At 70.9% G+C, this 112909-nt stretch carries 111 protein-coding genes and 1 tRNA gene (1 of these 112 cut by a window edge); 80 read left to right on the top strand and 32 right to left on the bottom strand.

Annotated elements, in window-relative coordinates; all coding sequences use genetic code 11:
• Positions 1 to 504, bottom strand: partial view of a glycoside hydrolase family 6 protein gene (locus ACO0E1_RS02980; RefSeq protein ID WP_422872831.1) — the start only. Its footprint begins 555 nt before the window's first position; only the first 504 of its 1059 coding nucleotides appear in the window; it begins with the start codon at positions 502 to 504; its stop codon lies beyond the left edge, outside the window.
• A gap of 191 nt (positions 505 to 695) precedes the next feature.
• Here ACO0E1_RS02980 and ACO0E1_RS02975 point away from each other — a divergent pair, with 191 nt between their 5' ends.
• From ACO0E1_RS02975 to ACO0E1_RS02965, 3 genes are all read left to right on the top strand, one after another.
• On the top strand, positions 696 to 1142 hold the full coding sequence (locus ACO0E1_RS02975) for a VanZ family protein (protein WP_422872830.1): 447 nt from the start codon (positions 696 to 698) through the stop codon (positions 1140 to 1142).
• A 102-nt stretch (positions 1143 to 1244) separates the two neighbouring features.
• Positions 1245 to 1514, top strand: a complete 270-nt coding sequence (gene rpsO / locus ACO0E1_RS02970; protein WP_070416523.1) for a 30S ribosomal protein S15 — start codon at positions 1245 to 1247, stop codon at positions 1512 to 1514.
• Positions 1515 to 1768: 254 nt separating this feature from the next.
• Entirely contained in the window at positions 1769 to 2452 is a 684-nt protein-coding gene (locus tag ACO0E1_RS02965) for a CE1759 family FMN reductase (RefSeq protein ID WP_422872829.1), read from the top strand.
• Here the strand turns inward: ACO0E1_RS02965 and ACO0E1_RS02960 are convergent.
• Complete coding sequence (locus ACO0E1_RS02960) at positions 2449 to 2958, bottom strand: GNAT family N-acetyltransferase (protein WP_422872828.1); 510 nt, start codon at positions 2956 to 2958, stop codon at positions 2449 to 2451. The two genes, ACO0E1_RS02965 and ACO0E1_RS02960, sit on opposite strands and share 4 nt — an antisense overlap.
• Positions 2959 to 3076: 118 nt before the next feature.
• On the opposite strand from ACO0E1_RS02960, the gene ACO0E1_RS02955 reads away from it, so the two are divergent.
• From ACO0E1_RS02955 to ACO0E1_RS02935, 5 genes are read left to right on the top strand one after another with little or no spacing between them, the layout of a single operon-like run.
• On the top strand, positions 3077 to 3358 hold the full coding sequence (locus tag ACO0E1_RS02955; protein WP_422872827.1) for a hypothetical protein: 282 nt from the start codon (positions 3077 to 3079) through the stop codon (positions 3356 to 3358).
• Entirely contained in the window at positions 3355 to 4281 is a 927-nt protein-coding gene (locus ACO0E1_RS02950) for an FAD:protein FMN transferase (RefSeq protein WP_422872826.1), read from the top strand. The genes ACO0E1_RS02955 and ACO0E1_RS02950 overlap by 4 nt, the downstream gene beginning before the upstream one ends.
• Positions 4281 to 4844 carry a ferric reductase-like transmembrane domain-containing protein gene (locus ACO0E1_RS02945; RefSeq protein ID WP_422872825.1) on the top strand — a complete coding sequence of 188 codons (564 nt, stop codon included), beginning with the start codon at positions 4281 to 4283 and terminating at the stop codon, positions 4842 to 4844. Before ACO0E1_RS02950 ends, ACO0E1_RS02945 begins: the two co-directional genes overlap by 1 nt.
• Positions 4841 to 6094: an NADH-ubiquinone oxidoreductase-F iron-sulfur binding region domain-containing protein gene (locus ACO0E1_RS02940; RefSeq protein ID WP_422872824.1), complete on the top strand. Its 1254-nt coding sequence runs from the start codon at positions 4841 to 4843 to the stop codon at positions 6092 to 6094. The genes ACO0E1_RS02945 and ACO0E1_RS02940 overlap by 4 nt, the downstream gene beginning before the upstream one ends.
• Positions 6091 to 6366, top strand: a complete 276-nt coding sequence (locus tag ACO0E1_RS02935; RefSeq protein WP_422872823.1) for a ferredoxin — start codon at positions 6091 to 6093, stop codon at positions 6364 to 6366. The genes ACO0E1_RS02940 and ACO0E1_RS02935 overlap by 4 nt, the downstream gene beginning before the upstream one ends.
• Here the strand turns inward: ACO0E1_RS02935 and ACO0E1_RS02930 are convergent.
• Positions 6347 to 7510, bottom strand: coding sequence for a coiled-coil domain-containing protein (locus ACO0E1_RS02930; RefSeq protein WP_422872822.1), 1164 nt, complete (start codon positions 7508 to 7510; stop codon positions 6347 to 6349). The genes ACO0E1_RS02935 and ACO0E1_RS02930 overlap by 20 nt on opposite strands.
• Positions 7511 to 7788: 278 nt before the next feature.
• On the opposite strand from ACO0E1_RS02930, the gene ACO0E1_RS02925 reads away from it, so the two are divergent.
• Entirely contained in the window at positions 7789 to 10056 is a 2268-nt protein-coding gene (locus ACO0E1_RS02925) for a polyribonucleotide nucleotidyltransferase (protein WP_422872821.1), read from the top strand.
• Between the two features lie 201 nt (positions 10057 to 10257).
• On the opposite strand, the gene ACO0E1_RS02920 is transcribed toward ACO0E1_RS02925, so the two are convergent.
• From ACO0E1_RS02920 to ACO0E1_RS02910, 3 genes are all read right to left on the bottom strand, one after another.
• Positions 10258 to 10785, bottom strand: coding sequence for a YbhB/YbcL family Raf kinase inhibitor-like protein (locus tag ACO0E1_RS02920; protein ID WP_422872820.1), 528 nt, complete (start codon positions 10783 to 10785; stop codon positions 10258 to 10260).
• Positions 10786 to 10913: 128 nt separating this feature from the next.
• A complete protein-coding gene (locus ACO0E1_RS02915; protein ID WP_422872819.1) occupies positions 10914 to 11879 on the bottom strand; it encodes a ferritin-like domain-containing protein in 966 nt (321 codons plus the stop codon).
• 170 nt (positions 11880 to 12049) lie between these two features.
• Complete coding sequence (locus ACO0E1_RS02910; protein WP_422872818.1) at positions 12050 to 12700, bottom strand: TetR/AcrR family transcriptional regulator; 651 nt, start codon at positions 12698 to 12700, stop codon at positions 12050 to 12052.
• Positions 12701 to 12937: 237 nt separating this feature from the next.
• Here ACO0E1_RS02910 and ACO0E1_RS02905 point away from each other — a divergent pair, with 237 nt between their 5' ends.
• Complete coding sequence (locus ACO0E1_RS02905) at positions 12938 to 14275, top strand: M16 family metallopeptidase (RefSeq protein WP_422872817.1); 1338 nt, start codon at positions 12938 to 12940, stop codon at positions 14273 to 14275.
• A gap of 5 nt (positions 14276 to 14280) precedes the next feature.
• Positions 14281 to 14883 carry a histidine phosphatase family protein gene (locus tag ACO0E1_RS02900; RefSeq protein ID WP_422873116.1) on the top strand — a complete coding sequence of 201 codons (603 nt, stop codon included), beginning with the start codon at positions 14281 to 14283 and terminating at the stop codon, positions 14881 to 14883.
• A gap of 278 nt (positions 14884 to 15161) precedes the next feature.
• Here the strand turns inward: ACO0E1_RS02900 and ACO0E1_RS02895 are convergent, their stop codons facing one another.
• A complete protein-coding gene (locus ACO0E1_RS02895) occupies positions 15162 to 15668 on the bottom strand; it encodes a GNAT family N-acetyltransferase (RefSeq protein ID WP_422872816.1) in 507 nt (168 codons plus the stop codon).
• 23 nt (positions 15669 to 15691) lie between these two features.
• Here ACO0E1_RS02895 and dapB point away from each other — a divergent pair, with 23 nt between their 5' ends.
• Complete coding sequence (gene dapB, locus ACO0E1_RS02890; protein ID WP_422872815.1) at positions 15692 to 16438, top strand: 4-hydroxy-tetrahydrodipicolinate reductase; 747 nt, start codon at positions 15692 to 15694, stop codon at positions 16436 to 16438.
• A gap of 9 nt (positions 16439 to 16447) precedes the next feature.
• A complete protein-coding gene (locus ACO0E1_RS02885) occupies positions 16448 to 16891 on the top strand; it encodes a tetratricopeptide repeat protein (protein WP_422872814.1) in 444 nt (147 codons plus the stop codon).
• An 18-nt stretch (positions 16892 to 16909) separates the two neighbouring features.
• Here ACO0E1_RS02885 and ACO0E1_RS02880 read toward each other — a convergent pair whose 3' ends face one another.
• Complete coding sequence (locus ACO0E1_RS02880) at positions 16910 to 17818, bottom strand: TIGR01777 family oxidoreductase (RefSeq protein ID WP_422872813.1); 909 nt, start codon at positions 17816 to 17818, stop codon at positions 16910 to 16912.
• 91 nt (positions 17819 to 17909) lie between these two features.
• Here ACO0E1_RS02880 and ACO0E1_RS02875 point away from each other — a divergent pair, with 91 nt between their 5' ends.
• From ACO0E1_RS02875 to dapF, 17 genes are all read left to right on the top strand, one after another.
• Entirely contained in the window at positions 17910 to 18740 is an 831-nt protein-coding gene (locus ACO0E1_RS02875) for a thymidylate synthase (protein WP_422872812.1), read from the top strand.
• Positions 18740 to 19267, top strand: a complete 528-nt coding sequence (locus tag ACO0E1_RS02870) for a dihydrofolate reductase (protein ID WP_422872811.1) — start codon at positions 18740 to 18742, stop codon at positions 19265 to 19267. Before ACO0E1_RS02875 ends, ACO0E1_RS02870 begins: the two co-directional genes overlap by 1 nt.
• Before the next feature lie 113 nt (positions 19268 to 19380).
• Complete coding sequence (gene dapA, locus ACO0E1_RS02865; RefSeq protein WP_402729289.1) at positions 19381 to 20358, top strand: 4-hydroxy-tetrahydrodipicolinate synthase; 978 nt, start codon at positions 19381 to 19383, stop codon at positions 20356 to 20358.
• A 47-nt stretch (positions 20359 to 20405) separates the two neighbouring features.
• Positions 20406 to 22082, top strand: coding sequence for a ribonuclease J (locus ACO0E1_RS02860; RefSeq protein ID WP_422872810.1), 1677 nt, complete (start codon positions 20406 to 20408; stop codon positions 22080 to 22082).
• 116 nt (positions 22083 to 22198) lie between these two features.
• Complete coding sequence (locus tag ACO0E1_RS02855; RefSeq protein ID WP_422872809.1) at positions 22199 to 23203, top strand: permuted SH3 domain-containing protein; 1005 nt, start codon at positions 22199 to 22201, stop codon at positions 23201 to 23203.
• Positions 23200 to 23898, top strand: a complete 699-nt coding sequence (locus tag ACO0E1_RS02850) for an ABC transporter ATP-binding protein (protein ID WP_422872808.1) — start codon at positions 23200 to 23202, stop codon at positions 23896 to 23898. Before ACO0E1_RS02855 ends, ACO0E1_RS02850 begins: the two co-directional genes overlap by 4 nt.
• A complete protein-coding gene (locus tag ACO0E1_RS02845; protein WP_422872807.1) occupies positions 23895 to 25124 on the top strand; it encodes an ABC transporter permease in 1230 nt (409 codons plus the stop codon). The genes ACO0E1_RS02850 and ACO0E1_RS02845 overlap by 4 nt, the downstream gene beginning before the upstream one ends.
• Positions 25125 to 25199: 75 nt before the next feature.
• Positions 25200 to 28109 carry an FtsK/SpoIIIE family DNA translocase gene (locus ACO0E1_RS02840; protein WP_422872806.1) on the top strand — a complete coding sequence of 970 codons (2910 nt, stop codon included), beginning with the start codon at positions 25200 to 25202 and terminating at the stop codon, positions 28107 to 28109.
• Between the two features lie 5 nt (positions 28110 to 28114).
• Complete coding sequence (pgsA, locus tag ACO0E1_RS02835) at positions 28115 to 28750, top strand: CDP-diacylglycerol--glycerol-3-phosphate 3-phosphatidyltransferase (protein ID WP_422872805.1); 636 nt, start codon at positions 28115 to 28117, stop codon at positions 28748 to 28750.
• Positions 28747 to 29235 (top strand): CinA family protein, encoded by a 489-nt coding sequence (locus tag ACO0E1_RS02830; protein WP_422872804.1) that lies wholly within the window; start codon positions 28747 to 28749, stop codon positions 29233 to 29235. Before pgsA ends, ACO0E1_RS02830 begins: the two co-directional genes overlap by 4 nt.
• A gap of 154 nt (positions 29236 to 29389) precedes the next feature.
• Positions 29390 to 29698 carry a helix-turn-helix domain-containing protein gene (locus ACO0E1_RS02825; protein ID WP_058725115.1) on the top strand — a complete coding sequence of 103 codons (309 nt, stop codon included), beginning with the start codon at positions 29390 to 29392 and terminating at the stop codon, positions 29696 to 29698.
• Between the two features lie 78 nt (positions 29699 to 29776).
• Positions 29777 to 30001, top strand: a complete 225-nt coding sequence (locus ACO0E1_RS02820) for a DUF3046 domain-containing protein (protein ID WP_422872803.1) — start codon at positions 29777 to 29779, stop codon at positions 29999 to 30001.
• A 257-nt stretch (positions 30002 to 30258) separates the two neighbouring features.
• Positions 30259 to 31329, top strand: a complete 1071-nt coding sequence (gene recA, locus ACO0E1_RS02815; RefSeq protein WP_281267451.1) for a recombinase RecA — start codon at positions 30259 to 30261, stop codon at positions 31327 to 31329.
• Positions 31326 to 32192: a regulatory protein RecX gene (locus ACO0E1_RS02810; RefSeq protein ID WP_422872802.1), complete on the top strand. Its 867-nt coding sequence runs from the start codon at positions 31326 to 31328 to the stop codon at positions 32190 to 32192. The genes recA and ACO0E1_RS02810 overlap by 4 nt, the downstream gene beginning before the upstream one ends.
• Before the next feature lie 39 nt (positions 32193 to 32231).
• Entirely contained in the window at positions 32232 to 33725 is a 1494-nt protein-coding gene (gene miaB, locus ACO0E1_RS02805; RefSeq protein WP_422872801.1) for a tRNA (N6-isopentenyl adenosine(37)-C2)-methylthiotransferase MiaB, read from the top strand.
• A gap of 55 nt (positions 33726 to 33780) precedes the next feature.
• The gene (gene miaA, locus ACO0E1_RS02800) at positions 33781 to 34692 is read left to right on the top strand and encodes a tRNA (adenosine(37)-N6)-dimethylallyltransferase MiaA (protein ID WP_422873115.1); all 912 of its coding nucleotides are present in this window, start codon (positions 33781 to 33783) and stop codon (positions 34690 to 34692) included.
• Positions 34689 to 35579, top strand: a complete 891-nt coding sequence (gene dapF / locus ACO0E1_RS02795) for a diaminopimelate epimerase (protein WP_422872800.1) — start codon at positions 34689 to 34691, stop codon at positions 35577 to 35579. The genes miaA and dapF overlap by 4 nt, the downstream gene beginning before the upstream one ends.
• 148 nt (positions 35580 to 35727) lie before the next feature.
• On the opposite strand, the gene ACO0E1_RS02790 is transcribed toward dapF, so the two are convergent.
• The gene (locus ACO0E1_RS02790; RefSeq protein ID WP_422872799.1) at positions 35728 to 36342 is read right to left on the bottom strand and encodes a class I SAM-dependent methyltransferase; all 615 of its coding nucleotides are present in this window, start codon (positions 36340 to 36342) and stop codon (positions 35728 to 35730) included.
• Between the two features lie 61 nt (positions 36343 to 36403).
• On the opposite strand from ACO0E1_RS02790, the gene hflX reads away from it, so the two are divergent.
• Complete coding sequence (hflX, locus tag ACO0E1_RS02785) at positions 36404 to 37927, top strand: GTPase HflX (RefSeq protein ID WP_281267456.1); 1524 nt, start codon at positions 36404 to 36406, stop codon at positions 37925 to 37927.
• A 161-nt stretch (positions 37928 to 38088) separates the two neighbouring features.
• Here hflX and lexA read toward each other — a convergent pair whose 3' ends face one another.
• Positions 38089 to 38733 (bottom strand): transcriptional repressor LexA, encoded by a 645-nt coding sequence (gene lexA, locus ACO0E1_RS02780; protein ID WP_422872798.1) that lies wholly within the window; start codon positions 38731 to 38733, stop codon positions 38089 to 38091.
• 237 nt (positions 38734 to 38970) lie between these two features.
• Here lexA and ACO0E1_RS02775 point away from each other — a divergent pair, with 237 nt between their 5' ends.
• The 9 genes from ACO0E1_RS02775 (at position 38971) to scpB (ending at position 46010) form a co-directional block, all read left to right on the top strand.
• Positions 38971 to 39330 (top strand): hypothetical protein, encoded by a 360-nt coding sequence (locus tag ACO0E1_RS02775; RefSeq protein WP_422872797.1) that lies wholly within the window; start codon positions 38971 to 38973, stop codon positions 39328 to 39330.
• 155 nt (positions 39331 to 39485) lie between these two features.
• Positions 39486 to 40592, top strand: coding sequence for a histidinol-phosphate transaminase (locus ACO0E1_RS02770; protein ID WP_422872796.1), 1107 nt, complete (start codon positions 39486 to 39488; stop codon positions 40590 to 40592).
• The gene (gene hisB / locus ACO0E1_RS02765) at positions 40589 to 41191 is read left to right on the top strand and encodes an imidazoleglycerol-phosphate dehydratase HisB (RefSeq protein WP_422872795.1); all 603 of its coding nucleotides are present in this window, start codon (positions 40589 to 40591) and stop codon (positions 41189 to 41191) included. Before ACO0E1_RS02770 ends, hisB begins: the two co-directional genes overlap by 4 nt.
• Entirely contained in the window at positions 41188 to 41823 is a 636-nt protein-coding gene (gene hisH, locus ACO0E1_RS02760; protein ID WP_422872794.1) for an imidazole glycerol phosphate synthase subunit HisH, read from the top strand. The genes hisB and hisH overlap by 4 nt, the downstream gene beginning before the upstream one ends.
• Positions 41824 to 41938: 115 nt before the next feature.
• A complete protein-coding gene (gene priA / locus ACO0E1_RS02755) occupies positions 41939 to 42685 on the top strand; it encodes a bifunctional 1-(5-phosphoribosyl)-5-((5-phosphoribosylamino)methylideneamino)imidazole-4-carboxamide isomerase/phosphoribosylanthranilate isomerase PriA (protein WP_422872793.1) in 747 nt (248 codons plus the stop codon).
• A 4-nt stretch (positions 42686 to 42689) separates the two neighbouring features.
• On the top strand, positions 42690 to 43502 hold the full coding sequence (locus tag ACO0E1_RS02750; protein ID WP_422872792.1) for an SseB family protein: 813 nt from the start codon (positions 42690 to 42692) through the stop codon (positions 43500 to 43502).
• A 76-nt stretch (positions 43503 to 43578) separates the two neighbouring features.
• Complete coding sequence (locus ACO0E1_RS02745; protein WP_422872791.1) at positions 43579 to 44478, top strand: ParA family protein; 900 nt, start codon at positions 43579 to 43581, stop codon at positions 44476 to 44478.
• Complete coding sequence (locus ACO0E1_RS02740; protein ID WP_422872790.1) at positions 44462 to 45286, top strand: segregation and condensation protein A; 825 nt, start codon at positions 44462 to 44464, stop codon at positions 45284 to 45286. The genes ACO0E1_RS02745 and ACO0E1_RS02740 overlap by 17 nt, the downstream gene beginning before the upstream one ends.
• Positions 45276 to 46010 carry an SMC-Scp complex subunit ScpB gene (gene scpB / locus ACO0E1_RS02735; protein ID WP_422872789.1) on the top strand — a complete coding sequence of 245 codons (735 nt, stop codon included), beginning with the start codon at positions 45276 to 45278 and terminating at the stop codon, positions 46008 to 46010. Before ACO0E1_RS02740 ends, scpB begins: the two co-directional genes overlap by 11 nt.
• Here scpB and ACO0E1_RS02730 read toward each other — a convergent pair.
• Positions 45937 to 47145, bottom strand: a complete 1209-nt coding sequence (locus ACO0E1_RS02730; RefSeq protein WP_422872788.1) for a hypothetical protein — start codon at positions 47143 to 47145, stop codon at positions 45937 to 45939. The two genes, scpB and ACO0E1_RS02730, sit on opposite strands and share 74 nt — an antisense overlap.
• 165 nt (positions 47146 to 47310) lie before the next feature.
• Here ACO0E1_RS02730 and ACO0E1_RS02725 point away from each other — a divergent pair, with 165 nt between their 5' ends.
• Positions 47311 to 48084 carry a pseudouridine synthase gene (locus tag ACO0E1_RS02725; protein WP_422873114.1) on the top strand — a complete coding sequence of 258 codons (774 nt, stop codon included), beginning with the start codon at positions 47311 to 47313 and terminating at the stop codon, positions 48082 to 48084.
• A 10-nt stretch (positions 48085 to 48094) separates the two neighbouring features.
• Here the strand turns inward: ACO0E1_RS02725 and ACO0E1_RS02720 are convergent, their stop codons facing one another.
• Entirely contained in the window at positions 48095 to 49354 is a 1260-nt protein-coding gene (locus ACO0E1_RS02720; RefSeq protein ID WP_422872787.1) for an FAD-dependent oxidoreductase, read from the bottom strand.
• An 87-nt stretch (positions 49355 to 49441) separates the two neighbouring features.
• Between ACO0E1_RS02720 and ACO0E1_RS02715 the strand changes: the two genes are divergently transcribed.
• The 20 genes from ACO0E1_RS02715 (at position 49442) to ACO0E1_RS02620 (ending at position 69374) form a co-directional block, all read left to right on the top strand.
• Positions 49442 to 50047 carry a TetR/AcrR family transcriptional regulator gene (locus ACO0E1_RS02715; protein ID WP_422872786.1) on the top strand — a complete coding sequence of 202 codons (606 nt, stop codon included), beginning with the start codon at positions 49442 to 49444 and terminating at the stop codon, positions 50045 to 50047.
• On the top strand, positions 50044 to 51165 hold the full coding sequence (locus ACO0E1_RS02710) for a prephenate dehydrogenase (RefSeq protein WP_422872785.1): 1122 nt from the start codon (positions 50044 to 50046) through the stop codon (positions 51163 to 51165). Before ACO0E1_RS02715 ends, ACO0E1_RS02710 begins: the two co-directional genes overlap by 4 nt.
• Positions 51166 to 51317: 152 nt before the next feature.
• Positions 51318 to 52013 carry a (d)CMP kinase gene (gene cmk, locus ACO0E1_RS02705; RefSeq protein WP_422873113.1) on the top strand — a complete coding sequence of 232 codons (696 nt, stop codon included), beginning with the start codon at positions 51318 to 51320 and terminating at the stop codon, positions 52011 to 52013.
• An 81-nt stretch (positions 52014 to 52094) separates the two neighbouring features.
• Positions 52095 to 53621 (top strand): ribosome biogenesis GTPase Der, encoded by a 1527-nt coding sequence (gene der / locus ACO0E1_RS02700; RefSeq protein WP_281267471.1) that lies wholly within the window; start codon positions 52095 to 52097, stop codon positions 53619 to 53621.
• A 40-nt stretch (positions 53622 to 53661) separates the two neighbouring features.
• Positions 53662 to 54207, top strand: a complete 546-nt coding sequence (locus ACO0E1_RS02695; protein WP_422872784.1) for a hypothetical protein — start codon at positions 53662 to 53664, stop codon at positions 54205 to 54207.
• A gap of 120 nt (positions 54208 to 54327) precedes the next feature.
• Positions 54328 to 54852: a hypothetical protein gene (locus ACO0E1_RS02690; protein WP_422872783.1), complete on the top strand. Its 525-nt coding sequence runs from the start codon at positions 54328 to 54330 to the stop codon at positions 54850 to 54852.
• A 9-nt stretch (positions 54853 to 54861) separates the two neighbouring features.
• Entirely contained in the window at positions 54862 to 55188 is a 327-nt protein-coding gene (locus tag ACO0E1_RS02685) for a hypothetical protein (protein WP_422872782.1), read from the top strand.
• 65 nt (positions 55189 to 55253) lie between these two features.
• Positions 55254 to 56129, top strand: a complete 876-nt coding sequence (locus ACO0E1_RS02680) for an oxidoreductase (protein WP_422872781.1) — start codon at positions 55254 to 55256, stop codon at positions 56127 to 56129.
• Positions 56130 to 56213: 84 nt separating this feature from the next.
• The gene (locus tag ACO0E1_RS02675; protein WP_422872780.1) at positions 56214 to 60746 is read left to right on the top strand and encodes an FtsK/SpoIIIE domain-containing protein; all 4533 of its coding nucleotides are present in this window, start codon (positions 56214 to 56216) and stop codon (positions 60744 to 60746) included.
• Between the two features lie 2 nt (positions 60747 to 60748).
• Positions 60749 to 61045, top strand: coding sequence for a WXG100 family type VII secretion target (locus tag ACO0E1_RS02670; RefSeq protein WP_071270879.1), 297 nt, complete (start codon positions 60749 to 60751; stop codon positions 61043 to 61045).
• A gap of 62 nt (positions 61046 to 61107) precedes the next feature.
• Positions 61108 to 61656 carry a hypothetical protein gene (locus ACO0E1_RS02665; RefSeq protein ID WP_422872779.1) on the top strand — a complete coding sequence of 183 codons (549 nt, stop codon included), beginning with the start codon at positions 61108 to 61110 and terminating at the stop codon, positions 61654 to 61656.
• Entirely contained in the window at positions 61653 to 62498 is an 846-nt protein-coding gene (locus ACO0E1_RS02660; protein WP_422872778.1) for a hypothetical protein, read from the top strand. The genes ACO0E1_RS02665 and ACO0E1_RS02660 overlap by 4 nt, the downstream gene beginning before the upstream one ends.
• Positions 62491 to 63987 carry a hypothetical protein gene (locus ACO0E1_RS02655; RefSeq protein WP_422872777.1) on the top strand — a complete coding sequence of 499 codons (1497 nt, stop codon included), beginning with the start codon at positions 62491 to 62493 and terminating at the stop codon, positions 63985 to 63987. The genes ACO0E1_RS02660 and ACO0E1_RS02655 overlap by 8 nt, the downstream gene beginning before the upstream one ends.
• A 4-nt stretch (positions 63988 to 63991) precedes the next feature.
• Positions 63992 to 64486: a hypothetical protein gene (locus ACO0E1_RS02650; RefSeq protein ID WP_422872776.1), complete on the top strand. Its 495-nt coding sequence runs from the start codon at positions 63992 to 63994 to the stop codon at positions 64484 to 64486.
• Positions 64487 to 65712: 1226 nt separating this feature from the next.
• Positions 65713 to 66177, top strand: coding sequence for a hypothetical protein (locus ACO0E1_RS02645; RefSeq protein WP_422872775.1), 465 nt, complete (start codon positions 65713 to 65715; stop codon positions 66175 to 66177).
• A gap of 59 nt (positions 66178 to 66236) precedes the next feature.
• Positions 66237 to 66725: a hypothetical protein gene (locus tag ACO0E1_RS02640; protein ID WP_422872774.1), complete on the top strand. Its 489-nt coding sequence runs from the start codon at positions 66237 to 66239 to the stop codon at positions 66723 to 66725.
• 89 nt (positions 66726 to 66814) lie between these two features.
• Complete coding sequence (locus ACO0E1_RS02635) at positions 66815 to 67300, top strand: hypothetical protein (RefSeq protein ID WP_422872773.1); 486 nt, start codon at positions 66815 to 66817, stop codon at positions 67298 to 67300.
• A gap of 172 nt (positions 67301 to 67472) precedes the next feature.
• Positions 67473 to 67874, top strand: coding sequence for a hypothetical protein (locus tag ACO0E1_RS02630; protein ID WP_422872772.1), 402 nt, complete (start codon positions 67473 to 67475; stop codon positions 67872 to 67874).
• Between the two features lie 107 nt (positions 67875 to 67981).
• Complete coding sequence (locus ACO0E1_RS02625; RefSeq protein WP_422872771.1) at positions 67982 to 68206, top strand: hypothetical protein; 225 nt, start codon at positions 67982 to 67984, stop codon at positions 68204 to 68206.
• Positions 68207 to 68243: 37 nt separating this feature from the next.
• Positions 68244 to 69374 (top strand): 5-methyltetrahydropteroyltriglutamate--homocysteine S-methyltransferase, encoded by a 1131-nt coding sequence (locus tag ACO0E1_RS02620; RefSeq protein WP_422872770.1) that lies wholly within the window; start codon positions 68244 to 68246, stop codon positions 69372 to 69374.
• A 54-nt stretch (positions 69375 to 69428) separates the two neighbouring features.
• Here the strand turns inward: ACO0E1_RS02620 and ACO0E1_RS02615 are convergent, their stop codons facing one another.
• A complete protein-coding gene (locus ACO0E1_RS02615; protein ID WP_422872769.1) occupies positions 69429 to 71576 on the bottom strand; it encodes a RecQ family ATP-dependent DNA helicase in 2148 nt (715 codons plus the stop codon).
• Positions 71577 to 71653: 77 nt separating this feature from the next.
• Positions 71654 to 73126: a hypothetical protein gene (locus ACO0E1_RS02610; RefSeq protein ID WP_422872768.1), complete on the bottom strand. Its 1473-nt coding sequence runs from the start codon at positions 73124 to 73126 to the stop codon at positions 71654 to 71656.
• Between the two features lie 326 nt (positions 73127 to 73452).
• On the opposite strand from ACO0E1_RS02610, the gene ACO0E1_RS02605 reads away from it, so the two are divergent.
• The 3 genes from ACO0E1_RS02605 to ACO0E1_RS02595 all read left to right on the top strand — a co-directional run bounded on the left by ACO0E1_RS02605 (position 73453) and on the right by ACO0E1_RS02595 (position 74922).
• A tRNA-Pro gene (locus ACO0E1_RS02605) sits at positions 73453 to 73529 on the top strand.
• Positions 73530 to 73708: 179 nt separating this feature from the next.
• Entirely contained in the window at positions 73709 to 74353 is a 645-nt protein-coding gene (locus ACO0E1_RS02600; protein ID WP_422872767.1) for an NAD(P)-dependent oxidoreductase, read from the top strand.
• Positions 74354 to 74430: 77 nt separating this feature from the next.
• Positions 74431 to 74922, top strand: a complete 492-nt coding sequence (locus ACO0E1_RS02595; RefSeq protein WP_422872766.1) for a GNAT family N-acetyltransferase — start codon at positions 74431 to 74433, stop codon at positions 74920 to 74922.
• A 25-nt stretch (positions 74923 to 74947) separates the two neighbouring features.
• Here ACO0E1_RS02595 and ACO0E1_RS02590 read toward each other — a convergent pair whose 3' ends face one another.
• Positions 74948 to 75685: an SDR family NAD(P)-dependent oxidoreductase gene (locus ACO0E1_RS02590; protein WP_422873112.1), complete on the bottom strand. Its 738-nt coding sequence runs from the start codon at positions 75683 to 75685 to the stop codon at positions 74948 to 74950.
• 122 nt (positions 75686 to 75807) lie between these two features.
• On the opposite strand from ACO0E1_RS02590, the gene ACO0E1_RS02585 reads away from it, so the two are divergent.
• From ACO0E1_RS02585 to argG, 3 genes are all read left to right on the top strand, one after another.
• A complete protein-coding gene (locus ACO0E1_RS02585; RefSeq protein ID WP_422872765.1) occupies positions 75808 to 76770 on the top strand; it encodes an SDR family NAD(P)-dependent oxidoreductase in 963 nt (320 codons plus the stop codon).
• Entirely contained in the window at positions 76767 to 77351 is a 585-nt protein-coding gene (locus ACO0E1_RS02580; protein ID WP_422872764.1) for a TetR/AcrR family transcriptional regulator, read from the top strand. Before ACO0E1_RS02585 ends, ACO0E1_RS02580 begins: the two co-directional genes overlap by 4 nt.
• An 82-nt stretch (positions 77352 to 77433) precedes the next feature.
• Complete coding sequence (gene argG / locus ACO0E1_RS02575; protein ID WP_402729332.1) at positions 77434 to 78876, top strand: argininosuccinate synthase; 1443 nt, start codon at positions 77434 to 77436, stop codon at positions 78874 to 78876.
• 215 nt (positions 78877 to 79091) lie between these two features.
• Here argG and ACO0E1_RS02570 read toward each other — a convergent pair whose 3' ends face one another.
• Together ACO0E1_RS02570 and ACO0E1_RS02565 are read right to left on the bottom strand one after the other, a co-directional pair.
• On the bottom strand, positions 79092 to 79793 hold the full coding sequence (locus ACO0E1_RS02570; protein ID WP_422872763.1) for an alpha/beta hydrolase: 702 nt from the start codon (positions 79791 to 79793) through the stop codon (positions 79092 to 79094).
• A gap of 18 nt (positions 79794 to 79811) precedes the next feature.
• Positions 79812 to 81029, bottom strand: a complete 1218-nt coding sequence (locus ACO0E1_RS02565; RefSeq protein WP_422872762.1) for an FAD-dependent monooxygenase — start codon at positions 81027 to 81029, stop codon at positions 79812 to 79814.
• Positions 81030 to 81225: 196 nt separating this feature from the next.
• On the opposite strand from ACO0E1_RS02565, the gene ACO0E1_RS02560 reads away from it, so the two are divergent.
• Positions 81226 to 81891 carry an SDR family NAD(P)-dependent oxidoreductase gene (locus tag ACO0E1_RS02560; RefSeq protein WP_422872761.1) on the top strand — a complete coding sequence of 222 codons (666 nt, stop codon included), beginning with the start codon at positions 81226 to 81228 and terminating at the stop codon, positions 81889 to 81891.
• 43 nt (positions 81892 to 81934) lie between these two features.
• Here the strand turns inward: ACO0E1_RS02560 and ACO0E1_RS02555 are convergent, their stop codons facing one another.
• Both ACO0E1_RS02555 and ACO0E1_RS02550 read right to left on the bottom strand, forming a co-directional pair.
• On the bottom strand, positions 81935 to 82609 hold the full coding sequence (locus ACO0E1_RS02555; protein WP_422872760.1) for a class I SAM-dependent methyltransferase: 675 nt from the start codon (positions 82607 to 82609) through the stop codon (positions 81935 to 81937).
• A 66-nt stretch (positions 82610 to 82675) separates the two neighbouring features.
• Entirely contained in the window at positions 82676 to 83422 is a 747-nt protein-coding gene (locus ACO0E1_RS02550) for a FadR/GntR family transcriptional regulator (RefSeq protein WP_422872759.1), read from the bottom strand.
• Positions 83423 to 83583: 161 nt separating this feature from the next.
• On the opposite strand from ACO0E1_RS02550, the gene ACO0E1_RS02545 reads away from it, so the two are divergent.
• From ACO0E1_RS02545 to ACO0E1_RS02520, 6 genes are read left to right on the top strand one after another with little or no spacing between them, the layout of a single operon-like run.
• On the top strand, positions 83584 to 84978 hold the full coding sequence (locus ACO0E1_RS02545; protein ID WP_422872758.1) for an MFS transporter: 1395 nt from the start codon (positions 83584 to 83586) through the stop codon (positions 84976 to 84978).
• The gene (locus ACO0E1_RS02540) at positions 84975 to 86687 is read left to right on the top strand and encodes a dihydroxyacetone kinase family protein (protein ID WP_422872757.1); all 1713 of its coding nucleotides are present in this window, start codon (positions 84975 to 84977) and stop codon (positions 86685 to 86687) included. Before ACO0E1_RS02545 ends, ACO0E1_RS02540 begins: the two co-directional genes overlap by 4 nt.
• 29 nt (positions 86688 to 86716) lie before the next feature.
• A complete protein-coding gene (locus ACO0E1_RS02535; RefSeq protein WP_281267503.1) occupies positions 86717 to 87199 on the top strand; it encodes a ribose-5-phosphate isomerase in 483 nt (160 codons plus the stop codon).
• Positions 87199 to 87987, top strand: coding sequence for a triose-phosphate isomerase family protein (locus tag ACO0E1_RS02530; RefSeq protein ID WP_422872756.1), 789 nt, complete (start codon positions 87199 to 87201; stop codon positions 87985 to 87987). The genes ACO0E1_RS02535 and ACO0E1_RS02530 overlap by 1 nt, the downstream gene beginning before the upstream one ends.
• Positions 87984 to 88814, top strand: coding sequence for a sugar phosphate isomerase/epimerase family protein (locus ACO0E1_RS02525; RefSeq protein ID WP_422872755.1), 831 nt, complete (start codon positions 87984 to 87986; stop codon positions 88812 to 88814). The genes ACO0E1_RS02530 and ACO0E1_RS02525 overlap by 4 nt, the downstream gene beginning before the upstream one ends.
• A complete protein-coding gene (locus tag ACO0E1_RS02520) occupies positions 88811 to 89728 on the top strand; it encodes a phosphogluconate dehydrogenase C-terminal domain-containing protein (RefSeq protein WP_422872754.1) in 918 nt (305 codons plus the stop codon). Before ACO0E1_RS02525 ends, ACO0E1_RS02520 begins: the two co-directional genes overlap by 4 nt.
• Positions 89729 to 89832: 104 nt before the next feature.
• Here ACO0E1_RS02520 and ACO0E1_RS02515 read toward each other — a convergent pair whose 3' ends face one another.
• Positions 89833 to 90825 carry a LacI family DNA-binding transcriptional regulator gene (locus tag ACO0E1_RS02515; RefSeq protein WP_422872753.1) on the bottom strand — a complete coding sequence of 331 codons (993 nt, stop codon included), beginning with the start codon at positions 90823 to 90825 and terminating at the stop codon, positions 89833 to 89835.
• 150 nt (positions 90826 to 90975) lie between these two features.
• On the opposite strand from ACO0E1_RS02515, the gene ACO0E1_RS02510 reads away from it, so the two are divergent.
• Genes ACO0E1_RS02510 through ACO0E1_RS02500 form a run of 3 tightly spaced genes read left to right on the top strand, consistent with a single transcriptional unit; the run spans position 90976 to position 93559 of the window.
• On the top strand, positions 90976 to 91722 hold the full coding sequence (locus ACO0E1_RS02510; RefSeq protein WP_422872752.1) for a glutamine amidotransferase: 747 nt from the start codon (positions 90976 to 90978) through the stop codon (positions 91720 to 91722).
• Positions 91704 to 92390, top strand: coding sequence for a TenA family protein (locus ACO0E1_RS02505; RefSeq protein ID WP_422872751.1), 687 nt, complete (start codon positions 91704 to 91706; stop codon positions 92388 to 92390). Before ACO0E1_RS02510 ends, ACO0E1_RS02505 begins: the two co-directional genes overlap by 19 nt.
• Positions 92387 to 93559 (top strand): M28 family metallopeptidase, encoded by a 1173-nt coding sequence (locus ACO0E1_RS02500; RefSeq protein ID WP_422872750.1) that lies wholly within the window; start codon positions 92387 to 92389, stop codon positions 93557 to 93559. Before ACO0E1_RS02505 ends, ACO0E1_RS02500 begins: the two co-directional genes overlap by 4 nt.
• A gap of 50 nt (positions 93560 to 93609) precedes the next feature.
• On the opposite strand, the gene atzF is transcribed toward ACO0E1_RS02500, so the two are convergent.
• The 12 genes from atzF to pdxR form a co-directional block, all read right to left on the bottom strand.
• Entirely contained in the window at positions 93610 to 95325 is a 1716-nt protein-coding gene (atzF, locus tag ACO0E1_RS02495) for an allophanate hydrolase (RefSeq protein ID WP_422872749.1), read from the bottom strand.
• Positions 95322 to 96374, bottom strand: a complete 1053-nt coding sequence (locus ACO0E1_RS02490; protein WP_422872748.1) for a M20 family metallopeptidase — start codon at positions 96372 to 96374, stop codon at positions 95322 to 95324. Before ACO0E1_RS02490 ends, atzF begins: the two co-directional genes overlap by 4 nt.
• Positions 96364 to 97158, bottom strand: a complete 795-nt coding sequence (locus tag ACO0E1_RS02485; protein WP_422872747.1) for a DeoR/GlpR family DNA-binding transcription regulator — start codon at positions 97156 to 97158, stop codon at positions 96364 to 96366. The genes ACO0E1_RS02490 and ACO0E1_RS02485 overlap by 11 nt, the downstream gene beginning before the upstream one ends.
• A gap of 42 nt (positions 97159 to 97200) precedes the next feature.
• Positions 97201 to 98670: an amidase gene (locus ACO0E1_RS02480; protein WP_422872746.1), complete on the bottom strand. Its 1470-nt coding sequence runs from the start codon at positions 98668 to 98670 to the stop codon at positions 97201 to 97203.
• Entirely contained in the window at positions 98667 to 100721 is a 2055-nt protein-coding gene (locus tag ACO0E1_RS02475; protein ID WP_422872745.1) for an amidase family protein, read from the bottom strand. Before ACO0E1_RS02475 ends, ACO0E1_RS02480 begins: the two co-directional genes overlap by 4 nt.
• Before the next feature lie 126 nt (positions 100722 to 100847).
• Positions 100848 to 101864, bottom strand: a complete 1017-nt coding sequence (locus ACO0E1_RS02470) for a substrate-binding domain-containing protein (protein WP_422872744.1) — start codon at positions 101862 to 101864, stop codon at positions 100848 to 100850.
• Positions 101865 to 101939: 75 nt separating this feature from the next.
• Positions 101940 to 102983 (bottom strand): ABC transporter permease, encoded by a 1044-nt coding sequence (locus tag ACO0E1_RS02465; RefSeq protein WP_422872743.1) that lies wholly within the window; start codon positions 102981 to 102983, stop codon positions 101940 to 101942.
• Complete coding sequence (locus ACO0E1_RS02460) at positions 102980 to 103723, bottom strand: ATP-binding cassette domain-containing protein (protein WP_422872742.1); 744 nt, start codon at positions 103721 to 103723, stop codon at positions 102980 to 102982. The genes ACO0E1_RS02465 and ACO0E1_RS02460 overlap by 4 nt, the downstream gene beginning before the upstream one ends.
• Positions 103720 to 105192, bottom strand: coding sequence for an aspartate aminotransferase family protein (locus ACO0E1_RS02455; protein ID WP_422872741.1), 1473 nt, complete (start codon positions 105190 to 105192; stop codon positions 103720 to 103722). Before ACO0E1_RS02455 ends, ACO0E1_RS02460 begins: the two co-directional genes overlap by 4 nt.
• A 3-nt stretch (positions 105193 to 105195) precedes the next feature.
• Positions 105196 to 106146 (bottom strand): phosphotransferase, encoded by a 951-nt coding sequence (locus ACO0E1_RS02450; protein WP_422872740.1) that lies wholly within the window; start codon positions 106144 to 106146, stop codon positions 105196 to 105198.
• Complete coding sequence (locus ACO0E1_RS02445; protein ID WP_422872739.1) at positions 106139 to 107521, bottom strand: M20/M25/M40 family metallo-hydrolase; 1383 nt, start codon at positions 107519 to 107521, stop codon at positions 106139 to 106141. Before ACO0E1_RS02445 ends, ACO0E1_RS02450 begins: the two co-directional genes overlap by 8 nt.
• Before the next feature lie 121 nt (positions 107522 to 107642).
• Positions 107643 to 109103 (bottom strand): MocR-like pyridoxine biosynthesis transcription factor PdxR, encoded by a 1461-nt coding sequence (gene pdxR / locus ACO0E1_RS02440; RefSeq protein WP_422872738.1) that lies wholly within the window; start codon positions 109101 to 109103, stop codon positions 107643 to 107645.
• Positions 109104 to 109161: 58 nt separating this feature from the next.
• Here pdxR and ACO0E1_RS02435 point away from each other — a divergent pair, with 58 nt between their 5' ends.
• The 3 genes from ACO0E1_RS02435 to rlmN all read left to right on the top strand — a co-directional run bounded on the left by ACO0E1_RS02435 (position 109162) and on the right by rlmN (position 112300).
• Entirely contained in the window at positions 109162 to 109902 is a 741-nt protein-coding gene (locus tag ACO0E1_RS02435) for a pyridoxamine 5'-phosphate oxidase family protein (protein WP_422872737.1), read from the top strand.
• Positions 109903 to 110246: 344 nt separating this feature from the next.
• Positions 110247 to 111026, top strand: a complete 780-nt coding sequence (locus ACO0E1_RS02430; RefSeq protein WP_422872736.1) for a C40 family peptidase — start codon at positions 110247 to 110249, stop codon at positions 111024 to 111026.
• A gap of 41 nt (positions 111027 to 111067) precedes the next feature.
• Positions 111068 to 112300, top strand: a complete 1233-nt coding sequence (gene rlmN / locus ACO0E1_RS02425) for a dual-specificity RNA methyltransferase RlmN (RefSeq protein ID WP_422872735.1) — start codon at positions 111068 to 111070, stop codon at positions 112298 to 112300.
• The last annotated feature ends 609 nt before the right edge of the window (positions 112301 to 112909 follow it).

Here is a 112909-nt window from a genome sequence, read left to right as displayed (position 1 = left end):
CACCGCGGAGCGCACCCACGGGACGTACTCGGCCGCGGTCGTGCCGCCCTTCGAGTAGTGCCCGCAGTCCCGGTCGGGCACGTTGTAGAGGACGAACACCGGCGTCCTGTCCTGCTTCCTGGCGTTCGCGACGACGTCGCGGATGGTCGCACGGGTCCGGGTGACCGAGGGGTTCGTCAACCACGTCGCGATCGGCTGGTCCGCGATGACGGCGATGCGGTCGGCGGTGTCCTGCTCGCCGTCCTGCCGTGCGGCCGACTCCCGCATGCCGGGCTGGTTCTCGTTCGCGGGCTGCCGTGCGAGACCACCGGGGAAGGCCCGGGCGGCGCTCTTCCGTTCGACGATGTGCCGGCCGTCCGGGCCGTTCGGCCGGTTCGGCAGCCAGAGCGCGACGGCCGCGACGACGGCGATCACCACGACCGCGGCACCGCCGATCCAGAGCCACTGCCGGGCAGCGCTCGGCACTCGGGCCCTGTGCGGGCGGTTCGTCTCGTGGTCCGGCATCGGCGGTCCTCCCTGGTCTGACCGTTGTCCGTCGGGCGCTGCTCCCCGGTGGTCCTGATCCGCCGGTGTGCCCATGCTTCCACCCCGAGGGCCCGCCTGACCACCACGGGCAGGCGTTCCCTCAGCATCGGCAGGGGTCTCGCCCAGGAGCGCTCCAGGTCTCGCGCAGCGGGGTGACCCACACTGTCCGGATGCTCCGGAAACTCCTCCTGCTCGCCCTGACGGCGGCCTACGCCTGCGTGATCTGGCGGATGACGTTGACCCCGCACGTGTTCTCGGATGCGCAGCAGTCGTTCGTCTCGCACGCGATCGTCTGGGCGCAGCAGCTCCCGGGTGGCGCGTGGCTCACCTACGACCGGACGGAGTTCCTCGCGAACATCGCCATGTTCGTGCCGGTCGGGATGATCGCCGCGATGTGGTTGCCGCGCCGTTGGTGGTTCGTCGCCGCGGTGCTGGCGGTCGGGCTGTCCGCCGGGATCGAGATCGCGCAGGGCGCACTGCTGCCGTACCGCGTGGCCGACCCGCACGACGTGCTGTCGAACGGCATGGGCGGGCTGCTCGGCGCGACGCTCGTCGGGCTCGCGCGCAGCCTGATGCCGGCCCCGCGTCGTCGTGGACTCCGGGCCAGGACCGCGTAGCCCGTCTGGTAGTCTTGTGCGGTTGCCGTCGAACGGCCGCGGACAAAGAGCGCTCACGCATTCGGTGTGGGCACCGCGCAACGGACAGGAAGGGGATCACCTATGGCACTTGACGCGAAGGTCAAGCAGGAGATCATCGAAGAGTACGCGACCCACCCGGGCGACACCGGATCCCCCGAGGTCCAGGTCGCCGTTCTGACGCGTCGTATCAACGACCTGAACGAGCACCTCAAGGAGCACAAGCACGACCACCACTCGCGTCGTGGTCTGCTGCTCATGGTCGGTCAGCGTCGCCGGCTCCTCGGTTACCTCTCCGACGTCGACATCGCCCGCTACCGTGCGCTCATCGAGCGCCTCGGCCTGCGCCGATAAGGTCAGCGTCGCTAGTCGTCGACCGACATACGCTTGACCGAACGCCCCGGTCCTCCTCGAGAGGCCCGGGGCGTTCTCCGTGCGCCCGAGGCGCCCAGCATCGAGGGAACAGAAATCGTCGGGTGCGCGCCGAGTATCCGACGATTTCTGTTCCCTCGATTCCTCCCGGAAGGGGGCGCGAGGCGGGAATGGGAGCGTGGCGGGTTCGGTTGGGTACGATGTTCATGCAAACGCATTGAAGATCGGGAGTCACCATGACCACCATCGCCGTCGTCTCCGCCGGGCTCTCCGAGCCGTCGTCGACCCGCCTGCTCGCCGACCGCCTGGCCGCGTCCGCCGTCGCCGCCATCGAGCAGGACCGGACGGGCGTGGCCCGCTCGACGACGACGCGAAGCGTCGTGCGGGGCACGCCGACCGAGCTTGCGAGGGAGGAGACCCGCGTCGTGCACGTCGACCTGCGTCCGCTGGCCCACGAGATCACCGACGCGATGCTCACAGGCTTCCAGGCCCCCGCCCTGGCAGCGGCGACCGCCGCGGTCGTCGAGGCCGACGCGCTCGTCTTCGTCTCGCCGATCTTCACCGCGGGCATGAGCGGCCTCGCGAAGTCCTTCCTCGACGTCATGGACAAGGACGCCCTCGCCGACATGCCCGTCCTGCTCGGGGCGACCGGCGGCACGGCACGGCACTCCCTGGCACTGGAGCACGCGATGCGCCCGGTGTTCGCGTACCTCCGCGCGGCCGTCGTGCCGACCGGGGTGTTCGCCGCGACCGACGACTGGGGCACCCAGGGTGACCAGGCAGCCCTGGACGGTCGCATCCGCCGGGCCGGAACCGACCTCGCCTGGGCGATCGGGGCCTCCCGTCGGTCACCGCAGGAGGCGGACGCCCTGCCGGAGGTGCCGGACTTCGCGAGCCTGCTCGGCGGGCTCGGTCACTAGAGCGGGCGGACGAACAGCCGGAACCGGACGGGACGACCCTCCGCGTCGGTGTCGGTCGTGCTCGCGAACTCGCGGACGAAGGTGAAGCCGGCGCGCTCGGCGACCTTCGCGGACGCGGTGTTGCGGACGTCGGCGCGGATCGCGGCACGGGTCCCGACACCTCCGGAACGGATGCGCTCGCAGATCTGCTCGACGGCGATCGCCGTCACGCCACGGCCGCGCATCCACGGGGCGATGCCGTAGGCGATGTTGACGTCGCCCGGGTCGAGGCCGTCGTGCACGTCGGGGTCGTAGTCGATGGTGCCGACGCAGTCACCGTCGACGAGGATCGCGTACGCGCGTTTCCCAGCGCCGGCTGCTGCCTCGCGGGCGAGCCGGTCCACGTACGCCTCGGTGCCGACGACCGTGCTGCGGCCGCCGCTCAGCCAGCGGATCGTCTCGTCGTCCTCTGCCGCGACGATCGCGGCGGCGTGCTCGTGCCGGAGCGGCTCGACGGTGACGTCCACTCGTCCACCGTACCGGGCTCTTAGGTCGACCACAGGGTTCCTCGGGGAGCGGCGCAGCTGATGCCCGGTGTCCTCATCGTCACGGCCGCGAGCCTCGTGGTGACGGCGAGGAGGAACGATGGACACCAGGGACAGTGGGAAGCGGTCCGCACGGATCACGAGCGCGCTGGTCGGTGCCGGCGGGCTCGTGGTGGCGCTGGTCACCGGCGGCGGGCTGTGGCTCGGGCACACCGAGGCCGCGACGACCGGTGACACGGGCACGTCGACGTCGACCTCCACGGACACGGACACCGGGACGTCCACGGACACCGGGGCGTCCGCCGGCACCGGGACGTCGTCCGACACGGGCGTCAGCCAGGGCACCACCGGCGGCACCGACGCGACGACGACGGGGTCGTGACCGTGCGCGCCGCCACCACGTGGGACGTCTGGAGCACGACCGCCCGGGTCGTGCTCGACCACCGCGACCGCCGTCACCTCGCCGCAGCGGAGTCGTGCGTGCGCGAGGTCCTCGCCGCCGTCGACGACGCGTGCAGCCGCTTCCGCCCCGACTCCGAGGTGCGCTCCCGTGCCGCGGAACTCGAACGCGGCGCCGTCGTCTCCCCCCTGCTCGCGAGTCTCGTCCACCAGGCGCTCGACGCCGCCGAGACCACGGACGGCGACGTCGACCCGACGCTCGGGGCGCGCATGATCGCACTCGGGTACGACGCAGCCTTCGCCGAAGCCCCGCCGACCGACACCCCGACGGAGCTCGCCGCGGCGCTCGACGGGCGACCCGCCTGGAAGCGGGTCCTGCTCTCCGGCACCTTCCTCCGGGTCCCGCACGGGGTGGTCCTCGACCTCGGCGCCACCGCGAAGGCCGCGGCCGCCGACATGGCGGCCGCGAGCGTCACCGCCCGGTTCGGCATCGGCGTGCTCGTCTCCCTCGGCGGGGACGTCGCCACCGCTGGCCCGGAGCCGCACGGCGGATGGCAGGTGCTGGTGCAGGACCTCGACGACGACCCGTCCGACCGGGTCACCCTGTCGCCCGGGTGGTCGATCGCCACGTCGAGCACCCAGAAGCGCCGATGGGAGCAGGACGGGAACGCACGGCACCACATCCTGGACCCGCGGTGGGGGCTGCCGGCTGACCCGGTCTGGCGGAGCGTGACGGTCGTCGCGCCGTCGTGCGTCCTCGCGAACACGTTGACCACCGCAGCGGTCGTCCGCGGTCACCGTGCTCCCGCGATGCTCCGCGCGCACGGCATCGCAGCGAGACTGGTGGGGGCGGACGGGGACGTCGTGCGCCTCGGGGGATGGCCGGAAGAACGGCTGGTCGCCTGATGGACACCGCGCTGTGGGTCCTCGGGCGGGGGATGGGTGTGGCGGCCGTCGTGCTGCTCTCCCTGACGGTCGTGCTCGGCATCGTCACGCGTGGCGGCCGTCCGCTCCGGGGCCTCCCGCGCTTCGCCGTCCAGCTCGTGCACCGGGACGTCGCCCTCGCCGCGACGCTCTTCGTCGTCGTGCACGTGGTGACGCTGCTCCTCGACACCGAGGCCGAACTGCGGCTGGTCGACACGGTCGTTCCGTTCGTCGGCACCTACCGCTGGCTCTGGCTCGGGCTCGGGACGCTCGCGGTGGACCTGCTCGTCGTCCTCGTCGTCACCGCGTTGCTCCGGCGGGTGATCGGCCCGCGGGTGTTCCGCGTCGTGCACTGGACGGCGTACGCGATGTGGCCGGTGGCGATGGCACACGCGATCGGCACCGGGACGGACGGGACCTCGGCGTGGTTCCTGGTCGTCGCCGGGGTCTGTGCCGCTGCGGTCGGTGCCGCCGTCGTGTGGCGCTGCTCCGACCGGGTCACCGAACACCGCACGCTCCACCTCGAGAGGACGGCCCGACCATGACGACCACCACCGCGATCGCTCCACCACTCGGCGTCCGGAGGCTCCTCGCAGCGCCGGGCCCCGCACTCGCCGACCACGTACGGACGCACGGCCCGATGCCGTCCGTGCGCACGGGGATCATCGACGAGCTCGGGCTCGCCGGCATCGACGGCCGCGGCGGAGCCGGGTTCCCGCTCGCGCGCAAGCTCGCTGCGAGCGTCGCCGCCGCGCGCACCGAGACGGCGGCCTCGGTCCACTCGCGCAGGCGCACACCCCTCGTGATCGGGAACGCCGCCGAGGGTGAGCCCGCGAGCCGGAAGGACGCCGTCCTGCTCGCGACGAGCCCGCACCTCGTGCTGGACGGACTCGTCGTCGCGGCGCTCGCCGTGGAGGCGACCGACGCGGTCCTGGCGACCGGCGCGGCGAACGCCGACGTCGTGCAGCGAGCACTCGCCGAGCGGCACGACGCAGTCGCGATCACGCTCCGGGTCCTCCCGCACACGTCGTTCGTGTCGGGCGAGGCCGCAGCGCTCGCGTCCGCCGTCGCCGGCGGTCCGGGGAAGCCGACCGACCGGGTCGTCCGGCTCGCCGAACGCGGCCCGAGCGGACGCCCGACGATCGTCTCGAACGTCGAGACCCTCGCGCAGGCCGGGCTCGTCGCACGGTGGGGCGCGGCGTGGAACCGCTCGATCGGGACCGCGTCGGCACCCGGGACCCGTCTCGTGACCGTCAGCGACGTCCGCGACCCGGCCACGGCGGTGGTGCTCGAGGTGGCGGGTGGGACGGTGCTCGGGGAGGTGATCCGGGCCTCCAGGGCGATCCCCGACCCCGCGCGGACGCGAGCCGTGCTGGTCGGCGGATGGGGCGGGACGTGGGTTCCGGCGGCCGCGCTCGACGCGACGCTCGATGCGGACGGACTGGGGCCGTGGGGTGCCGCGCCGGGTGCCGGCGTGGTGGCGGTGCTCGATGACGCGACGTGCCCGGTCTCGGCGGCGGCCAGGATCGCGGCGGCGCTCGCCGGGGCGTCTGCGGGACGGTGCGGGCCGTGCGTGAACGGGCTGCCGCGCCTCGCCGACGTGCTCGGGGCGCTGGCCGTCGGCCGTCGCGGAGCGGACCTGGAGGGGGAGGTGCGTCGCCTGACCGGGCTCGTCGACGGGCGGGGTGCGTGTCACCACCCGGACGGTGTCGCACGGATGGTGCGGAGTGCGCTCAGTGTGTTCCGCGATGACGTGCAGGCACACCTCGGCGGGACCTGCGCGGTGCGACGATGAACGGCCGTGCCGGGGCGAGCCCCCGCGTGGGCACGACCGCGCTGCACGTGGACTGGACCCGATGCCGTGGGCGCGGGCTCTGCACGGAGCTCCTCGCCGAGCGGTTGGACCGCGACGAGTGGGGCTTCCCGCTCGTCCGTGACGGCGGCCAGACCCGCGACGTGCCGCTCGCCCCGTCGGACGTCGCTGCGGCACAGGACGCCGTCGCGATGTGCCCGGTGCAGGCGCTCCGACTCGTCAGTACGAGCGTCGTCAGTACCAGTGCGGGTTGACGCTCATCTCGTGGTTCCACGCACCGCACGGGGTGCCGTAGCTCGACTTGATGTACGCCAGACCCCAGTTGATCTGTGTGTTCTGGTTCGTCCGCCAGTCGGCACCGGCGGCACCGAGCTTCGATGCCGGAAGCGCCTGCGGGATGCCGTACGCGCCGCTCGACGAGTTCAGGGCGTTCGCACGCCAACCGGACTCCTGCGTCCACAGGGAGACGAGGCAGCCGTACTGGTCGTCGCCCCAGCCGTAGTTGCCGAGGACGCTCCTGGCGTAGGCCTTCGCGGCCGCGGGATCGACCGTCACGCCGGCGGTGCTCGGATACGAGGTGCCGGACGACGGGGTGCTGGCCGCGGCCTCGGCGGCGGCCTGCGCTGCGGCCGCCTGCGCCGCTGCCTGGGCGGCGACGGCCTGGCCGACCTCGTACTGCTGCTCGACGGCGGCGGTCGTGTCGTTCAGCGATGCGAGCTGCGCGTAGAGCTCGTTGCTGTGGTGCTTCGTGGAGGCGACGGCGGCGTCCGCCTTCTGCTCGGCGGTCTTCGCCGCTGCGGAACGTTCCTCGGCCGCCTGTGCGAGCGACGCGCGCTCGTCCTCGGCGCGCTTCGCCTGGTCGTGCAGCGACGACGCGGTCTTCGCCGCGACCGATGCCTCGTCCATCACGCCGGCCCACGTGCTCGACAGTTGGTCCATCGCGCCGAGCTGGTAGAGCAGCTGGTCCGGGTTCTTCGCGGTCGCGATGCGCGTCGTCATCTGGTTCGTGGAACCGTCGCGGTACAGGTTCGCGGCGAGCTGGCCCGCCCGCGTCTGCGCGCGCGTCGCGGTCGCCGACGCCTCGTCGGCCTGGGACTGGAGGCTCGTGGCGGTCTGGGTGGCTTCACTCAGGTCCGCCTCGGCCTTCGTCGCCTTCGCGGACGCGTCGAGCGCGGTCTGCGACTTGGCAGCGGCGTCGGCCTGGGCGGACTGCAGCGCCGCCTGGACCTTCTCGACCTCGGCCGCCTTGGCGTCCGCGTTCCCCTTCGCGTTCTGCACGTCCTGCCAGGTCGGGTAGTCCGTCGCGCTCGCAGGGGCAGCGGTCACGACAGGGGCGACGAGCGCACCGACGACCACGGCGGCCGCGACGAGTACGCGTCTGGCAGGGGATCGACGCATGGACGCAGGCTATCGGGGACACGCCCGTTCGCCACGAGCCTCGCCGTCGATTCACCGCCGACTGCTAAAGTCGAGGCGTCCGGGGACCGTTTCCCGTGACGACACACAACATCGCACGCAGACCGGCACGAAGCTGGTCATCGGTGGTGGCATGCGGGCCGACCTCGTCCCGACTGCTTCTACTGCTGGCCAGGCATGCGTTCCGCGTCGTGGAGCGCACGTGCACGCGTGTGCCCGAGGCCGGGTCTGCTGCATCACAGACGCAAGGAGGCATCCTCTTGGAGGGTCCCGAAATCAAGTTCGCTGAAGCGATCATCGACAACGGTCGCTACGGCACCAGGACGGTCCGGTTCGAGACCGGCCGTCTCGCGCAGCAGGCACAGGGCGCCGTCGCCGCGTACCTGGACGAAGAGACCATGCTGCTCTCGGCCACCAGCGCCGGCAAGCACCCGCGTGAGGGCTTCGACTTCTTCCCGCTGACGGTCGACGTCGAAGAGCGTTCGTACGCCGCCGGCAAGATCCCCGGCTCGTTCTTCCGCCGCGAGGGTCGCCCCTCGACCGAGGCGATCCTGGTCTGCCGTCTGATCGACCGGCCGCTGCGCCCGTCGTTCGTCGACGGCCTCCGCAACGAGGTCCAGATCGTCATCACCGTCCTGAGCATCGCTCCGGACGAGTTCTACGACGCGCTCGCGATCAACGCGGCATCGGCGTCGACGCAGATCTCCGGTCTGCCGTTCTCCGGCCCGATCGCGGGTGTGCGCCTGGCGCTCATCGGCGACCAGTGGGTCGCGTTCCCGAAGGCGTCGCAGCTCGCCGAGGCCGTCTTCGACCTCACCGTCGCCGGCCGTGTCGTCACGGACGAGGCGGGCAACGAGGACGTCGCGATCATGATGGTCGAGGCCGAGGCCACCGAGCACAGCTGGGACCTCATCCAGGGCGGCGCCACCAAGCCGGACGAGGCCGTCGTCGCGCAGGGCCTCGAGGCGGCCAAGCCGTTCCTCAAGGTCCTCGTCGAGGCGCAGGCGAAGATGGCCGCACAGTCGGCCAAGGAGATCCAGGACTACCCGGTCTTCCCGCCGTACGCCCCCGAGGTCTACGACGCGGTCGAGGCCATCGCCCTGTCCGAGCTCGGCGACGTCTACAAGATCGCCGGCAAGCTCGAGCGCCAGGACGCGGACGACGCCCTCAAGGCCCGCGTCAAGGAGGCCATCGCAGCCAAGGTGACGGCCGGTGAGCTCCCGGAGTCGGCCAACGGCCAGGTCAGCGGTGCCTACAAGTCGGTCACGAAGAAGGTCGTCCGCGGCCGCATCCTGACCGAGCAGGTCCGCATGGACGGTCGCGGCCTCGCCGACATCCGTCCGCTCGACGCCGAGGTCGCCGTGATCCCACGCGTCCACGGTTCGGCGATCTTCCAGCGCGGCGAGACGCAGATCCTCGGCGTCACCACGCTGAACATGCTCAAGATGGAGCAGCAGATCGACTCGCTGTCGCCCGTCACGAAGAAGCGCTACCTGCACCACTACAACTTCCCGCCCTACTCGACCGGTGAGACCGGCCGCGTGGGGTCGCCGAAGCGTCGCGAGATCGGGCACGGCTTCCTCGCCGAGCGCGCCCTCGTGCCGGTGCTGCCGTCGCGCGAGGAGTTCCCCTACGCGATCCGTCAGGTGTCCGAGGCCCTCGGCTCCAACGGCTCGACGTCGATGGGCTCCGTCTGCGCCTCGACCCTGTCGCTCCTCAACGCCGGTGTGCCGCTCAAGGCCCCGGTCGCGGGCATCGCGATGGGCCTCGTCTCCGACACCGTCGACGGCCAGACCCGCTACGCGGCGCTGACCGACATCCTCGGTGCCGAGGACGCCCTCGGCGACATGGACTTCAAGGTCGCCGGTACCTCGGAGTTCGTCACCGCGATCCAGCTCGACACCAAGCTCGACGGCATCCCGTCGTCGGTGCTCGACGCCGCGCTGAAGCAGGCCAAGGAAGCGCGCTCAGCGATCCTCGGCGTGCTGTCCGAGGCGATCGACGCCCCCGACGAGATGGCGGACACCGCACCGCGTGTCATCTCCGTGCAGATCCCCGTCGACAAGATCGGCGAGCTGATCGGCCCGAAGGGCAAGACGATCAACGGGATCCAGGACGAGACCGGCGCCGACATCTCGATCGAGGACGACGGCACCGTGTACATCGGCGCCGTCGACGGTCCGTCGGCCGAGGCCGCTCGCGCCCAGGTCAACGCGATCGCGAACCCGACCAACCCGGAGATCGGGGACCAGTTCCTCGGCACCGTCGTGAAGATCGCCACGTTCGGCGCATTCGTGTCGCTGCTCCCGGGTCGCGACGGTCTGCTCCACGTCTCCGAGGTGCGCAAGCTCGCCGGTGGCAAGCGTGTCGAGAACGTCGAGGACGTCCTCGGCGTCGGCCAGAAGATCCTGGTCGAGGTCACCAAGGTCGACGACCGCGGCAAGCTCTCGCTCGCGCCGGTCGTGGCCGAGGAGTCGGACACCGACGGCAGTGGTGCACGCGAGGAGTCCTCGGACGCCACCGTCTGATCCACTCCCGCACGCAGAACGGCCGTCGTCCCTCGGGACGGCGGCCGTTCCGCGTGCGCGGGGTGGCCGGGCCGGGTGGGCCTGGGCCGGGTGGGCCGAATCGCGCGTAGGAAGCGGAATCGCGCGTAGGAGGCCGGGAATTCCGACCCCCTACGCGCGATTCGTCTTCCTACTGCAAGCGCGATGGGAAGGAACGACGGGTCAGGCCGCGGGGGTCTCCTGCGTGCCCATCAGCACGGCACGTGCGAGCAGGTGCTCCCGCAACATGAACCCGACGACCGCGGGGGTCGCGTCGACGGGGACCTCGAGCAGCGGGACGTCGAGCGCGCTCAGCGTGAAGAAGTACCGGTGCGACCCGTGCCCGGCGGGAGGCGCGGCCCCGAGGAACGTGTCCGACCCGAACTCGTTGTGCCGACGGAGCGCAGCAGCGGGCAGGAGCGCGTCGTCCGTGCCGGCACCTGCGGCGAGCGACGTGACATCGGCCGGGATGTCCGACACACACCAGTGCCAGAAGCCCGAGCCCGTCGGTGCATCGGGGTCGTACACGGTGAGCACGTAGCTCTGCGTGTCCTCGGGAGCTCCCGACCACTCGAGGGCGGGGGAGCGGTCCTCGCCGCCGGCGTCGCCGCCGCGCGCGGACGTCGGCAACTCGCCACCGTCGGTGAAGTCGGGGCTGGTGAGGGTGAAGGTGGGCACCTCGGGGAGGCGCCAGAGCGGGTCGTTTGCCATGCGCCCAGGCAACCACCCGTGCCATGGAGGCGACCGGAGAAGCGACTTGAGACGGACGGAAGGCACGGTGCGAGCGGGCACCGTGCCTCCCGTCCGGGTCGTGGTCGCGACCACGGCGACCAGACTGATCAGGCGGGCCCGGTCGCGCTCCCCGGGTTGCCGCTGGCGACGATCGGTCCGTTGACGCCCTCGGGGAAGAAGCCGCCCTTGTCGATCTGGTTCGGCGTCAGGAACACCACGTTGAGCACCCGTTCGGCGGTGCGACCGTAGGCGACCGAGTTGGCATCGGTCGGCACGAGGTTCACCGCGCCGCTCGACGTCGTGATGCCCTGGTCGTCGTCCGTGGGGCCGTCGAGCGAGTCCCGGGCGTCCGAGATCTTGTTCGCCGGCACCTGCAGGCCCTTGTCGTAGAGCTTCGACCGGATGATGCCGGCGTGGTATGCCTCGACGGCGAGGATGCCGGCAGCGGCGCTGAGGTACGTCTTGCTGGAGATCAGGGGAGCAGCGCCCTTGTAGGCGGTGACCCCCACGTCCTCGAAGATGTACGCCCCGAGCAGGAAGTTCTCCTCGCTGGCGAACGGGTCGAACGTGCCGGTGGGCCCGACGACCCCGGCGGCTCGGGCGGCCGCCGTGAAGCTGCTCACCAGGTCGATCGTGGGACGGGACACCTTCGCGTCCCCGAGCGCGCTCCGGAGGAACGCGACGTGCGCGCGTTCGTCGTTGGCGATCTCGGTGGCGATCCCGCGGATGGCTGCGGTCTTGAACGGCACCTTCTTGCCACCGATGACCGGCCCCTGGGGGTCGATGCCGGTGATCATGCTGTCGGTCAGGCCCGTGCCGAACACGGCGCGGAGGTAGAACTCGGCCTCGAGGTACTCGAGGTTGAGCGCGAAGTTGAGGATCGCGGCGTCGGAGACGGCGGCGTCCTCCTCTGGGGTTGCGGAGGCGGGGGCGGCGGTGAGCACCGACGAGCCGAGCGCGGCGATGCCGGCTGAGGCGCCGGCGACACCGGCGGCTGCGAAGAAGCGTCGTCGGTCGAGCGCGTTCTCGGCGCTGCGGTCGATGGCGTGACGGATGAAACGGTTGTCGAACATCGTTGTCCTCGAGACGTGCGGGCAGCACGGAGCCCTGGCCGACGCTGCAGGGAAACGGGTCGACCGGGGCACGATCGGCGGGTTGGTCGACCGTGCGGTCAAGCTACCCCCGAACAGGGGCTGTCACCAGGGGTGCGCGGAAAACGGCGGACGCGCGGCGGCGGGCCGGCTCAGCCGGCGAGGACGCGCTCGGCGACACGGCCGAGCGCGGCGGTCGCCGCGATGGCGTCACCGGCGTAGGCACCGGACATGGCGCCGTCCCGCGCGAGCATGAGCTCGTCGGCGCCGTCGCCCGGGAGTGCATGGCCGGCGGCCTGCAGGAGTTCGGCGAGGCGTTCGGTGTACCAGTCGCGGTGACTCGCCACCACCTGGCGGATGGGGTCGCGCGGGTCGTGGTACTCGGCGGCTGCGTTGAGGAACGCACAGCCGCGGAACTCGGCCTCGTTCACCTCGTCGGAGACGGCGTCGACCCAGGCGCGCACGGCCTGTGGCGCGCCGCCGGCGTCGGTGACGAGGCGCTCGAAGCGGTCCTGCACGCGCTCGTGCTGTGTCCGGATGTAGGCCAGGATCAGGTTGTCCTTGGACCCGTAGTGCTTGTAGAACGTCGCCTTCGTGACACTCGCCTCGGAGATGAGGCGGTCGACGCCGACGCTGTGGATCCCCTCTTCGTAGAAGAGTCGCGTCGCGGTCTCGAGGATGCGGACCTTCGCGCCGCCGGAGCGGGGAGCCGGGGGGACGCTCGACCCGTCCGACGACGCGAGGTTCGGATTGCTCGGCCCAAGGAGACGCTGGACGGCCGGTTGGGGGGAATCGACCGTCACAGCGTGGCTCCTTGGGACTCATCGGCTCCGCGGCTGAGTGGGGGGACTCGTGCCGCCGAGGACTGATGTCCCGAGCCACCGGATCGGAATCTAGGGGGGCTACCGATCCGGCATACGCAACTGTAGCACATGGAGGACAGACAGACGTGTCGGTCTGTCCTCACTATGTGTACCCCATTTCGAGGCACACGCTGACTTCGGCCCGGCACCCGGGGAACGTCAGTAGGCTCGACCGCGATGAACCACCCAGTGCCGTTGCCCCTCGAGGCCCCGGACACGTCGTTCCTGACGTCCGGGGGATCCTTCGTCCGCCGCACCGTCCTCCCGTCGGGCGTGCGCGTGCTGACCGAGGCCGTTCCGGCGTCCCACTCGACGAGCATCGGGTACTGGGTCGGAGTCGGGTCCCGAGACGAACGAGCCGGCCAGTACGGCTCCACGCACTTCCTGGAACACCTGCTGTTCAAGGGCACAACGACCCGGAGCGCACTCGACATCGCCGTGGCGTTCGACTCCGTCGGTGGCGAGCACAACGCCGCGACCGCCAAGGAGTACACGTGCTACTACGCCCGCGTCCGTGACGCCGACGTGCCGATGGCCGTCCGGGTGATCGGTGACATGGTGACCAACTCGGTGCTCGAGCCGGAGGCGTTCGACGTCGAGCGCGGCGTCATCCTCGAAGAGCTCGCGATGGCCGCCGACGACCCGGCCGACGTCGCCGGCGAGGCGTTCTTCGCCGCGGCCTTCGAGGGACACGCGCTCGGCCGTCCGATCGGTGGCACGCCGGAGAGCATCCGCGCGGTGCAGCGCGACGAGGTCCTGTCCCACTACGCCGAGCACTACGCGCCGAACGGGCTCGTCATCACCGCGGCCGGGGCCGTCGACCACGACCGCTTCTGCGCGCTCGTCGAAGAGGTCTTCCAGAGCGCCGGTCGCGCCCGTCCGGTCGCCAGGCGGACGGCGCAGCCCGTCGCCGATCCAGCCGTCGAGAAGCTCACGGTGGTGCACCGTCCCACCGAGCAGGTGAGCATGCTCCGCGGTTCGCAGGGCCTGGACCTCCGCGACGACCGCCGCCCTGTGCTGAGCGTGCTGAACGCCGTCCTCGGTGGCGGCATGAGCTCCCGGCTCTTCCAGGAGGTCCGTGAACGTCGAGGTCTCGCGTACGCGGTGTCGTCGTTCGCACCCGCGTACCTCGACAACGGCGCGTTCGGCGTCTACGCGGGCTGCGCTCCCGACAAGGTCGGCGGCGTGATCGAGATCGTCGACGCCGAGTTCGCCCGGATGGCCGACGACGGCATCACCGACGACGAACTCCGCCGCGCCAAGGGACAGATCGAGGGGGCGGTGACGCTCTCCCTGGAGGACTCCGACGCGCGGATGACCCGGCTCGGCCGCGCCGAACTCGGCACCGGCGAGTTCACCGACCTCGACACCGCGCTCGAACGGGTCGACCGGGTCACGACGGACGACGTGCTCGAACTCGCCCGGGACCTGCTGACCCGCCCGAAGATCACGTCGGTGGTCGGTGACGTCGAGCGCTCGGCACTCGAGTCCGCGATCGGCATCGGCGGTCGATGACGGAGATGTCGCACTACCTCTACCTCGTCCGGCACGGCGAGCACCAGGACGCGGAGCACGGACTCCGCGACGGCAAGCTCTCCGAGCGCGGCAAGCGCCAGTCGATGCTCGTCGCCGATCGGCTCGGTGGCGTCCCGTTCGACGGCGTCTGGCACTCGCCGCTCGAAGCGCCGAGCGAGACCGCGTCCTTCCTCGCGCAGCGGTTGCCCGCGATCCAGCCGGAACCGTCCACGCTCCTGTTCGACTGCATCCCGTCGGGGCCGACGCCGGACATGCCCGCCGCGTACAAGAAGTTCTACGGCGGCATCACCGAGGAGGAGATCATCGCCGGGCAGGCCCAGATGGGCGATGCCGTGGCGGAGTGGTTCACGCCGGCGATGCAGGACCGGCACGACCTGGTCATCACGCACAACGCCGTGATCGGCTGGTTCGTGCGCGAGGTCTTCCAGGCCCCCGAGTGGCGCTGGATGGGGACGAACGTCGCTCACACGGCGCTGACGATCATCCGCATCCGGTCGGCGAAGCCCGCCGAGCTCGTGACCCTCAACGACACGGCGCACCTGCCGGTCGAGCTCCGGACCGGCCTGCCGGTCGACCAGCCGCTCTAGTCGCGAGCCGCGCCCGCCCCGTCGAGTGCGCAGAAGCGGCGGTCCGCCGCCGCCGCGGGTCGCCACATCCGCGCACTCGTCGCGCCTCGCCGGTACCGGACTGGAGGCACGTTGCGGGGCCGCCACGAGCCTCCCGTCCGGCGGCTCGCCGGCTGGGCCCCGCCCATCGAGTGCGCAGAATCGGCGGTCCGCCGCCGCCGCGCGTCGCCACATCCGCGCACTCGTCGCGCCCCGCGATCCGGACTGGCGGCCGCCGAGCGGGCCGCGCCCGCCGGCCGTCAGCGCGCGTCCGGGGCCACCGGCTTGCGGTACCAGGCGGTCGCGTTCGGGTTGTCGTTGAACGGCTCGACGCGCTCGTAGCCCCGCGAGCGGTACATCGCGCCGGCCGCGACGAGCGAGTCGTTCGTGTCGAGGACGATCGACGTCGCACCGAGTCCGGCGGCCGCGCGCTCCAGTTCGTCCATGATCGCCGTGCCCACGCCCCGCCCGCGGCCCTCCGGCGTGACGAACACGTGCTTCACCTCGAACCGCACGTCGTCGCCCTCGTCCGCGATGCGTCGGAGCCCACCGCACCCGAGCGACCGGCCAGCGTCATCGGAGGCGACCGCGAACACCCCGTTCGGCGGCGTGAACTCCCGAGCGGGCGTCCGCTTCCGCGAGTAGCTGCCCTGCGCGCTCGGGAAGGTCGCCTCGCGCTCGTCGAGGTACGCGTCGAGCAGTGCGTCGACCTCCGGCAGGTCGGCCGGGACGATGCGGACGGTGACCCGGGTGCGCTCGGTGGTCATGCGTCGATCCTAGGATGGGGCGCATGGTCACTCCCGTCGCCGTCGTCGGCGCCACCGGTCGTCTCGGGGGCCTCGTGGCCGCCGTGGTCGAGGAACTCCCCGGGTTCGAGCTCGTCGCCAGCCTGTCGTCGAAGGACGGCGCGCACGAAGCCGGGCCGTCGGTCTTCAACGGCGCGGGGATCGTCGTCGACGTCACCGTCCCGGCCCTCAGCCCCGCGATCGTGGCGAACGCGCTGGAGAGCGGCGCCAACGTGCTCGTCGGCACGTCCGGCTGGTCCGCCGCTCGCCTGGCGACACTGCGCACCTCGCTCGAGGCGCGTCCGGAGCAGGGCGCGCTCGTGGTGCCGAACTTCTCGATCGGATCGGTCCTCGGCACCCACCTGGCGACGATCGCCGCGCCGTGGTTCCCGGCGATCGAGATCGTCGAGACCCACCACGCGGGCAAGATCGACTCCCCGTCCGGGACCGCCGTGCGCACCGCCGAGCTCATCTCCGACGCCCGGCGAGCGGTCGGCCCGGTCGACGCCCCGCACGTCGACCAGCGCGCCCGCGGGCAGCAGGTCGCGAGCGTCCCGATCCACTCGCTGCGGCTGCCCGGGGCCAAGGCGGTGCAGGACGTGGTGCTGAGCGGCCCGGGGGAGACCCTGACGATCCGGCACGACACGAACGACGACGTCGCCTACGCGCCGGGCATCCGCGCAGCCCTCGACGCGGTCGGCGACCTCCGCGGGCTGTCGGTCGGGCTCGGCACCGTGCTCGGCATCGGCTAGGAGCGTCACGTGAAGCTCCGCTCGCCGTTCTGGGGCGCGGCCCTCATGACCGTGCTCCTCGCGCTCTACATCGTGCTCGTCGGGCAGCGCGCCGTGGCGTTCATCGCGACGGGGCTCGCCGTCGGCATCGCGATCGGCGTCGCGCTCTTCGTCGTGGCGGCCATCGGTGCGCTCCTGCTCGTGCTGGAGTTCCGATTCGGGCTGCGCATCACGCGGCTCGGTGCCCGCCTCGAACGCGAGCACGGCACCCCCGCTGACGTCGTCCCGCTGCGTCCGTCCGGCCGACCCGATCGTGCGGCGGCCGACGAGCTCTTCCCGCGGTACAAGGCCGCGGTCGAGGCCGCTCCTGATGACTGGCGCGCCTGGTTCCGGCTCGGGATCGTCTACGACGCCGCAGGCGACCGGAAGCGGGCCAGGGCAGCCATGCGGACCGCCCTGGCCCACTCCCGCTAGAACGCCGCCACACTCCCGCTAGAACGCCGCGTCGACCGCGGCCTCTGCCCGGGTGTACCGGAACGCGTAGCCGGACTCGAGCAGTTTCGTCGGGACCATCTGCTGGCTCGACAGCAGCATCTCGTCCGCGGCGTCCCGCAGCAGTGCCTTCAGCGCGAACTCCGGGATCCGGAAGAGGTAGGGGCGGTGCAGGTCCTCGGCGACGCGCTTCGTGATCCGGTCGGCGACGGCCGGCTCCGGACCCGCGAGGTTCACCGGGCCGGACACCTCGGCCGCGGAGGACGAGGTCGCGAGGTGCACGATCGCACCGACCTCGTCCTCGAGCGCGATCCACGGCCAGTGCTGGCCGCCGGTGCCGAGTCGTCCGCCCAGCCCGGCCTTCGTCAGCGGGACGAGCGGTGCGAGCGCGCCCCCACCCTTGCCGACGACGATGCCCGTCCGCAGCGTGACCACCCTGACCCCGTCCGGCGCCCGGTTCGCGGCGGCCTCCCACGCGGTGCACACCTCGGCGAGGAAGCCCGTCCCGGCAGCGGCGTCGTCCCCGAGCACGTCCGAGGGGCGGTCGCCGTAGACGCCGGACGCGGACCCGGACAGGAACAGGCGCGGCGGGGTCGTGGCGTGCCGCATCGCCTCGACGAGGGTGTCGGTAGCGTCGACCCGGGAGCGCCGGATCTCCTGCTTGTAGGTGTCCGTCCACGGCAGCTTGCCGATGTTCGCCCCGGCGAGGTTGACGACCACGTCGGCGCCGTCGAGGATCGCGGGGTCGAGCGGTCGGCTGCCGGGGGCCCACCGGAACTCCGTCGGGGTGTGCGGCTCGCGCCGCACCAGGGTCGAGACGTGGTGCCCGGCGTCGCGCAGGGCGCGTACCAGCGGGGTCCCGATGAACCCGGACGCGCCGGCCACCAGGATCGAGAGCGGTTCGGTCATGGAGACCACGCTACGCAGTCGGTCTGGAGGCTCGGGGGACGGCTCGCACGTCGGCTCGCCAGTGTGGGTGGTCGCGTTTAGGCTCTCGGGTGTGACCGACACCGCGACCGTCCAGCCCGACGCCACCGTTGCCACCCCGTACGAAGACCTCCTCCGGCGCGTCCTCGACGACGGCGCTCCCAAGGGCGACCGCACCGGGACCGGCACGCGGAGCATCTTCGGCGCGCAGCTCCGGTACGACCTGTCCGAGGGCTTCCCGCTCGTCACGACCAAGCGCGTGCACTTCAAGTCGATCGCGTACGAACTCCTCTGGTTCCTCCGCGGCGACGGCAACGCGACCTGGCTGCAGGAACACGGCGTCCGGATCTGGAACGAGTGGGCGGACGAGTCCGGCGACCTCGGCCCCGTCTACGGCGTGCAGTGGCGATCGTGGCCGACGCCGTCGGGGGAGCACGTCGACCAGATCGCCCAGGTCATCGAGCAGATCCGGTCGAACCCCGACTCCCGCCGGCTCATCGTGTCGGCGTGGAACGTGTCGGACATCCCGGACATGGCACTCGCACCGTGCCACGCGTTCTTCCAGTTCTACGTCAACGACGGCAAGCTCTCGTGCCAGCTCTACCAGCGGAGCGCGGACATGTTCCTCGGCGTGCCGTTCAACATCGCCTCGTACGCGCTCCTGACGCACATGATCGCGGCGCAGACCGGGCTCGAGGTCGGCGACTTCGTGTGGACCGGCGGCGACTGCCACATCTACGACAACCACGTCGAGCAGGTCCGCGAGCAGCTCTCCCGCACGCCGTACGCGCCGCCGACCCTCGAGATCGCGCGCCGCGACTCGATCGACGACTACCAGTACGAGGACTTCGAGGTCCTCGGCTACCACCACCACCCGGCGATCAAGGGCGCGGTCGCCGTCTGATGCCGGCGGAGCAGCCGACGGAGCAGTGGCTCGAGCCCGTCCGGGGTGTCGGCCTCGTCTGGGCGCGGTCGCTCGACGGGGTCATCGGCGCGGACGGCGGGATGCCGTGGCACGTGCCGGAGGACCTCGCGCACTTCCGGCAGGTGACGGGCAACGCCACCGTCGTGATGGGTCGGCGCACCTGGGACTCGCTGCCGGAGCGTTTCCGGCCGCTGCCGGGTCGCCGCAACGTCGTGCTCACCCGCGACGCCTCGTGGTCGGCCGACGGCGCAACGGTCGTGCACGACCTGGCGACGGCGCTCGACACCGACGAGTCCGTCTGGGTCATCGGCGGAGGACAGGTCTACGAGGCAGCGGTGCCCTTCGCGGACCGGGTCTCCGAGACCGTGATCGACACCGAGGTCGCCGGCGACACCGTCGCGCCGACGCTGGACGACGCGTGGTCGCTCGTCGACGAGGGCCCGTGGCAGACCTCCCGCAACGGCGGCACGCGCTACCGCTTCCTGGAGTGGCGCCGCCGCAGCTGACGGCGGACCGCAGGTGCGCGACGGACGCGCACCGAGCCTCCAGACCGGCCGCTGGCGGGCCACCGTCCGGGCGGACGGCCTCGCCCGTGCCCATCCCCGGTACGCTGGTGGCCGTGTCCCCGCGTGAGAATCCCTTCGGTCAGGTCCTCGTCGCCCTCGTGACCCCCTTCACCGCCGACGGTGAAGTGGACTGGCCGGGCGTCGAGCAGCACATCGACGACTGCATCACCGCCGGTGCCGACGGCATCGTCGTGACCGGCACCACCGGCGAGACGTCCACGCTCACCGACCCGGAGAAGCTCCGGCTGGTCGAGGTCGGCAAGTCCGTCGCGAACGGCCGCGCGAAGATCATCACGGGCGGCGGCTCGAACGAGACCGCGCACGCGATCCACCTCTACAAGCAGAGCGAGCGGGCCGGCGCCGACGGCGTGATGATCGTCACGCCGTACTACAACAAGCCGACGCAGTCCGGCGTGCTCACGCACTTCCGGATGATCGCGGACGCCACCGACCTGCCGGTCATCCTCTACGACATCCCGGGCCGCACGGGCATCCCGATCACGTACGAGACGATCGTGCGGGCCTCGCACCACCCGAACATCATGGCGGTCAAGGACGCCAAGGGCGACTTCGCCGAGGTGTCCCGCGTGCTCAACAACACCGACCTGATGTACTTCTCCGGCGACGACACGAACGTGCTCCCGCACCTGTCGATCGGCGCGACCGGACTCATCGGCGTGACGGCCAACATCACGTCGACGCCGTACCGGACCATCATCGACGCCGTGAACGCCGGGGATCTCGCCACCGCGACGCGCGAGCACCAGCGCATCGAACCGCTGGTCCGCGCCGTGATGACGCACGTGCCCGGCACCGTCGCGGCGAAGTACATCCTGCACGGGCTCGGGCGCATCGGCAGCCCGCGTGTGCGTCTGCCGCTCGTCGGCCCCGAAGACTCCGAGGCCTACGCCATCGAGACCTCCCTCGAGGCCGTGCACGGGATCCCCGGCGCCGACTTCTCCAACTTCCGCCCGGACCGCAACGCGGCCGCCGGCGGTGCGCTTCCGAAGGTGCCAGGCACCACCCGTTGATCGACCGCGGCGCGCAGGACGCGCGCCGCCGAAGCAGTCAGGACCGAATGCCCACACAAGTCTCCGAACCCCAGCCCCTCGAGCCGGGCACCCTCCGGGTCATCCCGGTCGGTGGCCTCGGCGAGATCGGTCGCAACATGACCGTCTACGAGTACGAGGGCAAGCTGCTCATCGTCGACGCCGGCGTGCTGTTCCCCGAGGAGCACCAGCCGGGCGTCGACCTGATCCTGCCCGACTTCGCGCCGATCCGGGACCGCCTCGACGACGTCCTCGGCGTCGTGCTCACGCACGGTCACGAGGACCACATCGGCGCCGTGCCGTACCTGCTGAAGCTCCGTCAGGACATCCCGCTGATCGGCTCCACGCTGACCCTGGCGCTCGTCGAGGCGAAGCTCAAGGAACACCGGATCAAGCCCTACACGCTCGTCGTGCAGGAGGACCAGACCGAGCAGCTCGGCCCGTTCCACCTCGAGTTCGTCGCCGTGAACCACTCCATCCCGGACGCCCTCGCCGTCGCCATCACGACCCCGGCAGGGCGCGTGCTGCACACCGGCGACTTCAAGATGGACCAGCTGCCGCTCGACGACCGCATCACCGACCTCCGTGCATTCGCGCGGCTCGGCGAGGCCGGCGTCGACCTGTTCCTGCCGGACTCCACCAACGCCGACGTCCCAGGGTTCACCGCTCCGGAGCGCGACATCGGTCCGGTGCTCGAGAACATCATCATGCGGGCGCGCAAGAAGGTCGTCGTCGCGAGCTTCTCCTCGCACGTGCACCGCGTGCAGCAGGTGCTCGACGCCGCAGCCGCCGCGAACCGCCGTGTCGCGTTCATGGGCCGCTCGATGATCCGCAACATGACGATCGCCGCCGACCTCGGGTACCTGCGCGTGCCGGAGAACGTGCTCATCGACACGAAGAAGGCCAAGGACGTCCCGGACGACCAGATCGTCTACATGTCGACCGGGTCCCAGGGTGAGCCGATGGCCGTCCTCGCCCGCATGGCGAACCTCGAGCACCAGATCGAGATCGGCGAGGGCGACACCGTCATCCTCGCGTCGTCGCTCATCCCTGGCAACGAGAACGCCGTCTACCGCGTGATCGACGGCCTGACGAAGCTCGGCGCGAAGGTCGTGCACAAGGGCAACGCGAAGGTGCACGTCTCCGGCCACGCGTCCGCCGGCGAGCTGTTGTACTGCTACAACATCCTGCGTCCGCGCAACGTCCTGCCCGTGCACGGCGAGCACCGGCACCTCTACGCGAACGCCGACCTGGCGATCCAGACGGGTGTCCCGCCGCGGAACGTCATCCTCGGTCAGGACGGCATCGTCGTCGACCTGAAGGACGGGGTCGCGAACGTCGTCGGACAGCTCGACATCGGGTACGTCTACGTGGACGGTTCGACCGTCGGCGAGATCACCGACGCCGACCTCAAGGACCGTCGGGTCCTGGCGGAAGAGGGCTTCATCTCCGTCTTCTGTGCCGTCGACTTCACGACCGGACAGTGCGTCATCGGCCCGGAGATCCAGTCGCGCGGCTTCGCCGAGGACGACTCCGTCTTCGACGACGTCCGGCCGCAGATCGCCCGTGCCCTGGCCGACGCAGCCGGCAACGGCACGCGGGACCAGCACGCGTTCAGCCAGGTGGTCCGCCGCACCGTCGGGCGCTGGGTGAACACGAAGCACCGCCGCCGTCCGATGATCGTCCCGGTGATCATCGAGGCATAGCGCTCGCGCGTTCGGCCTGGAGGCCCGCCACACGTCCGTCCCGGACGCTGCGGCGGGCCTGCATCTCATCCCAGAGCATGATCTTTCGTCGGCATGCCGGTCACTAGTATTCCTGTGTGATCGTTCTGCGTCGCTGGGTCTGGCCCGGCCTCAAGTTCCTGGTGTTCGCCGCCATCGCAGTGGCACTCGTCCGGCTCGCGTTCTTCGCCGCCCAGCCGCCGGAGGCCGACAAGGTCCCGACCGGCAAGATCGACGATCCGGTCGTCACGGTGGAGAAGGGCGACATCAGCAACGACGTCGAGGCGAAGGGCACCATCCGCTCTGTCGCGTCCACCCCGGTGCGCGCAACGGCAGCCGGTACCGTGAACCGCCTCTTCGTGGCGAACGGCGACCACGTCGAGCAGGGTGCGGCGATCCTCGACGTCCGCGTCGAGACCCCGGTCGACGGTGTCACGGCCGACGGCAGCCCGCTCCCGCCGAAGGTCACCTTCTCGACCGTCGCCGCTCCGGCCGCCGGCACCGTGTCCGGTCTCGACCTGGTGTCGAAGCAGCCGGTCGACATCGGCACGACCGTTGCCCGTGTCGCGCCGGAGTCGTACCGCGCGAGCGCCACGCTCGAGGCCGCGCAGCTCTACCGCCTGGTCAACCGCCCGTCCGAGGCGACCGTGACGGTCAAGGACGGCCCGGCGCCGTTCACGTGCACCAACCTGTCGTTGACGAGCGCGGCCGCGTCCGACTCCTCGTCGTCGGACACCGACGCCGCGGACGGATCCGGATCGGAGTCCTCGTCCGGCGGGACGCAGCTGGAGTGCGACGTCCCTGGAGACGTGACGGTGTTCCCGGGCCTCGAGGTCACCGTGGCCGTGCCCGCCGGCAAGGCCGAGGGCGTCCTGACCCTCCCGACCACGGCCGTCCAGGGCACCGCGCAGAAGGGCGTCGTCACGGTCGTCACGGACGAGGGGAAGCGCGAGACGCGCGACGTCGAGCTGGGGATCAACGACGGTGAACTGGTCGAGGTGAAGTCCGGGGTGGCCGAGGGTGACCAGGTCCTGCAGTTCGTGCCGGGCAAGGAACAGTCCGAGGACGACTCCGCCGAGGGTGGCGCGGTGATGGTCGGATGAGTCTGGTCTCCGTCCGCGGGCTGCAGAAGTCCGTCACGCTGCCGGACGGCTCCACGCTGGAGATCCTCCGCGGGATCGACCTCGACGTCGAAGCCGGCAGCACCACCGCGATCGTCGGCCGCTCGGGTTCCGGCAAGTCGACGCTGCTCAACGTCCTCGGGCTGCTCGACACCCCGACCGACGGCACGCACGAGTTCGGCGGGGTCGACGTCGGCCGGGCCGGGTCGCTCCGTCGCGACCGGATCCGCGGGGCCGACGTCGGCTTCGTGTTCCAGCAGTTCAACCTGTTGCAGGGCCGCACCGCGGTCGAGAACGTCGAGATCCCGCTCCTCTACGCGACCGGGAAGGACTTCTGGCGCCGTCGTCGTCTCGCCACCGAGATGCTCGACCGCGTGGGACTGGCCGACCGGGCCGACACGCAGCCGCACCGGCTCTCCGGCGGCGAGCAGCAGCGCGTCGCGATCGCCAGGGCACTCGTCCGCTCGCCACGGCTCATCCTGGCCGACGAGCCGACCGGGGCGCTCGACGTCGACACCGGTCGCATCGTCATGGAGCTGCTCGAGACCGTCGCCGCCGAGACCGGTGCCGCGCTCATGACCATCACGCACGACGCCGCCGTCGCTGCCCGCGCGGACACGGTCCACCGGATCGACCACGGCCTCGTGGTCGGCGCGTTCGAGGAGGCCGCCGCGTGAACGGCGTGTTCAGCACCGTCGTCGGGACGTTCGTCGAGTCCTGGCAGGAGCTCCGCGTGCACCGCGGGCGTGTCGTGCTCAGTCTGGTCGGCGTGACCATCGCGGTCGCGTCGCTCGCCGTCGTCGTCGGGTTCGGATCGCTCGCCGAGAAGGCGACGGAGGCGTTCAACGAGCAGTACGGCGGGCGGCCGGCGACGTTCCAGCTCACTGCGTCGACGAAGTCGGGGGACGCCCTGTCCGACGAGGACGCGGTGTTCGACCAGCTCCGTGCCGGGGCCGCCCGCTACGACGTGTCGTACGCGAGCGAGGCGGCGGAGGGGCCGCGGAAGGTCCAGTTCCCGGACGGCGTCGGCGACGTGTGGACGAAGACCGTCGACCCCGGGTACGCCGAGATCCACCGGGTCCGGATGGCCGACGGATCCTGGTTCACCGAGTCCGACCGCGACAGGCTGGCGCCGGCGATCATCGTGAACCGGGCCTTCCTCGACCGCCTGGGCGATCCCGACCTCGTGACGCACCCGACCGTCCGACTGCCCGGGACGCCCGCCGTCACCGCGGTCGTCGTCGGGGAGTACAAGACGTCCGAGTACGACACCGAACCGGGCATGTTCCAGCTCGCGCGCACGACGGCCGCCGCCGGGACCGTCGTCGACCCGGAGATGGGCGGCAGTCGCACGTTCGAGGTCTGGATCCCGGCATCGGGCGGCAAGCAGCTCGCGAAGCGGATCGCGAGCGACACCGAGCGGACCCTCGGCGGCGGCATCGAGGTCACCGCGAGCCGCATGGACGCCGGTGCCACGGTGGACGGCGATCCGCTCGGGCCGCTGCGCTACGTCATCGCCGCGGTGTCGGTGCTCGTCCTGGTGCTCGGTGGCCTCGGACTGCTCAACGTCTCGCTCGTGAGCGTCCGGCAGCGGATCCGCGAGATCGGCATCCGTCGCGGTGTCGGCGCCTCAGCCGGCCGGATCTTCGTGGCCGTGCTGCTCGAGAACGTCCTCGGGACCGCCGTCGCCGGGGGCATCGGCGTGATGCTCGGGGCGGCGGTGCTCAGCAACGAGACCGTGCGGACCGCGATCACGAGCGGGGCTGACATCGGGGGAGCACCGTTCCCGCTCGAGGCCGCGTTCGTCGGGATCGGCGCCGCGGTGTTCGTCGGGGCGCTCGCCGGACTGCTCCCGGCACTCGTCGCGGTGCGCGTGAAGGTCATCGACGCCATCCGCTACTGACCCGTCGGGGAGCCCCGCCGCCTCGTGCGGCGGGGCTCCCTCGGTTTGTCCCCAGGTGGCGTTAGGGTCTACCCCATGGCCGGAGGCACCAAGTCGACCACGCGCTCACGCGCGTCATCGTCGTCCCGTGGAAGCGGGTCGCGCGGGACGTCGCGCACGCAGGCCACCACGAAGAAGCTGGCGCAGGCGAAGCCCCCGGTCGAGTTCACCGGGCAGAACCCGCTCGTGACCGCCTGGATGGGCATGGCCCACGGCGTCGGCGCGATGTTCCGGCTGCTCGGGTCCGAGACCCTCGAGAAGGACCAGCGTCGCGACGGCTTCCCGTTCTTCCTGTTCGTGCTGGCGATCGCCGGCGCGGTCGTAGAGTGGCTCAACCCGTCGAACGGCGTCTCGGTGGCGCTCGACGCGTACACGTTCGGCGGGCTGTTCGGCCGGCTGGCCTTCGCGCTCCCCGTCATCATGGTCGTGTTCGCCGGCTGGCTGTTCCGGCACCCGGCGTCCGTCCACGACAACACCCGCATCGGGATCGGCCTCGGGCTGCTGCTCGTGTCGATCTCCTCGCTGTGCCACGTCTTCGGCGGGCAGCCGAGCGCGTCCGACGGCATGCCGGCGCTCGCCACGGCTGGTGGCGTGATCGGCTGGGTCGTGATCGGCTGGCTCGTCGCGGTCGCCACCGTCTGGATCGCCGTCCCGGTGGCGATCGTCCTGCTGGTGCTCTCACTCTTCATCATCACCAAGACGCCGCCGAACAAGGTCGGGCGGCGACTCCACGAGCTGTACGCGTACCTCTTCGGCGCGGCGGCCCCCGCTGCCGAGGAAGACGTGCCCGCCGAACCGGCGAAGGCGCCGCGCAAGGGCATCGCGGGCAAGACGGACTCGCAGGGGCTGCAGCTCTTCGACGACCTCGGGTTCGGCGACGGCGAGCAGCCGGACGACGCCGAGGCGCACATCCCCTGGTGGCGTCGCAACAAGTCCGGCCGTGAAGAAGACCCGGCGTACGACAGCCCGGTCATCCCGGCGTCGACCGCAGCGGTCGCCCCGGCACCGAGCCCGAACGCTGGCGCCGCTGCCGGCCTGGTCGACCACACGCCGGCCGAGCCCGCATCGGTGAACCTCAACGACTCCCTCGAGCACGACGTCGCCGCCGACCTCGACCGCGCCGAGCAGGCGCTCCGCGACTTCGGCGCACCCGTCCCGGACGACCGGACCGAGGTGATCCGTCCGGCACGCGACGTGCCCGCGGCGGCCGCACCGAGCCTCCCGTCCGCCCCGGCGGACCCCGTCGACGACGTGACCGGCCAGGCGGAGGACGCCATGTCGGCGGCTTCGGCGGACGACCCGTCGAAGCCGTACCGCCTCCCAGCGGCCACGACGCTGAGCGCCGGCACGCCGTCGGTCGCGCGCAGCCAGGCGAACGACGACATCGTCGCGGCCATCACGGGTGTGCTCACCGAGTTCAAGGTCGACGCGAAGGTGACCGGGTTCTCCCGCGGCCCGACGGTGACCCGGTACGAGATCGAGCTCGGCCCGGGTGTCAAGGTCGAACGGGTCACGGCGCTGTCGAAGAACCTGTCGTACGCGGTCGCCTCGAACGAGGTCCGCATCCTGTCCCCGATCCCGGGCAAGAGCGCGATCGGTGTCGAGATCCCCAACTCGGACCGCGAGATCGTGTCCCTCGGTGACGTCCTGCGCTCGAGTGCGGCGACCAAGTCGAAGCACCCGATGACGATCGGTGTCGGCAAGGACGTCGAGGGCGGCTTCGTCGTCGCGAACCTCGCGAAGATGCCGCACCTGCTCGTCGCCGGCTCGACGGGGTCCGGCAAGTCGGTGTTCATCAACTCGATGATCACCTCGCTGCTGATGCGCGCGAAGCCGTCCGAGGTCCGCATGGTCCTCGTCGATCCGAAGCGCGTCGAGCTCTCGATCTACGCCGGGGTCCCGCACCTCATCACGCCCATCATCACGAACCCGAAGAAGGCAGCGGAGGCGCTGCAGTGGGTCGTGAAGGAGATGGACATGCGGTACGACGACCTCGCGTCGTTCGGGTTCCGGCACGTCGACGACTTCAACAAGGCGATCGAGAACGACGAGATCGTCCTGCCCGCCGGCAGCGAGCGGAAGCTCAAGCCGTACCCGTACCTGCTCGTCGTCGTCGACGAGCTCGCGGACCTCATGCTCGTCGCCCCGCGGGACGTCGAGGAGTCGATCGTCCGAATCACCCAGCTCGCCCGTGCCGCCGGCATCCACCTGGTGCTCGCGACGCAGCGGCCGTCGGTGGACGTCATCACCGGCCTCATCAAGGCGAACGTCCCGTCGCGGATCGCGTTCGCCGTGACGAGCGTCACCGACTCGCGTGTCATCCTCGACCAGCCCGGCGCGGACAAGCTCATCGGGCAGGGCGACGCGCTCTTCCTGCCGATGGGGTCGTCGAAGGCCGTCCGCGTGCAGGGTGCGTGGGTGCAGGAGAGCGAGGTCGCGGAGGTCGTCCAGCACGTCACCCGGCAGGCCCAGCCCGAGTACCGCCAGGACGTCCAGGCCGTGGTCGAGCGCAAGGAGATCGACGCCGACATCGGCGACGACCTCGAGCTGCTCCTGGCCGCGGTCGAACAAGTCGTCTCCACGCAGTTCGGTTCGACCTCGATGCTCCAGCGGAAGCTCCGCGTCGGGTTCGCGAAGGCCGGGCGGTTGATGGACCTCATGGAGTCGCGCGACATCGTCGGCCCGTCCGAGGGGTCGAAGGCGCGAGACGTCCTCGTCACCGGCGACCAGCTGCCGGCGGTGCTCGCGAAGCTCCGCGGTGAGGAACCGCCGCCCGAGCCCGCTGCGGCAGCGCCGTCGTCGGCACCGGTGTCGCCGCCGGTCTCGTCTCCGTCCGACGACGAGGACCGGTACAGCGCTGACCCAGTCGGTGACATGACGCGCGGGTACGATCGAGTCGAGGAAGAACCGGACGAGGACGCCTGGGGCCTCACGGGCAGGGAGTGAAGACGATGACCGCCTCGGAAGGCACCAACACGAAGCGGTTCCCATGGCGGGGACGTCTCATCCGCAAGGGACCGGGCCCCGCGTCGACGGCGAACGTCGCGAACATCATCACCGTCATCCGGATCCTGATGGCGCCGCTGTTCTTCGTCCTGCTCCTGGCCGATGCCGGGCAGGACGGGCCGACACGCATCTGGGCCGCCGTGCTCTTCGTCGTGGCGATCGTCACGGACAGCGCCGACGGCATCATCGCCCGCCGGCAGAACCTGGTGACGGACTTCGGCAAGCTGGTCGACCCGATCGCCGACAAGGTGCTCATCGGAGGAGCACTCGTGGCCCTCTCGATCCTCGGTGAACTGCCCTGGTACGTGACGGTCCTGATCATGGTGCGCGAGATCGGCATCACGGTGTTCCGCTTCGCCGTGCTGTCCGACCGGGTCATCCCGGCGAGCCGCGGCGGGAAGATCAAGACCGTCCTGCAGGCGGTCGCGATCACGCTCGCGCTCTTCCCCTGGTGGAACTTCGCCGGCGACTTCGCCCACTGGACGAACGGCATCCTGATGACCGCCGCGTTCATCGCCACCGTGTGGAGCGGACTGGACTACCTGTGGCAGGCGTGGAAGCACAACCGGACCGCAGCGTGAGCCTGGCTTCCTCGGTCGTCGCGGCGCTGATCGCGCGGGGCGAGACCGTCGCCGTGGCGGAGTCGCTCACCGGCGGTCTCGTCGTGGCGGAGCTCGTGGGAGTCCCCGGGGCGAGCGCCGTCGTCCGTGGGGGAGTCGTGGCGTACGCGACACCCGTCAAGGCGTCCGTGCTCGGCGTCTCAGTCGCACTGCTCGCCAGCAACGGCGCGGTCGACCCGACCGTGGCCGAGCAGATGGCGACCGGGGTACGGACCGCACTCGCGGTCGACGGTGCGCCCGCGACGTGGGGAATCTCGACGACGGGTGTCGCCGGACCGGACCCGCAGGACGGGCAGCCCGTCGGCACCGTGTTCGTCGGCATCGCATCGGCGGCGGGCGCTCGGGCGTTCGAACTGCACCTGGACGGGGACCGGCAGGCAATCCGACAGGCCGCTGTCTCCGAACTCCTGACAAGGCTGCACGCCACGCTCGAGACCGGGGAATAGCCCGCGTTACCGCTGGGTTACATCTCACGCAATCTCCAGCAGGACGGCAGCCCAGGTGGCTAGCATGCTGCAACCGGCAACGCTACTGTTGCTGAACCCGAACCCGGTCACCCTGGCCGGTCGGGCGCGGAGACGACAGAGAGGAGGAGTTCTCATGGTTCTCGTTCGTCAGGAAATCGGCGACGTTCTGCGGGACTTCCGCTTGCAGAAGGGCCGGACCCTCCGTCAGGTCGCGTCCAAGGCCAGCGTTGCTCTCGGGTACCTCAGTGAGGTGGAGCGTGGTCAGAAAGAGGCCAGCTCGGAGATCCTCGCCTCCGTTGCGGATGCGTTGGACACCCCGATCTCCACGATCATGCGCGAGGTGGGAGACCGCCTCGCCGTGGTGGAAGGTCTCACCCCGGTCCCGGACACGCTCCCGGACGAACTCGTCGCCGAGTTCGACAACGACCTCGCGGTGCGCTGAGACGCACTGCACACGAACGCCCCCGTCGGTCCGCCGGCGGGGGCGTTCGCCGTTCGTGCTGACGCTTAGGGTGGTCTGATGCGTGTGAGTGAGTTCTGGCGAGCCGTCGACCAGGTCTTCGGCGAGGCGTACGGGGCGGTCGTCGCCCGTGACGTGGTCCTCGAGGGGCTCGGCGGGCGCTCCGCTGCCGATGCGATCGCCGCTGGGATCGACACCCGGAAGGTGTGGGACGCGCTGTGTGACTCGCAGGACGTCCCGCAGGACCGGCGACACGGGAAGGGGTTGTTGGAGCCGCGCGACTAGCGTTCCGCGACCGAACATGTGTTCGGCGTGTCGCTCGAACGCGTGTTCGATGGGTGGTAGCTTCCTGCACAGCGGCGTGATCGACGGATTCATCCACAGTCAGCGCGGTGATCGGCATCGATGTCGGTGGCCCGCCCTAGGTTCGAAGCCATCGGGAACGTCCGAAGCCTTGTCGAAGAACCAGGGGCCTTGCACCACCGGCCCCGGGGGACGGGACAGCCTACAGGCGGCCGACATCGAGCACGAAGGAGCACACCATGCCATCACCCGCAGACCGCGAGAAGTCCCTCGAGACCGCACTCGCCCAGATCGACCGGCAGTTCGGCAAGGGCGCGGTGATGCGCCTCGGCTCCGACGAGCGTGCACCGGTCGCGACCATCCCGACCGGTTCCGTCGCCCTCGATGTCGCGCTCGGGATCGGTGGGCTGCCGCGTGGCCGCATCATCGAGATCTACGGCCCGGAGTCCTCGGGTAAGACCACCCTGACGATCCACGCCATCGCGAACGCGCAGCGCAACGGTGGCATCGCCGCGTTCATCGACGCCGAGCACGCGCTCGACCCCGAGTACGCCAAGAAGCTCGGCGTGGACATCGACGCGCTGCTCGTGTCGCAGCCCGACACCGCCGAGCAGGCGCTCGAGATCGCCGACATGCTCGTCCGCTCCGGGTCGATCGACCTGATCGTCATCGACTCCGTCGCGGCCCTCGTGCCCCGCGCCGAGATCGAAGGCGAGATGGGCGACTCCCACGTCGGCCTCCAGGCACGACTCATGTCGCAGGCGCTCCGCAAGCTCGCCGGTGGGCTGAACCAGACGCAGACCACGATGATCTTCATCAACCAGCTGCGCGAGAAGATCGGTGTGTTCTTCGGCTCCCCGGAGACCACGTCCGGCGGTAAGGCGCTGAAGTTCTACGCGTCGGTCCGCCTCGACATCCGTCGCATCGAGACGCTGAAGAGCGGCACCGACGCCGTCGGCAACCGCACCCGCGTGAAGGTCGTCAAGAACAAGATGGCGCCGCCCTTCAAGCAGGCGGAGTTCGACATCCTCTACGGCACGGGCATCTCGCGTGAAGGCTCGCTGCTCGACTTCGGCGTGGACCACGGCATCGTCAAGAAGTCCGGCGCCTGGTACACCTACGACGGCGACCAGCTCGGGCAGGGCAAGGAGAACTCGCGTTCCTTCCTGATCCAGAACCCGGAGATCGCCGCGGAGATCGAGGGCAAGATCCTCGCCAAGCTCGGCATCGGTGGGGCCAAGGCCACCGAAGAAGCAACGGCACCGGTCGAGTCGCTCGAAGCCAAGCTCACCGCACGCAAGGGCGCGTGACCGGGCACGACGACGGCAGCGACGACCTCGCACCGGTCACCGACCTGTTCGGTGCGAGGTCCCGCCGCCGTCGGACACCGCCGCTCCCGGAGCCGGAGACCGAAGCGGAGGCCCCCGGCGTGGCGACAACGCCGGACGCCGGCGCCGCCGATGCGAGCGCGCCGGTTCCGCTCCGCGGGCACCGTGCGCAGTCCGAGTGGGTCTCACCGGTCGTCGGGGACGGCTCCGGTCGCAGTGCCCGTGCCGAGCAGGACGGCTACGACATCGACGAGGCCGATGCCACGACGGCGTCGGTGTTCTCGATCGCCGGCGGTGACGAGATCGACCCCGCTGACGCACCACGGCCGCTGGACGAACAACGTGCGGACGCCGAGCGGCTCAGCATGCGCGCCCTCGGCCGCAAGGGTGTGAGCGAGTCCGAGCTCCGGACGATGCTCCGGGGCAACGACCTCGACCCGGACGTGGTCGAGCACGAGGTCGAACGCCTCACCCGGGTGGGACTGCTCGACGACGTCGCCCTCGCGACCGACCTCGTGGACCGACTCCACGACCGCAAGGGGCTCGGTCGGCAGGGGGTCGTCGCCGAGCTCCGTCGTCGTGGCATCGACCAGGCGGCGATCGACGCCGCCCTCGACGCCGCGGCGGACGACGATGACGACGAGTTCATCCGTGCGATCGAGCTCGCCGAGAAGCGTGCCGGTCAGCTCCGGGGCCTCGACCGTGCGACCGCAGAGCGCCGGCTCTCCGGCTTCCTCATGCGCAAGGGCTACAACGGCGGCGTCGTGCGGATCGCGGTGGAGCGCGCGCTCGACGGCGGTGGACCGCGGAAGGGCGGGCCGCGCGGCACGGTCCGGTTCGAGTAGGCACCGATTCACCGCGCGCCGATTTACACTGGGACGACCATGGCCACCGTCGCAGCGCAGCCCCGCACCTACGAGGTCCGCACCTACGGGTGCCAGATGAACGTGCATGACTCCGAGCGTCTCAGCGGGTCGCTGCAGGCCGCCGGGTACGTCGCGGCGGACGGCGCCCAGGCGGACGTCGTCGTGATCAACACGTGCGCAGTGCGCGAGAACGCCGACAACCGCCTCTACGGCAACCTCGGGCAGCTCGCGGGCATCAAGCGGGAGCACCCCGGCATGCAGATCGCGGTCGGCGGCTGCCTGGCGCAGAAGGACAAGAACGTCATCCTCGAGAAGGCGCCGTGGGTCGACGTCGTCTTCGGTACGCACAACATGGGGTCGCTGCCGACGCTGCTCGAGCGCGCTCGGCACAACGGCGAGGCGCAGCTCGAGATCCTCGAGTCCCTGGACGTCTTCCCGTCGACACTGCCGACCAAGCGCGACTCGACGCACAGTGGGTGGGTGTCGATCTCCGTCGGCTGCAACAACACCTGCACGTTCTGCATCGTCCCGTCGCTCCGTGGCAAGGAGAAGGACCGTCGTCCCGGTGACGTCCTCGCGGAGATCCAGGCACTCGTCGACGACGGCGCGATCGAGGTCACCCTGCTCGGCCAGAACGTGAACTCGTACGGCGTCGAGTTCGGGGACCGGCAGGCGTTCGGGAAGCTGCTGCGCGCGGCCGGGCAGATCGAGGGCCTCGAGCGCGTGCGGTTCACGAGTCCGCACCCGGCGGCGTTCACCGACGACGTCATCGACGCGATGGCAGAGACCCCGAACGTGATGCCGCAGCTGCACATGCCGCTGCAGTCCGGGTCGGATCGCGTCCTCAAAGCGATGCGCCGCAGCTACCGGAGCGAGCGGTTCCTCGGGATCCTGGACCGCGTGCGCGCCAAGATCCCGAACGCGGCGATCTCCACGGACATCATCGTGGGGTTCCCCGGCGAGACGGAGGCCGACTTCGAGGGCACGATGCGGGTCGTCGAACAGGCCCGGTTCGCGTCGGCCTTCACCTTCCAGTACTCCATCCGCCTCGGGACGCCGGCGGCCACGATGGACGACCAGCTCCCGAAAGAGGTCGTCCAGGCGCGCTACGAGCGGCTCACCGCCCTGCAGGACCGCATCACCGCGGAGGAGAACCAGCGGCAGGTCGGTCGCACGATCGACGTCCTGGTGGCCACCGGCGAGGGCAAGAAGGACGACACCACGCACCGGCTGTCCGGCCGAGCGGAGGACTCCCGTCTCGTGCACTTCTCGGTGCCGGCGGGTTCCGACGTCCCGCGCCCCGGCGATGTCGTCACGGTCGAGGTGACCCGCGCTGCGCCGCACTTCCTCATCGCCGACTCCGACCAGCCGCTCCGCATCCGGCGCACCCGCGCCGGCGAGGCGTGGGACCGTGCGCAGGCGGAGTCCTGCGCCGTCCCCACGCCGACGGCCCCCGGTGACGGGCCGAAGCCGGTGTCGCTCGGTCTGCCGACCCTCCGTGTCGGCCGCTGACCCCCTCCCGGGGCCGTACGACGAGTCAGGCGGGCCCGCGGCTGACAGCGTCTCGCTGATCGCCGTCGTCGGCGCGACCGGCACCGGCAAGTCCGACCTGGCGATCGCGATCGCTGATCGACACCGTGCGAGCGGCCGGAACGCCGAGATCGTCAACGCCGACGCGATGCAGTTCTACCGCGGCATGGACATCGGCACCGCGAAGGTCCCGCTCGGTGAGCGGCACGGCATCCCGCACCACCAGTTGGACGTGCTCGACGTCACCGACGAGGCGAGCGTCGCGGCCTACCAGCACGACGCACGAGCAACCATCGGCCGCATCGTCGACGACGGTGGGGTCGCGGTCCTCGTCGGGGGCAGCGGCCTGTACGTCTCGTCCGTCCTGCACGACCTCGCGTTCCCCGGCACCGACCCGGAACTCCGCGCGGCGCTGGAACGCGAGCACGCGGAGGCCGGACCGAACGTCCTGCTCGCGCGGCTGCGCGAACTCGACCCGGCGGCTGCCGAGACGATCGACGTCCGCAACCCACGGCGGCTGATCCGCGCCGTGGAGATCGCGAGCCGGTCCGACCGGGTCACCCCGAGCCTCCCGTCTGCGCCGCGCGCGTGGCGACCCGCCCGTGTCCTGCACCTGCGTCGCGATCGTGCGCAGCTCGTCGCGGCGCTCCACGACCGCGCAGCGGGCATGTTCCGCGACGGACTCGTCGACGAGGTCGCCGCGCTGCGGACGCGCGGGCTCGAGCAGGGACGCACGGCGCGTGCCGCGATCGGGTACTCCCAGGCGCTCGACGTCCTGCGCGGCGACGCGACGGTCGCCGATGCCGTCGAAGCGACCGCGGTGGCGACGCGGAAGTACGCCAGGCGACAGGTCTCGTGGTTCAAGCGGTACGCAGAGGCCGAGGACCTCGACGTGACGGGCGCCGACCGGCAGGAGCTCTCGGACGTGGCCCGTAGGATCGTCCCGTGACCGAGCTGCACTTCACCAAGGGCCAGGGGACCGGCAACGACTTCGTCCTGTTCGCCGACCCGGACGCCACGGTCGACCTGACCCCGGAGCGGATCCGCGCGATCGCCGACCGACGGTTCGGCGTGGGGGCCGACGGCGTGATCCGGGCGGTGCGCGCTGACGCCCTCCCCGAGGGCCGCGCCATCGCGGCGTCCGCTCCCGAGGTCACGTGGTTCATGGACTACCACAACGCCGACGGCACGGTCGCGGAGATGTGCGGGAACGGCATCCGTGTCTTCGCGCGCTACCTGACCGAGTCGGGGCTCGTGGACCTCGAACCGGGCGAGACGCTGTCCGTCGGCAGCCGCAAGGGCATCGTCGACATCCAGCGGCAGGCGAACGGGTTCGCCGCGGATCTCGGGCGATGGGACCTCGGCATCGAGGGCGGCGGGTCCTCCGACGTGCTCGTCCGCGCGAAGAACCTCGATCGCGCCCGCCCGGGCCTCGGCATCGACGTCGGCAACCCGCACGTGGTGGTCGCCGTCGCGACGGAGGACGAGCTCGCCGACCTCGACCTGACGTACGTCCCCGTGCTCGACCCGGCGCCGGCAGCCGGTGCGAACGTCGAGTTCGTGCTGCCTGGTGAGCCCCTGGTGCAGGACGGCGTCGGGCAGATCACGATGCGGGTGCACGAGCGGGGGAGCGGCGAGACGCTGTCCTGCGGCACCGGGGCGGTCGCTGCGGCACTCGCGACGCGGTACTGGGCGGGGGCCAGCGCGCCGGACACCTGGCGGGTGCGGGTCCCTGGGGGCGTCGTGACGGTGCGGATGTTCGCGGCCGAGGACGGCGAGCACGTGTCGCTCGCCGGGCCGGCCGAGCTGGTGTTCTCCGGCGACTTGACGGTCTGACGCCTGCGCGGGCGGGCCGCGGCGCGCTGCAGGGGCTGTCGGGGCTCGGAACCGCGGTCCGGACACGGAACCGCGCATCCTCGAGGTTCGGTATCCGGATCGCGGTTCTGAGCGGAGCCGGCACGGGAGCGGGGCGCGCAGCCGCGCGCTACTCCGCCGTCCGGTGCACGCGCAGGACGCGGAACCCCTTGTCGGTCGACGCCCTCGTGACGTGGAACGACGCCCCGAGCGTGTCGTGGAGCCACCGCTGCAACGAGTCGCCACCGAGGTCCTTCGACACGACGAGCCAGGCGTCGCCGGACACCTCGAGCCGGGGCAGCCAGGTCATCAGGATGTCGTGGAGCTCGTCCTTGCCGACGCGGATCGGCGGGTTCGACCAGATCGTCCGGAAGCGCAGGTCCGCCGGGACGTCGGCGGGCACCCCGATCGACACGTTCGTGACCCCGGCGGCTTCGGCGTTGGCGCGCGCCAGGTCGAGCACGCGCTCGTTGACGTCGACGCCCCAGACCTGCGCGTCCGGGGAGTGGAGCGCCATGGTGATCGCGATCGGACCCCACCCGCAACCGACGTCGAGGAGTGCGCCGTCGTGCGCGGGCGGCGGCACGGAGCCCAGCAGCACGCGGGTCCCGCGGTCGATGCCGTCCGGGCTGAAGACCCCGGACGCAGTGGTCAGTGACAGGGAACGACCCGCCAGCGTCACGTGGATCTGGCGCGGTCGCGCCTGGCTCTCCGGGGTGGCCGAGAAGTAGTGGTCGTTCGCCATGGATGAACCGTACCGGCAACCCCGTGTGTCCTGGAGCCCGCAGAGGTACCCTGTGGACAGCATGACGGATACCCACAACCAAGCTGAAGGCGACGGCGTCGTCGAGCGCGTGCTGCGCAACGCCGACTCGCGAGCCAGCTCGTCCATCTTCGCGCCCGCACAGGCGATCCAGACCCGCTCGGTCGACGAGCACGGCTGGGCCGGTGACGGCGACCAGTACGACCGCGACGACCGCGCAGCGCTGCGCCGCGTGGCCGGTCTCTCCACCGAGCTCGAGGACGTCACCGAGGTCGAGTACCGGCAGCTCCGGCTCGAGCAGGTCGTCCTCATCGGCGTGTACGCCCAGGGCGACGCGGCCGACGCCGAGAACTCGCTCCGTGAGCTGTCGGCACTCGCCGAGACCGCTGGCGCCGTGGTCCTCGACGGGCTGCTGCAGCGGCGGCCCCACCCCGACCCCTCGACGTACCTCGGCAAGGGCAAGGCGGAAGAGCTCGCCATGGTCGTCAAGGCCACCGGGGCCGACACCGTGATCGCCGACACCGAGCTCGCACCGTCCCAGCGGCGTGCGCTCGAGGACGTCGTCAAGGTGAAGGTCATCGACCGGACCGCCGTGATCCTCGACATCTTCAGCCAGCACGCGAAGAGCCGCGAGGGCAAGGCGCAGGTCGAGCTCGCCCAGCTCGAGTACCTCCTGCCGCGACTGCGCGGTTGGGGTGAGTCGATGTCCCGTCAGGCCGGTGGGCAGGTCTCCGGCGGCGCCGGCATGGGTTCGCGTGGTCCGGGTGAGACGAAGATCGAGCTCGACCGTCGCCGCATCCACACGCGGATGTCGAAGCTGCGTCGACAGATCGCGTCGTTCCGTCCCGCGCGAGAGGCAAAGCGCGCCGACCGTCACCGCAACGAGGTGCCGAGCGTCGCGATCGCCGGGTACACGAACGCGGGCAAGTCGTCGCTCCTCAACCGGCTGACGAGCGCCGGCGTGCTCGTGCAGAACCAGCTCTTCGCGACGCTGGACTCCACGATCCGCCGCACGAACACCGGCAAGGGCCGCGAGTACACCTTCGCGGACACGGTCGGCTTCGTGCGGAACCTGCCGCACCAGCTCGTCGAGGCGTTCCGCTCCACGCTCGAAGAGGTCGGCGAGGCCGACGTCATCGTGCACGTGGTCGACGGGTCGCACCCGGACCCCGCAGCCCAGCTCGCGACCGTCCGGGACGTGATCGGCGACGTCGGCGCCCGGGACATCCCCGAGATCGTCGCGTTCAACAAGTCGGACCTCATCGACGACGCGCAGCGGCTCGTGCTCGTGGGCCTCGCCCCGGACGCCGTGTTCGTCTCTGCGCGCACCGGCGAGGGCATCCCGGAGCTCCTCCGGGCGATCGAGGCGCGGCTCCCCGAGCCCGACGTCGAGCTCACCGTGGTGATCCCGTACGAGCGTGGTGACCTGGTGTCGTCCCTGCACGACGCGGGTGCGGTCGAGTCCGTGGACTACGTCGAGGCGGGGACGCGACTGCGCGTTCGGGTCTTCCAGCGCCAGGTCGCCGAGCTCGACCCGTTCGTGGTCGCGCCCGTCACGACGGCCTAGTCCCCGCAGGGTCGCCTCGTCGGCCTGGAGGCCCGGCTCGCCTCCGCCGGTCGCGTCCCGCCCGCGCGCGGTGCCGCCACCACATCGAGGGAACAGAAAACGTCGGGTCACGCTGGGTGACCCGACGTTTTCTGTTCCCTCGACGCCTAGCGGGACGCGCGTCAGATGCTGCGGAGGACGGCGACCACCTTGCCGAGCACAGTCGCGGCGTCGCCGAGGATCGGCTCGAACGCGGAGTTGCGGGGGAGCAGCCACGTGTGACCGTCCCGCTGCCGGAAGACCTTGACCGTGGCTTCCTCGTCGAGCATCGCGGCGACGACGTCGCCGTTCTCGGCGGTCTGCTGCGACCGGACGACGACCCAGTCGCCGTCGCAGATCGCCGCGTCGATCATCGACTCGCCGACGACCTTGAGCATGAAGAGGTCTCCGGTGCCGACGAGCTGACGGGGGAGCGGGATGATCTCGTCGACGTGCTGCTCTGCGGTGATGGGGACACCCGCGGCGATGCGACCGACGAGCGGGACGAGGGTCGTGGCGTCCACATCGGGGCCGTCCGCGTCGGGCGTCTGCTCGTCGACCAGGACCTCGAGCGCCCGAGGACGGTTGGGATCACGGCGGATCCAGCCGCCGAGCTCCAGCTGACCGAGCTGGTGCGACACGCTCGACAGTGACGAGAGGCCGGCAGCGTCGCCGATCTCACGCATGCTCGGCGGGTACCCCCGGCTGGCGATCGACGCACGGATCGCGTCGAGGATCGCCTGCTGCTTCGCCGTCAGCGGTTTCTGTCCCCGCAGTTCGTCCGCCACGTCGTCTCGCCTTCTGGTCGGACCGAGGACGGCCTCTGCGGGAATGTCGGTGGTCCCCGTCAGGCTTGTCCCAGTCAGTCGAAACAGTATCCGACCGCATGCTGCCGGACAAACACCTGTTCGAGCGTGTCGCACAAAAACTCCCCGGAAATGTCTCCAGGGGACTTGTGCGTCCGTCCGTTCGAACGTATGTTCGGTACATCGCTTCGGTTCACCAGAGCAGGAAGGCACCACGACATGAGCACCATCGCACTCGCAGACATGCAGGGCACGGCCGTCCGTACCCGGCTCCGCCTCACGCGCCGCGGCCGCGTGGTCTTCACGACGCTCGCCGCCCTGCCGGTCCTGATCGTCGTCGGCCTGTTCGCGCTGAACGGTGGCCAGGCCGCTGCCGGCAACACCGCAGCGGACGTGCACTTCCAGACGGTGACCATCGAACCCGGGGAGACGCTCTGGCAGCTCGCCGAGCAGACCGCACCGAACGCGGACCCGCGTGACTTCATCGCGGACGTCGTGAGCCTCAACGCGCTCGACGGCTCCGGCGTCCAGGCCGGCGAGCAGATCGCGATCCCGGTCAAGTACGCCCCGGCCAAGTAGGTCCCGGCCAAGTAGGCGCCGGCCAAGTAGGCCCCGCGGAGTAAGCAGAGCGCGAAGAGTCGACGGCCCGGCCCCTTGACCGCGTCGGCAGGGTCCAGCGCATGACCGTCCGGACGGCCGGTCACCGTGGAGCCGCGCCGCTCTACGATGGATCGGTGGCATTCACGCTCGAAGACCTCCCGATCCGAGACGACCTCCGCGGTCAGAGCCCCTACGGGGCACCGCAGAAGCACGTCCGCGTGCAGCTCAACGTCAACGAGAACACGCATCCGGTGCCGCAGGACGTCGCGGACGACATCGTCGAGTCGGTCCGTCGGGCGCTCGGGACGGTGAACCGGTACCCGGACCGTGAGTTCACCGAGCTGCGCGAATCGCTCGCGGGGTACCTCGGGCACGACCTCACGGCCGAACAGATCTGGGCGGCCAACGGCTCGAACGAGGTCATCCAACAGCTCCTCCAGGCATTCGGCGGCCCGGGGCGCAGCGTGCTCGGCTTCCCGCCCACCTACTCGATGCACTCGATCATCGCGTCAGGGACCGGCACACGGTGGATCACTGCCGAGCGCGATGCCGAGTTCCGCATCTCGCCCGAGACCGCCGTCACAGCCGTGCGTGCGCACCGCCCGGACGTCGTGTTCCTCTGCGGGCCGAACAACCCGACGGGCACCCCGCTGGACCTCGCGACGATCGAAGCCGTCTACGACGCCACCGACGGCATCGTCATGGTGGACGAGGCGTACGCCGAGTTCATGCCGGTGGGGCAGCCGACCGCGCTGACGCTGCTGCCCGGTCGCGAACGCCTCGTCGTGTCCCGCACGATGAGCAAGGCGTTCGCGTTCGCGGGCGCCCGCGTCGGGTACCTCGCGGCACACCCCGCCGTGATCGACGCCCTCCGCCTCGTCCGCTTGCCGTACCACCTGTCCGCGCTCACCCAGGCGGCGGCGGTCGCGGCGCTCCGGCACGCACCGGAGATGCTCGCGATGGTCGACGACATCCGGAACCAGCGCGACCGCATGGTCGTGGAGCTCCGCGCGATGGGGTATTCGCCGTACGAGACGTGGTCGAACTTCGTGCTCTTCGGCGGCGTGGCCGACCCGCGTGCGGCCTTCGAGTCGCTGCTCGAACACGACGTGATCGTCCGAGACCTCGGCATCCCGAACCACCTCCGGGTGAGCGCCGGTACCGAGGAAGAGACCACCGCGTTCCTCGACGCCATGCGCCAGGTGGCCGCCGAACAGCCGCCGGTTAGGGTTGCAGCATGACCGCGCGTACCGCCGAGATCACCCGCTCGACGAGTGAATCGACCGTTTCCCTGTCGCTCGACCTCGACGGCACCGGCAAGTCCGAGATCGCGACGAGCGTTCCGTTCTTCGACCACATGCTGACCGCGTTCAGCAAGCACTCCCTGATCGACCTCCGGGTGCAGTCCTCCGGGGACACCGACATCGACGTGCACCACACGGTGGAGGACACCGGGATCGTGCTCGGTCAGGCGCTCAAGCAGGCGCTCGGCAACCGGTCCGGCATCGGTCGGTACGGCGACGCGCTCGTCCCGCTCGACGAAGCACTGGCGCAGGCGGTCGTCGACGTCTCCGGCCGCCCGTTCCTCGTGCACTCCGGCGAACCGGCCGGCTTCGAGTTCCACCGCATCGGCGGCCACTTCACCGGCTCGATGGTCCGCCACGTGTTCGAGGCCATCACGTTCAACGCGGGCATCACCGTGCACGTCCGCGTGCTCGAAGGCCGCGATCCGCACCACATCGCGGAAGCGGAGTTCAAGGCGTTCGCGCGGGCGATGCGCCGTGCGGTCGAGCTCGACCCGCGCGTCGACGGCATCCCCTCGACCAAGGGCGCACTGTGACCGCGAAGCCGAACGTCGTCGTCCTCGACTACGGGTCGGGGAACGTGCACTCCGCTGCGAAGGCGCTCGAGCGTGCCGGCGCAGCGGTCACGCTGACGGCCGACAAGCGCACGGCGCTCGACGCCGACGGGCTGGTGGTCCCCGGCGTCGGTGCGTTCGCGGCCGTCATCGACCAGCTCGAGGGCGTCCAGGGCGGGGAGATCGTCGACCACCGGCTCGCGGGCGGACGCCCGGTCCTCGGGATCTGCGTCGGCATGCAGGTGCTCTTCTCCCGCGGAGTGGAGCGCGGCGCGGACGTCGAGGGCCTCGCGCAGTGGCCCGGAATCGTCGAGCAGCTCGACGCCGAGGTCCTGCCGCACATGGGCTGGAACACGATCGACGCCCCGGAGGACTCCGTGTTGTTCGACGGTCTCCGTGACGAGCGCTTCTACTTCGTCCACTCGTACGGCGTCACCGAGTTCCCGCTCGAGGCGTACGGGCCGTTCCGCGCGCCGAAGCTCACGTGGGCCGAGCACGGTCAGCGGTTCATCGCCGCCGTCGAGAACGGGCCCCTCACCGCGACCCAGTTCCACCCCGAGAAGTCCGGCGAGCCGGGCATCCAGATGCTCCGCAACTGGGTGAATTCGCTCTGACCCGCGCCGCGCCGTGGGCTCGGCCACGGTCCAGGTGACGAGCGTGCCGGACCCGCACCGAGCCTCCCGTCCGGCCACGAGCCGGCACCGCACCCGCAACGAAACCGACAGGACCATGACCGACCTGACCTCGACCCCGCCCCTCGTCCTGCTGCCCGCCGTCGACGTCGTCGACGGCCAGGCGGTCCGCCTGACCCAGGGCGAAGTCGGCAGTGAGACTGCGTACGGCGACCCGGTGACCGCTGCCCGGACCTGGCGCGACCAGGGTGCCGAGTGGATCCACCTCGTCGACCTGGACGCGGCGTTCGGTCGCGGCGACAACCGCAAGGTGATCGCGCACGCGATCAAGGAGGTCCACGGCGTCTCGGTCGAGCTCTCCGGTGGCATCCGCGACGACGCGTCGCTCGAAGCCGCGCTCGCGACCGGCGCCGCACGCGTCAACCTCGGGACCGCTGCGCTCGAGAACCCCGCGTGGGCCGCGCGGGTGATCGGGGAGTACGGCGAGCAGATCGCGGTCGGGCTCGACGTCCGCGGCACCACCCTGGCCAGCCGCGGCTGGACCGAGGACGCCGGGGACCTGTGGGAGGTCCTCGACCGGCTCGAGGACGCCGGGTGCGCCCGCTACGTCGTGACGGACGTCACGAAGGACGGCACGCTGCAGGGGCCGAACGTCGAGCTGCTGCGCCAGGTCTGCGACCGCACCGACCAGCCCGTCGTGGCGTCCGGCGGCATCTCGACGCTCGACGACCTCGTCGCGCTGCGGGAGCTCGTGCCACACGGGCTCGAGGGCGCGATCATCGGCAAGGCCCTGTACTCCGGCGCGTTCACGCTGCCGGCCGCGCTCGACATCGCGTCGGAGTAGTCGGATGGCGGGCATCTCGAACGGGCGCGGCGGCGGACCGGAGGACGGAGCGACGCCCCACGACCACGCGGCGGACTCCGCCGGGTTCCCGTGGGCCGGACGGACGTTCGACAGCCACGACGACGCGTTCGCCGACGACGACGGGCTCGCCGACCCGGCCGTGCTCGCCGCGATCGCCGCGCTGCCCGCTGGTGCATCACAGGCCGACGTCGTCTCGGCGCTGCGGGCGGCTCGCCTGCTGATCCCGCTCGTCGCCGAGGCCGGCGAGGTCGGGGAGACCCCGGACGGCCGGCTCGTCGACAAGACGCAGGAGCTCTCGATCGTCACCGTCGCCGGCCCGGACGGCCGGACCGTCATGCCCGCGTTCACCTCGGTGGCGGCGATGCAGGCCTGGGATGCCACGGCACGGCCGATCCCGGTCGAGTCCCGCCGGGTCGCGATGGCCGCCGCGAGCGAGGACACCCAGCTCGTGGTGCTCGATCCGACGTCAGCGAGCGAGTTCGTCCTCCGTCGGCCTGCGGTCTGGGCGATCGGGCAGGACCTGCCGTGGACGCCGTGCTTCGAGGACCCGGGCGTCGCGGCCGCCTTCGCCGCCTCGGTGGACGGCGAGCGCAGCGTCGCCCGCATCGAGCTCGAGCCGGGCGACCCGCTCGGCCGCTTCGCCGGCCCGGAGCTGACCGTGGGGCTGGCGCTGCACCCTGGGCTCGACCGCACGCAGGTCGGCGAGCTCGTCGGGCGCCTGCAGCAGCGGTGGGCGGGCGATCCCGTCATCGCGGAGCGGGTCGACAGCATGCGGGTCGCGTTGCGGGTGGCCTGAGCGGTCCGGCTCGGAGGCTCGACCCGCCCTGGATGCGCACGTCGCGTCGACGGCGGTGCGGCCCGGCTCCGACCGGATGCGCTTGTACGATGGCCCGGTGAGCACCAACCCGACGACACAGCCCGGCACCGGCGAGACCACGTACGGTCCGACCGGCCGGCCCGTTCGGGAGTTCCCCGTCCCGGAGGAACTCGACGGTCACGGGCCCGCACGCATCATCGCCCTCTGCAACCAGAAGGGCGGCGTCGGCAAGACCACGACGTCGATCAACCTCGGTGCCGCGCTGGCGGAATACGGCCGCAAGGTCCTCGCCGTCGACTTCGACCCGCAGGGCGCCCTGTCCGCCGGGCTCGGTGTCCGCACGCACGACATCCCCACCGTGTACGACCTGCTGATGGGCTCCATCAAGGACCCGAACCAGGTCATCCAGCCGACGAACACGCCGTACCTCGACGTCATCCCCGCGAACATCGACCTGTCCGCGGCCGAGGTCCACCTCGTCAACGAGGTCGCCCGGGAGCAGATCCTGGCGAGCGTCCTGCGCAAGGTCGCGGGGGACTACGACGTCATCCTCGTCGACTGCCAGCCCTCGCTCGGCCTGCTCACGGTCAACGCCCTCACCGCCGCGCACGGCGTGCTGATCCCGCTGGAGTGCGAGTTCTTCGCCCTCCGTGGTGTCGCGCTGCTCATCGAGACGATCGACAAGGTGCGCGACCGGTTGAACCCGGCCCTGAAGCTCGACGGCATCCTCGCCACCATGTACGACTCGCGCACCCTGCACTCGCGCGAGGTCATGGAACGCGTCGTCGACACCTTCGACGAGAGCGTGCTCGACACCGTGATCGGCCGTACCGTGAAGTTCCCGGACGCCACGGTGTCGGCCCGCCCGATCACCCAGACCGCTCCGGACCACGCTGCGGCGCACGCCTACCGGCAGCTCGCACGAGAGCTCGTCCAGCGTGGCGCCGTCGCCTGACGCCACCGACGGGTCGGGCTTCCGCGTCCGACTGCGGAACTTCGACGGTCCGTTCGACCTGCTGCTGTCGCTCATCACGAAGCACGAGATGGACATCACCGAGGTGTCCCTCGGCGCGGTCACGGGGGAGTTCATCACCTACGTCCGACTGGCGGAGTCGGCGGACGAGCTCGACGAGGCGAGCGAGTTCCTCGTCGTCGCCGCGACCCTGCTCGACCTGAAGATCGCCGGGCTCCTGCCCCAGGGTGAACTCGTCGACGCCGAGGACGTCGCACTCCTCGAAGCGCGTGACCTCCTCTTCGCTCGACTGCTGCAGTACCGGGCGTTCAAACAGGCCGCCGACTGGTTCGGTGCGCGCTGGAACACCGAGTCACGCCGGCACGTCCGGAGCGTCCGGCTCGAGGAACGGTTCCGCGCCCGCACGCCGGAGCTCGTGTGGACGCTGTCGGTGCAGGACTTCGCCGCACTCGCAGCGCTCGCCTTCGCGCCACGGGAGATCCCGACCGTCGGCCTCGACCACCTGCACGCCCCGCTGGTCAGCATCCGGGAGCAGGCAGCCGTCGTCGTCTCGATCCTCCGCACGCGCGCCGAGTCGGGCGATCCGGACGTCTCGTTCCGGGAACTGGTCGCCGGCGTCGACATGACGGGTATCGTGGTGGCTCGTTTCCTCGCGATCCTCGAGCTCTACCGGAACGCGTCGATCACCTTCGAACAGGACGAACCGCTCGGGGAGCTCACCCTGCGGTGGACCGCGGAGCACTGGACCGACGAGAGCCTCGCCAATCTTGGAGCCGACTATGACGGATGACGTCCACGACGTCTCGAGTGCCGAACCCGGCGGTGCGGACGAGATCGCCGACGCCCGGGCGATCGAGCAGTCGATCCGTTCCGGTGCCGCCGGTGCGCCCGAGGCTGCCGCTGCTTCCCCTGCTTCCCCTGCTTCCCTTGCTCCGCGGAGCGACGCCCCGGTCGACCGGCAGCTCGAGGCGATCCTGATGATCGCGGACGAACCACAGTCTCTCGTCTCCCTCGGTGCGGCCGTCGGTGCGCCCGTCCCCGTCGTCCGCCAGGCCATCGAACGCCTCGTCGCGGACTTCGACGGCGTCGACGGCACCGTCCGCCGTGGGTTCGAACTGCGCGAGGTCGGTGGAGGATGGCGCTTCTACGTCCGATCCGACCTCGACGCCGTCGTCGAGCAGTTCGTCGAGGCCGAGCGCCCCTCGCGGTTGTCGCAGGCCGCGCTCGAGACCCTGGCCGTCGTCGCCTACAAGCAACCGATCACCCGCTCCCAGATCGCGTCGATCCGGGCCGTCAACGTCGACGGGGTCGTCAGAACGCTGGTGGCGCGCGGGCTCATCGAGGAGTCGTTCACCGACTCCGAGACCGGTGCCATCAACTACGTCACGTCCGGGTTGCTCCTGCAGCAGCTCGGCATCAACTCGCTCGATGAACTCCCGCTCATCTCGCCCCTCCTGGAGGACGGCGCCGACGGCTTCGAGCAGAACGAAGGGATCCCCGATGGCCGCGTATGAGGACGGACGACACGGCGGCGCCGGTCGCGGGGGTGCGGGTCGCGGAGACGCCGGCCGCTCCGGCGGCGGCCGCACTGGAGGCTCGGGTCGCCCGGGCGGGTCGGGTCGCGACGGGGACCGGTACTCCGGTCGTCCTGGTGGTGCGGACCGCGGGTACGGCGACCGTTCCGGTGGTCGCGCGGGTGCGCCGGGCCAGCGGGACGACCGTGGGTACGGCCGCCGGGACGACGACCGCGGAGCGCCCCGCCGCGATGACCGTGGCGCTGGGAGTGGTGGGTACGGCCGTCGTGACGACGACCGTGGCTACCGTCCGCGTCAGGATGACCGTGGTGCGCCCCGTCGGGACGACCGCGGGGCGCCGCGTCGCGATGACCGTGGTGCCGGGAGCGGTGGGTACGGCCGCCGTGACGACGACCGTGGGTACCGTCCGCGTCAGGACGACCGCGGTGGTCCCCGTCGGGACGATCGTGGCGCTGCGAGCGGTGGGTACGGCCGTCGTGACGACGACCGTGGGTACCGTCCGCGTCAGGATGACCGTGGGGCGCCCCGTCGGGACGACCGGGGTGGTCCGCGCCGGGGTGACAGTGCTGGTCCGCGCCGCGATGACCGTGGCGCTGGGAGCGGTGGCTACGGCCGTCGTGACGATGACCGTGGGTACCGTCCGCGTCAGGACGACCGCGGTGGTCCCCGTCGGGACGACCGTGGTGGGCCGCGCCGCGATGACCGTGGCGCCGGTGACCGTGCGTACGCTCGCCGTGACGACGACCGTGGGTACCGTCCGCGTCAGGACGACCGTGGCGGACCCGGTCGTGACGACCGCGGCGCCGCCCGCCGTGACGACCGCGGGTACGGCCGTCGAGACGACCGACCCCAGGGCGCTCGTGACGACCGACCCCAGGGCGCTCGTGACGACCGACCCCAGGGCGCTCGTGACGATCGACCCCAGGGCGGTCGTGACGATCGTGGGTACGGCCGCCGCGACGACGACCGCCGCGGCGCGCCGACCGGGGACCGTCGGACGGATCGCCCCCGGTGGAGCAACGCCGACCGCGATCAGCGCGATCAGCGCAACCGCCGGGACGACCGCGGCCGCGACCGCCGCGAGGACGACGGGCAGGCCAGCCGTGTCTGGCACAACGGTCGGCGTTACGTCGGCGGGACCGCGACCGTCCGGAACCGTGCGACGACTCCGCGACCGGAGGGGGAGCGCGACGCCGCAGGGACCCCGGTGGAGGGCACCCCGGAACGCCCGATCATCCCCGAGTGGGACGCAGCGGACGGTGCGGCGACGCCGGCCGACCTGCAGCCGGACGGTGAGCGCCTCCAGAAGGTCATCGCTGCCGCCGGTGTCGCGTCGCGACGCGTCGCCGAGAACCTGATCGCCGAGGGCCGTGTCACCGTGAACGGTGCGGTCGTCGAGGCCCTCGGGCGTCGGGTCGACCCGGAGACCGACGCGATCGCGGTCGACGGCGTGCCCGTGCAGGTCGACACCTCGCGCCGCTACGTCCTGCTGAACAAGCCGACGGGCGTCATGTCGAGCATGCTCGACGAACGCGGCCGTGCCGACCTGTCGCAGTTCGTGGACAAGTTCGAGGAGCGCCTCTTCAACGTCGGGCGGCTCGATGCCGAGACGTCGGGCCTGCTGCTGCTCACGAACGACGGTGCACTCGCCCACGTGCTCGCGCACCCGTCGTTCGGCGTCACCAAGACCTACATCGCGAAGGTCGCCGGCAACGTCAACCCCGCCACGGTCCAGCTGCTGCTCGACGGCATCGACCTGGAGGACGGCCCGATCGCGGCCGACAAGGTCCGCCTGCTCGAATCGTCGCGCGGCGAGTCCCTGGTCGAGGTGACACTGCACTCGGGCCGAAACCGCATCGTCCGCCGCATGTTCGATGCCGTCGGTCACCCGGTCAACGAGCTCGTCCGTCGGTCGTTCGGGCCGCTGCACCTCGGGAGCCTGCCGAGTGGCCGGACCCGTGAGCTGAGCAACGTCGAGCTCGGCAAGTTGCTCGGCATCGCACGCGGTGCGAGTGCGCCGACGGGGCCGGACTCCGCGGAGACCAGCGACTGATCGCCGAGGCTCAGGAACGCTGCGCCGCACGGTATGCCTCGGCTCCCGTGCGCCAGCGTTCCGCCTCGACGTCGAAGTCCGGCACGTCGTCGAGATCAGGGCCGCCGGCGGCGAAGTGCTCGACGATCGCCTCGTTCGCACTCCGACCGATCGATGCGCCACGGTCGATCACGACGCGCTCGGCGGAACGGATCGCCCGGTCCACGTCAGTGCCGTCCCGGAGCGCACCGACGATCGCCCGAGCCAGTTCGGCGCCGTCGAGCAGTGCGAGGTTGACCCCGTTGCCCCCGAACGGCGACATGACGTGGGCGGCGTCCCCGAGCAGGGTCAGTCCAGCCACGTGGTCCCACTCCGTCGGCGTCGGGAGCGCCATGATCGGGCGGTTCGCGAGCGTGCCCTCGCTGTCGGCGACCACGCGGAGCAGCTCGGGGGCGAAGTCCCGGAACCGCACCAGCAGCTCGTCCCGCACCCGCTCGGTGTCGGTCGACTGCGTGGCGTTCGCGTCGAGCGCCGGGCTCTCGGCCAGCACCCCGCCGCGCCCGTCGGCCGTGCCGAGGCCGGCAGCGGCGAGCCAGTCGAGGTCCACGCGCATCCCCAGGTAGCCCCGGACGACGTCGTCGCTGTTGCGCTGCAGGACCATCGTCCGACCGTCGCCGTTCGCCCACAGGTGGCCGTCACCGACGAGTCGGGCGATCTCCGGGTGTGCCGCGGAGACCGCCGTGAAGAGCACCTCGACGAAGCTGACGCCGGTGTAGTGGGGGAGCGTGTCCGTCAGTGCTGCACGGACCCGTGACCACGCGCCGTCGGCACCGATGACGATGTCCGCGCGTTCGACGGCATCGTCGGCGAAGACGAGCTCGTGCTGGGCGCCCGGCACGACCTCGGTCAGCTTCCGCCCCCACCGGATGGTCCCCGGCACGAGCGACCCGGCGAGCATCGAACGGAGCTGGGCACGGTCGATCTCCGGCGCAGCGAACTCGTCCGGCGACGCGACGTGCTCCATCAGCACCGTGCCGTCCGGGGCGACCATGCGCTTCGACTGTCCCTCCGGCCGGGCGAGGGCGGCGAACTCGTCGACGAGCCCGGCGTCCTCGATCGCGATCTGACCGCTGTCGGCGTGCAGGTCGAGCGTGCCGCCCTGGTTCCTGGACGCGAGCGAGGCGTCGGCGTCGTACACGGTGACCCCCAGCCCTGCGAGCTGCAGCACCCGGGCGCAGAGCAGTCCACCCGGCCCGGCTCCGATGATCGCGATGCTCGGTTGGTCGTGCATGGTCCGTCCTTCCATCATTGCCGAACGATCGTTCGGTCAGCACGACGATAGCCACCGAACGATCGTTCGGCAAGTAGGATGGCGACCATGAGCAACGCGCCCTCGACCCGCCGCCCCGGCAGCGAGACCCGCGCGGAGATCCTCCGCGTCGCGCTGGAGCTCTTCACCAGCCGCGGGTACGAGGGCACCTCCATCCGGGACATCGCCGAGGCGCTCGGCGTCACGAAGTCGTCGCTCTACTACCACTTCGCCAGCAAGGAAGCGATCATCCGTGCGCTGCTGGACGATCGCCGCGGTGAGCTCGACGCCCTGCTCGCCTGGATCGACGAGCAGCCGCCGGGCCCGGACCTGCTGCGCCGGACCGCCCTGCGCTGGGTGGACTCGACCTCGCCCGGCCGGATCCGCGGGATGCGGTTCGCGCACGCCAACCGTCCGATGATGCAGAAGTTCGCGGACGAGGGCGGCGACATACGTTCGTGGTTCGACGAGGTCGTCGATCGGCTCGTCCCGGCGGACGCACCCTGGACCGAGCGGCTCCGCGCGCGCATGGCCTTCGACACCGTGAGTGCGGCCCTGTTCGCCGCACTGGGCACCCGCGCGTCGGAGGAAGAGGTCCTCGCGACCGCCCGTGCCGCGACCATCGCACTCACCGATCCGGAACGACCGGGACCGGTCGGTAGGCTTGCCCGGTGACCCAGACGCCCCCCGGCACGACTCCGGAGCCCGACCGCCGGCTCCGCGGACCCGTGCGCGTGGTCGGCGCCGGCCTGCTCGGCGCGTCGATCGGCCTCGGCCTCCGGCAGAAGGGCGTCGAGGTGATCCTCGACGACGTCTCGCCCGCAGCGCTCGCGCTCGCCGTGGACTACGGCGCAGGCCGTCGTCCGGCCGACGGCGACGCTCCCGAGCTCGTCGTCGTCGCGGTCCCGCCGGACGTCACCGCGCAGGTCGTCGAGCGGGAGCTCACCGCCTACCCCGACGCGGTCGTCACCGACGTGGCGAGCGTGAAGTCGGTGCCGCTCGAGCGTCTCCGTGCCGCCGGCGCCGACGTCACGCGGTACGTCGGGTCGCACCCGATGGCCGGACGCGAGCGCAGCGGCCCGACCGCGGCGCGCGCGGACCTGTTCATCGGTCGCCCGTGGGTGATCGCCGGCCACGACGACATCACGCACCGCCGGGCGGCCGTGGTCGAAGCCCTCGCCCTCGACCTCGAGGCGACGGTCGTCCCGATGGAGCCCGAACCGCACGACCAGGCCGTGGCGATCATGTCGCACGTCCCGCAACTCGTCTCGACACTGATGGCCTCCCGGCTCCGCAGCGCTCCCGAGTCGGCGCTCGGACTGGCCGGCGGCGGTGTCCGCGACGTCACGCGGGTCGCCGCGAGCGATCCAGGGCTCTGGGTCCAGATCATCGGGGCGAACGCCGCGCACATCCGGCCGGTCCTGAGCGACCTCCGCGACGAGCTGTCGAAGGTCATCGACGCCCTCGCCGACCCGGAGGCACCCGGGGCGCCGCGGACGATCGCCGAGACCATGGCGTCCGGGAACCGCGGCGTCGAGCGACTCCCGGGCAAGCACGGCACCACGAAGCGCTTCGCCCAGGTCGTCGTCCTGGTGGACGACCGACCCGGGCAGATCGCCGAGCTCCTCACGACCATCGGCGAGATCGGCATCAACCTCGAGGACATGCGCCTCGAGCACTCACCCGGAGCGCAGATCGGCATCGTCGAGGTGTCGGTCGTGCCCGAGCAGGAACAGCGACTCGTCGACGAACTCGAGAGCCGCGGATGGAGGATCGCAGCAGCATGGGCCTGAACGACCAGAACGACTCCGGCGTGACCGGTGGGCCGGACGGCCCCGACACCGGGCTCCCCACGCCCGTCGACCAGCCCGGCCCGGTGACCGGTGGCGCCATCGGCGGCGCCGACGGCCAGGGCAGCGGCGAACCGGGCCTGACCCGCGACCCGATGCCGGCCGGCCTCGCGGACGGCGCGTACGTCGCGAAGTTCGTGATCGCGGTGGACGGTCCGGCTGGCAGCGGCAAGTCCAGCGTCTCCCGGGCAGCCGCTCGGGCCCTCGGGTTCGGCTACCAGGACACCGGCGCCGCCTACCGCGCGCTGGCGTGGCACGCACTCCAGCAGCAGGTCGACCTCGACGACGCCGCGGCGATCCTGGCGAGCTGGGACACGTTCGACTACGAGATCGGCACCGACCCGGACGCGTACTTCGTCCGCGTGGCCGGAACCGACGTGACCGATGCGATCCGGAGCCCGGAGGTGACGGCGGCGGTGGCGCACATCGCGAAGCTCCCCGACGTCCGGAAGCGCCTCGTGCAGCTGTTCCGGAACGTGATGCGCAAGACCGATGCGAAGGGGATCATCACCGAGGGCCGGGACATCACGACGGTCGTCGCGCCCGACGCCGACGTGCGGATCCTCCTGACCGCCGACGAGCAGGTTAGAATGGCCCGACGCTCGGCGGAGGTCACGACCCAGTCGGCCGCCGAGACCTCGGCTGCACTCGCCCGACGTGACGCAGCCGATGCGAAGGTCGTCGACTTCATGAACGCCGCGGACGGCGTGACGACGCTCGACTCCACCGATCTCGACTTCGACCAGACCGTGCAGGCGGTCGTCGACCTGGCCCGCGCGGCCGGACACTGACACCGGCCCGACGGGCCCGGAGACACCGGCCCGACGGGCCCGAACACACGCGGCCGACCGGCCGCCGGCAAGGAACCCACCATGGCGCAGCTGGACAACGGACCAGAGCACGACGACTTCCCGGAGTACGACGACGCCCTCGGCGAGCGTCTCGCGGGCCTCGACGAGTCGGAAGCGGAGCAGCGGGCGACCGCACTCCGCGCCGGCCTCGAGGACTACGACCTCGACGAGGAAGACGTCGCGCTCCTCGACTCCGCGCAGTTCGGTGAGGACGGCGTCGCGTACCTGCCGGCACTCCCGGTCCTCGCGATCGTCGGTCGTCCGAACGTCGGCAAGTCCGCGCTCGTGAACCGCATCATCGGTCGCCGCGAAGCCGTCGTGCAGGACGTCCCCGGCGTCACGCGCGACCGGGTGAGCTACAAGGCCGAGTGGAACGACAAGCGCTTCACCCTGGTGGACACCGGCGGGTGGGAGCCCGACGCGAAGGGCATCAACGCCTCGGTCGCGCTCCAGGCAGAGGTCGCGATCGACCTCGCCGACGCCGTGCTGTTCGTCGTCGACGTCACGGTCGGCATCACCGCGACCGACGAGCACGTCGTGAAGATGCTGCGCGGTACCGACAAGCCGGTGATCGTCGTGGCGAACAAGTCCGACGACGACCGCCGCGACCTCGACGCCTACGAGCTCTGGAACCTCGGGCTCGGCGAGCCGCACCCGGTCTCCGCGCTCCACGGCCGTGGTGTCGCCGACCTCCTCGACCTCATCATCACGACCCTCCCGGACGTCTCCGCGGTCGCGAAGCAGGAGATCGGCGGCCCGCGTCGCGTGGCGATCCTCGGACGCCCGAACGTCGGCAAGAGCTCGCTGCTCAACAAGGCGGCCGGTGAAGAGCGCGTCGTCGTGAACGAGCTCGCCGGCACCACCCGCGACCCCGTGGACGAGCAGGTCGAGCTCGGCGGCCGTGTCTGGCGCTTCGTCGACACCGCCGGCATCCGCAAGCGCGTGCACCTCCAGCAGGGCGCCGACTTCTACGCCTCGCTCCGCACGACGGCCGCGCTCGAGAAGGCCGAGGTCGCCGTGGTCGTCCTCGACGTCACCGAGCCGGTGTCCGTGCAGGACCTCCGCATCATCGACCTCGTGCTCGAGTCCGGTCGCGCACTGGTCCTCGCGTACAACAAGTGGGACCTGCTCGACGACGAGCGCCGTCGCTACCTCGAGCGTGAGATCGAACAGGACCTCGCGCACGTGGCGTGGGCGCCGCGCGTGAACATCTCGGCCCGGACCGGCCGACACCTCGAGAAGCTCGTCCCGGCCCTCGAGACCGCGCTCGAATCGTGGGACACCCGTATCCCGACGGGCAAGGTCAACGCCTTCATCGCCGAGCTCGTGCAGGAGCACCCGCACCCGGTCCGTGGCGGGCGCCAGCCGCGCATCCTCTTCGGCACTCAGGCCGCGAGCCAGCCGCCGACGTTCGTGCTCTTCACGACCCAGTTCCTCGACCCGCAGTACCGCCGGTTCATCACCAGGCGTCTGCGCGAGGTCTGGGGCTTCGCTGGCACGCCGATCACCGTGAACATGCGCGTCCGCGAGCGCCGGAAGCGCACCTGACCCCTCCCCGGAACGACGTGCACGGGCGTACGCTCCGTGCATGTCACCCGGGCACGGGCCCACACCGAACGGCTGGGCAGCGATCGGAGCGGCGGGCGTCGTCGTCGCCGCAGCCGTGTACTTCTGGCTGCTCGCTCCTGCCCCGACGGCGCACACGGCCGTCGAGCGTGCACCGACGAACGCCGTCGCGACCATGCCGCCACAGCCGGAGCCCTGGTACCGCACCGGGTTGCCGGTGGACGGTGACATCATCCCGATCGGCGTCAACACCACGGGCCACGTCACGGTGACGAGGTCGGGCGATCGTGCGCTGCGGGTCACGATCACGGACTTCCGGACCGACCTCGCGACGGCGGACGTCCGGGTGCAGCTGACGGGCGGCGACGTGGTGGGCACCGGGCAGGAGGCTCGGTGGGTCCCGGACGGCGACCCCGTCGAGGTCGGCACGATCGCGCACGGCGCGACGTCCACGGTCATCGACGTGCGCGTCCCGCAGATCCTGCCGCCCCAGGTGCACTCGCTCGTGATCCTCGACTGGAACACGACCACCATCCTGGGTGGTGCCGAATTGCTGCCGGCCGGCTGACGCCGTGGACCCGGCCACCGGGTCGCGCGGGGTGCGCGCCGGTCGCGATCCGAGCCTCCCGGCTGACCGGACGGGAGGCTCGTGGCACGTGATCCGCGCCGGATACGGCACCATGGACGGGTGACGCAGCAATCCATCGCGGACCGGGCCGACCGGCTGTGGTGCCGACTCCGGCTCGACCGCCTGGCCGGCGGCCGACAGGCCGACTACGTGATCCGTGAGGACATGCTGGCGCACCCCGCGACCGTGCGGTCGTTCCGGCGGATCCGCTGGTTGCTCGTCGCCGAGACCGTGGTGGGTCTCGCCGCGATCGTCGTGGCGATCCTGCTGACGCGAGCGGGCGAGACGATCCCGTGGGCCGTGTGGTTCCGGGCGACGGTCGTGCTCCTCATCACGCTGACGCTGTACGTGTTCGCCTGGCGTGCGCAGCTCGGCTACTACTGGGCGTACCAGCGGCTGCGGTTGTTCAGCAGGATCTTCCCGATCGTGACGCTCATCATCGCGGCGATCCCCGGGCTCTACCCGTTCTGGATGGTGATCGAGCAGATCGTCTTCTCGGTGCTCATGATCGGCATCGGCGACGTGCTCACGTCCGACCACATGCGTTCCGCCTTCCCGAAGCCCGCGAAGCGCGAGGCTCCGTAGGATCGCGTCATGACGATGTTCGGCGGCGTGCGGTTCGACCCGGAGGACCTGCCCCGGTTCGCCGGTGACCTGTTCGACCACGTGGCTGCGGGCGGAACGGCCCCTGACGTGGACGGTGTCCCGTTCGCCGAGGCGGTCGGGGTCCTCGCCGGGTCCGGTGGCGGTGCGGTCGACACCGACGTGTTCGACGCGGCGGAGCTGCTCGGGTACGTGCTCGCCGTGGTCCACGCGGAGACGTCGTTGCCCGACGCCGTGCTCGTGGAGCCGGTGGACGCCCGCGAGCGACGGTCCCGTGTGGAGGAAGCGGTCCGCCGGATCGTCGGGTACCGCTCCTAGGACTGCCGGTCCCAGGGACCGACGGGGCCTGTCACCGATCCCGGTCCGGGAGGATCGTGGACGACATGACGAACACGACGCTCCCCGGTGGTACCTACCGTCTCGCCGACGACCTCGAACTCACCCGTGTCGGGTACGGCGCGATGCAGCTGGCCGGACCGGGGGCGTTCGGCCCGCCCGCCGACCACGACGAGGCGATCCGCGTGCTCCGCGAGGTCGTCGACCTCGGCATCACGCACATCGACACCTCGGACTACTACGGCCCGTTCGTGACGAACGGCCTCATCCGCGAGGCGCTCGCGCCCTACCCGGACGACCTGCGCATCGTGACGAAGGTCGGCGCTCGACGCGACGAGCAGGGCGGCTGGCCCGAGGCGCGGGAGCCGCACGAGCTCGTCGAGCAGGTGCACGACAACCTCCGGAACCTCGGCGTCGAGCGACTCGACGTGGTGAACCTGCGCATGGGCGGCATGGAAGGAGCGGTCCCCGGTTCGATCGCTCGCCAGTTCGAGGCGCTCGCGGGCCTCCAGCAGCAGGGGCTCATCAACCACCTGGGGCTCTCGACGGTGAACGCCGACCAGCTCGCGGAGGCGCAGGCCATCGCACCGGTCGTGTGCGTGCAGAACCTGTACAACGTCGCGCACCGCGAGGACGACCCCCTCGTCGACCTCACCGCTGCGCAGGGGATCGCCTTCGTGCCCTACTTCCCGCTCGGCGGCTTCTCGCCGATCCAGTCCGAGGCGCTCGATGCGGTCGCTGCCCGGCTCGAGGTGTCGCGCCTGACCGTCGCGCTGTCGTGGCTGCTGCAGCGGTCGCCGAACATGCTCCTGATCCCGGGGACGTCGTCGGTCGCGCACCTGCGCGACAACGTCGCGTCGGCGGGCTTCGCGCTGCCGGCCGACGCGGTGGCGGAGCTCGATGCGATCGGCACCGCCGTTTAGACGCGGCGCTCGTCGCGCGCGGCACCGCCGCGGAGACGCGGCGCTCGTCGCGCTCGCTCCCTAAGATGGTCGCGGGGGTGACGTGTGAAACTCAAGATGACCATCGGCGGCACGGCAGAGGGCGATCGCGACGTCGTCGTGACGGCGGACGTGACCGCGACGATCGGGAGCCTCGCGAACCGGTTGGCGACCGGTAGCCCGGCCGGGGTGCACCCGCTCACGCTGCGGGTGCAGTTCCCGGACCGGCCGCAGGCGCGGCTGCTCAACCCGTCGGCGACGGTGCACGAGTCCTCGCTGCGGTCCGGCTGCCGGGTGGAGGTCGTGCCGGTCACCGAGCGGCGGCGTGGGGACGACGTGGAGGACGCGCCTGCCGCCGTCGTGCAGGTGCTCGCCGGTCCGGAGGCCGGGCACGAGTACACGCTCTCGCGCGGCGTGAACCTCATCGGACGCGACGCGATGGCGCAGGTGTACCTCGCCGGGGACGACGAGGTCTCCCGCCGACACGCCTCGGTCACGGTCGGCGAGACGATCGAGGTCGTCGACCTCAACTCCGCGAACGGCGTCTCCGTCGACGGACGGCTCGTCGCACGGGCCTTCGTCGAGCCGTCGTCCGAGGTGCAGGTGGGGGAGTCCCGGCTCCGCATCGTGCCGCTCGCGTCCAGCGGTCTCCCGACGCTCCCGGGTGCCGCCGAGACGCCGTCGGAGTTCTCGCGGTCTCCGCGGGTGGACCCCGCGTACCGGGGTCGGTCGTTCACGCTGCCGGAGATCCCCGTCCCCGGCGAGAAGCCACGGCTCCCGATCATCGCGATCATCGCCCCGATCGTGCTCGGTGCCGTGCTGTTCCTCGTCACGAAGCAGCCGTACACGCTCATCTTCATCGCGCTGTCCCCGGTGATCATGATCGGGACGTGGATCGACCAGCGTGTGCAGGTCAAGCGGCGGAAGCGCGACGAACGGCAACGTTTCGAGGAATCGCTCGCGGACGTCCGCACGCGCCTGGCGGCGGAGCGGGTGCGCGAGATCGACGCCCGGGTCGCCGAGTCGCCGGCACCCGCCGTGGTGACGGCGGCGATGCGGACGCGGTCCGAACTGCTCTGGACGCGCAAGCCCGAGCACACCACCTTCCTCGAGGTCCGGTTCGGCGCAGGGACGCAGCCGTCGCGCGCGTCGATCACGCTGCCGTCGAAGAACACCGGCAGCGTCGACGACTGGAACCGCGCAGAAGCACTCGCCGACGAGTACGCCACCGTCGGCCCCGTCCCGGTGATCGAGACGTTCGAACGTGCCGGTGCGATCGGCGTCGCCGGGACCGGGCTCGCCGCCGACGACGTCGCCCGTTCGCTCGTCGTGCAGCTCGTCGGCCTGCACAGCCCGGCCGACCTCGTCGTCACGGCCTTCGCCGGCGGCACCACGACGGAGCAGTGGGGGTGGTTGAAGTGGCTGCCGCACGTGGACTCCGCGTACAGCCCGCTCCGGTCCGGCGGGCTGGTCAGCGACTTCGCGGGCGCGTCGACGCTGCTCGCGGAACTCGAGGGGCTCGTCGCCACCCGCCGTGACGCCGGCGCGGGCCGCGGCGAGCAGGTGCGGTCCCGTCTGGACGAGGGACATGCGCTCGACGAGGAGCACGGCGAGTCCGTCGACCGGCTGCCGGCGACCCCCGCGGTGCTCATCATCGTCACCGCGGAGGCCCCAGCGGACCGCGCTCGACTGGTGGCGCTCGCCGAGGAGGGCGCGGACTTCGGCGTCTTCGTGCTGTGGCTCGCCTCGACGCAGCAGGCGCTGCCGGTGGTGTGCCGGACGTACATCTCCCTCGACCGCTCCACCGGCACGGCGACCGTCGGGTTCGTGCGGTCCGGCCAGGCGGTCGTGCTCGAGGAACTCGACCGTGTCGACGTGATCGAGGCCGCGACCGTCGCCCGGGCCATCGCACCCGTCCAGGACACCGGCGCCCGCGTGCTCGACGAGACCGACCTGCCGCACAGCGTCGCGTTCGTCGACCTGTACGAGGGCGACCTCGCCGGGGAACCGCTGGCCGTCGTCAGCCGCTGGGCGAAGAACGACAGCATCACCGCGGACTGGGTGCCTGGCGCCGGTCGCGAAGCCGGCGGGATCCGGGCGGTCATCGGGCAGGGGCCGAGCGAGCCGCTCGCGCTCGACCTCAGGACCCAGGGTCCGCACGCCCTCGTCGGCGGGACCACGGGTTCCGGCAAGAGCGAGTTCCTGCAGACGTGGATCATGGGGATCGCGGCCGAGTACGCCCCGGACCGCGTGACGTTCCTGCTCGTCGACTACAAGGGCGGTGCGGCGTTCGCCGAGTGCGTCGGGCTGCCGCACACCGTCGGACTCGTCACCGACCTCAACCCGCACCTGGTCCGCCGCGCGCTGACGTCGTTGCGTGCGGAGCTGCGGTACCGCGAGCACCTCCTCAACGAGCGGGGCGCGAAGGACCTCGTCACGCTCGAGCAGCGCGGCGATCCGGCAGCGCCGCCGTCGCTCGTGATCGTCATCGACGAGTTCGCCGCCCTCGCCTCCGAGATCCCCGAGTTCATCGACGGGGTCATCGACGTCGCACAGCGTGGTCGTTCGCTGGGGCTCCACCTCGTGATGGCGACGCAGCGGCCGAGCGGGGTCATCAAGGACTCCCTGCGCGCGAACACGAACCTCCGCATCGCCCTGCGCGTCGCCGACGAGGTGGACAGCGCCGACGTCCTCGGCGTACCCGACGCCGCATGGTTCGATCCGGGCACCCCCGGGCGCGCTGCGGCGAAGACCGGACCCGGGCGCGTCCTGGACTTCCAGACGGCGTACCTCGGCGGACGGTCGGACGACGTCGTGCACGAGCCCGACATCGACGTGCAGGACTTCCCGTTCGGGCCGGGCACGATGTGGCCGAGTGCCGCACGGGCGCCGCGGGACACCGCTCGCGCGAAGGACATCGAACGGCTCGCGGGCACCATCGCGGCCGCGGCGGACCGACGCTCGCTCGCGATCCCGCGGAAGCCGTGGCTCGACCAGCTCGGCGAGACCGTCGACCTCGGCACGGTCGGGCGATCCGACGGAGCGTCCCTCGTCATCGGCACGCTCGACGTCCCGGAACACCAGCAGCAGACCGCCTACGCCGTCGACCTCGACGTCGTCGGCAACGTCGCCGTCCTCGGGACCGGTGGCTCCGGCAAGTCCACGGTGCTCCGCGCGGTCGCCATCGCCGCGTCCTCCGTGGCCGGCGAGCACCCCGTGCAGGTCTACGGACTCGACTTCGGCGGCGGCGGGCTCTCGATGCTCGACGCGCTGCCCACCGTCGGGTCCGTGATCAGCGGGCCGGACGACGAACGCATCACGCGCCTCCTGGCCGATCTGGAGGCGACCATCTCGGACCGTTCGCAGCGGTTCGCGGCGGCCCGAGCCTCCTCCCTGACCGAGTACCGGGCCGTCACCGGCGAGGCGGAGCCGCGCATCCTGGTGCTCGTCGACGGGATGGGCGCGTTCCGGAACGAGTACGAGTTCCGACCGGGCACGCTGCAGCTGTTCGACCAGGTGCTCGCGATCGCCTCCACCGGGCGGGCGCTCGGCGTGCACCTCGTGATGTCGGCCGACCGTGTCGGGGCCTTGCCGACGAACCTGCAGGCGAACATCGGCGAACGGATCGTGCTGCGGCTCGCGAGCGACATCGAGTACAACGCGGCCGACGTCGCCGCGGACGTGCTCGAGGACGCCGTCCCCGGGCGTGGACTCGTGGGATCGCACGAGGTGCAGATCGCCGTCCCGGCGGGGAGTGCCGACCTCGTCGTGCAGGCCGGCGCGGTGGAGGCGCTCGCCGTCTCGCTCGTCGGGCAGGGTGTGGCCGCGACGCCGTCCATCCGTCGTCTGCCGGCGACCGTCGACGTCTCGGCGCTGCCGGCTTCCGTCGGCGGGCGGCCGACGATCGGGCTGGCCGACGACACGTTGGCCGCCGTCGGCATCCCGATCGATGGTCTCTTCGTCGTCACCGGGCCGTTCGGGTCCGGTCGGAGCACGACGATGCGGACGCTCATCGGGTCCGTCACGGCGACGTACCCGGACCGTCCGGCGTACCTGGTCGTCGGCCGACGGAGCGCGCTCCGGGACGCCGCGGACTGGGCTGCGGTCGCGAGCGACTCCGACTCGGCCGACGCTCTCGCCGGCCAGCTGGCGTCGTCGCTGGAAGCCGGGGGGACGATCGACCCGTCGCCGTTCATCGTGATCGAGAACGTCGGTGACTTCGAGGGGCTGCCAGCCGAGTCGCAGGTTGCGCGGTTGATCAAGGCCGCTCGGCGCGCAGGGGTGTTCGTCCTCGCCGAGGCCGACACCGTCACCGCGCCGAGCGCCTGGCAGCTGTTCGGGGAGCTCAAGACGGCCCGCGCGGGAATCGCCCTGCAGCCGGAGGAGACCGATGGGCTGACGCTGTTCCGGACCGCGTTCCCACGCTGTACGCGGTCGGACTTCCCGCTCGGACGGGGGTTCATGGTCGACTCCGGGCGGGTCACCCGCGTGCAGGTCGCGCTCCCTCTTTCCCATCGCATGGGTGAGGAATTCTTCTCCTCTGGTAGCGTGCCAGATGTCGTCGGAGGGGCTGGCGACGAGAACCGAACAAGGGGATGACCATGCCGAACATCAACGTGTCCTACCAGGAGCTCAACGGCAACGCGGACCGGCTGCTTGCCGGTCGTGACGAGATCAACGCGACGCTGTCGAAGCTGCAGGCGCAGATCGCATCGCTGACGCAGGCGGGGTTCCAGACGGACCGGTCGTCGGGGGCGTACAACGACGCGTACCAGCGCTTCACCTCCGGTGCGCAGAACACCATCGGTGGGCTGAACGACCTGGCGCAGTTCCTGCGCACCACGGCGACCACGCTGGGTGACGTGGACCAGCAGCTGGCGTCGAAGCTGGGTCGCTGAGCCGGTCCGTCGTGTGCGGCACCCGCGTGGTGCCGCTACGGGGGTGAACTGTGTACGGGGAAATGGCGAACCTGCGGGCCAAAGCCCGCACGCTCCGCAACGACGCCGCCGGTCTGCGCTCACGAGCTTCCGGGCTCGTGGCGCAGGCCGACGCGCTCTCGTCGTCCAAGGCGGCTGATGCAGTGCGTCGGCGCGTCCACGAATCCGGTGCTGAGCTCGGCAAGAAGGCCCAGCTGCTCGACGATGCAGCGGAGGCGCTCGAAGCACATGCGAAGGCGGTCGATGCCGTCAAGGCGAAGATCGCCGAGGCGGAGCGGATTGCGCGTGATCTCTGGAACCAGGCGTCCAGCCTGGTCGCCAACGTCGTCGACAGGGTGAAGGACGTCGCCAGCGGTGCCGTGAACGGACTGATGAACGTCGTCGGGGCAGCGCTGTCCGGCAACCCGGACGAGATCCGCGTGTCCGTGCACGAGGTCAACGGACGAGAGGTCTCGAGTTCCCAGGTGTCGAGCGCCCGGGCGTTCATCGGGCAAGTCCCCGCACCGCCCGAGGCGGGCTCGAAGGACTGGCTCGACGTGCGTGGGGCAGCGATGCGGAACGGCGTCGGATGAGCGCGGCGCCGAGCACCGACGTCATCGAGTGGGAGCTGTCCGTGGACGAGCTCCAGACGCTGCGCTCCCACCTGCCCGGCCTCGTGCTGCCGTCGTTCGTGCCCGAAGGGGATGGTCGGGACGACCTCGTGGCGGGGCTTGCTTCGCGAGGTGTGCTGGAGCGTTCTCCCGCTCTCGACGCCGATTCGTGGGCCGAGGACGTCGACGCGCCGTTCCTGCTGGCGCTCGCGCTGCAGAACACGGGGTCGATCGTCATCCAGGTCACCGCGTGGACACCGGACGCGACGACCGCGCACTCCACCGTGATCCAGGCGTCGGCCGCGTCGCACCTGACGGTGCACGGGGATGGTTCTGCCCGTCTGCGCGGGACCACGCTCGACCAGGCGTGGTCGACACTGGCGGACCTCGTGCCCTCCGTCGTCGTCGGCGACCCGGCCCGCGGGGCGGTCACCGTCAGCACGGTCGCGTCGCAGGCGCTCGTCGACGCGATCGGCCAGCGTGATCCGCGCCTGCTCGACGCCGTCGTGCGCGAGCTCCACGTGCCGGCCGAGGCAGTCGACCTCTTCCGCGGGCTCGCTGATCCGGTGCACTCGGGGTTTCGCGTGAAGGCGTTCACGCTGGACCACGGGCCGGTGTTCGCCGGCAACTGGTTCGGGACCACCCGAGGCTGGCTGCGGATGGGCGTCGGACTCGAGTCCGAGGCGCGCGGCACCGAGGTCACGCCAGAACTCATCACCGACGCCGGGACCGTCACGGTGACGGCACAGACCGACGAGGACATCCGTACGGAGCTGCTGAGCCTCGTCGCAGGACTGATCAGGGACAGGGACAGGGATGTCTGAAGGGCTGAAGGTCGACTTCGCCGAACTCGACCGGATGACGAACGGGCTGACGGACCTCAATGCGTACGCGCTGCCGTTGGTGCCGAAGGTCGGGGCGATCTCGGCAGATGGTGATCTGTTGGCGTCGGCGATCCTGTCGCCGGGAACGGCCGTCGCGGCTGAGTCGGCAGTGCTGACCGCATCGGTGCAGCTCGGGGTGACGGTCGCTTCGACCGAGGCGCTCGTGGTGATCACGGCGTCGATCGTGAAGGTGTACCAGACGGCTGAGGCTGCGCTGGTCGTTGCGATTCCCGTCGTAGAGGCCGCCTTCGATCGCACGCTCTTCTTGACTCTGGCTCCTCTGACCACCGGCGTTGTTGTCAGTATGGTGACGAATGCCCTCGCGCTCGGCGTCGGTGCTGAGGGTGTCCGAGCCTTGGCGGTTTCGTTGTGGGAAGCGGTCGGAGAAGCCTCGAGCTGGACGGAATCTGGGGGTTTCGCGACCAACCTCGCGGCGGCCTTCGCGTCGAACTTCTCGGTCAGCAACGCGAGCGCTTTCTCCCTCGCAGCGTTCCAGTCGATTCTCGGTTCCCGCGGTGACCTCGGGTACAACACCCTGCTGTCGCTCCTGGTGCATGAAGGTCATGGGGTCGGGCTGTTCGACGATGGTCGAGCGTCGTGGGCAGAATCGTCAGCCGACAACTCCGCGAAGAAGAAGGGCGATCTTGACGACATCGCGCAGGCGACTTTCGGTAGGCCCCAGTACAGTGACGCCGAAGACTACCGAGCTCCGCTCGACGTGGATGCGAACGGCAACGTTCGTCCTAGGACTCTCGGACAGCTCTGGGCGGGCGCAGCGCAGATCGATGGGATCGGGGCGAAGGAGAGTGGCGACGTTCGTGTCATCCGTATCGACACCCCGGACGGTCCGCGGTTCGTTGTACAGATTCCGAGCACGCAGGTCTGGGACCCTCGAGCAGGGGCGGTGCCGAACGACCTCACCTCAGACGTCATGGCCATGCGGTACGGCGACAGTTCAGCCTTGGCCTCCTCGGTTCGAGAGATCCTACGAAGCATCCCCGAGGTTCGGGACGGAAATGCGCCGGTCATGCTGACTGGATTCAGTCTGGGCGGGATCACCGCAGGAGCGATCGCCGCGGACCCGCAGGGGCTCAACGTTCAACAGGTGGTGACCGCGGGGTCCCCGATCGGACGGATGGACATCCCTACTTCTACCTCGGTCACATCGTTCGAGTCCAGAGAAGACCCGATCGCGCGGCTGGACGGTTCTGAGAACCCTCATCGACCGGGCTGGAACACAATCGGGGGCGCGGCTCCATCGATCCACGGCGAGCCTCCACAAGCAGAACACAGTTTTGTTGATGCACATTCTGCGACTCGATATTCAGTCATGGCCCAAGAGCATCCTGATGTGGATCGGAAATCGACGGCTTCGCAATTCCTCGATGGCGACCAGACGGTCACTGATTACCGGGTAGAGCGGCAATAGAGACATGAAGCGTGCTGTGATATTTGTTGGGCTGATGGCGACGGCGCTGGTGCTCGCATCCTGTGCAAACAGCTCTCCTGCGGGACAGACGCCGGCGGAGGCGGAGAGTGCTCTAAAGACGCTGCCCGGGGTTAAGGACGCTTCGGTCTCAATAGAGAAGGACACGAGTGGCCTCTCGGCGGCGAACACGAGCCGTGCGGTGGTGATTCTCAAGATGGATTCTGGGACCACGAATGATCAGGTGAGTGACGCTGAGGTCGATTTCATCTTGCAGACAGGGTGGTCGACGGGCGCAGGTAGGCCTCTGGCTCGAGGTGTCACCGTCGGCGTCGACGGTGCTGAGGCGCTCAGCGTCGGGAAGCTATTGGATCGAGCAGGCTGGGTCGAGAACGGCTCCCCGATTCCGGGTGCACAGTCGGGCAATGTGCCTGCCCGACTGCTCGAGGACCGTTTCGGCAAGTGGCCAGGTAAGCCGCCGGGGACCTATGGAAAGGACTGACGCAGGTCCGGAGCCGCGTCCGGATAGCGAGACTCGATGAAAACTGATCGACGCGTCCTCTCTAGCCTCCGGTCATCGGGGCACCGCCCTCATTGCGGCCAAAGCTCTCGAGCGGAAATGGGGAAAATGGCCGGGGGAGGTTCCGGATTATTGAGTGACCCGGTCAGCTTCAGCCTCGGATACGACGAACTCGGACGCACTTAGGCGGGCGCCGGGTGAGGACGAAACCGTGAACAAAGGCTGAATCCGGCTCGGAGCAAGGGCGAGTGGGACCTGATGACGACTGGTCGGCGTCGCACTCGCAATGAGGACCGAGTCCGACGACAAGGTGCGTTCAGGAGGGTTAGGCCTATCTTCTCGTGGAGGCGCAGCTGACCGAAAAGGGGTGGGGCGGTCGCATACCGCTCCTCGACGGATCCTTCGAGATTCATGTGCTTGAGGGTCCGAAACCTGTTGTAGATACCCGTTCGGTGTTCGGCGTTGCAGAGGAGACTTTTGTACCAACAAGCATTGCAATCTTGCACCCGAAGCATTGAAGAACGGCCGTGAAGTAATGAAGAGGATCGATCAAACCATTTACGTTGATCGTTGAGCCTCGTGAAAATATTCGCGCTTGTTTTCGCAACCGGTCTTCTGCTGACTGGTTGTGCCCGAATGAACCCAGAAGAAAGTTCGGCGCCCGTGGAATCGTCCAACGCGGCGAGCCCGACTACTGAGCGGACGATTGAGGACCGGAAGGCTCTAACCCAGGCGACCGAACGCCAGATCGCCGAGAGCATTCCGGGTCACGGGGATATTCGCCAGTCCTCGAATGGCGCCCTCTTCACTTGCGCTGGGGGAGATCGCCAGTGGGTCGGAGGGGCCGATGTTGTCGTCCGCGGAAAGGTCGACATGGAATCGGTAGTCGATGTTCTCCTGGAACAATGGGGCAATCACGATGGTTACGCAGCGAACCGCGGGTCCGACTCAGCGGGAGCTCCGACTGTTGAGATCGTTGGCGATGAGGGCGAGGGATACCTCGTCGCCCAGGGCGCAAAGGGGTACGAAGTCGCGCTCACTTCCTCGTCGCGGTGCTTCGCAGTGCCGAACGGGTTCAGCGGCGCTGGCTCCTGGTAGAACGCCGCTGGAAGGTTTGAGGGGTCGGAGCTCGTGCACGACGTGCGTGAAAGCCTATACATGGCTAGTGGGAACAGATGAAAGCGCTAGGTCTTTTACTCGGGATTGGGATGATGGTCATGGTTGGTGGTTGCTCACAAGATTCGGAACCTCGCTCGGTTCAGAGCCCCGAGCAGAGAATCGCGGCGGTCAAAGAAGCAACGCAGCGGGTTGAACTTGAGCTGGTTGGTCTCATCCCGGCCGAGAAGGTGGTGTCCGTGAAGCAAGAGGAACTCGGCTCGCTCCTGTCGTGCTCCGATGATGCCGATCAATGGGCGGGGCACAGCCGACTTCGGCTGACACCCGGTGTGGATTCGACCGCGTTGACCGATTCGCTCGAGACCGCTGCGAAGCAAAAAGGATTCGAGGTCGACCGTGATGCTGCTGTCGATGGTTTTCCTCGCCTGAAAGTGCACACGAAGTCCGGAATCTCCCTGCTCATAGGTGCGGACGGAGACGGTACCGAGATGCGTGTCAGTTCGTTTTCCGCGTGCTTCTCGGTGCCGACTGACTTCGTACCTGATCCTTCCTATTGATGGCGCTGCCGAGGGATGGTGCGACACGACCGGAAAGACTTCGTCGACGGACCGATAAAGTGAGGTACACCGCCGCCCTCGTGGTCGGGCCGCTCTCATTGTTGCTCGCGGGCTGCGCAATGTCTGATGAGGGTCAGGCGTCTCCGGAGGCCCGTATAGCCGCAGCGAAAGAGTCCGCCCAAGGCGCAGAGAAGGTGGTCGTGGAGCTGATCCCGACCAGTAGTCGGATCGCGGTCTCACAGCGCCCGAATGGCGTGCTCGTCTCGTGCGGTGATGGCAAGCAATGGTCGGGGAGCACCCGAGTGAGCTTGGCGAGTGGTGTAGCTGTCCAGTCGGTGTTCGACGCCGTGACCTCTGATGCTCTCGAGTCGAAGTTCACCGTAGACGAGCAGACTTCTTCCGGAGGGAACCCTCGTCTGCAGCTTGGCGATGATGCGGGCAACACGGTCTACCTGTCGCCTCGGGCTGGCGGAACCGGGATCGACATCGATTCATTCTCGAAGTGCTTCTCGGTCCCTGCGGACTTTCAAGACGAGGGGACGTACTGAAGGAAATTGGCGAGGCATTGGGGGTTGCGGATGAAATGCGTGAGAACCGGTACTGCGTGCCACGCCCTGCCCGAAACGAGGAGCTGATCATGAGGATCACACGAATCCTCGCGATCACGATGGGGGTCGCGTTCCTGGGCGGGTGCGCCGCCAACACGTCGACTGTGGTGCAGAGTCCGGGCCAGCGAGTGGCTGACGCGAAAGCGCGAACACAACGGCTCGAGCAGCGAGTCGCGGATCTCGTGCCGAATACGGCCGTCGATGAGATCAGGCAGCTTCCGAATGGCTCGTTGCAGTCATGCGAGCAAGGCGACATGTGGGCGGGCGGCATCACGATCAATCTGCGCACGGGTGCACAGCCAGAGATCGTCCTCGGTGAGCTCGGGCAGCGTGCGGACGACGCAGGCTTGGAGGTGGAGCAAAGCAAGTCGTTCAACGGGACGGAGCGCATCACGGTGTCCAATCACGAGGGGGTCTCTGTGTTGCTCGACAGTGCACCGCACAGCATCGACGGAGGATCGTTCTCGGACTGCTTCTCGCTTCCGAAGGAGTTCTACCGAGGCGGTGAATTCTGAACCGTCGGTCCAGGACGTTTGCGCAACGAGTGAACCGACCGGTGGTCCGAAGGGACTTCGGGTGTGAGCGCGGGGAGAGCGATTGATGCGAATCGTCAAGGCAGTCGGCGTCGCATTCGTTGTGGGCGCCCTCGCCGGATGCGCTCCGAACGCTGCGGATCAAGGAGACCCCATGGAACGCCTCGCTGCTGCGAAGCAGTTGACGCAGCGTTCCGAGCGTGCGGCCATAGAACTCCTCCCGAAAGAGGACGTGATCGACATCGATCAACTGTCCGAAGGCACGTTCCTGCCGTGCTCGGATGGATACGTGTGGAGCGGGAACATCAGGGCGTCTTTGCGGGAGGGCATGGATGGTGAGGGTGCGCAGGAGAAGCTGGCCGTCCGAGCCGAGGAACGTGGTGATGACGTGCGAGAGGACAAATTGCTCTCGGGGCGCCGTCGATACACGATCGCGACGGATGACGGCGTTCAGATGCTGCTCACCGTGTGGGACCACGGCACGGTGCTGGACATCGACTCGGCCTCACCCTGCATCCGTCTCCCCGACGACTTCAAGCGACCTCGCATCTACTGATGTACGGGACGACGACCGCTACGCTGCCGACGGTGGGGACGGAAAAGATCGCTAGCGCTGATCGCAAGAGATGGCGCCAGCTCTGGTGGACATTGCCGCTCGCGACCGTGGTCGCCTTCCCTCCGTGGGTGCTCGCGGCCTTCGCGTGGGGAGGATTTGGCAGCCGTGAAGTGCTCCCCGCCGTCGCTGGGATCGTCGTCGTCGGGCTCGTGTTCTTCGGCGCCGTCACCATCCCGACGAAGCTGACGGCCCGGTCCGGCACCGTCGGCGCACTCGTCGGGATCGTTGCAGCCGCGATCGGCGCGCTCGTCATCGTGTTGATCACCCCCTGAGCGCAGCGCCGCAAGGGTCCGTCGATACCATCGACTGATGACCTCGCAGCGACCGCCGTACCGCGCCGACATCGTCGGCAGCTTCCTCCGCCCCACCAGCGTGAAGGGCGCCCGTCAGCGCGCTGCCGCGGCCACGATCGACCCGACGGAGCTGCAGTCGGTGGAGGACGAGGCGATCCGCGGCCTGATCGACTCCGAGGTCGAGGCCGGGCTGCAGCTCGCGACCGACGGTGAGTTCCGCCGCGCCTGGTGGCACCTCGACTTCTGGGGTGGCCTGAACGGCGTGGAGGTCGTCGAGCTCGACCACGGCATCGCCTTCCAGGGGGTCGAGACCACCCCGAAGGGCATGCGCGTCACCGGGCCGGTGTCCTTCCCGGCAGACCACCCGTTCCTCGCCCACGCCGCGTTCGTGCTCGCCGAAGCGGAGCAGCGCGGTGTGACGGCGAAGATGACGATCCCGTCGCCGACGGTGTTCGACTTCCGGCTCGACGCGGACCAGATCCGCACAGACCACTACGCCGACCGCGATGCGATCACCGATGACCTCGTGCGGGCCTACCGTGATGCGATCGCCGCGTTCTACGACGCCGGCGTGCGCTACCTGCAGCTCGACGACACGGCGTGGGCGTACGCCTGCTCTGATGTGGAGATGGAGAAGGCTCGGGTTCGGGGGATCGAGACCGATGGCATCGCGGAGCGGTTCGCCACGATCATCCGCCGGGTCCTCGATGGTCGGCCCGACGACCTGGTCGTGACGACGCACGTGTGTCGCGGGAACTTCCGGTCGACGTGGATCGCGTCGGGCGGGTACGAGCCGGTGGCGGAGCAGATGCTCGGTCACACCGGCTACGACGGCTTCTTCCTGGAGTACGACAGCGACCGCGCGGGTGGGTTCGAGCCGCTGAGGTTCCTGCCGAAGGGCGACCAGGTCGTCGTCCTCGGACTGATCACGTCGAAGTCGGGGGAGCTCGAGGACCCGGCCGTCATCGAGCGTCGGATCGCCGAGGCCGCCGAGTTCGCCCCGCTCGAGCAGCTGGCGCTGAGCCCGCAGTGCGGCTTCGCGTCGACCGAGGAGGGCAACGTCCTGACCGAGGACGAGCAGTGGGCCAAGGTCCGCTCGGTGGTCGCGATAGCCGAGCGGGTGTGGCCGACCGCAGCGCGACCCTAGCCAGCGCGCAGGGCAGCAAGACACCAGCCGGCCCGCACGGCAGCGGGACGCCCGCTATGCGACGGTAGCCAGCGCGAACGGCAGCACGGCGGACGCCCCCGCACGCCGGAGCTCCCGACCGGCGACGGTCATCGTCCACCGGCTGTCCACGAGGTCGTCCACGAGCAACACCGGACCTTGGTGTGATTGCAGCGCCGAAGACAGAGCGGGCCCGACCGTGAAGCTGTCCCACACCCCGGCGAGCCGGTAGGCGCTGTTCGTCGCGCCGTCCCCTCGCGGAGTCCCTCCGGTGCGGTCGAGCGTCCCGAGGAACTCGAGCTTCCCGATCGACGACAGCGCCTGCGCGAGCGACGAGACGAGCTGCGGCCGGGACTGCGACGACATCGCCACGACACCGGTCGGCCGGGTCTGCCACGGCCAGTCCTTGAGCGCTCGGATGCACCCGTCGAGGAGTTCGCGCGAGACCGGTGCGTCGGCGACCCCGGACGCGAAGAGCGCACGCAGTGGACCACCCCACCCGAGGTCGGTCAGGCGGGCGACCGCGCGACCGGGCGCGACGACCTCGTCCGCGGCGAGCTTTCCGCGGACGGGCACGTTCAGCGCGGACATGCCGGAGGGCCACTGCGCGCGGGACGCGATCTCGACGCCGACCTGGTCGAGCGCCGAGGCGGCACCCGCTGACGCGTCCGAAGGGACGTCGGCCGGGTACCAGGCACCCGCACAGTTGTCACAGCGGCCACAGGGTTCTGCCGAGGGGTCGTCGAGGTCCTGCTGCAGGAGCTGCATCCGGCAAGCCGAGGTCGACTCGTAGTCGAGCATCGATGCGGCCTCGGCAGCGCGGGCGGCAGCGACACGTTCGTAGCGCGCGGCGTCGTACTCCCACGGCTGCCCGGTCGAGACCCACCCACCGGTGACCCGACGGACGGCGCCGTCGACGTCGAGGACCTTGAGCAGGAGCTCGAGGGTGGATCGCTTGATGTCGACGAGCCCTTCGAGCGCGACCGTCGACATCGCCGAGTCGGTCGACAGTGCGCCGAGGACCGCAGAGGCGCGGGCTTCCGTCGGCATCGACGCGCTGGCGAAGTACTTCCAGATCTCCTGGTCCTCGTACCCGGGGAGCAGGAGCACGTCGGCGTTGTCCGTCGCTCGGCCGGCACGACCGATCTGCTGGTAGTAGGCGACGGGGGAGGACGGCGCCCCGACGTGCACGACGAACCCGAGGTCGGGCTTGTCGAACCCCATGCCGAGGGCGCTGGTGGCGACGAGGGCCTTCAGCTCGTTGCCCTTCAGCTGCTGCTCGAGCTGCTCGCGTTCGTCGGTGTCGGTGCGCCCGGTGTACGCACGGACGGCGTACCCGCTCTCACGCAGCAGGCGCGCAATGTCCTCTGCCGCGGAGACGGTCAGCGTGTAGATGATGCCGCTGCCCGGGAGGTCACCGAGGTGCGCCAGGAGCCACCCGAGCCGGGCCCGGGCGTCGGGCAGGGTCAGGACCCCGAGACGCAGGGAAGCGCGAGCGAGCGATCCGCGGATCGTGAACACCGGATCGGCGGGACCGGCGGTGAGCTGCTCGGCGACGTCCTCGACCACGCGCTCGTTCGCGGTGGCGGTGGTCGCCAGCACGGGCACGCCGTGCGGCAGGGACCGGATGAGTTCGGCGAGGCGCCGGTAGTCGGGCCGGAAGTCGTGGCCCCAGTCGGAGATGCAGTGCGCTTCGTCGACGACGAGCATGCCCATCCGGGCGATCAGCGTCGGCAGCTGCTCGTCGCGGAACTTCGGGTTGTTCAGCCGCTCGGGGGAGACGAGCAGGACGTCGACCTCGTCGCGGGCGAGCGCGGCCTGCGTGTCGGACCACTCGTGGGCGTTCGCGGAGTTGATCGACACGGCATGGACACCCGCGCGGGCAGCGGCTGCGACCTGGTCGCGCATCAGGGCCAGCAGTGGCGACACGAGCACCGTCGGGCCCCCGCCGCGCCGCCGCAGGAGCAGGGTCGCGAGGAAGTACACCGCGGACTTGCCCCATCCGGTGCGCTGGACGACGAGCGCGCGCTGCCGGTGTTCGACCAGGGCCGAGATCGCCTCGAGCTGGCCGGGGTGGAAGACGGCGTCGGGACGCCCGGTGAGCGCAGCGAGCGCAGCCTGCGCTTCGGCAGCGATGTCTGCAGAAGGCGAGGCGTTCGGCGGGGCTGCAACGGGGGTGTCCATGGCCCCATGCTGTCAGGACCGACCGACGAAACGCGGGTCGAGCCTCCAGTCTGTGGACAACCGGCGACCGGAACCCGCTACTGGTACGTGACCAGCGACGGCGTCGGCGCCACGTCCTGCATGGTCTGCGCAGGCGTCAGCATCGGCTGGTCCTCGTCGTAGAAGTTCTTCCAGCCCCAGTGCGTGCCTGCTGGCGCATCGGCGTGCAGCGCCTTCCACGTCGCCTGCTTGTCCGGTTGCGATCCCTGCCCGTCGGCGTGGATGAGCAGGTCGAGCTCGGGGTGCGACTCCAGCGACGAGCGGTCCTGGATCATCGACAGCCGGAACTGGTGCAGGACGAGTGCCTTCGGGGGCAGCCCCTCCGAGCGGACGAGCCGCGAGAGCCAGTCCGAGACCTGGTTCACCTCCGAGGCATTCACACTCCCGATCTGCTGCAGGGGCACCTGGTCGGCCGTCAGCCGCCACTCCGGGTCGAGCGCCAGCCACACACCGGGCTTCTTCAGAAGCGACTCGTACCGCTTCGCCTGCGACAGGAAGTCCGAGCGGCCGGGCTGCAGGTCGATGATCACCGGCATGCCGGCGTCGTGGGCGGCGTCGACGTAGGGCTCCAGCGTCGAGACGGGAAGCTCGGTCGAGTAGTCCCCGTCGGCGCCGGCGTCACCGGCCGCGACGGTGGCGATGACCTCGAACGCGGGGGTCACGGGCTCGTCGGACACGTCGTCGTACGACGCCGCGAGCTGTTTCGCCCGCGCGACCGACGCCGCAGGGTCCTGCTCGCCGAGCACGCCGAGGGACGGTGCCCCTGGTGCGCCGTACATCGCGACGTACCGGTGCCCGTCGAACGGTCGCTGCCCGCCGTGCGGCAGCTGGAAGCCGCTCTCCGCAGCGCGGACGGTCCACATCGGGTCGTCGAGCCCGCCGAACGCGGACCCGACGAACAGCGTCGGCGCGTCGCGGTGGTCGTGGAGCGCGGTCACGACGTCGGGCGCCGCAGCCGGGTCCGTCACGCCGTCCGGCATGGTCACCACACGCGCACCAGCCGCCTTCGCGGTCGCCACCGGGGCAGCATCGGCCGTCCCGTCCGCTACCACCACGGTCGCCGGCCTGGAGGACCGGGTCGACTCCGGCGCGTCGCCGTCCTCCGGCGCGGATCGCCGCTGGGCGTCGGTGTCGATCCGGACGTCGCCCTCGGCCTGGTACCAGGTGGCTCCGAGGCGGTCGAGCTCGCGGGTGACGCTGTGTTCCTGCTTCGTGCTCGTCAGGAGCAGGGGGACATGCGCGTTCGTCGCAGCATCGGCTGCGGTGTCGATGGCGCTGTCGTTCCCGGCTGGCGCGACGACGGCACCGGGTGCGGTGGCGAAGAGTGCGCGACTCGCCCGGATCGACCGTTCGACGGGATCCTGTTCGGCTGCGACGGCCACGGTGTCGGGGGAAGCTTTCGTCAGCGTCGGCCGGTCGTTGTGCGATTTGGCGTTCGTGCATCCGGCGGCGCCGAGCACGAGGCCGGCTGCCGCGAGTGCGACGAGGGCACGGGCGGTACGGGAACGCATCGGGCCACCCTACGAGGGCCGTACTGGGCGCCGCATGTCCGGGGTGGGGGCGCTCGGTGTCGCTCTGGGTGGTGGTTCAGTGTCGCTCTGGGTGCGCGCGGCGTCGCGCGAGATCGAGTGCGCAGACGTGGCGAGTACGAGCACCGGGAGGTCGCCGTTTCTGCGCACTCGATGGTTGGAGACGGGACCGACACGGGGCCGTCACGAGACCGGGACAGGACGTGGCGCGGCAGGGGTCCGGCGTCCGCTATGCTGGTCGGGCTGCTCCGCGCTCGGTCGGGTGCGGGTGGCGGAGTCCTCCGGGACTCCGAGTCCGCAAGGGCTCGCGGGCTGTGGCGCAGCTTGGTAGCGCACTTGACTGGGGGTCAAGGGGTCGCAGGTTCAAATCCTGTCAGCCCGACCATTCGATGAAGCCCCGACGGGATCACGGTCCTGTCGGGGCTTCTCTCGTTCGGTGTCGAATTCACGCCCGCCCGGTCACTCCACGGTGCCGAACGCACCGCGAAGTGCCTTCTTCCGCTCGGCGGGCCGCTCTCCTACGGTGAGTGCTGACCCAGCATCCGCACGATCAGGAAGGCACACATGACCAGCATCACCGTCATCGGAGGTACCGGCTACGCCGGAGCCGCCATCGTCGCGGAGGCTGCCCGACGCGGCCACCAGGTCACTTCCCTGAGCCGCTCGCTCCCCGAGTCGCAGGTCGACGGCGTCACCTACGTCCAGGGCGACGCCTCGGACAAGGGTGCGCTGTCGTCCGCGATCCAGGGCGCCGAGGTCGTCGTGTCGGCGCTCGCCCCGCGCGGCCCGCTCACCGACACATTCCGCGACGTCACGCGCACGATCGCGCGCCTGGCCGACGCTGCCGGTGCCCGCCTCTTCGTGGTCGGCGGCTTCTCGTCGCTCCGCCCCGCCACGGGGGCCCCGCGGTACGTCGAAGACCTCAGCCAGGTCCCGGAGGAGCTGCACCACGAGATCCAGTCCGGCGCGGCCCTCGTGATCGAGGACCTCCCCGCCACGGCTGAGTCGCTCGACTGGGTGTTCGTCAGCCCGCCGCTCGGCTTCGGCGCGTACGCGCCTGGCGAGACGACCGGTGCGTACCGCGCTGGCGACGACGTCGCCGTCGTCACCGAAGGCGGCGAGATCTCCGCTCCCGACTACGCCCTCGGTTTCGTCGACCAGATCGAGCGCGCGGATCTGCACCGCGCGCACGTCAACGTCGCGCACTGATAACTTCACGGTCTGGAGGCTCGTGGCGGGCCTGCCACGAGCCTCCAGGCCGTCGTATGGTGAGTCCCGGTGACACCGTGCAGATCCGATCAGTGACTCCCGGCGACTGGCAGCAGATCCGCGACATCCGCATCCGGATGACCGAAGACACGCCGATCGCCTACCTCGAGACCGCTGATGCAGCTCGCGCGCAGACCGAGGACGAGTGGCGGGCGCGGGGTACTTGGGGGACGGCTCCGCACGGCCTCTCCGTCGTCGCGATCGACGACGCCGGCACGTGGGTCGGCGCGATGGGCGGCTTCGTGCACGACGAGCACGGTCCGCTCCTGGTCCGCGTGTTCGTCGCGCCCGAGGTACGTGGTCGTCAGCACGGCGTCGCGGACGCGCTGCTCACCCGCGTCGAGGAGTGGGCACGCGGCGAGGGCGAGACGCTCACACTCGCGGTGCACGAGGACAACCCCCGCGCCATCGCGTTCTACGAGCGTCGCGGATTCGCCTTGACAGGGGAGACCGAGGAGTACCCGCTTCCGCCGCACGGGGCGGAGCGCGTCGTACGCAAGGCCGTGTGACGCGTCCGCCCGGCCGCCTCATGCGTCAGAGTGCAGTTCCTCCCGTGGCGTTGACGACGCTGCCGGTGACCCATCGCGCTTCCGGTGATGCGAGGAAGGCGATCAAGTCTGCGATGTCGGCCGGCTCGCCGATGCGGCCGAGTGCCGCGCGCGCGGCGACGGATGCCTCGGCGTCGTCGCTGCCCCCGCTGAGTGCGTTCCACGCATCCGTGCGGACCGTGCCGGGACGGACGGCGTTGACGGTGATCCCGCGCGGGCCGAGCTCCTTTGCCAGCGTGACGGTGAGGTTCTCCAAGGCGGCCTTGCTCGCCCCGTAGGCGATCATCGGAGGCGTGGCTGACGACGCGGCGAGGCTGGAGACGTTGATGATTCGACCATGGTCATGCATGCGGGACAATCCCTCGCGGACCAGGAACAATGGAGCTCGCACGTTCGCCGCGAAGGTCCGGTCGAACTCCTCCTCGCGCAGCGTCTGCAGCGGGCTGACCCCGCCGACTGCGGCGTTGTTCACGAGGACGTCCACGCCGTCGACGGCTCCGTGTGCCCGCGCGGTCTCTTCGAAAGCCGCCCAAGTGCGCACGGCATCCCCTGGGGTGCCGAGTTCTGCTGCGAACGCGAACGCTCGCCCACCGGCCCTCGTGACCAGATCGACCGTCTCCTCCGCAGCGCGTCGATCGCTCGCGTAGCTGAACCCGACCTGGAACCCGTCGGCGGCCAGTCGGCGCACCGTGGCCCGTCCGATGCCTCGACTCCCACCAGTCACCAGCGCTGTCCGGTCTGCTGCGTTCCCTGCCACAATTCGTTCCTTCGTTCCTGGGGTGGGTTGACACTGTCAACTTAGGCGCTACGGTTGACAACGTCAACCACGGTCTAGGAGGAGAAACCATGACGACAGTCGTGATCACCGGCGGCCACTCCGGCATCGGTCTGGCGGCCGCGCGAGTGCTCGCGGCGTCCGGGGTGGACCTGGTCCTCGCCGGACGCAGCAGCGAGCGGATGCAGCCGGTCGTCTCGGAGCTGACGGCCGAGCACGGCACCGAGGTGCGGATGCTCCACCTCGACACGTCGTCGTTGGCGTCGGTGCAGGAGGCCGCGGCGCAGGTCGCCGGGTGGCGGAGAGCCGGCGTGCTTCCGGCGTTGGACGCGGTGCTCTGCAACGCCGGTGGCCGGTTCGACGGCCCGGTGACCTCGAGCACGGACGGGTACGAGACGACGTTCGCGACCAACCACCTCGGCAACTTCCTGCTGGTCGACCTGCTGCTGCCGTCCATGTCCGCGGACGCTCGTGTGGTCGTCACCGTCAGCGGGACACACGATCCCGACTCCGTCGACGGCCGCCTGGTCGGACGTGCGGTCGAGCCGGACGCCATGCTGCTCGCCGGGGTCGGGAAGGACGGCGCTCCGGCGTTGAGCGCCGGGAAACGCTACGCGACATCGAAGATGTGTGCCGTGATGTTTTGTTACGAGCTGGATCGGCGCCTGCGCGCGAGCGGGAGCTCGGTGGCGTCGACCGCGTTCGACCCCGGACAGGTGCCCGAGACGGGGTTCCTCCGGGACATGCCGCGCGTGGTGCAGTGGATCGCGACGACACGCTTCTTCGGGTGGATGTCGAAGCGGATCGGGGGAGTCGTCTCGGACGTCGCCTTCTCCGGCGCGTCGCTCGCACGCCTCGCCACGGATCCCGAGTTCGCCGGTCGGTCGGGGGAGTACTTCCAGGCGAACGACGGCACGCTGTCCCCGGTCCGATCGGCGACCCTGACGTACGACCGTCGGCGTGCTGCGCAGCTCTGGAGCGATTCGACCACGCTCGTCGAGCGGGCGGGCTTCGAGATGGCCGGTACGCCGTGAGCGCCACGGGAGACCGTCTCGTGGACGCGGCATCGCGGTTGCTCGACGAGGGCGGCCAGGGCGCGGTCACGATGCGCGCGGTCGCGGCGGCGGTCGACGTCTCGCACAACGCCCCGTACAAGCACTTCGACGGGCGCGATGATCTGCTCGCGGCCGTGGCCGTCCGGGACTACGCCGCGATCACCGAGCGCTGGCGAGCGATCCGCACCGCACGGACGGACGTCCGGGATTGTCTCCTCGACGCGCTCGAGGTCGTCGTCGTCTTCAACCGTGAGCATCCAGCTCGGTACCGGCTCCTCTTCGGCACTCCGGAGGTCGCCGTCCGCAGCGAGGTCCTCGGCGTCGCGGCGGAAACCGCGCTGCAGGTCTTCACCGACATCGTCATCGACTGCCAGCGCGCTGGCGCGCTTCCGTCGTCGAGGAGCCACAACCTCGGCATCATGCTGTTCGCGACCGTCCACGGCCTGATCGACGCCGATGCCTCAGGACTACTCCGTGCTCGGACCGGATGGGCCGACATCCGCGCCGGCATGGGGTTCGTGCTGGACCTCATGTCCCCGTCGAGAGCCGCGGGGGAGTGAGGAGGCACATCGCTCCTCGGGTTCTCCGCAACCGTCCACCCGGACGGCCGGGCACCGTGCCCCGTCCCCTACGATTGTCAGCGTGTCCAAGGTCCTGAGCAGTCTCCCCGTCGGCGAACGAGTCGGCATCGCGTTCTCCGGAGGTCTCGACACCTCCTGTGCCGTTGCCTGGATGCGTGAGAAGGGCGCGGTGCCCTGCACGTACACGGCCGACATCGGCCAGTACGACGAACCGGACATCGACGCCGTCCCCGGTCGCGCCCACGAGTACGGCGCGGAGATCGCCCGGCTCGTCGACGCGAAGAGCGCCCTGGTCGAAGAGGGCCTCGTCGCCCTGCAGACCGGCGCGTTCCACATCCGCTCCGGCGGCAAGACGTACTTCAACACGACGCCCCTCGGTCGTGCCGTGACGGGCACGATGCTCGTCCGCGCGATGAAGGAAGACGGCGTCGACATCTGGGGCGACGGCTCCACCTACAAGGGCAACGACATCGAGCGGTTCTACCGCTACGGCCTGATGGCGAACCCGCGTCTGCGCGTCTACAAGCCATGGCTCGACTCCGAGTTCGTCGAGGAGCTCGGCGGCCGCAAGGAGATGAGCGAGTGGCTCGTCGCGCGGGGCTTCCCGTACCGCGACTCCACCGAGAAGGCGTACTCCACGGACGCCAACATCTGGGGCGCCACGCACGAGGCCAAGAGCCTCGAAGAGCTCTCCAGCGGCCTGGACATCGTCGAGCCGATCATGGGCGTCGCCGCCTGGCGTGACGACGTCGAGGTCGCGACCGAGGTCGTCTCCGTCCGCTTCGAGGCCGGTCGCCCCGTCGCGATCAACGGCGTCGAGTACGCGGACGCCGTCGCGCTGGTCTACGAGGCGAACGCCATCGGTGGCCGCCACGGCCTCGGCGCGTCCGACCAGATCGAGAACCGCATCATCGAGGCGAAGAGCCGCGGCATCTACGAGGCTCCCGGCATGGCGCTGCTCCACATCGCCTACGAGCGCCTGCTCAACGCGATCCACAACGAGGACACCGTCGCGTCGTACCACAACGAGGGCCGCCGCCTCGGTCGCCTGATGTACGAGGGCCGCTGGCTCGACCCGCAGTCGCTCATGCTCCGCGAGTCGCTGCAGCGCTGGGTCGCCTCCGCCGTCACCGGTGAGGTCACCCTGCGTCTCCGTCGCGGCGACGACTACACGATCCTCGACACCACCGGCCCGGCGCTGTCGTACCACCCCGACAAGCTCTCGATGGAGCGTGTCGGCGACGCCGCGTTCGGTCCGGACGACCGCATCGGCCAGCTCACGATGCGGAACCTCGACATCGCGGACTCGCGTGCTCGCCTCGAGCAGTACGCGGCCGCCGGGCTCATCGGCGGGGCGACGGGTGAGCTCGTCGGCGAGCTCGAAGCCGGCGAGTCCGAGGAGATCCTCGGTGGCGCCGTCGTCACCTCCGACGCGGACGACGCGCTCGGCCGTGCGACGGACGCCGCGTCCGAAGGCGCGGCCTTCGACGCCGGCACCGACTGATCGGTCCGGGCCACAGACGGACTGGCGCGCCCCGCTCAGCAGTGACGCGCCAGCGTCACGCGGGGCGCGCCGACCGAGCCTGCGAGGGAGGGGTGCCAGCTGGCACCGAGCCTCCAGCCCGTCGTAGCGGCGACCAGAGCCGCACCGCACCCCGCCACGCACGTCGCGCCCCGTCGTGAGCGGGCGCGATGTCCACACGGGGGTGCGACCTGGCGTCAGGACAGCACCGACTCCACCACGTCGGCGACGATGTCGGGGCGGGTGATGAAGGGGTGGTGGCCGGTCGGGACGTCGACGGCGCGTGTCGCACGTGCCGCGTGCGAGCGCTGGAGCGCGACGGTGGTGCTGCGGTCGTCGGTGCAGACCAGGTAGGTGGAGTCGACGCCCTGCCAGCCCGCAGCGCTCGTCGGGGTGACGAACGCGGCCGCGGTCTGTGTGGTCACGCGCTCCCAGGCGGCGCGTTGCAGGGACTCGTCGGCGTCCTGCAGGAACCGGGCGCCGAACGAGGCGGCGTCGTAGCCCGCGACGCCGAGGGTGCCGTCCCCGGCATCGGCGATCGACACGGGGTCCGGTTCGTCGGCCATGATCGCGCCCTGCGCCCGCCCGACGTCGGGGAGGTACGACGACACGTACAGCAGGTGGCGGACAGCCGGGTGCGAGCCGGCCTCCGCGATGACGGTGCCGCCGTAGGAGTGTCCGACGACGATCGCCTCGTCCACCTCGTCGAGCGCTGCGCGGAGTGCGGCGGCATCAGCGACGAGGCCACCAGCCGGACGGCCGGACGTGGTCTCACCGCAGGACGGGAGTTCGACGGCCCGACTGCGGATCCCGGTCCGTTCGGACAGCAGGTCGGCGGTCGGCTGCCACCACCAGGCACCGTCGCGGACCAGGGCGCCGTGCACGAAGAGGAGTTCCATGGTGCCGACGCTACGACCTCACCGCTCCAGGTGGGCGTAGTCGGGCAGGTCGATGCGATCGGCAGGCGGGGTGAAGAGTCGCCCGGCGACCTTGCCGACGAGTGGGGTCGACCCCGCGCGGACGGCGAGGCCGAACAACGCGACGCCGGCCCGCGACTTCGGATTGGCGACTCGTGGCGTGCCCGGCGGGAGCTGCTGCGCCTGGTCGACGTACGGTCGCATGATCCGCTCGTACCCGCGGAACGCGTCCCGGTGGTCGACGTGGGCGGCGAGCTCCCCGGCGAGGACGTACGCCCCGGTGATCGCGAGACTCGTGCCCATCCCGCTGATCGGCGACGCGCAGTACGCGGCATCGCCCACGAGTGCGACGCGGCCGGAGGTCCACCGGGGTGCCCGGACCTGACCGATCGACTCGGAGTAGAGGTCGTCCGCGACGTCGAACCCGTCGAGGACGCGCTGCGCCTCCCACCCGGCGTCGGCGAAGCGCTCACGGAGGCGCGCCCGCTGGGCGTCGACGTCCCGGAGCTCGGCACCGGCCTGCTCGCGCGTGCGGTCGGTGAGGAACGACATCGCCGCCCGGATCGTGCCGTGCGCGTCGGGGCGCAGGGTGACGGATCGTCCGCCCGGAGCGCTGTACCACCGCCACCAGTCGTCGTCGGCGGCGGTCCGGGGGATCGTCGCGTACGTGGTCTCGAGGCCGAGGGACCGGATCGTCGGCTCCGCGCCGAAGACGAGTCGCCGCGTGGACGACCCGATCCCGTCCGCGGCGACCACCAGGTCGAAGTGCTCGGACGGGGCGTGCTCGAACTCCACGCGGACGGCATCGACGCCCTCGCCGTCGTGGATCGCGGTGATGCGGTCGCCGTAGCGGTACTCGGTGTCCGCGGTGGTCTGCGCGACGAGGAGTGCAGCGAGGTCGCCGCGCAGGACCTCGAGTTCGGCGGTCGCGCCGCCGGAGTCCGTCGTGCCTGCGGGGAACTCGGCGATGACACGGCCGCTCGATCCGATGAAGCGGGTGCCGACCTCGCCGGTCGTGGCCGCGCGGATGTCGTCTTCGATGCCCATCCGACGCGTGACCTCGCGGCCGGCACCCCGCACGTCGACGTTCTGCCCGCCGGTCCGGAGCGCGGGTGCGCGCTCGACGACGGTCGTGTCGTACCCGTACCGGTGCAGCCAGTAGGCGAGGGCGGGACCGGCGATGCTCGCGCCGGAGATGAGGACACGTCCGCGGGTCATGGTGCTCCTTCTCGCAGGGTGGGGTGGGTCGGTCGGGCTGGTGGGCCGGTTGGGGTCTCCGAGTCAACCGCAGCGAGCCTGCACGCCGCCGGGACTGGGGAGTACCACCAGGGCGTCCCACGTGCACGCTGCGGCTCGTAGCGTTGCTCACGACGACCTGGCTCGAGCACATCACCGAAGAGGAGCACCAACGCCCATGAGCACCATCGCCATCATCGGAGCAGGCAAGGGCCTCGGCATGGCCGTCGCCCGGCGGTTCGGACGCGAGGGCTTCTCCGTCGCGCTGATCGCCCGCAACCAGCAGCGCGTCGACGCACTCGTCGAGACCCTCGGCAGCGAGGGGATCACCGCCGCCGGCTACACGGCTGACGTCCGCGACCAGGACGCCCTCCGCGCCGCGCTCGTCCGTGCGAGCGAGGACCTCGGCCTGATCGAGGTCCTGCAGTACAGCCCGCTGCCGGCGAAGGAGTTCATGCGCCCGGTCCTCGAGACCGTCGCCGACGACCTCGTCGGCCCGGTGGAGTTCTCGATCTACGGCTCCGTCACCGCGGCCCACCAGGTCATCCCCGGGATGCGGGCGCTCGGCCGCGGCACGCTGCTGTTCGTCAACGGCGGCAGCGCGGTCCGCCCCGGTGCCCGCGTCACCGGGACGTCCGTGGCCTTCGCGGGGGAGAGCGCCTACGCACAGCTCCTGCACGACGCCCTCGCCGACGAGGGCATCCACGTCGGCCAGGTGATCATCCCGTTCGGGATCGACGACGGGGACCCGTCGCACTCGGGGGAGTCCGTCGCCGAGCGCCTCTGGTCGATGCACGTCGAACGCGGCGACTTCCGTGTCTACGCGGAGGCCATGCCCGACTGAGTCGAGGGTGACGACGACGACGGCTGTGCCGCCGCTGTCGTCGTCACCGCCGCCGGACGAGCACCACGCTGTCGAGGAGCTCGTGCACCGTTCCGTCGTCGCGCGCGACCGACCGCGGTCGTGTCTCCGCGGCGACGACCTCCCACTCCCCGGGCGCGAGCGCGAGGGCATCGAGGTCGTCCGAGGGTGTCGGGAAGCGGTGTCCTTGGAATTCCTCGGGGACGCCGCCAGGGGGCGCGGCGTGCGCGGTCACGAGGAGGTGCCCACCGGGTGCGACGAACCGGGTGGCCCGGTGCAGGATCGCCTCGCGGGGGATCTCGACCGGCCAGGACTGCAGGAAGGACGCGGTGACGAGGTCGAAGCGCTCGTCGGAGTCCCACACGGCCAGGTCTGCGGCGACGAAGGTCACACGATCACCGAGCCCGGCAGCCTCCGCCGCAGCGCGCCCGCGATCGGTGGCGGTGCCGGACAGGTCGACGCCGGTCACCGTCCACCCCCGCGCCGCGAGCCAGAGGATGTCGCCGCCTTCGCCGCACCCGAGATCGAGCGCCCGGAGATCACGCGGTGCGCCCGTGTCGGGCCCGAATCGGTCCACCGTGTCGGCGAGCACAGCGTTCACCCGGCCGGACCACATGCGGTCCTGGTCGGCGTAGCGGGCTTCCCAGTACGTCGCCGGGTCGGGATGTGCGTCTGCGGGGACGTCGTGATGCTCGTGCATTGTGCGATCCAGCCACACGCCGCGCTCGGCAGGCAAGCCCCGTTGCCGGATCGGCAAGGACCGGTGCTACTCCGTGGGCACCGGGTCGGCGTGCTCGATGCGGGCGCTCGCCGTGGCCATGTGCTCGTCCATCGCACGCTGGGTCGCCGCGACGTCCCGCGAGCGCATCGCGTCGAAGACCGCACGGTGCTCGCGGTACGCGGCCTCGGTCGCCTCACGCGTGGTCACCCGCCGTCCTACCCACACGCTGAGCATCGAACGAAGGCTCTGCAACAAGTCGGCGAGCACATCGTTGCCGCCGGCCCGGGCGAGCAGGATGTGGAAGCGGACGTCGGCTTCGATGAAGGCGGTCGGATCGTCGAGCGCCGCGTCCTGCTGGTCGAGGGTCGTGCCGAGTGCGTCGAGTTCCTCGTCCGTCGCGCGCTGCACGGCCAGGATCGCCGCCGTCCGTTCGAGCGACGAGCGGATCTCGAGGAGTTCCCGCGTCCGGTTGGACGCGAGCATCAGGCCCCAGGACAGCGTCGTGGGGAGGAGATCCGAGGTGCCACCGCGCAGGTAGGTGCCCGATCCCGGCCGGATCTGCACGATGCCGAGGATCTCGAGTGCCGCGAGGGCCTCACGGACGGCCGAACGACCGACCCCGAGCTGCTCGGCGAGGATGCGCTCGGACGGCAGGCGTGACCCGGGGGCGAGGTCTCCGGCGGTGAGCAACGAGACGAGCTGACGGGCGACCTCTGAGGCGGGTGAACCCGTCGGTACGGACTCGAGCTCGAGTCGCATGTTGAGCGGGTCGTTCTCGCTGAACGCGGGCATGGGGAGATCGTACCGTTCGGTCAACTGGTCAACCGGTTGACAAATACGAGGGCTGTAATGCACACTGTCCTGGGCGCGCCGAAGCGCCCCGAACTCGTTCCGGAACCCGCACGCGCAGCAGCGCCGGACGAGGTCGACCACCCCATCGAGCAGGAGTCATCGTGGACATCCCCGCCACGCGAGGTATCCCCACCTCAGTCGTCGAGAAGACGACCATCCGCAAGATCGCCATCCGCATCGTGCCGTTCGTGGCGCTGATGTTCTTCATCAACTTCCTCGACCGCACCGCGATCTCCTTCGCGGCGCCGAACGGCATGGAGGCGGACCTCGGTCTGACCGCCGCGCAGTTCGGTTTCGCCTCCGGTGTCTTTTTCATCGGCTACCTCGTCCTCGAGGTGCCGTCCAACCTGGCCCTGCACAAGTTCGGCGCCCGCGTCTGGCTCGCCCGCATCATGATCACGTGGGGCATCGTCTCGCTGCTGTTCACGTGGGTGCAGAACTACCCGCAGCTCGTCGGGCTGCGCTTCTTGCTCGGCATCGCGGAGGCCGGGTTCTTCCCCGGCGCGATCCTGTTCCTGTCGACCTGGGTGCCCGCACGCCACCGCGGCAAGATGCTCGCGCTGTTCTACCTCGCGCAGCCGCTGACGAGCGTCATCGGCTCCCCGCTTGCCGGCTGGCTGATGACCCACGAGGGACTGCTCGGCGGATTGGCCGGCTGGCGCTTCATGTTCCTCTGCGTCTCGATCCCCGCGATCATCGTCGGCATCCTGTGCCTCTTCGTCCTCAAGGACAAGCCGTCCCAGGCCAAGTGGCTGGACGAGGACGAGAAGGTCTGGCTGGAGAACGCACTCGCCAAGGACGCCCAGGGCAAGAACGACGGCCACGGCAAGGGTGGTCTGCGTGCCGCGTTCGGCAACGGGCGTGTCTGGATGCTGGCGTTCGTCTACTTCGGCTTCATCTACGGGCTCTACGCGCTGAGCTTCTTCCTGCCGACGATCATCGACGGCTTCCAGGAGCAGTTCGGCACGTCGTTCGACCTGTTCCAGAAGGGCCTCATCACGGCCATCCCGTACGTGCCCGCCGCGGTCGTCCTGTACTTCTGGTCCCGTGACGCCTTCCGCCGCGGCGTGAAGGTCTGGCACATCGCGCTGCCCGCGCTCGTCGGCGGCGTCAGCATCCCCGTGGCGCTCTACATGAACTCCCCGGCGGCCACCGTCGCGGTCATCGCGATCACCGCGTGCTCGATCTTCGCGGCGCTGCCGAACTTCTGGACGGTGCCGACGCAGTTCCTGTCGGGTGCCGCAGCCGCTGCCGGCGTCGCACTCATCAACACCGTCGGCAACCTCGGTGGGTTCGCGGCGCCGTACATCACGGGCGCGGTCAGCGAGTGGACCGGCGGGTACCAGATCCCGATGTTCATCGTCGGCTTCTTCATGGTCCTGTCGAGCGTGCTCATGGTGATCGTGTCCCGACAGCACCGCGGCACCGGCGGCGCCGGCTCCGCACCGACGACGACCGACGCCGAGCGCGCGGTCACCACGGAGGCAGGCGCATGACCCGGTTGTTCAACGATCCGGCGGACTTCGCGGACGAGATGGTGGACGGGTTCGTCGCGGCGAACCAGCGGTGGGTGCGGAAGGTGCACGGGGGTGTGGCCCGCGCCACGGCGAGCCCGGACGGTACGGTCGCGCTGGTCGTGGGTGGTGGCAGTGGTCACTACCCGGCGTTCGGTGGGCTCGTGGGGCATGGGGTGGCGGCGGGTGCGGCGATGGGGAACCTGTTCGCCAGTCCGAGTGCGCAGCAGGTCACCGCGGTCGCGACGGCGTCCGAGCACGGTGGTGGGGTGCTGCTGTCCTACGGCAACTACGCCGGTGACGTCCTGAACTTCGACGCCGCCGCCCGGGCGCTCACCGACGCGGGGATCCCGGTCCGGACGGTCCGGGTCACGGACGACGTCGCGTCGGCTCCGGCGGGTGAGACGCACAAGCGGCGGGGGATCGCGGGGGACCTGTGCGTGTTCAAGGTCGCCGGTGCCGCCGCCGAACAGGGCAAGTCCCTGGACGAGGTCGCGGAGCTCGCCGCACACGCCAACGCGAGGACGCGCAGTTTCGGTGTCGCCTTCTCGGGTTGCTCCCTGCCGGGTGCTGAGGAGCCGTTGTTCACGGTCCCGGAGGGGCGGATGGCGATCGGGATGGGGATCCATGGGGAGCGGGGCATCGACGAAGCGGACGTCCCGACCGCGGACGGTCTCGCCGAGCTGCTGGTCGGCAAGCTCCTCATGGAGCGTCCGGAGGGTGCCGGTGACCGGGTGGTCCCGATCCTGAACGGGCTCGGCAGCGTGAAGTACGAAGAACTCTTCGTCGTCTACGCCGCCGTCCAACGGCACCTGACCGATGCCGGCTTGACGGTCGTGGAGCCCGAGGTCGGGGAACTCGTCACGTCGTTCGACATGGCCGGGGTGTCGCTGACGCTGTTCTGGCTGGACGCGGAACTCGAAGCGCTCTGGGCGGCACCGGCGGACACGCCGGCGTACCGGAAGGGTGGTGCGGTGCCGCAGGAACGCCTCCCCGACGCCGGCCTCACCGCCGACGCGTCCGCGCCCATCCCCGAAGCGACCGCCGAGTCGCGGGAGTCCGCGGCGATCGTCGCCGAGGCGATCACCGCCATCCGCTCGACCATCGACCGTCACGCCGACGAGTTGGGTCGGATCGACGCGGTCGCCGGTGACGGCGACCACGGCATCGGCATGCAGCGCGGCTCCACCGCCGCCGACACGGCAGCACGCGACGCCGCCGAACGCGGCGCGGGTGCCGGCACGGTCCTCATGATCGCGGGGGATGCGTGGTCGGACAAGGCCGGTGGCACGTCCGGTGCGATCTGGGGTGCCGCACTGGAGGCTCTGGGTCGCGTCATCGGGGACCGTGAACGTCCCACAGCGGCGACCGTCCACCGCGCGGTGCACGCCGCCACCGACGCGGTCCTCGCCTTCGGCGCGGTCGTCGGCGACAAGACCATGGTCGACGCCCTCGTCCCCTTCGACGACGTCCTCACCACCCGCATCACCGCCGGCGACGACCTGACCACCGCCTGGTCCGAGGCATCAGCGGCTGCCACCAGCGCTGCCGACGCGACCGCGTCCCTCCTGCCCCGCATGGGCCGCGCACGCACCCACGGCGAGGACGCCGTCGGCACGCCCGACGCCGGCGCGATCTCGTTCGCCCTCATCACCACAGCGGTCCTGTCGACGATCTCCGTCCCGGCTTGACCCGCACGCACCCCCTGGAAGGCATCACCATGAGCACGCAGTTCCGTCTGGTCGTCGGTTCCGACGACGCCGGGTTCGACTACAAGGAGATCATCAAGGCCGACCTCGCGAAGGACCCGCGCGTCGCGTCGGTCGTCGACGTGGGCGTCGACGCGGACGGGCACACCGCGTACCCGCACGTCGCCGTCGACGCGGCCCGGATGGTCGCGAACGGCGACGCCGACCGGGCGATCCTGATCTGCGGCACCGGGCTCGGTGTGGCGATCGCGGCGAACAAGGTCCCCGGGATCCGTGCCGTGACCGCGCACGACTCGTTCTCGGTCGAGCGGTCGATCCTGTCCAACGACGCGCAGGTGCTCTGCATGGGGCAGCGCGTCGTCGGGGTCGAGGTCGCCCGCCGGATGGCGAAGGAGTGGCTCGGCTACGAGTTCGACCAGACCTCCGCCAGCGCCGAGAAGGTCGCTGCCATCTGTTCGTACGACGGTTCGGCTCCGGTCGGAACGGACGCCTGATGACGGCCACGGCAGCGCCCCGACTCACGATCGGGGTGTCGCTGAAGATGTACTTCGGGCACGCCCGGACGCTCGAGTGGGCGTCCGCCGTGGCCGACATCGCCCGCGAGCACCCCGCGGTCACGAGCGGCGCAGTCGACCTGTTCGTGATCCCCACATTCCCGTCGCTCGTCCCGGTGCGGACCGTCCTCGAGGGCACGCCGGTGCTCCTCGGTGCCCAGGACCTCGCATGGGCGGACGAGGGTGCGTTCACCGGCGAGGTCTCCGGGCGCGAGCTCGCGGAGATCGGCGTCGACCTCGTCGAGATCGCGCACGCGGAGCGTCGCAGCCTGTTCCACGAGACGGACGACGACGTCGCCGGGAAGGTCCACGCTGCCTTCCGCAACCACCTGCGTCCCCTGATCTGCGTCGGGGAGGTGAGCCGTGGGCCCAGTCCCGAGGCGATCGCGGACGTGACGGCGCAGCTCGACCGGTTCGTCTCGACGGCCGTCGCCGACGGCATCGCCGGTCCGCTGATCGTGGCGTACGAGCCGGTCTGGGCCATCGGCGCGCCGCAACCGGCGCCGGACGACCACATCGTCGCGGTGCTCGCGGGCATCGAGGCGCACCTCGCGACCCGGCCGGAGCTCGCCGGGAGCGTCGCAATCTACGGCGGGAGTGCCGGACCCGGCCTCCTCACCCGCGGACGGGGCGGCATCGGCGGACTGTTCCTCGGCCGCTTCGCGCACGACCCCGAGGCGATCCGCACGATCCTGGACGAAGCGCAGGCGCTGGCGGTGACCGCATGACGTCGCTCCTCGGGCTCTCCACGTACGCCTACTTCTGGCGGATGTCCGACCGTGTGCCGTCGCCGATGTCGCTCGACGACGCGATGCGCGATGCGGCAGCGCACGGGGTCGACCTCTTCCAGATCTGCGACCACCTGCCGCTCGACACCGCGTCGGACGAGCGGCTGGCCGCCATCCGCTCGCTCGCAGACGAACTCGGGCTCGTGCTGGAGGTGGGGACCAGGGGGACCGCGCCGGCGCACCTCGCGCGGTACCTGCACATCGCGGGGGCGCTCGGCGCGACGCTCGTCCGCTCGATGTGGAGTTCCGGCGACGACCTGCCGTCCTGTGACGAGACCGAACGTCGCCTTCGTGAGGCGCTGCCCGCGTACGAGGCCGCCGGCGTGACGCTCGCCCTCGAGACGTACGAGGTCGTACCGACCGCGGACCTCGTCGCCCTCGTCGCAGCGGTCGCATCCCCGGCCCTCGGGATCTGCCTGGACCCGGCGAACACCGTCGCGAACCTGGAACACCCGTCCGACGTCGTCGCCGCGTGCGCCCCACACACCCGGAACTGGCACGTCAAGGACGCCGACTTCACCCGCTCGCCGGGATGGGTCGGGTTCCAGTACACCGGCGTCCCGATCGGCACCGGACGTGTCGACCACGTGGCCATCAGGGACGCGATCGACCCGCACGGCCGAGACATCAACCGGGTCATCGAGTTCTGGCTCCCGTGGCAGGACGCCACCGTGGGCGCAGACGGCGACCCGGCACAGACCACCACGCGCGTCGAGGCGGCGTGGACCGAACACACCATCGAGTACACCAGGAGCAAGGAATCATGACCGACACCGCCATCACCACCCACACCGTCGCTGCCGGGTCCGGTACGGCCGACGTCACCGTCGCCGTGATCGGCGCCGGCGGCAAGATGGGCACGCGCGTCTCGAACAACTTCGCGAAGAGCGAGTACACGACGCTCTACAGCGAGGCCTCGCCCGCCGGGCAGGAGCGCATCGAGGCCCTCGGCCGGTCGCTCACCGACAGCGTCGAGGCGGCCAAGGTCGCCGACGTCGTGATCCTCGCCGTGCCGGACGTCCTGCTCGGCAGCATCTCCGAGCAGCTTGTCCCCGTCATGAAGTCGGGTGCCAGCATCCTGACCCTCGACCCGGCCGCCGCCTACGCCGGGCTGCTCGCGAAGCGCGACGACATCCACTACGCCGTCGCGCACCCGTGCCACCCGTCGGTGTTCCTCGAGCGCACCACCAAGGAGGAGTGGGACGACACCTTCGGTGGCATCGCCGCCCCGCAGGAGGTCATCGCCGCCTTCGACGCCTCGGAGTCCCTCGGTGACGAGGGCGGCACCGCCAAGGCGATCGCCGAGGCCGTCATCACGACCATGTACGCGCCCGTCATCCAGGTGCACTGGGTCACGGTGAAGCAGCTCGCCGTCCTCGAGCCGACGCTCGTCGAGACCATCGCGTGCATGATCGGCGACTTCCTCAACGACGCGCTCGAGGAGACCGTCACCGGTGTCGGCGTGCCCCGCGAGGCCGCCCGCGCCATGCTCTACGGCCACACCTGGATCGCCCTGACGAACGGCCTGCGCGGCTCGAACCCGTTCTCGGACGCCTGCCACATCGCGATGGGCTACGGCCGCGACAAGCTCATCAAGGAGGACTGGAAGCAGGTCTTCGACGACAGCGAGCTCGACAGCGTCATCGCCAAGATGCTGAAGATCGACGCCGTCAAGCGCTGAGTTCCGCGTCTGGCGACAGTTCTCGCGCCGTCGAGCGCGAGAACTGTCGCGCAGCCCGGAACTCGGGGCCGCCCGCGCGACCGCGCGCCCGCACCCCGCCCAGCTCAGGCCGACGCGCGGACGACCAGTTCGGGCGGCAACGTCACCCGCTCGCCCGCGGCACGGGCGGCCCCAGACCGGTCGAGCAGCCGGAGCACCTCGTCCGCCATCCGGGCGATCGGCTGCCGCACGGTGGTGAGCGGCGGGTCGACGTACGGCGCGAACTCCACGTCGTCGAGCCCGGTGACGGCCACGTCGTCCGGCACGCGCACCCCGGCGGCGCCGAGCGCGTGCACGACGCCGATCGCGATGAGGTCGTCCGCGCACACCACCCCCTCCGGCCGGGACGGCAGCGCGAGCAGCGCGGTCCCCGCCGCGATCCCGTCCTCGATCGAGAACCCGCACGGCACCACCCACGACGGGTCGGTCCGGATGCCGTGCCGCCCGCACGCGGCGTCGAAGCCGGCCTGACGCTCCCGGACGGACGAGTTCGACCGGGCAGCGGTGACGAACGCCGCCGACGTGACGCCCCGGTCCGCGAGCCGCCCGACCACCAGGTCCATCGCCGCCCGGTCGTCGATCCCCACCCAGTCGGCGACGGGCTCCGGGACGTGCCGGTCGAGCTGCACGAGGGGTACCCGTGCCGCGGCGGCGACCACGGCCGGGGTGCTCCGGTCGTCGGCGCACGGGCTCACGACGATGCCGTCCACGCCGCGGGCGACCAGTGAGCGGAGGTGCGCAGCCTCGACCGCGGGATCGTCGCGGGCGTCGCAGAGGTAGAGCACGCGGCCGCTTCGCTGCAGCGATCGTTCGACCGCGTCCACGAGGGCGGTGAAGAACGGGTTCCGGATGCTCGGCACGACCATCCCGACGGCGTCGGTGCGCTGCCGGCGGAGTGCCCGGGCGACCCCGTTGCCGGCGTACCCGAGTTCGGCGGCGGCGCGGGTGACGGCCTCGGCGATGCCGGGGGAGACCGTGCGCGAGCGCGACAGGACCCGTGACGCCGTCGTGATCGAGACGCCCGCGCGCGTGGCGACGTCGGCGAGGGTGACGGCCATGCGACCTCCGGGAGACGAACTGGGCAACGATTGCCGAGCCTCCCGGCCCGGTGTAACGCAACCGTAACCCATGGTGAGCCGATCCTGGATAGCGTCGACGGGCAATCGATTGCCAACGCAGTCGCACCGCCCGTACCCCGAAGGACGACCATGGCCCGCATCCTCATCGCCGGCGAGAGCTGGATCACCACCACGACGCACGCCAAGGGTGTCGACGAGTTCACCGTGCACTCCTACGCCGAGGGCGTCACTCAGCTCCGGGCCGCTCTGACGGCGACCGGCCACGAGGTCGTGCACCTGCCCGGACACCTCGTCCCGACCGACTTCCCGGAGACACCGGAAGCGCTCGACGCGTACGACGTCGTCGTGCTGTCCGACATCGGTGCGAACTCCCTGCAGCTGGCACCAGGCGTCTTCGAGCGATCCGTTCCCGGGTTCGACCGGATCGCGACGCTCGCGGACTGGGTCACGGCGGGCGGCGCCCTCATGATGATCGGCGGCTACCTGTCCTTCTCCGGATGGCAGGCGCGCGGGGCCTACGCGGGCACCCGGATCGCCGACGTCCTGCCCGTGGACATCGCGCCGTACGACGACCGGGTCGAGCGACCGGCGGGCTCGGTCGCGACGGTGGCGGCGGCGCACGACGTCCTGACGGGTGTCGAGGGGACCTGGCCGGCGCTCCTCGGGTACAACCGCACCGTGGCGAAGGCCGACGCCGTCGTCCCGGTGACCATCGACGGCGACCCGCTGGTCGCCCTCCGCACCGAGGGAGCCGGTCGCACCGCCGTCTTCACGAGCGACTGCTCGCCGCACTGGGCGCCCCCGGCGTTCTGCGAGGACTGGTCCGGTTACCCGGCGCTGTTCGACGGGCTGGTGCGGTGGCTGACCGCGCGGTGACGTCCGCGCGCCGGAGCGACCGTGTGCTCGCGGCGTCGGCCGGTGCGCTCCGTGCGTCGGCCGACGTCCGGTTCGTCCGCGAGGCGACCGACGGCACGATCGACGACGACGCCTTCGCCGCCTACCTGGCGATCGAGGAGCGCTTCGTCCGCACCGCCACGCGGGTCACCGGGTACCTCGCGTGGACCGCCGAGGACTGGCCGACGGTCGCCGGGCACGCCCGCGCCGTCGCCGGCCTGGTCGGTCCGCAGCTCGGCTGGTTCCGCACGGTCCGGTCGCGATGGCCTGGAGGCCCGGATCGCCTCGCCGACGCCGTGGCGCGGTCCGAGGTGCTCGCCGCACACGTCCTCCGGCTCACCACCGAGCACGGTGCGCCCGGCGCCGTGACCGCGATGTTCGCGGCCGAGACGCTGTACTCCGGGTGGTGCCGGCGAGCGGCGTCGCTCCCGGTCGAGCGGTTCACCGACCTGCGGGTCTGGATCGCGATGCACGCCGCCCCGCCGTTCGTCGCCGGGGTCGAGGAACTCGCCCACGCGGTCGATGCGATCCCCGACTCGGTCGACGACACGACCGTCGTCGGGTGGTTCCTGGACACGCTCGCCGCCGAGGACGCCTTCCACGACGCCGTCTACCCCGCTCTCATCCCTGTTCTGGAGGTCTCCCGATGACCACACCCGACCGTGCCCTCGCCCTGCTCGAGGAGCTCGTGTCCCACGGCCCGCGGTTCCACGGCACGTCCGGGATGGCCGCCGCCGCGTCCTGGATCGAGTCGTCGGTCCAGGCAGTCGGGCTCGACGTCCGCCGCGAGACCGTGTCGCTGCCCGGCTGGCACCCGGGGTCCGTCCGGAGCGTCCGCGTCACGGCCCCCGTCACGCGAGAGCTCCCGGCCTGGCCGATGCTCTGGAGCGCCGGGACCGACGGAGTCGTCTCCGGACGGCTCGAGGTGCTGGGACCAGAGGGCATCTGGGGCGACTCCATCGTCTGGCAGCGCTTCGGGGTGCGGGACGCCTCGGGTCGGATCGCCGCCGTGGTCCACGCCCGCGACGGTGGTCCGGCCGCGCCGCAACCGCTGCCGAGCGGATCCGCCGAGGACGTCGCACACCTGGCGATCGGGCACCTGGACGGGCTGCAGCTCGCGGAGTGGATCGCCGACCACGACGCCGTCGAGGTGTCGGTGACGCTCGACTCCGGACCGCGGGACCGTTCCGAGTCCGACAACCTCGTCGTCGACATCGCGGGCACGGACCCGTCCGCCGGCACGGTCGTCGTCTGCGGGCACCTCGACAGCTTCTACAACACGGTCGGCGCGTACGACAACGGCAGCGGGTCGATCGCGCTCCTCATGCTCGCCGAGCTCTGGGCGACGGAACCGCCGGCGCGGTCGATCCGCATCGTGTGGTTCACCGCCGAGGAGTGGCACCTGCTCGGCTCCCGACACCACGTCGGCCTGCTCTCGGAGCCGGACCGCGATCAGATCGACTTCGTGCTGAACCTCGACGGGCTCGGCCGGGGCGACCACCTCGAGACGTTCGTGGGGCCGGAGGCGTTCGGCTTCGACGTCCGCGACGCGATCGCCGCGCACGCCGATGCAACCGGTCGGACGCTCCGCACGGTGGACCGCTTCCCACCGACCCGCGGCACCGACGACGCGTCCTTCCACGCGGTGGGGATCCCGTCGGTGTTCCTGACGTTCAACGACCTGCACCGGCTGCACCAGCCGTCGGACACCCCGAACCCGGGGATCGCCCGCAACGTCGCGTGGACGGTGCCCCTCGCCAGGTCCCTCGCCGAGACGCTCCCGCGGCCGCGGCGTGCCGCCCCGCCCGCGCTGCTCTGACCCGGTCAGCGCTGCTGGCCCGGCCCGCGCTGCTCTGGCCCGGTCCGCGCTCAGCGCACGGCGAGCCAATCGCGTGCGGCCGTGACGTCCTCGGCGCCGTCGAGCGCGCGCGGTTCGCAGAGGAAGCCGAGCACGTCCGAGCCGTCAGCGAGCTCCACACGACCGATCGTCATGGGCGCGGCGAGCCCGAGTGCGAAGGTCGCGAAGCCGGCAGGAGGGAGTGCCCAGCGTTCGCCGACGATCGACTCGCCACCGGATGCCGTCCGCCACACCCCGGGCTTCGGCGGTGTCGTCGCGAGTCGCGCCATCCGGTAGGCCGGCGCCGTCGAGACCGTGCCGAGCAGTCGTCCGCCGGCGCGCACGAGCTCGTGGTGCAGGGGTTGTCCCGTGCGGTGCGCCCCGAACACGACGAGGTCCACGCTCGGCGCTCCCCACAGCGCGTCGGGCTCCCCGGCCGAGGCGGCGAGCCCGAGCCCGACGGCGAGGTCCGCCAGCGCCAGGTCTGCGAACGCCGGTCCGATCAGGCTCACGCCGACCGGCTCGGACCGCGTGGATCCGACCGCCGGGACCGCGAGGGCGCTGAGGTCGAGCAGGTTCACGAAGTTCGTGTAGGTCCCGACCCACGCGTTCACCCCGACGGGGTCCTCGGCGAGGGCCGCGAGCGTGGGGTGTCCCGGTGCGGTCGGCAGGAGCAGCGCGTCGATCGTCTCCCACAGCGCATCGGTGGTCCGCCGCGCCGCGACGAGTGCCTGCTGATCGCGCACCAGGTCGACGGCGCTGACGTCCATCGCGGGCAGCACGATCCGCGCCACGGTCGGGTCGGCCGCGTCCCCGAGCTCGACGAGCGACGCGCCGAACGCCTGCGCCCGCTCGGCCAGCAGCGCGCCGCCGTAGAGCAGCGCGGCGACGTCGACGAGTGGCGACACGTCGAGCTCGACGAGGTCGGCACCCGCCGCGGACACCGCGGCGACGGTGGCGTCGTACGCCGCGCGCCAGGACGGCGACATCGTCGCGAGGTCCGCAGCGCGGGCGACGCCGATGCGACGACCCCGCGCGGCGAAGGGTGCGTCGCCGGGCCATGCGCGCGGCGTGCCGGACGCGGTCATCACCTCGGTCGCGGTGACGGCGGTCGCCAGGTCCCTGGCGAACACCGACACCGTGTCGTACGACGGTGACGCGGGGACGACTCCGTCGGCGGAGAGCAGCCCGAGCGTCGGCTTGATCCCCACGACGTCGTTGAACGCCGCCGGGACCCGGCCGGAACCGGCGGTGTCGGTACCGAGCGCGACGTCGACGATCCCGTGCGCGACCGCGAGCCCGGACCCGGCGCTCGACCCGCCGGAGACCCGGGTCGCGTCGCCGGCCGCGTGCGGGGTGCCGTACGGGGACCTGGCCCCCACGAGCCCCGTCGCGAACTGATCGAGGTTCGTCTTGCCGACGACGATCGCCCCGGCTGCCTCGAGCCGTGCGACGGTCGGCGCGCTGGTGTCCGGGGTGTGCAGCACGGACGGCGACGCAGCGGTCGTCGGGAGTCCCGCGACGTCGATGTTGTCCTTCACCGCGACGGTCCACCCGGCGAGCGGCAGGACGGCACCGGCGGCGACCCTGGTGTCGACCGCTGCGGCGAGCTCGCGGAGCACGGAGGCCGGGCGGAGCGTGATCCAGATCTCGGGCTGTCCGAGTCCGTCGATGCGGGCGAGTGCCTCCTCGACGGCATCGCGTGCGGTGCGGCGGAGCGTGGTGGTGGTCGGCATGGTGTTCCTCATCGCGAGTTCCATCGGGTGATCAGGTCGGTGTACCGGGTGACGGCGTCGTGCAGGGCGTCCACCGCGACGGACTCGTCACGACGGTGGGCGAGGTCGGTCGCTCCCGGGCCGAGCAGCACGACCCGGTCGCAGCCGAGCGCACCGACCAGGACCGCGGCGTCGGTGAAGTACCCGACGATCCGGTCGTCCGGTTCGATGCCGAGCGCGTGCACGACCGGGTCGTCCGGGTCGAGCAGCACCGCGGGCAGGTCCAGCAGCGGCTCGACGTCGGCCAGGTCGGGCTGGGCACGCCACCAGGCAGCCGGGTCGGCACTGGGCGAGGTCGTGCGGAGGTCGATCTCGGCGACGGCGTGGTCCGGCACGACGTTCACCGCGGTGCCGCCGGAGATCGTCCCGACGTTCAGGGTGTCCCACCCGGTCCCGGACCGCGCGGCGCGGTCCAGCACGTCGGCCAGCCCGGTGATCGCGTCGCGACCGAGGTGCGGCAGGCTGCCGTGCGCGGCGACGCCCTCGGTGACGACGCGGAGCCAGGTGACCCCGCGGTGTCCACGCACCACGCGCCCGTCGGTGGGTTCCGCGACGACCAGGAGGCTCGCCTCCAGTCCGTCGAGCAGGGTCGCCGCCTCTGCGGCGCCGAGACTCCCGGTCTCCTCCTCGACCGTGAAGAGCGCGGCGACCGCCGCGCCGTCCGGAGCGGCATCGAGTGCCGCCACGATCGCGGCGACGCCGCCCTTCATGTCGGTGGTGCCGCGGCCCCAGATCCGGCCGTCGACGAGGTCGGCGCCGAACGGCGGGTGCGTCCACGCGTCGGGGTCGCCGGTCGGGACGACGTCGACGTGTCCGGTGAAGACGGCAAGCGGTCCGGTCGGCGAGCGGGGGACGGCGGCGACGGCGCGGAGGGAGCCGTCGTCGTCGGAGCTCGTGCGCACCTCGTACCGGTCGCCGAGGAGTGCGGCGAGGTGCGCGAGCACCTCGGACTCCCCGGGGGAACCGGAGACGGAGGGGATGCGGACGAGCTGGCGGGTGAGGTCGACGACGTCAGTCGCCACGGTGCGTCTCCAGCGCACGGATCACCTGGATGCCGCGGGACTCGAGCGCGTCCGCGGTGTCGTTCCGGCCGACGGCGTCGGTGACGACCGTCGTGACGCCGTCGAGCGTCGCGACCGGGGCGAACGACACCTGGCCGAGGTGCCGTGCCTCGCAGAGCACGACGACCTGGTCGGCGCTGCCGATCATCGCCGCCTTGAGCCGGGCGTCGGTCTCGTCGAAGTCGCTGACGACGTCGTTCTCGGCGCTGATGCCGGCGACGCTCACCACGGCGACGTCCCAGCGGTGTGCGCGGAAGAACTGCTCGGTGGCGGAGCCGTGCAGGCTCAGCTCCCCGGCCTTGAGCTCGCCACCGGGGACGAGGAGGTGGATGTCCTCCTCCTGTCCGAGGACCTCCATCACCTGCACGCTCGTCGGGGCGACGAGCGCCTGCAGGTGCCGACCGCGCATCTCCATCGCCACGTGGTACGCCTTCGTGCCGAAGTCCATCGCCACGTTCGCCTTGCGGGGGATGAGGTCGACGACGGCTCGTGCCATCGCCTGCTTCTCGGCGACGTTCGTCCGCACCCGGAGGCTGAACGGCGGCTCGAAGCTGCGCCCGGCGGCGAGGACCGCTCCGCCGTAGACCCGGCGTGCGATGCCCTGGGTGTCGAGGTGGTCGATGTCGCGGCGGATCGTGAGCTCGGTCACGCCGAGCTCGTTGCTCAGCGTCGCGGTCTCGACCTTGCCGCCCTGCTCCAGCAGTTCGACGATGCGCAGCAGTCGCTGATCGCGCTTGTCACCCACGTCGTCCCACCCCTCCGTCGGTGATCACTGTAGTGGTCGGCATCAGCCGAGCTCGGGGTGCACGCCGGAGACGCCGAGGATCGCTTCGAGCCGGTCGCCGAGCGCCAGCAGCTCGTCGTCGGCGCCGTACCGGCCGACCACCTGGATCCCGACCGGCAGGTGCCCGGAGAACCCGGCGGCCATCGCGAGCACGGGGTGCGCGGACGGGACGAGCCGGCACGCCAGGCGCTGCCACAGGAAGTACCGGTCGAACGCGACGCCGTCCACCTCGGCGACCCACGGGACCTCGGCCGGGGGTGCGACGACCGGGGCACCGGGGACGACGAACGCGTCGAAGTCCTCGAGGAGCGCCGCCATCTCGGTGTACGCGCGGTACCGGCGGTCGAGGGCGGCGATGATCTGCCCGCTCGGGTAGCCGGACGCCTCGGTGACGTTCCGGACGAAGTCGTCGCGGTACGCGTCCGGGTGCTCGATCGGATCGGTGCCGAGGAGCGCGAACCAGCCGAAGAGCTCGATCGTCTGCCAGGTCTCGTCGAGTCCCTCGGTGTCGAGTTCGACGTCGACGACCTCGACCCCGGCGGCCTCGAGCGTCGCACGGGTCCTGGCGTGCGACTCGCGCACCTCGGCGGAGATCGGCAGCCCGCCGAGGTCGGTGCTCCACGCGACACGGATCGGCCGGTCGGCGTCGTGCGGCGCACCGAGCTCGGTCGCTGCGGCACGGCCGGCGGAGAGCGGGGCGAGCTGATCGGTGCCGGACATCCCGGTGAGGAGCAGTGCGACGTCGCGGCAGTTCCGCGCGACCGGACCGTTCACCGAGTGCGGCTCCCACGACGTGGCGCCCTGCGCGGCGGGCACGAGCCCCGGTGTGGTGCGGAGCCCGACGGCGTTGCAGAACGACGCCGGGTAGCGGAGGCTGCCGCCGGAGTCCGAACCGTCGGCGAACGGCAGCATCCCGGCGGCCACCGCGGCGACCCCGCCCGTCGAGCCGCCGGCGTGCCTGGTCAGGTCGAACGGGTTCCTGGTGATGCCGAAGACGTCGTTCCAGGTGACGGTCCCGACGCCGAACTCCGGCGAGTTCGTCTTGCCGATGACCAGCGCGCCCGCTGCCCGGAGCTTCGCCACGTGCGGCGCGTCGGTCGGCATCGGGCCGCGGTCCGCGAAGGCACGGGAACCGCGGGACGTCGGCATCCCGGCGACGTCGACGAGGTCCTTGATCGCGATGGGCAGGCCGTGCAGCGGACCCGTCGGACCGCCTGCCGCACGGACCGCATCGGCCTCGGCGGCGAGGGCGATCGCCTCGTCGCGCGGCAGCCGGTACACGATGACGTTGACGGCGTCGTTCGTCGCCTCGATGCGGTCGTAGAACGCGCTCATCACCTCGACCGCCGTGAGCGAGCCGTCGGCGATCGCGTCACGGAGGTCCGTGGCGGTGCGCCAGATGAGCGGGGTCGTCGCGGTGGCCGAGGCGGTGTCGGCGGTGTCGGCGGTGTCGGTGGGGCGCAGGGTCGTCACGGGGTGCTCCTGATCGGTTCAGAGACGGTGGGTGCCGCCGAGGTGGCGGCGGGACGGTGGAACGGCAGGTCGAGGACGGCGGCGGCGGCGACGAGCCCGTCCGTGCCGACGGCGGTGAGCAGGACGAGGACACGGGTGGTGCGGTGCAGCCGACGGACCTCGGGGCCCAGGTGGAACCGCGCGGCGGTCGTGCCGGTCGGGGCGACGACGACGGACTGCGTCCCGACCTCGATCCACGTGGCGGCGACGGCTCCACCGGATCCGGTCACGGACGCGGTGACCTCGACGAGGACGCCGCCGTCGGGCTGGACCGTCGCCGTCCCGGTGAGCGACGCCACGACCCCGGGCCGAGCGCCGACCCCGTGGACGGAGCCGGCGGAGCGCACCGCGCCCAGGCCGACCACCTCGGGGAGCCGGGGGCGGGCACGCGGGGCGAGTCGGGCCTCCAGGGCGGCGGCCACGTCGACCAGGTGCGCGTCGGTCCAGGCCGGCCCGATGACGGTCGCGCCGACCGGCATGCCGGTGTCGGCCATGGTGCCCATCGGGATCGTGACGCTCGGGATCCCGACCCGGCGCATGACGTGGTTCATCGTGGAGAACACCGCACCATCGGCCCACGCGGCGCGAGCGGATTCCGGGTCGACGTCGGCGTCGTGCGGGCCGATGTCGGAGTTGGCGGGGAAGGCGACGACGTCGATGCCGGTCGCGGTGAGCCAGTCCTCGAAGAGCTCACGGCGTGCACGGTCGAGCCCGGCGATCGCGGGCGCGGCGGCCTGCGCGACCTCGTCCTCGGACAGCGGCGCGTCACGCGTGATCGCGGTGTAGTCGAACACGTCGCGTCCGGGGTGGACCCGGCCGTTCTCCACGGCGTCGACGGCGTCCGGCGGGTCGGGACGGATCGAACCGGGGGCCAGGTCGGCGAGCCGGACGGGGTCGGCGGCGTGCTCGTCGAGGAAGCGCTGCCACGACGCGGTCACGAGCTCGCGGAGTTCGAACGCGGTCCAGTCCGCCGGGAGGTACCCGGACGCCTCGAGCGATGCCGGCGGTGCGTCGCCGCGCTGCTCGTACGCCTCGACGAGCGGGAACGGGACGGGGACGATGCGGGCGCCGGCGGCGACGAGCTCTGCCTCGAGGTCGTCCCAGAGTGTGCGGATGCTCGGACGGAGCGGGACGCCGCCAGCGTCGCCGCCGTCGCGCGGGACGTACAGCGTGGGGACGCCGATGCGGAGCCCGGCGAGCGGGGCGCTGGCTGCCGCGGGCGGGTGGGACCGGAACGTGGCCGCGACCTCGGCGGCGGGGAGCACGTCGACCGCGTCCTGGCGCCACCAGACGTCGCGCTCGTCGGGGCCGGCGACGACGGCGAGGACCTCGCGGAGATCGGCGACCGATCGGGTGTGCGGCACGACGGTGTCGCGGTACGGGTGCAGTGGCCAGTTGCCGACGCTCGGGACGACACCCCACGACGGCGTGTACGCGACGAGGGCGTTGTTCGACGCGGGCGACCTGCCGGAGGACACGGTCTCCTCGCCGATGCCGAACGCGCAGAGGCCCGCAGCGACGGCGACCCCGCTGCCGATCGACGACCCGGAGTGCCAGGCGGCGGCGAGCCACTCCGGCGAGTACGGGCTGCCGGTGCGGCCGTACAGACCGGCCTGACCGCCGCCGATCGCCATCGGCGGCATGTTCGTCTTGCCGACCAGGACCGCACCGGCGCCCAGCAGCCGTTCGACGACGACCGCGTCGCGACGGGCGACGGTGTGCGCGAACGCCGGCGACCCGGCCGCCATCGTGAGACCGCGGACGGCGAAGCTGTCCTTGACGGTGAAGGGGATCCCCTCGAGCGCTCCCGGCTCGGACCCCGCGGCGCGTGCGGCGTCGGATGCCGCGGCGCGTTCGAGCAGTGCCGGGTCGATCACGGGGACGGCGTTCAGCCGCGGCCCGTCCCGGTCGAGGCGGGCGATGCGGCGGAGGGCGTCGTGCGCGAGCGTGAGCGCGGTGGTGGTCCCGCGGTCGAGCTGGTCGCGCAGGGTGGCGATGGTGGTGTCACGCATCGATGCCTCCTGGGTTCGTGTCACGGGGCCGCGGCGGCGCCGTCCTTGCGGTGGAACCGGGCGCGGGGCGGATCAGAGACCCCGCGCCCGGCTGGGTGCGGGGCAGAGCGCCCCGCACCCGATCGGTCAACCGAGTGCGGAGCAGTCGGTCGAGTAGAGGTACTTCTTGACGTCGGCGTCGTCGACGTTGTCCTTCGTGACGAGCTTCCACGGCGAGTACACCGTCTGCTTCGTCACGTCGGCGGCCTTCGTCTCGCCCTTGACGAGCTTCGCCATCAGCTCGGTCGCGTCGTAGCCCTCGGTGTACGGGTCCTGCGCGACGAGCGCGTCGTACTCGCCCTTCTTCAGCGAGGCGACCTGGTTCGACGCGGTGTCGTAGCCGACGTGCACGATGCCGTCGTCGCCCGACGCCGAGATCGCGTTCGCCGCACCGGTGCCGGCGCCGATGTTCGTCGAGAAGACGAGCTTGACGTCCGGGTTCGCCGACAGCTGCGACGAGACCGTCTGCGAGGCCTTCGCCGAGTCGCCGCCGACGTACTGGATGTCGAGCGCGGTGAGCTTGCTCTCCTTCTCGATGGCGTCCTTGAAGCCCTTCGCGCGGTCGGACTGCACCTGGTTGCCGGGGGAGTCCGTCACGATGACGACCTTGCCCGAGGTCAGCTTGAAGTCCTTGATCGCCTGCACCGCCGCGTCGTAGGACGACTGGTAGTTGTCGGTCCGGATCGACTGGACGTAGTCCTTGTTCGACAGGAACGAGTCGGGCATCACGAGGGGCTTGCCGCTGTCGGTGTACGACTTCAGGGTCGAGTTGAACGCGGTGTTGTCCCACACGGTCAGCAGCAGACCGTCGGGGTTCGTCGCGAGCACCGACTGCAGCACCTGCATCTCGGCGTCGGTGGTGGTCTCCGGGGTGCCCTGGATCTTGAGGGTCACGCCCTCCTTCTTCGCGGCCGCCTGGGCGCCGCAGTACATGGTGCCGTAGAACTCGCCGGTGGACTCGGGGGTGACCATCGCGATGGTCTTCTTCCCGGACGACGAGTCGCCGGTCGCTGCGGTCGAGCCGGTGGAGCAGCCGGCGAGGACCACGGCGATGCCGATGGCCGACGCGGCGGCGAGGACGGAGGTGGTCTTGGAACGGAACACGGGGGTCTCCTAGCAGGGAGGGGGTGGACAGGAGGTGGTGCCGTGGTGCGGGGTGGTTCTCGGACTGCGCTGCCGCTAGGTCGTTCGTCTGTTGCGGCTGCTGCGGTCCAAGCTGACGGCGACGAGGAGCATGGCTCCGATCGCGATGGTCTGGTAGAAGGGCGACAGGTTGATGATCACGAGCCCGGACTGCAGGATGATCGCCAGGAACGCGCCGACGATCACGCCGAGGAAGTTGATCCGGCCACCCGTCAGGGCGGTCCCGCCGATCAACGCCGCGGCGATCGCGGCCATCGAGTCGTTCGTGTGCCCGGAGATGTTCGTCGTCGAGTAGCGCGCCAGGTCGATGAACCCGGCGAGTCCGGCGAGCCCGGCGGACAGGACGAAGATGCCGATGGTGTTCGTGAGGGTCTTGATGCCGACCCGGCGTGACGCCAGGAAGTTCGATCCCATCGCGAGCGTGTGGGTGCCCCAGGCGGTGTACCGGTAGAGCGCCCAGATCGCGGCGAGGATCACGAGGGCCAGGAGCGTCGGCACCGGCAGGGCGCCGATCGTCGCGGACCCGAACGAACCGGCGAGCTCCGCCGGGATCCCGACCAGGTTGACGCCCTTCGTGGCGACCTGGGCGATGCCGGTGGCCAGGGACAGCATGCCGAGCGTGGTGACGAGCGAGTTGATGCCGACCACCCCGACGAACAGGGCGTTCACCGTCCCGAGCACGGCGCCCGTCAGCAGGGCGACCACCAGGCCGACCAGGATGACGACCCCGACCGGGGACGAGGTCCCCATCGCGATCATCACCTGCCCGGAGACGACCGACGACAGGATCAGCACGGCGCCCTGCGAGATGTCGATCTGCCCGGCGGACATGAGCACCGCCTGGCCGGCCGCCAGCAGGAGCACCTGCGACGCGGTGAGCATGATGCCGCGGATGTTCGCCTCGCTGAGGAACGCGCCGCTCGGGGACAGGACCTGGAAGACCGCGATGAGCACGATCTCGACGGCGATGATCTGCACCGCACGGTTCCCGAAGACCCGGGCGACGCCGTGCTTCAGCGCGGGCGCGGACCGCATCGACGTGTCGGATGCCGCTCCGGCACCGGGGGCTGCTGCGGTCATGCTGCTACCTCGTCTCCGACCATGACGGTCATGACGTCGGACACGGAGAGTCCTGCCGGCTCCAGGTCGGCGATGATCGTCCCGTGCCGCAGGATGACGATCCGGTCGGCGAGCTTCAGGACGTTGGGGATGTCGTGCGACACGAGGATCACGCCGAGGCCGTGACCCGCTGCGGACCGGATCGAGTCGAGGACGATGCCGACCTGCTTCGGCCCGAGCGCCGCGGTGGGCTCGTCGAGCAGGATCAGGTCGGTGGCCCAGTTCATCGCCCGCGCGACGGCGAGCACCTGGCGCTGCCCACCGGACAGCGACCCGACGGGGAGTCGCACGTCGCGGAGCGTCGAGATGCCGAGCTTCTCGATCGCGGCGCGGGCCTCGGCGTGCATCCGCTTCCGGTCGAGGAAGATCCCACGACGGAGCTCGTTGCCGAGGAACAGGTTCTCGGTCAGGGACAGGTGCGGAGCGAGGGCGAGGTCCTGGTAGACCACGCCGACACCGAGGCGCTTGGCGTCGGCGAGGCCGGACATCGGCTGTCCGCTGACCAGGATCTGGCCGTGGTCGGCGGTGTTCGAGCCGCAGATGATGTTCATCAGGGTCGACTTGCCGGCGCCGTTGTCGCCGAGGAGCGCGACGATCTCGCCCGCGTGGACGGTCAGGTCGATGTCGCGGAGGGCTCGGACGGCGCCGAAGTCCTTGCCGACGCCGGAGATGCTGAGCACCTCGCGGGGTTCGTCACTCATGCGGTGGGTCCTTCCTGGGGGACGGAGGTGATCACGCGGTCGTAGATGTCGAGGAACGCATCGGCGTCCTCGCGGGTGAAGACGAGCGGCGGGCGGACCTTGAGCACGCGTCCGTCGGAGCCGACCGCCGAGATGAGCACGTTGTGGTCGCGGAGGGCGTTGACGACGTGGCGCGCCCGCGCGGCCGCGCTGCCGGGCGTCCCGGTCGACGCCATCTCGACGCCGATGAAGAGCCCGGCGCCGCGGACGTCCGCGACGAGCCCGGTCGGTGCGGACAGCCGCTCGATGCCGGCCTGCAGGTACGCGCCGACCTCCCGCGCATGGGCGACGAGGTCGCGGTCCTGCACCTCGTCGAGCACGGCCGTCGCCGCGGCGATCGACGCCGGATTGCCGCCGAAGGTGTTGAAGTACCGGTGCCCGGCCGCGTACCCGTCGCTCAGCTCGGCGCCGAGCACGAGCGTCCCGATGGGGAGCCCGCCGGCGAGCGGCTTGCCGCAGGTCACCATGTCGACGAGCGTCGCGTCGTCTTCCTCGCCGGTCCCGGCCTGGAGGCTCGGTGCGGCCCCGTCCCGCCGGCTCGGCCCCGCCTCGGTGTGCCGCTGGAACCCCCACATCGCGTCCCCGGTGCGGCCGACGCCCGGCTGCACCTCGTCGGCGATGACGAGCCCGCCTGCGGCGTGCGCGGCCCGGTACGCGGGGACGAGGAGTCCCGGCTCGCCGGGGAAGATGCCGTCGGTCGACATGATCGAGTCGAGCAGGAGCGCCGCGAGCCCGTACCCGTGGCGGTCGAGGTCCGCAGCGGCCTCGGTGATCGCCTGCGCGAACAGTTCGCCCGCGCGGTCGCCGTCGCGGAACGTGTCGGGAGCAGGGACCGTCCGGACCCACGGGTGCAGCGGCATCGTCGGACCGTTCTCCGGCGACAGTCCCGCGAGCAGCTGGGTGGTGCCGTGGTACGCGTTCTCCGTGACGATCACACCGGAGTTGCCGGTGCGCCACTGCGCGATCGTGACGGCCAGGTCGTTCGCCTCGGACCCGGAGTTCGAGAAGATCACGCGGTCGAGGTGGTCGGGGTGGGTGGCGAGGAACCGCTCCGCGAACGTCACGATCCCGTCCTGCAGGTACCGGGTGTGGGTGTTCATCTCCGACAGCTGCTGGAACACGGCGCGCGCGATGCGGGGGTTGGCATGCCCGACCGCCGGGACGTTGTTGTACGCGTCGAGGTACTCGGTGCCGTCGGCGTCCCAGAGTCGTGCGCCCTCGCCGCGGACGACGTGGACCGGGCGCTCGTAGAACAGCGGGTAGATGTCGCCGAGCACGTCGCGGCGCCGGGCGAGCAGCTGCTGGTCGTCCTCGGGGAGGAGCGCGGCGTCGGCGGGGTCGAACCGGTTGACCATGGCGCTCGCCGCGTCGACCGCGTCGGGCGTCCCGGTCGGCGCCGGCACCGGTGGGGTGTCGAGTTGCTGGTGCACGGGTCAGGCGCCTTTCGTGAGGGTGGAGGTGGTCGGCCGCGGCAGCGTGGCCGTGGCGTCGAGGAGCGCGACGGCGGCGCGGTCGTAGCGGAGCACGTACTCGTCTCGTTCCGGGTGCAGCCGGGCCGTCTCGCGGGCCAGCACGACGGCGGACACGAGTCGGCAGGCGGCGAGCGGCAGGACGACGCCGGTCTCGGTCTCGTCGAGGCCGAGGGCGGTGCCGATGCGGTCGAGGTAGCGCTCGAGCAGCGGGTGGTCGAAGGAGCCGAGCGCGATGGCCAGGTAGCAGGCGGTCACGGCCACGTCGAGCACGCGGGGTGCCTCGATCGCGTCGCCGAAGTCGATGACCCCGCTGACGCGGCCGTCGGCGACGAGCACGTTCGACAGGTTCGCGTCGGCGTGCAGCACCTGACGGGGCATCGCGGCGAGCACCGGCGCGAGCTCGGAGCGGTACACGTCGACCGCCGCGTGCATCGCGGCGCGGTGCCGGACGTCGGCGACCCGGTCGATCAGGTCCTCGTGCGCGGTGACGGCCTCGATGGACCAGTCGTTGGACGCCGGGACGGCCGCGGCGCGGGCGTCGGTCCAGCGCAGCGCGTCCACCAGTGCGGCCTGGACGTCGGCGAGCTCCTCGACGAGCGCCGGCCAGAGGTCGACGTCCTCGAGCGGGATGCCGTCGAGTGCGGTCATGACGAACACGTCACCGTCGTCGGTCGGGGTCACCGCGTCACCGGAGCCGACGCGCAGGACCCGGGGGAGCGGGAGTGCCGGCGCGGTGGTGGCGACGACCTCGAGCAGCGCCGCCTGCATCCGCGCGGTGCCGGACACCTTGAGGACGACCGGGCCCGTCGCGGCGTCGACGAGCACCGTCCGATCGGTCTCCGACCCGGTGTCACGCATCGCCCGGACGTCGGTGACGCCGCGTGCGGTCAGGTGCTGGACGAGGTCAGACACTGGTGTCCACCGTCTCGGCGGCCACCGTCGCGGTGGCACCGGTGTCGGCCGTCCCGCAGCGGTCGAGGATCATCAGGGCCATCGCCTCGATGCAGGTGCGGTACTCGGCGAGGTCGAGGTGCTCGTCCGGTTGGTGCGCGACGCTCAGCTGCCCCGGACCGAAGGTGATCGTCGGCACGCCGGCCTTGATCGGCAGTCCCATGTCGGTGTGGCACGTGACGCCCTGCACCACCGGTTCGATGCCGAGTGTGGCGAGGGCCGTCTGTGGCGCGACGACGAGGGGGTGCGTGTCGTCGGTCTCGCCGCAGTCGGCGTCGACGAGCCAGGTGACGACGGGCGGGTGTGCGGTCAACCAGGCGTCGTCGCCGACGAACTCGCGGACCATGTCCTCGATCTGCGCGCGGACCAGGCCGCCGCCACCGAACTCGTCGAGCTCCGCCGGCAGGTACTGGACGTCGAACCGGATCGTGAACGATCCGGCCCACGACGACGGGTAGGTCCCGGCGTCGATCTCGGCGACGTTCACCTGGCAGGGGAGCGGGACGTGGCGGTGGTTCTTCTCCGGCAGGCCGCGCCACCTGGCGTTCAGGGCGTCGACGGCGTCGAGCAGTGCCCGGCCGTACGAGATCGCGTCGACGGCGCCGCCGTCCTCCCAGCCGGGCTGTTCGATCTCGATGTGGCCGCTCTTGCCGGGGATGGTGATCTCGCCCCAGATGATCCCGCGGCAGAGCGGTGCGACCTGCAGGCTCGTGGGCTCCGGGATGACGATGCCGAGCTCGGGTCGGTACCCGCGGTGGACCAGCGCGAGCGTGCCCATCCCGCCGGTCTCCTCCTCGGTGACCGAACCGAACTCGACGTCGCCGGCGAGCTCGACGCCACTGGACCGGACCGCGCGGATGGCCGCGAGCGCCGCAGCCATGCCGCCCTTCATGTCGCAGGCGCCGCGGCCGACGACCGTGCCGTTCCTGATCGAGCTGGTGAAGGGGCCGCTCGTCCACCCGGGGCCGCCAGGGACGACGTCGCAGTGGCCGAGGAACATCAGCGCGGGGGCATCGGTGTCGCGGCCACCCGAGCGGAAGTGCCCGACGAGGTTCGGCCGACCGGTGAAGTCGCGGTCGGCGAAGTACCCGGGTCCGTCGGCGTGCTCGGCGAGCTCGATGGCCGACGGCTCCCACTGGTCGACCGTCGCGCCGAGAGCCTCCATGTGCCGGCGGAGGAAGGCCTGCACGTCGCCCTCGCCGCTGACCTCGGCCGCGTCGCCGAACCAGGGGCCGACACTCGGGATGTCGATCAGGTCGCGGACGAGCTGCACCGCGTCGTCGAACTGCGCGTCGACGAGGGAGAGGACCTCGCGCTGCTCGGGTGTGATGGCCACCGTGACTCCTGTCGCTGATTCGAACGTTCACGAATCATGTTCGAGAAGTAACCAAAACCACCAGCCGAATGATCGTGACGTTACTTTTCTTCACGCTCACGAAACAGTCGCGAAACGCCGCTCAGCCGGCCCCGAGCTCCTCGAGCAGTGCGTCGACGGCGTGTTCGAGCGCCGGGAGCGCCACCGCGCCGTACCCGAGCACGACCCCGTTGCCGGCCGATCCCCGCGTCACCTCGTAGTCCGCGAGCTCCGCCACGAGGACCCCGCGCGACGCGAGCCGGGCGACGACGTCGGCAGCGGCGGGGCGACCCGGCCACGAGACCACCGCGTGCAGCCCGCCGTTCAGGGCCCGAGCCTCCAGTCCGGACGAGACGGTCGCGCCGGACGCACCGGCCAGCCGTGCCGCGATCAACTCCCGACGATGCGCGTAGTCGCGCCGCACCCGCCCGAGGTGCCGACGGAACGCCCCCGTCCGGAGCAGGTGCGCGACCGCCGCCTGCACGGGCTCCGCGACGACCGGACCACGCGCGACGCGTGCCGCGACCACGGCGTCGGCGACCACGGTGTCTGCTGCTCGATCGCGGTCGGGCAGCACCATGTACGCGCAGCGCAACCGCGGGTCGAAGGTCTTCGAGAACCCACCGAGGTGCAGCACCGACGCGTCGAGCGCTGCGAGGGCCGGGACGGGCTGCCCGCGGTGTCGGAACTCGGAGTCGTAGTCGTCCTCGACGACGAGCGTGCCCGTGTCGGCGGCCCAGGCGAGCAGGCGCTGCCGGTTCGCGACCGGCATCACCGAGCCGAGCGGGTACTGGTGGGTGGGCGTGACCATGACGGCGTCGACGCTCGTCTCCGCGAGGTGTGTCAGCGACATGCCCTCCGGCCCGACGGGAACCGGCACGACGATCCCACCCGCACTCGCGACCGCACGGTGGCCGGAGCGGTAGCCGGGGTCCTCGACGGCGACGCGCGGCGGCCGGCCGAGCGCGTTGCGGAGGGCCTCGGTCACGAGCGACACCGCGTCGGAGGTCCCGGCGGCGACGACCACCCGCGACGGGTCGGGGGCGAACCCGCGGCTCAGCCCGAGCTGCACGGCGATCTGCTCCCGGAGTGCCGGGAGCCCGAGCGGGTCGGACAGTGCGTTCCGGAGCGGCAGGTCCGCCGCCGCCCGCCAGGCGGCGCGCCAGTCCCGCGCGGAGATCGCGGTGACCGCGGGGATCCCGGGGCGTGCGTCGATGACGCCGGCCTCCTGAGCCCGCGCCGCCCCGGAGACTCGCGCAGCCTCGGAGGCCCGCGCAGCCCCGGTCGTACCCGCGCCCGCGCCCGCCGACGGGCCCGACCCCGTGCTCGTTCCCCGCGCCGGGTCCACCGACGCGACGACCCGCGCCGCTGCCCCGTGCCTGGTCCGGATGTACCCCTCGCCGTCGAGCTGCTCGTACGCCGCGACCACCGTCCCGCGGGCGACCCCGAGCTCGGCCGCGAGCACCCGCGTCGACGGCAGAGCGTCGCCGGCGCGGAGCGTCCCGTCGTGCACCATGCCGCGCACCCGGGCGACGACGCCGGCGGTCTTCCCGAACTGGTCCATCGCACTCGATCCGATCTGGACTACTGACTGGTCCACTCTCGAACCTAGCGTGATCGCTATGACCAGCACCCCCGCCGTCCCCTCGATGTCCGTCCGCCGGAAGCGCGACCGCCAGGCCACCGATCCCGAGGCCCTCCGCGAGGTCCTCGCCGAGGCCTTCGTCGCCCACGTCGGCCTGGTCCGCGACGGCCACCCGATCGTGCTGCCGTTCCTCTGCGGCGTCGGCGACCTCGGTGCCGGGCCGGTCCTGCTCCTGCACGGGTCGACCGGGGGCGGCCTGTTCCTCGATGCCGGAGCGGATGGCGTGCCGGTCGCCGCGACGGTGACGCACCTCGACGGCATCGTCTTCGCCCGCTCGACCTTCGACAGCTCGGCGAACTACCGGAGCGCCATGATCGCGGGACGCGCGACCGTCGTGCCCGCCGAACTCCGCGCCGAGGCACTGTGGCAGGTCAGCGACCACCTCATGCCCGGCCGCCGTGACGAGGTACGCGAGATGACGGCCAAGGAGGTCAGGCAGACCCAGGTGCTGCAGGTCCCGCTCGCGCACGCGAGCGTGAAGATCCGGTTCGCCGGCGTCGGCGAGGCCCCCGCGGACGGCGAGGACCACGGCGTCTGGGCGGGCGTCCTGCCGGTCGCGCTGCGCGCAGGCGCCCCGATCGCGGGGGACATCTCGGGGGACGCGCCGGTCGACGCATCGGTCGTTGGGCTGGCGGCGCACCTCGACGACGTCGCGGCCGACCGGGAGGCCCGACTCGCCGCCGTCATGCGGCCGACGGTCGACGAGCCGGTCGGCTGAGGAAGCTGGGAGACCGGGCGGTTCCTGTGACGGCCCGCAGGGACTCGCCGGTCTTCCCCAGCCGGGATCAGGTTCGTGACCAATACGTTATCTTCCCGAGTCGCCGTTCCCGAGGGCGCGATCGCACCGCTGCGACCGTGCCCGTGCACCACCGCTCGACGGCTCGAGACCCGGAAGGAACCATGGGACGCCACGCCCTACCCGCAGCAGCCGACGACCGTCAGCCCGCGCCGCCCGCCGCTCCGACTGCTCCTCCGACCTCCCGTGTACGCGGCCGACGATCGGCATCGGGCCCCGTCACGGCCCGCTCCACCTACGTCGAGCACGCGAAGCCAGCTCGGGTGGTGGCGCTCACGCAGACGTCCTCGGCGCGGCCGGTCGCCGTGGCCCAGCCGGCCGGCGCCGCCTTCGTGTCCCGCTCCGGCTCGCTCCGAGCGGAACGTGCGCTCGATCCCCGGCACGTGCGTCGCGCGACGAACGCCAAGCGTGCCGCGATCCTGCTCGCGCCGGCGCTCGCGTTCACCTCGGCGCTGACCCTGTCGATGCCCGCGAACGCCGCGACGCCGGACGTCACCGCCGCGCAGACCGTGTCCGCCGCCGAACCGCTCCAGAACTACACCGTGGCGCACGACGTCCAGGTCCCGATCACCACGACCGACGGCATGAGCGCGACGACCACGACCGTCGTCTCCTACCCGACGCTCGTGACGCGCTTCGGCGTGACCACGGCGCAGGCGCAGGCGGCACTGTCCACGGCGCTCTCCGCCGGCGGCGACCGCGCGACGATCCTGTCGACGGCCCTGCAGTACCTCGGCGACCCGTACGTCGAGGGCGGGGCGAGTCACTCGGGCATCGACTGCTCCGGGCTGACGATGGTGGCGTACCAGGCGGTCGGCATCCAGCTGGCGCACTACGTCCCGACCCAGGACGCGGTCGCGACGACGATCCCGGAGTCCGAGGCGAAGCCCGGCGACATGGTCGTGTACGACAACGAGGACCACGTCGGCCTGTACCTCGGCGAGGGTCTCGTGCTGCAGGCGCCGCACCCCGGCGAGGTCGTCGACATCGTCCCGATGTACGCCGCCGCGCACCACTTCGCCCGCCTGTTGCCCGCCGGTTCCTGACCGGACGCCGGCCCGTGCCACGCGTCCCGTAAGCTGGAGTGATGGCCGCCGACACCCGAACCCCGTTCGAAGAGCAGCGCTCTGCTCGCCCGCAGGTGCGCCCGCGCACCGAGGGCTGGACCCAGGCCACCGACGGCGAAGGCCGTCCGCTCCTGCAGTTCGCGTCGCCCAAGCGCGGCAAGCCGCCGGAGCACCTCGCCGACCTGTCGGTGGAGGAACGCGAAGCCAAGGTGGTCGAGCTCGGGTTGCCGAAGTTCCGCGCCAAGCAGCTGTCGACGCACTACTTCACGCACTACTCGTCCGACCCGACGACGATGACCGACCTGCCCGCCGCCCAGCGCGAGCAGCTCGTCGCCGGCATGCTCCCGCCGTTGCTGACCGAGACCCGGCGTCTCGCGACGGACAAGGGCGACACGATCAAGTTCCTCTGGAAGCTGCACGACGGCGCGCTCGTCGAGTCCGTGCTCATGCGGTACCCGGGGCGCATCACGCTCTGTGTCTCGTCGCAGGCCGGCTGCGGGATGAACTGTCCGTTCTGTGCCACGGGGCAACAGGGCCTGACGCGCAACATGTCCACCGCCGAGATCATCGAGCAGATCGTGCGCGCGAACGCCGCCATCGCCGCCGGGGAGCTCGGAGGAGACCCGCGCAAGGGCGGCAAGGACCGCGTCGATGCCGAACGCGTGACGAACATCGTGTTCATGGGCATGGGGGAGCCCCTGGCGAACTACAAGCGGGTGATGGACGCCGTCCGGACGATGGTGGCGCCACAGCCGCACGGCCTCGGCATGAGTGCCCGCGGCATCACGGTGTCGACCGTCGGGCTCGTCCCCGCGATCAACAAGCTCGCCGACGAGAACATCCCGATCACCTTCGCGCTGTCACTGCACGCGCCGGACGACGAGCTCCGCGACGAGCTCATCCCGGTCAACTCGCGGTGGAAGGCCGACGAGGCGATCGACGCCGCCCACAACTACTACGTCAAGACGGGTCGACGTGTCTCGATCGAGTACGCGCTCATCAAGGACATGAACGACCACGCCTGGCGGGCTGACCTCCTCGCGGAGAAGCTCAACAAGCGCGGAAAGGGATGGGTGCACGTCAACCCGATCCCGCTCAACCCGACGCCCGGGTCGGTGTGGACCTCGTCGGAGGTCCACGTGCAGGACGAGTTCGTCCGCCGACTCAACGCCGCCGGCATCCCGACGACCCTCCGCGACACCCGTGGCAAGGAGATCGACGGGGCCTGCGGGCAGCTTGCCGCTGCCGAGTAGTCGGCCGTTCCACCTCGAAGGGCACAGTGCGTTCGCGCACTGTGCCCCTCGTCGTTCCGGGGCTTCCCTCGTCGTTCGGGGGACTCCGCCTCGCGCCGCGCCGATCGAGTGCGCAGACGTGGCGACCCGGAGTCCCTGCACGTCGCACCATCCGCGCTCTCGATCGCACTCGCGCCGGCCGCGGGAATCGAGTGCGCAGACGATGCGCGTCCGGGGCCAGACTGGCCGCCACTTCTGCGCACTCGGGCCGATCGCGGCGCCTGGCCCGAGCGGGCGGACGCGCGACACGCCCGGGGGGAGCGACGGTTGGCGGGGCCCCCAGGGCGTGTGTAGAGTAATCACTCGTTGCCGCTGAGGCGGAGAACGGAACGGCCGAGACGGACACCAGGGTGCAAGCCCCGGGAGTCGCAGTCCGGACGGGTTCCCGCACTGGCAACCACACCCCCGCAGAAGTCGAAGTGATTCGGCATGCTCGGGGGAACAAGAACGAATGCCTCTCTGGCGGAACCTCTTTCGGGGTCGAGCGGGGAGTGCGTCTGGTCCTTGAGAACTCAACAGCGTGCACATTGTCAATGCCAATTTATTGACCCCGTTGCCTTCACTTGTGGA

Origin of the sequence: Curtobacterium guangdongense (assembly GCF_049341845.1) — a bacterium.
Lineage (GTDB): Bacteria > Actinomycetota > Actinomycetes > Actinomycetales > Microbacteriaceae > Curtobacterium > Curtobacterium guangdongense.
This window is presented reverse-complemented; position numbering and strand designations above follow the sequence as displayed.

Excerpts from the sequence above, each read along its gene's own strand:
- ACO0E1_RS02975 (WP_422872830.1), top strand. The coding sequence starts at position 696 with ATGCTCCGGAAACTCCTCCTGCTCGCCCTGACGGCGGCCTACGCCTGC.
- rpsO (WP_070416523.1), top strand. The coding sequence starts at position 1,245 with ATGGCACTTGACGCGAAGGTCAAGCAGGAGATCATCGAAGAGTACGCG.
- ACO0E1_RS02965 (WP_422872829.1), top strand. The coding sequence starts at position 1,769 with ATGACCACCATCGCCGTCGTCTCCGCCGGGCTCTCCGAGCCGTCGTCG.
- ACO0E1_RS02955 (WP_422872827.1), top strand. The coding sequence starts at position 3,077 with ATGGACACCAGGGACAGTGGGAAGCGGTCCGCACGGATCACGAGCGCG.
- ACO0E1_RS02945 (WP_422872825.1), top strand. The coding sequence starts at position 4,281 with ATGGACACCGCGCTGTGGGTCCTCGGGCGGGGGATGGGTGTGGCGGCC.
- ACO0E1_RS02940 (WP_422872824.1), top strand. The coding sequence starts at position 4,841 with ATGACGACCACCACCGCGATCGCTCCACCACTCGGCGTCCGGAGGCTC.
- ACO0E1_RS02935 (WP_422872823.1), top strand. The coding sequence starts at position 6,091 with ATGAACGGCCGTGCCGGGGCGAGCCCCCGCGTGGGCACGACCGCGCTG.
- ACO0E1_RS02930 (WP_422872822.1), bottom strand. The coding sequence starts at position 7,510 with ATGCGTCGATCCCCTGCCAGACGCGTACTCGTCGCGGCCGCCGTGGTC.
- ACO0E1_RS02920 (WP_422872820.1), bottom strand. The coding sequence starts at position 10,785 with ATGGCAAACGACCCGCTCTGGCGCCTCCCCGAGGTGCCCACCTTCACC.
- ACO0E1_RS02915 (WP_422872819.1), bottom strand. The coding sequence starts at position 11,879 with ATGTTCGACAACCGTTTCATCCGTCACGCCATCGACCGCAGCGCCGAG.
- ACO0E1_RS02905 (WP_422872817.1), top strand. The coding sequence starts at position 12,938 with ATGAACCACCCAGTGCCGTTGCCCCTCGAGGCCCCGGACACGTCGTTC.
- ACO0E1_RS02900 (WP_422873116.1), top strand. The coding sequence starts at position 14,281 with ATGTCGCACTACCTCTACCTCGTCCGGCACGGCGAGCACCAGGACGCG.
- ACO0E1_RS02895 (WP_422872816.1), bottom strand. The coding sequence starts at position 15,668 with ATGACCACCGAGCGCACCCGGGTCACCGTCCGCATCGTCCCGGCCGAC.
- dapB (WP_422872815.1), top strand. The coding sequence starts at position 15,692 with ATGGTCACTCCCGTCGCCGTCGTCGGCGCCACCGGTCGTCTCGGGGGC.
- ACO0E1_RS02880 (WP_422872813.1), bottom strand. The coding sequence starts at position 17,818 with ATGACCGAACCGCTCTCGATCCTGGTGGCCGGCGCGTCCGGGTTCATC.
- ACO0E1_RS02870 (WP_422872811.1), top strand. The coding sequence starts at position 18,740 with ATGCCGGCGGAGCAGCCGACGGAGCAGTGGCTCGAGCCCGTCCGGGGT.
- ACO0E1_RS02860 (WP_422872810.1), top strand. The coding sequence starts at position 20,406 with ATGCCCACACAAGTCTCCGAACCCCAGCCCCTCGAGCCGGGCACCCTC.
- ACO0E1_RS02850 (WP_422872808.1), top strand. The coding sequence starts at position 23,200 with ATGAGTCTGGTCTCCGTCCGCGGGCTGCAGAAGTCCGTCACGCTGCCG.
- ACO0E1_RS02840 (WP_422872806.1), top strand. The coding sequence starts at position 25,200 with ATGGCCGGAGGCACCAAGTCGACCACGCGCTCACGCGCGTCATCGTCG.
- pgsA (WP_422872805.1), top strand. The coding sequence starts at position 28,115 with ATGACCGCCTCGGAAGGCACCAACACGAAGCGGTTCCCATGGCGGGGA.
- ACO0E1_RS02825 (WP_058725115.1), top strand. The coding sequence starts at position 29,390 with ATGGTTCTCGTTCGTCAGGAAATCGGCGACGTTCTGCGGGACTTCCGC.
- ACO0E1_RS02820 (WP_422872803.1), top strand. The coding sequence starts at position 29,777 with ATGCGTGTGAGTGAGTTCTGGCGAGCCGTCGACCAGGTCTTCGGCGAG.
- recA (WP_281267451.1), top strand. The coding sequence starts at position 30,259 with ATGCCATCACCCGCAGACCGCGAGAAGTCCCTCGAGACCGCACTCGCC.
- miaB (WP_422872801.1), top strand. The coding sequence starts at position 32,232 with ATGGCCACCGTCGCAGCGCAGCCCCGCACCTACGAGGTCCGCACCTAC.
- ACO0E1_RS02790 (WP_422872799.1), bottom strand. The coding sequence starts at position 36,342 with ATGGCGAACGACCACTACTTCTCGGCCACCCCGGAGAGCCAGGCGCGA.
- hflX (WP_281267456.1), top strand. The coding sequence starts at position 36,404 with ATGACGGATACCCACAACCAAGCTGAAGGCGACGGCGTCGTCGAGCGC.
- ACO0E1_RS02775 (WP_422872797.1), top strand. The coding sequence starts at position 38,971 with ATGAGCACCATCGCACTCGCAGACATGCAGGGCACGGCCGTCCGTACC.
- hisB (WP_422872795.1), top strand. The coding sequence starts at position 40,589 with ATGACCGCGCGTACCGCCGAGATCACCCGCTCGACGAGTGAATCGACC.
- priA (WP_422872793.1), top strand. The coding sequence starts at position 41,939 with ATGACCGACCTGACCTCGACCCCGCCCCTCGTCCTGCTGCCCGCCGTC.
- ACO0E1_RS02750 (WP_422872792.1), top strand. The coding sequence starts at position 42,690 with ATGGCGGGCATCTCGAACGGGCGCGGCGGCGGACCGGAGGACGGAGCG.
- ACO0E1_RS02745 (WP_422872791.1), top strand. The coding sequence starts at position 43,579 with ATGCGCTTGTACGATGGCCCGGTGAGCACCAACCCGACGACACAGCCC.
- scpB (WP_422872789.1), top strand. The coding sequence starts at position 45,276 with ATGACGGATGACGTCCACGACGTCTCGAGTGCCGAACCCGGCGGTGCG.
- ACO0E1_RS02720 (WP_422872787.1), bottom strand. The coding sequence starts at position 49,354 with ATGCACGACCAACCGAGCATCGCGATCATCGGAGCCGGGCCGGGTGGA.
- ACO0E1_RS02715 (WP_422872786.1), top strand. The coding sequence starts at position 49,442 with ATGAGCAACGCGCCCTCGACCCGCCGCCCCGGCAGCGAGACCCGCGCG.
- cmk (WP_422873113.1), top strand. The coding sequence starts at position 51,318 with ATGCCGGCCGGCCTCGCGGACGGCGCGTACGTCGCGAAGTTCGTGATC.
- der (WP_281267471.1), top strand. The coding sequence starts at position 52,095 with ATGGCGCAGCTGGACAACGGACCAGAGCACGACGACTTCCCGGAGTAC.
- ACO0E1_RS02695 (WP_422872784.1), top strand. The coding sequence starts at position 53,662 with ATGTCACCCGGGCACGGGCCCACACCGAACGGCTGGGCAGCGATCGGA.
- ACO0E1_RS02685 (WP_422872782.1), top strand. The coding sequence starts at position 54,862 with ATGACGATGTTCGGCGGCGTGCGGTTCGACCCGGAGGACCTGCCCCGG.
- ACO0E1_RS02680 (WP_422872781.1), top strand. The coding sequence starts at position 55,254 with ATGACGAACACGACGCTCCCCGGTGGTACCTACCGTCTCGCCGACGAC.
- ACO0E1_RS02670 (WP_071270879.1), top strand. The coding sequence starts at position 60,749 with ATGCCGAACATCAACGTGTCCTACCAGGAGCTCAACGGCAACGCGGAC.
- ACO0E1_RS02665 (WP_422872779.1), top strand. The coding sequence starts at position 61,108 with ATGGCGAACCTGCGGGCCAAAGCCCGCACGCTCCGCAACGACGCCGCC.
- ACO0E1_RS02660 (WP_422872778.1), top strand. The coding sequence starts at position 61,653 with ATGAGCGCGGCGCCGAGCACCGACGTCATCGAGTGGGAGCTGTCCGTG.
- ACO0E1_RS02655 (WP_422872777.1), top strand. The coding sequence starts at position 62,491 with ATGTCTGAAGGGCTGAAGGTCGACTTCGCCGAACTCGACCGGATGACG.
- ACO0E1_RS02650 (WP_422872776.1), top strand. The coding sequence starts at position 63,992 with ATGAAGCGTGCTGTGATATTTGTTGGGCTGATGGCGACGGCGCTGGTG.
- ACO0E1_RS02645 (WP_422872775.1), top strand. The coding sequence starts at position 65,713 with ATGATGGTCATGGTTGGTGGTTGCTCACAAGATTCGGAACCTCGCTCG.
- ACO0E1_RS02635 (WP_422872773.1), top strand. The coding sequence starts at position 66,815 with ATGAGGATCACACGAATCCTCGCGATCACGATGGGGGTCGCGTTCCTG.
- ACO0E1_RS02630 (WP_422872772.1), top strand. The coding sequence starts at position 67,473 with ATGGAACGCCTCGCTGCTGCGAAGCAGTTGACGCAGCGTTCCGAGCGT.
- ACO0E1_RS02620 (WP_422872770.1), top strand. The coding sequence starts at position 68,244 with ATGACCTCGCAGCGACCGCCGTACCGCGCCGACATCGTCGGCAGCTTC.
- ACO0E1_RS02615 (WP_422872769.1), bottom strand. The coding sequence starts at position 71,576 with ATGGACACCCCCGTTGCAGCCCCGCCGAACGCCTCGCCTTCTGCAGAC.
- ACO0E1_RS02610 (WP_422872768.1), bottom strand. The coding sequence starts at position 73,126 with ATGCGTTCCCGTACCGCCCGTGCCCTCGTCGCACTCGCGGCAGCCGGC.
- ACO0E1_RS02600 (WP_422872767.1), top strand. The coding sequence starts at position 73,709 with ATGACCAGCATCACCGTCATCGGAGGTACCGGCTACGCCGGAGCCGCC.
- ACO0E1_RS02585 (WP_422872765.1), top strand. The coding sequence starts at position 75,808 with ATGACGACAGTCGTGATCACCGGCGGCCACTCCGGCATCGGTCTGGCG.
- ACO0E1_RS02570 (WP_422872763.1), bottom strand. The coding sequence starts at position 79,793 with ATGGAACTCCTCTTCGTGCACGGCGCCCTGGTCCGCGACGGTGCCTGG.
- ACO0E1_RS02565 (WP_422872762.1), bottom strand. The coding sequence starts at position 81,029 with ATGACCCGCGGACGTGTCCTCATCTCCGGCGCGAGCATCGCCGGTCCC.
- ACO0E1_RS02560 (WP_422872761.1), top strand. The coding sequence starts at position 81,226 with ATGAGCACCATCGCCATCATCGGAGCAGGCAAGGGCCTCGGCATGGCC.
- ACO0E1_RS02555 (WP_422872760.1), bottom strand. The coding sequence starts at position 82,609 with ATGCACGAGCATCACGACGTCCCCGCAGACGCACATCCCGACCCGGCG.
- ACO0E1_RS02550 (WP_422872759.1), bottom strand. The coding sequence starts at position 83,422 with ATGCCCGCGTTCAGCGAGAACGACCCGCTCAACATGCGACTCGAGCTC.
- ACO0E1_RS02540 (WP_422872757.1), top strand. The coding sequence starts at position 84,975 with ATGACCCGGTTGTTCAACGATCCGGCGGACTTCGCGGACGAGATGGTG.
- ACO0E1_RS02535 (WP_281267503.1), top strand. The coding sequence starts at position 86,717 with ATGAGCACGCAGTTCCGTCTGGTCGTCGGTTCCGACGACGCCGGGTTC.
- ACO0E1_RS02530 (WP_422872756.1), top strand. The coding sequence starts at position 87,199 with ATGACGGCCACGGCAGCGCCCCGACTCACGATCGGGGTGTCGCTGAAG.
- ACO0E1_RS02525 (WP_422872755.1), top strand. The coding sequence starts at position 87,984 with ATGACGTCGCTCCTCGGGCTCTCCACGTACGCCTACTTCTGGCGGATG.
- ACO0E1_RS02520 (WP_422872754.1), top strand. The coding sequence starts at position 88,811 with ATGACCGACACCGCCATCACCACCCACACCGTCGCTGCCGGGTCCGGT.
- ACO0E1_RS02515 (WP_422872753.1), bottom strand. The coding sequence starts at position 90,825 with ATGGCCGTCACCCTCGCCGACGTCGCCACGCGCGCGGGCGTCTCGATC.
- ACO0E1_RS02510 (WP_422872752.1), top strand. The coding sequence starts at position 90,976 with ATGGCCCGCATCCTCATCGCCGGCGAGAGCTGGATCACCACCACGACG.
- ACO0E1_RS02500 (WP_422872750.1), top strand. The coding sequence starts at position 92,387 with ATGACCACACCCGACCGTGCCCTCGCCCTGCTCGAGGAGCTCGTGTCC.
- atzF (WP_422872749.1), bottom strand. The coding sequence starts at position 95,325 with ATGAGGAACACCATGCCGACCACCACCACGCTCCGCCGCACCGCACGC.
- ACO0E1_RS02475 (WP_422872745.1), bottom strand. The coding sequence starts at position 100,721 with ATGCGTGACACCACCATCGCCACCCTGCGCGACCAGCTCGACCGCGGG.
- ACO0E1_RS02465 (WP_422872743.1), bottom strand. The coding sequence starts at position 102,983 with ATGACCGCAGCAGCCCCCGGTGCCGGAGCGGCATCCGACACGTCGATG.
- ACO0E1_RS02460 (WP_422872742.1), bottom strand. The coding sequence starts at position 103,723 with ATGAGTGACGAACCCCGCGAGGTGCTCAGCATCTCCGGCGTCGGCAAG.
- pdxR (WP_422872738.1), bottom strand. The coding sequence starts at position 109,103 with ATGGACCAGTTCGGGAAGACCGCCGGCGTCGTCGCCCGGGTGCGCGGC.
- ACO0E1_RS02435 (WP_422872737.1), top strand. The coding sequence starts at position 109,162 with ATGACCAGCACCCCCGCCGTCCCCTCGATGTCCGTCCGCCGGAAGCGC.
- rlmN (WP_422872735.1), top strand. The coding sequence starts at position 111,068 with ATGGCCGCCGACACCCGAACCCCGTTCGAAGAGCAGCGCTCTGCTCGC.